Below are 113796 nucleotides of genomic sequence, written 5' to 3'. Positions count from 1 at the left end.
AGGGCCGGGTCGGCATGGCCACCGAGGAAGTCATCCGCTACTGCACTCCGGTGATGCACTTCCGTCGCACGGCCACCGAGGACGTGCGAATCCGTGACGCCGAAATCAAGGAAGGCGAGCACGTCGTGATGTGGTACTGCTCGGCCAACCGTGATCCTGACGCGTTCGACGCACCCGAGAAGTTCAACATCTTGCGCTCCCCGAATGACCACATGGGATTCGGTGCCGGCGGGCCGCACTTCTGCCTCGGCAACGCGCTCGGCCGACAGATGCTGCGGTCGGTACTCACCGAAATCTACACGCGCATACCGGATATCACGCTAACCGGTGAACCTGACTTCCAGATCAACAACTTCATCCATGGCGTGCACGCGCTGCCCGTGAAATGGACACCCCCTACGTCTCGTTGACCGGCGCCCGCCGATCGATACCACCACCCGCAGGAGAGGAATCATGGGCTACTACAGCAACGCCGAGGAAATCTACAAATACCTCGGAGGCGTTTTCCGAGCTGCCAACGACACCGAGGTCGGCGCCAAACTCAAGTCCGCCGACATCGACCTACAGATCTATTACACCGATCCAGACGCCGCGATGACCGTCCACCTGCGCGAACCGGCTATCGAAGTCGCCGAGGGCGCCGATGACGGCGAGGCAGACGTCAAGCTGTACATGCCGGCCGACATCGGCAACAAGTTCTGGCGCGGCGAGTACAACCTTGGTGTCGGCCTGGCCAAGGGACAGGTCAAGGCAAAAGGTCCAGTCAACAAAATCCTCAAGCTGGTGCCGCTGACCAAGCCGCTGTTCCCGGTCTACCGCGACCTGGTGGCCGAAAAAGACGCTGCCCTCTGACCCGCCCCCAAGCTTCAGGAGAATGCGTTGACAGATACCACCGCCGACATCTGTTCGGCCGCAGCCTATCCGGGCACCCGCACGGCACGTGCGGCGATCCTGCGCGCAGAAGGCCAACCGCTATCGGTTGAGGATGTGGAGCTTGCCGAGCTGGCAGACGACGAGGTGCTGGTGCGCATCGCCGGTGTCGGCATCTGCCACACTGACATCTCCGCCGCCAACGGCATGGTGCCGTTGCCGTTGCCCGCCGTCCTCGGCCACGAAGGCGCAGGGATAGTCGAATCGGTAGGAGCCGCAGTCACTGCCCTGGTCCCGGGTGACCACGTGGTGCTCAGCTTCGCCTACTGCAATGAGTGTGACACCTGCAAGAAGACGCCCGCGTACTGCGAACTGTTCGCCCCACTGAACTACTTCGGTGAACGACTCGACGGCACCGTCACCCTGCGCGCCGGTGCAGAAGAAGTGCACGGCAACTGGTTCGGCCAGTCCTCCTTCGCCAGCCTGGCAATCACCAGCGCTCACAACGCCGTCAAGGTGCCGGACGATCTCCCGCTGGAGCTGCTGGGTCCATTGGGGTGCGGCCTGCAGACCGGCGCAGGTGCGGTGATGAACGTGCTGCGACCCGAGCGCGGCCAGAGTCTGGCGGTATTCGGTCTCGGTGCGGTCGGTCTGGCCGCGGTGATGGCCGCCAAAGCGCTCGGCTGCGCACACATCATCGCCGTGGATCTCAACCCGTCCCGACTGGCGATGGCCGCGGCGTTGGGGGCCACGGCCGTCTTCAACCCATCCCACACCAAGGACCTGGTGTGGGATGTGATGAATTCGGTGCCGAATGGCGTTGATTGCTCGCTGGACGCGGTCGGCAACAACACCGTCATCCGTCAAGCGCTCGAGATCCTGCGCTCACCGGGGCACTGCGTCACCGTCGGATTCCAAGGACTGCAGCACGACATCACGATCGACCAAGGGCACTTGCTGCTGGGCCGGAGCCTGTCCGGCGTTATCGAGGGTGACGCGGACCCCCAAACCTTCGTGCCCGCCCTGATTCAGCTGTACCGCGACGGGAAGTTCCCGTTCGACCGGTTGATCGAGACATTCCCCTTCGACAAGATCAACGAGGCTATCGACGCCGCGGCCGGCGGCGGCGTCATCAAACCGGTCGTGGTGTTCGACTGAGAAAACATGCGATTGTCGGCGTGGACGAGTGCTCCGCGATGCTACGGTCTGCTCGTCGGAATACCCGACCGGGAGGCGTAGGTGGCCCAGGACTCGGTGCGTATTACACCTGAGTACGCCGCAGCGGTGGCGGCGAAGGTCGACGTCACTGATCTGGCCGAGCGCATCGGGTTGCGGGCGGTCCAGGTGATTGCAGAATTGCGCGCCACCGAAGACAGGGACCTGGAGCAACTCACTGTCGAAGCCGCCATGAGCAACGTGTACGCGGTCTTGCGCGGGTTTGCCGCCGCTGAATCGGCGGACTCAGCCCAGGCACCCGAACCAACCTTGAACTGGGTCTCGACCCTGGCGCAGCGGGGTATCGCGGTCGCGGCGATTCCGCGGTGCTACGTCATCGGCCTCGGGTTGTGTGATGCCGCGCTCAGGGAGGCCGTGTATCGCCTGGGCGTATCCGAAAAGGCGAAGTGGCAGTTGACAAGCGCGGCGTCGGAGTATCTGTTTCGGTACTGCGAGAAGGTGTCCGGCGATCTCGTGGACCACTACGCGCGGGAACGCGAACTATGGGTGCGCGGTGCGGATTCGTTGCGGGCGGAGTTGGTGACGGCGATCGTGGCGGGGCGGCCCGTCGACCCGCACGTGACCAGTGCCGCGCTGGAGTACAACCTCGACCGGCCCCACGTAGCGGTAGTGGTGTGGTCCGATCCGCACAGTCCGGACAAGCCGCCGCTGCAGGCGCTCAAACGGGCTGCGGCCGAGGTCGCGCGGCACCTCAAGGGCATTGAGTTGCTGGTCGTGCCTGGTGGCGCGTCGATGGTGTGGGCGTGGACCAGCGGCCCGGTGGTCACCGACTTACTGCCCGAGGGAATGCATGTCGACGTCCCGTTGATGGCGGCCGTCGGTGAGGTCGGGCAGGGGCTGGAAGGTTTTGTGCAGTCCCATCGGCAGGCTCGGGACGGGCGACGCATGAGCGGCGTGTTCTCCCGTCCGGCAGGCACGGTGACCCTGCACCGCGACGTGGCCTTGGACGCGCTGGTGACGCGGGACCTGTCGGCGGCAGGAGTGTTCGTCAGGGCCGAACTCGGCGAGTTGAGCTCTGACTCCGAGCGCAACCGGCGGTTGCGCACGACATTGACCGCGTATTTCGAAGAGGGCCAAAGTTGGGGTCGCACCGCCGAGCGGCTTGGTGTGCACCAGAACACCGTCATGTACCGCGTTCAACAGGCAAAGGAGTTGCTCGGCCGGCCGCTCAACGAGCGGCGATTGGAGCTGGAGGTCGCGTTGCGCCTGGCCGAGGCCAGTCGCAATTTGAGCCCCGGTGCGCTGGCCAGTGCCGGCCTGCCCGATCCTGTGCGACCGGCGTCGGCGCTGTAGTCCCGTTCCAGAGGCCGAACACGGATTTGGAAGCCGCTTACATGTTGCTCTGACCTGCGCCTCTTTAGCGTTGTAAACATGACTACCGCAACGATCGACTTGGCAGCAGCCGACGACTCGCCGCCCGTTCGCCCGATCCGTGTGCCCGACGGCGACGTGTGGACTCAGGTCGGCGAACCCCTGCGCGACTCGGCGCTTCGCGATCGGGTCGTCGCGGCGCTCCACCGCTTCGCCGATCTCGTTCCCGGCTCGGGGAGTGTGGACGCGGCTGCGGACATCGATCGCAACTTCGGCCGGATTGAAGCGGCTCTGACCAGCGCCTACGACCATCTGGCTAAGTTGGGCTGCGAACTCGCGTTGCCGGTGATCACGCCGGCGGCGGTGCGGCTGATCGAGCTGATGACCGAGATCGGTGCGCTGCAGGTGGAAGTTGCTCAGGCACAGGTCCAGCAGAAGAACGACCGCTACGCCGCCGTGCGCAACGCCTTGTCGCGGCTGCACGGCATTGATTCGATAGAGCAGATGCTCGAGCGCGCACCGACTGAGCTGTGTCGCTGCGGATTCGACCGGGCCATCATCTCCCGCGTCGAGGAGTCGACATGGTGGGTTGAAGGCGTGCACGTCAAGTCCGATCCTGAATGGGCCAGCGACATCGCACGTGTGGGCCGAGATCATCCCGTCCATATCGACCATCTGCTGATCGAGAGTGAAATCATGCGCCGCCGTGCCCCTGTCCTCGTCGGCGACGCGCAGCACGATCCGCGTACCAACGCGGCCATCGGTCAGGCGTCGTTGTCGCGGTCCTACGTGGCCGCGCCGATCATGCCGGACGGCCGCATCATCGGGTTGTTGCACGCCGACTGCTACAACAGCCGGCGACACGTCGACGAGGACGATCTGGCGGTGTTGTGGATGTTCGCCGTGGGATTCGGCTTCGCCTACCAGCGCACGATGCTCAGCGAACGACTTCGCATGGCGCGCAACGAAATTCAGCGCCTGGCCCGCGGGATAGCCTCGTCGGCCGACGATCTGTGCACCGTCGAGGCGGTGTTGGGTCGCCCGCAAGCTACGCCTGACGCTGCATGCCCGCCGGTGGCCGCGTCCTTGGCGGCCGACACCAGTATCGAGACGCTGCTGTCGCGCCGCGAGATCGAGGTGGTGTCGTTGATGGCCCAGGGCAAGAGCAACGGCGCGATCGCCACCCACCTGGTCATTTCCGAAGGAACCGTGAAGACCCACGTCAAGCACATCCTGCGAAAGTTGAAGGCCGGCAACCGTGCCGAAGCGGTATTTCGCTACATGCGGATGGCCGCCGTGCACGGCGCCCCGCCCACAGCCGGACGCCGAACGCCCGGGCGCGGGTACTGACGCCGTGTCGAGGTTGCCGGCGGATCAGCGCACCTCGACGACGGCATTGGACAACACCGCGGCATCGCGGTCTTTGCACACCGCATCGACGAGGACGGCACCGTCCACTTCCCACATTCGGGCAACGACCGTCTCGCCGGGATAGACCACCCCGGCGAAACGGGCACGATAGCTCAAGACCCGGCTGACGTCGCCGCCGAGCACTCCGTCGACAACGGCTTTGCACACGATGCCGTAGCTGCACAATCCGTGCAGGATGGGTTGATGAAAGCCACCGCGCCGGGCGAAGTCCGGGTCGGCGTGGATGGGGTTCATGTCCCCGGACAGCCGGTAGAGCAGCGCCTGCTGCGGCAAGGTTGTGCAGGTGATCTCGACATCGGCTGCCCGCGCGGGCTTTTCGGGCACTACAGGGGAGGGGCGCGAGGCGGGCCGGCCGAAGCCGCCCTCGCCGCGCACGAACGCGCTGAATCGGTTGGTGCACAACGGTTGCGCGCTATGTGCGTCACGGGTGACGGCTTCCAGCACCACCAAGGCGCCGCTGCCCTTGTCGGAGACGTCGCTGATGGTGGCCGAGGTGCACACCTCGGCGGCGACCGGAAGCACCCCATGAAGTTGGAGTTCCTGTTCGCCGTGCAGCAGGAGGGCCAGGTCGACGTCCATGCCCGGCAGGTTGAGCATGTCAGGCAGCATTGGAACCGCCGGGATGACGCCGTAGGAAGGCAGGACCTTCAGTGCGCCTTCGTAGGTGTAGGCGAGTTCGTCCGGATCTGTCGGCTTCCCGCCGGCGCCCAGACCCAAGTGGTAGAGGATTACGTCGGTCTCGCTCCACGTAGTGCGTCGCTCCGGAAGGTGGGCCCCAAGGACCTTGTCGACATCGATGGGCACCGGCCTCAACCTCGCGACTGTTTGAGGACGTAGGTGCCCGGCGCCGGTGTTAGCGGCGGGTAGTCGTCGCTACCGAGATAGGCTGGGGCAGAAACCCTTTCACCGCCCCGCTGCACCAGCCACGGTGCCCAGTCCTGCCACCACGTACCCTTGTGCATCTGCGCCGACTGTAGCCATTCCTCGGGTGTAGCGCACGATTCGTCGCCGAGGCGGTATGACGACTTCGGGTTTCCCGGCGGGTGGATGACCGCAGCGATGTGTCCGCTGGTCGACAGTGCGAAGCGGGTCTTGCCACCGAGCATGGCGACGCTGCGGTAGCAGCTCGGCCAGGGCGTGAGGTGGTCGGTCTCGCCGCCGGCGACGTAAGCGTCGCAGGTGATCTGGGTCAGGTCGATCGGCGTACCCAGCACGGTGAGCGCGCCGGGGGTAACGAGCGGATTGGACAGTCCGATGTCCATCAGATCGCCATGTAGCGCGGCCGGCATGTTCATCGAATCCTGGTTCCAATAGAGCAAATCAAATGCCGGTGGCTTGTTGCCCAGGTAGTAGTTGTTGACGAAGTTGTTCCAGATCATGTCGTTGGGCCGCAGCCACGCGAAAGTACGGGCCAACTCGGTGCCGGCGAGGTATCCCTTGCGTTTGACCTTGGCCTTGGCGGCGTTGGCCATGTCGGGGGAGGCGACCGACAACACGGGGCCGCCGCGGCGGACGTCGAGCACGGTGACCATCAGACTCAACGTTGCGACGTGTTCGATGTGGCCGAGGGCGGCCAGATGGGCTACGGCGGTAGTTGTGGCGATACCGCCCGCGCAGAACCCGACGACGTGCACCGAGTCGGCACCGGTGACTTTGCGGGTGGTCTCGATGGCCTCGACGATGGATCCGACGTAATCGTCCAAGCCCCACGCCGCGTCGCCTCGGCCGGGGTTGGCCCAAGACAGCGCGAAGGGTTGCAGCTCATGATCACCTAGGAACTCGACCATGCTCTTGCCCGGCGAGAGATCGACGACGTAGAACTTGCTGATCATCGGCGGAATCAGTAGTACCGGCGTCTTGACGACCTGCTCGGTGCGCGGTTGGTACTGGATGAGTTCGAACCGCTTCGCGCGGTGGACCACAGCACCGGGTGAAGCCGCGAGCGTTTCACCCACTCGGAAAGGGGTGGTGTCGACATTGGCAGGTAGCTTGACCGGCGACCGGGCATCCCGCACCGCGGCGCGGGCACCGGCGACGAAGTTCTCCCCGCCGCGCTCTATCGTGGCCTTCCACACCGTGGGATTGGTCAGCGGAAAGTTCGTCGGGGCCAGTGCGTCCAGGATGTTGTCGACCACGAGGGCAAGCCGTTCACGGTCGGCCCATTCCAAGTCTGGCTCATCGGCGAGCGCACGGACGAAGTCGCTGATACTCAAGTAACCCTGACAGATGCGCCGGAACAGCCAGCTCTGTCTCCAGGCGGGGTCGCGGAAGCGGGAGTCGCCTCTAGCCGGCACGCGGTCCGATTCGCCGGTGATGACCTTCGCCAAGTCGGCGGCCACCGCGGCGGTGTGCCCGGCGACGTGTCCCGGACGCTTAGCCAGCCCGCCCAACGCCTTGAGGAACTCCGACCCGGGAAGGAAGCGGTTCTGCTGATCGGCGGCCTCGGCCATCAACTGATCCAGCCCGACGTTTTGCACCTGTCCGGCGCCATCGGTGATCTCAGGGCGCTTTGTGCGTTCGTGCGCAGTCGCGTCCCCGGTTGTCACCGCCGCACTCGCTGGCACCGCCGAAGGCGACGGGTTGGCGACCTTGTTCCTCGAAGAGGTACGCGGTGTCTTTGGCGGGCTGGGTCGTACCGTCGGTGCACTCATGACCCCACGTTATGAAGACGCGGCCGTGCGCGGGACCTCCCATTCGCTGTAACTCACTCCCCCGAATGGGCTGTCGTTGTTCAAACAGCTAGGCACAAAGCAGGATTCGCAGGCACGCTGACCACCGTGTCTTCAGGAGTGCACTGTGTCAGTTGACCGGCTGCTGCCCACCGATGAGGCTTGCGAGCTCATCGACTTGACGCGCGCCATCGCCGACAAAGCACTCGACCCGATTGTCGATCAACACGAAGCTGCGGAAACTTACCCCGATGGGGTCTTTCCCGTCCTGGGTGCTGCGGGACTCCTGAGCCTGCCATTCCCGTCGAAGTGGGGTGGCGGCGAACAGCCTTACGAGGTTTACCTGCAAGCCCTGGAGGAGCTTGCGGCGCGCTGGGCGGCTGTTGCCGTCGCGGTCAGCGTGCACAGCCTGGCCTGCCATCCCATGGCGATGTACGGCACGGATGCCCAACGTCAGCGGTGGCTGCCCGACATGCTCGGTGGAGATACGGTAGGCGCCTACAGCCTGTCGGAAGCCCATGCCGGCTCCGATCCGGCCGCGTTGTCCTGCAAAGCCACCCGTGTCGAGGGTGGCTATCGAATCAACGGGTCCAAGGCTTGGATCACCCACGGCGGTGTCGCCGACTTCTACACCCTGTTCGCTCGCACCGGCGCAGGCACGCAGGGAATTTCGTGTTTTCACATCCCGGCCGGCACGGACGGGCTGAGCTTCGGCATACCCGAGAAGAAAATGGGCCTGCACGCGGTGCCGACGACCACCGCCCACTATGACGACGTCTTCGTTCCCGACGAATTGCGCATCGGCGACGAAGGCCAGGGCCTGGCCATCGCGTTCAGCGCCCTCGACGGTGGACGCCTCGGCATCGCCGCAGTCGCCACCGGGTTGGCGCAGGCTGCGCTCGACGAAGCCGTCCGATATGCCGGTGAGCGAAAGACGTTTGGCCGCCGAATAATCGAACACCAAGGTCTGGGATTCCTCCTCGCCGACATGGCGGCCGGCGTAATCAGCGCTCGCGCGACCTACCTTGACGCTGCCCGTAGACGCGATGCCGGCCGGTCGTATTCGGCGCAGGCCAGTGTTGCCAAGTTGGTCGCCACCGATGCCGCGATGAAGGTGAGCACCGACGCGGTGCAGGTGTTCGGCGGTGCCGGTTACACCCGTGATTACCGGGTCGAGCGCTATATGCGCGAAGCGAAGATTACCCAAATCTTCGAGGGCACCAACCAGATTCAAAGACTCGTCATTGCCCGCGCCCTCGAATCGACATGACACCGACCACTGCGCGGCCATGCGTTCACGCTCGAGACGAAGGGATGGCAGGTGGAAATCAAAGACCCAGTCGCGATCGTGGCCGGAGGATCACCGAGGCATCCGCGCGACGAAAGGCGAACGGAACGATGACGATCACGACGAAATTCACCCAGGCCTTCGGTGTCGAACACCCCATTGCACAAGGCGGCATGCAGTGGGTCGGCCGCGCCGAACTCGTTGCTGCCGTAGCCAACTCGGGCGCACTGGGCTTCATCACGGCGTTGACGCAGCCCACACCGGCCGATTTGGCCAACGAGATCGCCCGGTGCCGTGACCTGACGGCCAAACCGTTCGGGGTGAACCTGACCATCCTTCCCTCGATCAATCCGCCGCCCTATGAGGAGTATCGGAAGGTGATCATCGACTCGGGTGTCACGGTCGTCGAAACCGCCGGCGCCAACCCGGCACCGCATCTGCCCGTCCTGCACGACAACGGCGTCAAGGTCCTGCATAAGTGCACTTCGGTGCGCCACGCGGTCAAGGCGCAGGACCTAGGGGTCGACGGCATCAGCATCGACGGCTTCGAATGCGCCGGTCATCCTGGTGAGGACGACGTTCCCGGCCTCGTCCTGATCCCCGCCGCCGCCAGGCAGATCCAGATCCCCATGATCGCCTCCGGCGGATTCGCCGACGGACGGGGGCTGGTGGCGGCCCTGGCGCTCGGCGCCGACGGCATCAACATGGGATCTCGGTTCATGTGCACCGTCGAATCGGCGATCCACCCGAACGTAAAACAAGCCATCGTTGAAGGCACCGAACGAGGCACCGAGTTGATCTTCCGCACCCTCAACAACACCGGCCGCGTCGCCAGCAACACCGTCTCGCGGGAAGTCGTCGACATCCTGAAATGGGGAGGAACCTTCGAGGACGTCCGCCACCTCGTCTCCGGAGCCCGCGGCCGAACGGTCTACGAGACGGGTGATCTCGAAGCCGGCATCTGGTGGATCGGAACGTCGATGGGTCTCATCGACGACATCCCTCCTGTAGGAGAACTCGTGACGCGGATCGTCGATGAAGCGCAAAATCTGATCACCGGGCGACTGGCAGGCATGCTGGCCGGCGCGACCGCCGCGGTGGCGTCGTGACCGCGCCGGCCGTCGAACGCTGGTTCGAATTCATGAACAGCGGCGACGCCGAGGTTCTCAACGATCTGCTGGCCGAGGACGTGAGGTTCTACTCGCCAGCAGTGCACCGGCCCAAACAGGGGCGAGCCGTGGTGACCGGGTTTCTTATGGCAGCGGAACACCTCTTCATGGGTACCGATTTCCGCTATGTCGCGCAATGGGTCCAAAGCGATTCCGCCGTACTGGAATTCGCCGTCGAGCTCGATGGCATGCAAATCGAGGGCGTGGACATCGTGCATTGGAACGCCGATCACCGGATCACGTCGTTCAAAGTCATGGTGCGCCCTCTCAGGGGTCTGCAGACGGTCTCGACGCGCATGGCCGAAACCCTGGAGGATCTGGGTCCGACGGGACCGCCACCCGCGCACGATCAGTAGCTCCGCCAAGGCCACGCTTGCGGATCAATCTGGCTCAAGCTTCGCCACGACCGGACCGGAAGTTGCTACCGTCCACGCCATGACCGCCTCGATAGACCCGGCCGAGTTCTTCAGCGACGCGGCCATCCAGGATCCCTACCCCCTGTACGGCAGGCTGCGCACCGACGGCGGCGTGCACCGCGTCGGGGATTCGGATTTCTACCTCGCCAGCAGCTGGCCGGCGATCACCGGTGTGGTCAACCGGCCCGAGGTCTTCTCGTCGAATCTCACCGCGACGATGACGTTCAGCCCAGACAAAGGGGTGACGCCATTCCCGATGGACGGCGTGGGCGGCCGCACCCACATCCTGGTCACCGCCGACGACCCGGTACACGCCGCGCACCGCAAGTTGATGATCGGCCAGTTCACCGCCAAACGGGTGCAGGCCTTCCAGGACCTGATCGTCCGAACATTCGAAAGCCTATGGGCCACAGCGGTAGACGACGGCACCATCGAGTGGATGGACGGCGTCGCCAACCGGTTGCCGATGATGATCGTCGCCGAGCTGATCGGTGTCCCCGAAGCAGACGCCGACCAGCTGGCGCGATGGGGTTACGCAAGCACGCAACTGCTCGACGGACTGATGTCAGGCGACGAACTGGCCGCCTCGATGGCCGCGATCGGCGAGCTGAGCGCCTACATAACCACTCGTATGGAACAGGCCGCCGCCAATCCGGGTGACGACCTGATCGGCGCGCTGGCGAGAGCGCGTACGGCCGGTGACCTCGACGCCTTCACCGCGCAATTGATTCTGATCTCGCTGTTCAGCGCAGGCGGAGAGTCGACCGCATCGCTGCTGGGCACGGCGGTCAATATCCTGGCCACCGACGCACCGCTGCAGCGCAAACTGCGCGACCAGCCGGATCTGCTGGGGGCGTTCATCGAAGAGACGCTGCGGCTGGAGCCGCCGTTTCGGGCGCACTACCGTCACGTTCTGGAAGACACCGAGTTGGCGGGTACCGCGCTGCCGAAGGACTCGAAGGTCCTGTTGCTGTGGGGCGCGGTCAATCGCGACCCCGACCATTTCGAGGCGCCGGATGAGTTCCGGTTGGACCGCCCAAACAGCAAAGCGCACACGAGCTTCGGTAAGGGCATCCACTTCTGCCTGGGGGCACCGCTGGCACGGCTGGAGGCCTCGACGGTGTTGCGGATGCTGCTGGACCGCACTGAATGGTTCGACGCTGCCGAAGTCGGTCCGTGGCTACCCAGCGTGCTCGCGCGACGGCGGGAATTCTTGCGCCTGACCTTCAAGTGACGTCAGCCTGCGGCCACCTCGTCAGGAAACGGTGACCATGACTTTGCCGCACTCACGGCTTTCGCCGAGCAGTTCAAATGCCGCGTCGAACCGGTCAAGGGGGAACCGGTGAGTGATGAGCGCCGAAAGGTCCCGGCGGCTCAGTAGGTCGACGGCGTCTGCGAACCGGGCCGGGTACTCCATCGAGCCGCGGATGGTGAGCTCCTTCATCAGGACGTTGAGGAAGTTGACCGGGACCGCCTGGTAGTGCAACGCCACCACGCTGATCCGTGCCCGCGGTCCGGCCCGGTCGATGATGTCGGTGAGCACCGCGTCCGACCCGGACGCCTCGATGTATGCATTTGTGGCCGGTGCGTGCCCGTAGGCCAGCGCGCGGGTTCCGTGCAGACGTTCCAGTTCGCGCCACACCTTCGTCTGGGTCGGGTCGATCGACGCCGACGCACCCAACTCCTCGGCAAGCCGTCGTCGCTCCGCCGAGGGATCCACTCCGACGATTTCCGTGAATCCTCGATCGGCCAGCGCAGCAATTGCGGCCAAACCTATTGGACCACAACCGAAGACGGCGACCGTGTCGCCTGGACCGACATCCGCCTGCTCGGCGGCGTGCATCCCGACCGCGAGCGGTTCGGCGAGCGCGGCGACGTCCAGGGGCAAATCGTCGGGAATTGCGATGAGCCGGCCACCGGCGGCCGCATCCCTGACCAGGACCACGTCAGCGAGACCACCGGCGGCGCTGCCGCCGCCAATGCGGCCCGCAGCGTCGTTGCCGGGATGCACCACGACCCGCTGGCCCGGAGTCACTCCGGTGACCTCGGCTCCGACCTGCCGGACCACTCCGGCGAACTCGTGGCCGAGCGGCATCGGCTCCCCGCCCGGTCCGGCCAGGCCGCCGAGCCGGATGTAGGTGAGGTCGCTGCCGCAGATACCGCACGCGTGCACCTCGACTAGCGCGTCGCGCGGACCACAGGACGCCAGGTCCACCCGGTCGACCGCGACAGTCCCCGGCGAGTGGACGCGAACCTGCCGGGTAGTGGGAACTGAAGATTCGGATGTCATTAGCCCGCGACACTAAGCCCACGGCGTTCTTCGGACAAGGTTTGTGACGGCCCGGCAGGGACCGACGCCGCAACACGTAATGTTCTCCGCGTGGATATCAATGGAGCTAGCGCAATCGTCACCGGTGGTGCGTCGGGTATCGGAGCCGCTTCGGCCCGCCAACTCGCCGCCAAGGGCGCCCGGGTCGTCGTCGCCGACCTACAGGCAGAGCGTGGACAGGAACTGGCGCACGAGATCGGCGGCGTGTTCGTCAGCGTCGACGTGACGAACACCGAGCAGATCGAGGACGCGGTCAACACCGCGGTCGACCTCGGTCCGCTGCGGGCGCTGGTGAATTCGGCCGGTGTGGGGTGGGCGCAGCGCACCATCGGCAAGGACGGCGAATTCGCTTCTGCGCACAACCTGGACGCGTACAAGAAGGTGCTCGCGATCAACCTGGTCGGCACGTTCGACTGCATCCGGCTGGCCGCCACGGCGATGAGCCGCAACGAGCCGGCGGAGAGCGGCGAGCGCGGCGCCATCGTCAACATGACGAGTGTCGCTGCCTTCGACGGGCAGATCGGGCAGGCGGCCTACTCGTCCTCCAAGGGCGGAGTCGTCGGGCTGACCCTGCCGGTGGCGCGTGACCTGTCGGCGGTCGGCATCCGCGTCAATACTGTGGCGCCCGGCCTCATCGACACCCCGATCTACGGCGAAGGTGAAGCCTCCGAGGCCTTCAAGGCGAAACTGGGCGAGTCCGTGCTCTTTCCGCACCGTCTGGGCAAGCCCGACGAATTGGCTTCCATGGTCATCGAATTGATCACCAACTCGTACATGAACGCCGAGGTCGTCCGCGTCGACGGCGGCATCCGGATGCCACCGAAGTAGAACCGCCGCGCGCGTCGCGCGAGCGTACGCGTGTTGCCGGCGACACGCCGTTGCCGCCGGCATTTTGCGGTCGCTCGCTCCCGGTAGGGCCCCGTGCGCCTGGCGCGAGCGTGCGCGTGTTGCCGGCGACACGCCGTTGCCGCCGGCATTTTGTGGTCACTCGCGCCCGGTAGGTCTTAACGCTCAAACTCGACCAAGAGCCGCGTCGGACCTGATATTCCAACCATCGGCTTCCACGGCACTGCACCGACCCGGCGCGGTACCCGCATGCGGCTGGTGATCACCCGCAGCGCCTCGATGAGTTCGACTCGTGCCAGGTGCGCACCGAGACAGTAGTGGACGCCGCCGCCGAACGTCTGGATGGCGGGCGGTGCCGTCCGGGTAATGTCGAAGCGGTCCGGATCGTCGTAGACCGCCGGGTCCCGGTTGGCCGCGGCGGTGTTTGCCATGACGCACGTGCCCGCCGGAATGAGATAGCCGTCGAGGTTGACGTCTTCGGTCGCGACGCGCACGGTGGCGAAGGCGATCGGGGTGTGCCGGATGAGTTCCTCGACCGCTTGCGGCGCCAGGTCCGGGTGGTCGGCGAGCAGCGCCCACTGGTCCGGATGATCCGCCAATACCTGCACGGCCGCGCCCAACTGATTGCGGGTGGTGTCCGTTCCGGCGTTGAGCAGGATCACGGCGAGGTTGACCAGCTCCTCGTGCGACAGTCGGTCGCCGTCGTCTTCGACGCGGATCAGTTGCGAGATCAGGTCATCGGTCAGGCACTGTCGCCGTGCGGCGATCAAGCCCTCGACGTATGACTCGAGTTGTTCCCAGGAGCGCAGAATCGCCGGCGCGTCCTCAGCGACGTTGACCCCGAAGGCCTTGCTGACGTCGTCAGACCAGCGCGAGAACAGGTGCCAGTCGTCCGGGGGTGCACCAAGCAACGCGCAGATGATGGGCACCGGATAGGGCCGAGCGATGTCCGCGACGACATCGCAGCGGCCGGCCGAACAGGCATCGACCAGTTCGGTGATCACCTCGACGCATGCCCCGCGCATCCGTTCCGCGGCGCGCGGAGTGAACGCCCTCGACACCAGCCGGCGCAGCCGGTGGTGTGCGGGGCCGTCGAGGCTGATCAGAAGTTTCGTCACCCGGTCCCAGACCGGGCCTGACGTGATGCCCTGCACCACCAGGCCGGCGCCCTGCGGCATGGCGAAGCGGGAATCGCGCAGGATGGTCCGCACCAGGTCATAGCTGAGAACCTCGGGGCCGTAGGGGCTCATCGCGATCGGTGACCGCTGTCGCGCCTCCCGCAGGATGCGGTGAGCTGTCTCGGGATTGGGTGCGTCTTCATAGGAAATCGCCGGAATCTGCATGTCGATGGTCATGGCGTCGACTATCCGAGCGCGCCGGTCAGTCGACATCGGCCGAGATGCCGAAACCCATACCGCACGCGGACGCGTACAAGTCCACGCCGGGACGCCGACCGTATTAGCCAATTGGCTGATGTTTTGCGCCAACCATCGCAGCACCCTGGCTACCATGAGCGAAATCGACTGGAGCGACGTGGCCATGAGCGAGCTGCCAACCGGAACGGTGACGCTGCTGCTGGCCGATGTCGAGAGCTCGACGCAACTGTGGGAAAACCAGACCGACGCGATGGCAGCGGCCATCGCGCGTTTGGATCAGGCGCTGGCGGAGGCGGTCGCCGCGCACGACGGGGTCCGGCCGGTTGAGCAGGGCGAGGGCGACAGCTTCGTCATCGCTTTCGCCATGGCGTCGGATGCGGTGGCCTGTGCTCTCGACCTGCAGCGCGCGCCCTTGGCGCCGATCACGCTGCGGATCGGTGTGCATACGGGCGAGGTTCGACTACGCGATGAGAACAACTACGTCGGGCCGGCCATCAACCGCACGGCGAGGCTGCGCGACCTCGCCCACGGAGGACAGACCGTGTTGTCGGCCACGACAAGCGACTTGGTCGTCGACCAGCTGCCCCGGGACGCGTGGTTGACAGATCTCGGCAGCCATCCGTTGCGCGATCTGCCCCGACCCGAGCGCGTGGTGCAACTGTCGCATCCGGACCTGCGCAACGACTTCCCGCCGCTGCGCACACCGGCGGCCATCCGAACCTACAACCTACCGGCACAGCTCACGAACTTCGTTGGCCGCCAGACGGAAATCGCCGACCTGCGAGAAGCATTGACAGCCGACCGGCTGGTCACCTTGACGGGGGCGGGCGGAGTAGGCAAGACGCGGCTGGCCGTGCATGTCGCATCAGAGATGGCCAACGACTTTCGCGACGGCGTCTTCTACGTCGACCTCGCGCCGATCACCCATCCCGATGTGGTGACGGTGACGGCCGCACGCGCGCTTGGTCTACCGGACCAGCCTGGCCGTTCTGCAATGGACACGATGCTGCGGTTCATCCGCGACCGCCAGCTGCTGATGGTGCTCGACAACTGCGAGCACCTGCTCGACGCGAGCGCTCGCTTGGTCGTCGAATTGCTGTCATCTGCAACAGGATTGACGGTGCTGGCCACCAGTCGTGAAGCGCTCGGGGTGACCGGGGAAGCGACCTGGCAGGTGCCGTCCCTGGCCCTGGCCGACGACGCGATCGCATTGTTCGCCGACCGCGCGCGGTTAGCGCGCACCGGGTTCGCCATGACCGACGACCACGCCGTCGTGGTAGCCGAAATCTGTGCCCGCCTCGACGGCATGCCACTGGCGATCGAACTGGCGGCGGCACGGGTGCGGACGCTGTCGCTGACGGAGATCGTCGACGGGCTCCATGACCGTTTCCGATTGCTGACCGGTGGTTCGCGAATCGCTGTGCGCCGTCAACAGACGCTGCGCGCGTCGGTGGATTGGTCGCACGCGCTGCTGACCGAGACCGAACGCGTCCTATTCCGCCGGCTGGCAGTGTTTCTCGGGGGATTCGACCTCGATGCCGCTCAGGCGGTCGCCAGCGGTGAGGACATCGAGCGCCACCAGGTCATGGATCAGCTGACGCTGCTTGTCGAGAAGTCCCTCGTCGTCGCCGAGACCTTGGGAGGCCGGACCCGGTACCGGCTATTGGAAACGGTGCGCCAATACGCACTGGAAAAACTGAGCGACTCCGGCGAGGCCGACCACATCCGCGATCGTCACCGCGATCACTACACCACCATAGCTGGGTTACTCGACGCTCCGGGACGCACCGACTACGAGCGGCGAATGCAGCAGGCCGAGACCGAAATCGACAATCTGCGAAGCGCTTTCGGCTGGTGCCTGGAGAACTCGGACCACGGGCATGCGCTGAATCTCGCGTCGGCGCTGCAACCGCTGTGGCACAGCCGGGGACGCATATTGGAAGGGTGCGCCTGGTTCGATGCCGCGCTCGCCGACGATACTGATACCCCGGCGGTCGAGCCCGCGACCCTGGCCCGCGCCCTCGCCGACAAAGCCACGCTGATCACGTTCGTCGGCTACAGCGTGAGTCCGGCGCAGCGGGCGCTGGAGATCGCGCGCGAGCTCGACGATTCAGCCCTGCTGGCGCGGGTCCTGACCGCCTGCGGCATCGGCGCGGGCGGTGCCGATTTCGATGGTGAGGCAGCCCGGGCCTACTTCGAAGAGGCGACCGTCCTTGCCCGTGCCAGCGGTGACAACTGGAGGCTGAGTCATATCCTTGCTCGGCGATCGAATACCGCTGTCGTAGTTGGCGACCCAATCGAAGCCAGGGCCGCCGCCGAGGAGGGGCATCTTCTCGCTGAAGCGATGGGAAACCAGTTCGATGCACGTCAGTGCCGCCTGAGTCTCGCGATGGCACACCTGATGGAGGGCGATCTGCCAGCCGCCCTACCGCAACTGAGCGCCACGGTGGCGGACTGTGAAGCGGCGCACGACGAATTTCACAAGCCGCTGGCGCTCATGGGCCTGGGCGTCGCTCAGGCGTACGCCGGCGACGTGAGCGCGGCGCGTCGCACTGCCGAAGCGGCGCTTCAGGTCGCCCCGGATGTCGGCGAATACTTCCTGGGAATGGGCAGCGTGACTTTGGCCGCCGCAGCACTGGCCGGCGGCGATGTCGCAACGGCACACGCCGCCAGCGATGAGGCCTGGCGCTATCTCAACCTTGCTCAACCGGAGAATGCCGTGGCGCAACGTGCCTTCAACGCGGTCGAGGCAGCCAGACTGCGAGGCGAACTCGATCTGGCGCGCGCCTGGGCGGACGACGCGGTAGCCGTCGCAAAGGGCTGGTATTCCGTGATTGCATATCTGTCGCGGGCCAGAGTAGCCGCGGCACAGGGGTTTCCCGAACAGGCCGAGCGCGACGCTCATGAAGCTCTGCGCCGTTCAACGGAGAACGGGGTCTACCTACATCTGCCTGACATTCTCGAATTCTTCGCCCAGCTGAGCCAGGTGTCGGATAGTCCACGGGCCGCAAGGCTGTTGGGCGCGGCGCACGGCTGCCGCCAGCGTATGGCCCTGGTGCGATTCAAGATTCACCAGTCTGGTTACGAGTCCACGGCCGTTGAATTGCGAGATGCGCTGGGGGAAGCCGACTTCGACGCCGCATGGGCTCAAGGCGCGGCGCTCACCACCAAAGAGGCGATCGCCTACGCCCAGCGCGGCCGCGGCGAACGCAAACGCGCGTCGAGCGGCTGGGAGTCCCTGACCCCGGCCGAGCTGGACGTCGTCCGCCTGGTTACCGAGGGCCTGGGCAACAAAGACATCGCTGCCCGCCTCTTCGTGTCACCGCGTACGGTGCAGGCCCACCTCTCGCACGTCTACACCAAACTCGGTATCACCTCGCGCTTCCAACTCATCCAGGAAGCGGTAACGCAGGCCGACTAGAGCTTGGAGAGTCCGGGAATCCGCTGCACCAGGCCATCGTCGAGCATCTGCTGGAAGTGATCAGTGATGGTCTTTTCGACCGGCCGGTACGTCAGACCCAGTTCCTTTTTGCTGCGGGTGTTGTCGAAGGCCAGGGGGTAACCGACGTTGCGGTCGACGAATTTTCTGGTTAGTCCGACAACCGGAGCGATGACCTTGAAGACCACCTTGGGCGCCGTCGTCCTCGGGAACGCGTAGAACGGGCCGAACCGCCGGCGCAAGATCTTGCCGATCTCCAGAAAGGTCAGCGTGTCGGCGTTGGCGATGTAGCGTCCGTGCGCCTCGGGGGTGAAACCGGCGCGCAGGTGGGCATCCGCAACATCGCGGACGTCGACCACGCCGGTGGCCATGTCCGGCGCCCCGGCGAGCATGGTGCCGTCGAAGAACTGCTTCATCGTGCTCAAGCTGGCCGAGTCGCTGGCACTGGTCAACGCTGGACCCAGCACCAAACCGGGATGAATCGTCACCATGTCCCAGCGCTCCTGCTCCTGCTGGTAACGCCAGGCCTCCCGCTCTGCCACCGTCTTGGAATAGGGGTAGGGCTGATGGTCGGCGCTGCTGGTGGTGTTCCAGTGCTCTTCGGTGAAAACGCCGTGGGGGACATCCTGGGACTCTCGGGCGTCACCGTAGATCGCCACCACACTGCTGGTCAGCACCACTCGCTTGACGCTCTCGGTGCGGTTGACGGAGTCCAGCACGTTCCGCGTGCCCTCGAGTGCCGGGCGGACCAGCGCCTCTTCGGCATCCGTGAAACCGGAGATGAGGAACGGCGATGCGGTGTGCATGACGAGCTCGCACCCCTTCATCGCCTCGTCGAAGCTGCCTGTTTCGAGCAGGTCGGCTTTGAAGAGCTTCAACCGGCCGGGATGGTCGTCTGACAGCTTGTGCAGATGCTCGAGGCCGGATTTCTTGTCCGGGTTGCGCACCGTGCCGTGGACGGTGTGCCCGGCTTCGAGCACCGCACGCACGATCCAACTGCCGATGTAACCGCTGGCCCCCGTGACAAGCACCGGCGCGGCAGGGTCGATCGTGGTCGAGGATCGGCTCATGGACGGTTGTTCCTCTCTCGCGGGACGCAGTGAAGATGCTGCTGATCGGACCCTAGCGCGATGGGCGTCGAGGACCTAGCGGCCATCGCCGGGCGAGCGGTAGGCGGACCACCGAAATCATCGAGTTGCATTGGCCGCGAGAGGTTTCCGGACATGTCAGTGGGTGCGTGAATGCTGGTGGCAACTACCGGAGAAAGGTGCGGATATGTGCTGGCAGTGCGACAACCCCCACGCCACCATCGATGACTACCTGGACGTGCTACGCACGATCATCGCGGAACACGGATGGGCGGTGCAGTTCGTCGAAGACGAATCACGACCATTTGCCTACACGGTCGGCCTGTCCCTGCGCGGTCTGCCCGAACTGCTGATCACCGGTCTGCAGCCGCGCAAGTCGGCACACGTGCTGAACTCGGTCGCGCACTACATTGCCGACGACGGCATGGTGGTACAGCCGGCGGAGCACATCGACCTCCAGGGCGAGTTACTGCTCGAAGTCGTCGAGGTCGATCACCCGGACGTGCACCTGACATTCGCGGTTCGGTTACGCGATGCGCCTATTCGCGCGTTTCAACTGGTCTGGACCGACGACCGCCGCCATTGGCCATGGGACCGCGGGTGGAGCCACGGCAGACGCCGGCAACCGGTCCTGGGCGTCCGCACCCCGCTGAGGGGGTGAGGCCGCGCCCCTAGCTGAACCGCACGTTCAACGTCGCCAAGCCGAAGATCTTCCGGCCGGCGGATTTCGCGCCGACGATGATGACGCCGGTGCGGGTGTCTGGGTCCAAAGACTTTATCCGGCCGCTGAATTCGATGTCCGCTCCGTCGATGGCCGAGACGATGGCGGGCTGAGACAGGCGCACCGCGAAGCGGGTGACCGCACCGGGGTCGCCCGTCCATGCGGAGGCGAATCCGGCTCCCAGGCCCATGGTGAGCATGCCGTGCGCGATCACGTCGGGCAGCCCGGCCGCCTTGGCGAGCGTCTCGTCCCAGTGAATCGGGTTCGCGTCGCCGGCCACGCCGGCGTAGTTGACCAGGTCGCCGCGGGAAAGTCTGGTGTGGCGCACCGGTAGCTCGTCACCGACCTTGAGGTCGTCGAACGACGGGGTACCGGGCTTGCGTGCCAGGTCGTCGGCGATCCGGACGTCACCCTCGGGACGCACGGTCTTCACGTAGTCGGCGTCGGATTGATCGGTGTCGAGGATGTTGACGTCGTGCATCATCGCCTTCTGCACCGCGGCCTTGACCGCCGGATCGAAGTCCTCGGCGGTGATGCCGACGACCGTCGTGTGCAGGGTGTGCACCCGTTCGCCGGCCGTGTCGGTGTAGGTGTTGGTCACGGTGATCATGTCCCGTCCGGCGATCCTGCGCACCGCCGTCAGTTCGACGTCGATGCTCAGCTCGTCGCCGGCCACGATCGGGCGGTGCTGCTCGAAGACCTCTTCGGTCTGCAGGTAGGTGTCGTAGCCGACCACCACCGACTCGAACATGCGGCGATTGCACGTCATGCCCGGAACCGACGTGAACGTCAGCGGGGCCACCAGCCCCGAGTAACCCAGTTCCGCCGCCGCGTCGACGTCCCAGTGAGCGGGGTGATAGTCCTGCACCGCGCGGGCATACTCGCGCACCTTCTCGCGGCCCACCTCGTAGGTGTAATCCATCTGGTAGTAATGGCCGACCCGAGATTCGAGCGTCGATGCCTCTGCCGCTGCGGTCATGAATGTTCGCCCAACTGTTCTATCGGCTTGTTGGTCGAGGCCGACCCCAGCACACTATCGCGCCGGTTGTGAGCAAACGGCGCCGCTACGGGTGGCCGACGCTGCGGTACAGCTTGGCCGACACCGCCGACAACCAGGCCCAGGCCATGACGACCGCTGCGGTGAAGGCCAGAATCGCCGCGGTGCCGCCGGATCCGGAGGCCAGCGCGAGGAAGCTGCCCGCGAAGACGAGTCCGGTGATGCGCGAGAACCACGCCCACCCGGAGCCGTCAGGCACCCGGGCGAACCAACCGCCAAGCACGAAACACGCGGCGACCAGGCAGATGAAGCCGATGCCCGCGACGGCGAAGTGCGCCATCCCGTGCCAACTCGGCTGACCGACGCCGGGCGGCGTACCCGGCGGGAACCCGTCCGATGGGTCGGCGCGGAAGCAACCGGCGACCATCAACGCGAGCCCGTAACCGCCGAGCAGGCCGGCCGCCCACGCGCAGCGGCGGCCACGCCCGAGTGCCCGGCCGACTCCGACGGCAGCCGCAACCGTCATCGCACCCGTGACCAGAAACGTCGCGATCTGTATCCATCCGAGGTCGCCGTTGGCGAGCTGACTGGCGGCATGCCGGGTCGGGTCGAATCCCTCGCGGGCCGCCGCCTGAATCCCGACCGACAGCACGTAGACGGGACCCGCGATGACGCCGTATCCGAGCAGCGATTTGGTGATCCGTTCGGGAAGGGGCGGGCAATCGGTGGCGGTCATGGCGGGCCCTCCGTGAGATAGTAGAACTAGACCGTACAGTACCAAAGAACTAGACTGTCCAGTACCGGTAGAGAGGGAGGCGATGCCCGACCCAGTCGGCCGTTCGGCGCGAAAGCGCATGACCATCCTGTCCGCGGGCCGCGACCTCTTCCTGGGCAACGGCTATCAGGGAACGAGCGTCGACGCGATCGCCGCGTCCGCCGCCGTCTCCAAGCAGACGGTTTACAAGCATTTCGGTGACAAGCACGAGTTGCTGATGGCCATCGTGAACGACGCCCTGGACACGACGGTCGCAGCCTTCGTGGAGCGCGCGTCGATCCTCGCCGAAACCACCGACCTGGAAAGGGATCTGACCGCATTCGCCGCCGACTACCTACACGCCGTGCTGCAGGAACACGTGGTGCAGTTGCGCCGGTTGGTGGTCGGGGAGGCCAACCGACTACCCGAGCTTGCCGCGTTGTACTACGAGCGGGCTCCGGACAGGATGCTCTCGGCTTTCGCCGACTGCTTTGCCCGGCTGCATCAGCGCGGTCTGTTGGATGTTCCCGAAACAGCCACTGCCGCAGAGCATTTCGCGTTCCTCGTGGTCGGTCGATGCATCGACCGGGCGCTGTTCTGCGGCGGCCCGGCAGTGGAGTCCGCCATCGACGTCGACCACCACGTGCAGGCCGGCGTGCGAGTGTTCCTCGCGGGCTATCGGCCGGCCTGACGACCGGGGTCGGAAGCGCTCATGTCTCCCGTCGTGGGCGTGCCGGCTGCCAGCCCGTAACGCAGGTACACCGTGCCGGTGGGGCCGGCTGCCGGTGGTTCGAGCAGTGTCAGGTTGGTCGGGACCGTGCCGCCGTCGAACACCTTCTTCCCGACGCCGAGGGTGATGGGGTGTACCCAGAGGTCGAGGCGGTCGAAGAGCCTTTCGCGCAGCAGGGTCTGCACCAGGTTCAAGCTCCCCACCACTTTGACGCGCTCGTGTCGATCCCGGAGTTCGCGCACCGCCGTGGCCAGGTCCGGACCGAGGTGGGTGGATCCGTCCCACGACAGATCGGGCCGCCCGCGCGAGGCCACGTACTTCGGGACGCCGTTGAAGAGTGCCGCGATCGCTCCGTCGTGTTGGTGCGGCCAGTAGCCGGCGAAGATGTCGTACGTGCGCCGGCCGAGCAGCAGCGCGTCCGTGCCCTCGTACGCGGCGGCGACCTGCGCCCCGCTGACGTCATTCACCAGGGGCGCCTGCCACCCGCCGAAGGGGAACCCGACCGGGTCCTCGTCGGGTCCACCGGGTGCCTGGCCCACCAGGTCAAGGGTGGCGAACAACTCAATATCGATGTGGCCCATGACTTCTCCGTACTCGGCGCGGTTATTGCCCTCAGAACGTCAGACCGGTCGGCGGCGTCAAACTCATCGCTGCGGTGCAGCCCTCGCGGCCGATGAGATAGAACGGTAAGAGCTACCCGATCGCTTCACCGAAGATGCCCAGAGGAGCTCAGTCATGGAATCCGTCAAGGGGAAGAACGTTCTCGTCACCGGCGCCGCCATGGGCCTGGGCAAGCTGTTCGCCACGCGGGCAGTCAAGGAGGGCGCTGCTTCGGTGACCCTCTGGGACGCGAATGAGACCGTGTTGAAGGAGACCGCGACCGAGCTGGAGGCGGCCGGGGTCACCATTCACTACGACACCGTCGATGTCACGGCGCAGGAGCGGGTCGCCGAGGCCGCAGCGCAGGTCCGCAGGGCTGTAGGCACGATCCACGTGCTGTTCAACAACGCCGGCATCGTTCGCGGCAACGGTTACTTCTGGGAGAACGAACCGCGCGACTTCATGCTCACCGTGGAAGTCAATTCCATCGGCCCCATGCTGGTGGCCCGGGAGTTTCTGCCGGCGATGATCGAGGCCGGCACCGACTGCCGCCTGGTCAACATCGCATCGTCGGCCGGGCTGAATGCCATTCCCCGGATGGCCGCCTACGCCGCGTCCAAGTGGGCGGCGATCGGGTTCTCCGACTCCGTGCGACTCGAGCTCGAACAGGCCGGTCACGACCGGGTCAAGGTCACCACCGTGTGCCCTACCTACATCAACACCGGCATGTTCGACGGTGCCAAGGGCATCCTGTTCACCCCGATGCTCGAGCAGGAAGACGTCGTCGCCGAGACTTGGAAGGCGATGCTGCAGGGCAGCCCGTTCGTCGTCATACCGTGGACGTCGAAGATGAACAAGGTGCTCAGCGCGGTGTTGCCGATCCGGCTGCGCGACTTCTACCTCCGGCGCGTCGGCGTCTACAACTCGATGGATGAGTTCACTGGGCACTGAGTGACAGCTGTTGCCGACGATTGGCGATTATCACAATTCGGCATTATTTTACTGGCGTGACGTCAACAGCTGCAGGTGCAGTTTCCCGGTGGATCGCTCCTTTCCTGACGGTTGCGGCCGTCGCTGCGATGGGCCTGGCGGGCTCGACGCAGACCACGCCCGCCCCGGCGATGCGTCTGGTCGATTCGTCAAACCCGTTGGCCGGACAGTCTTTCTACGTCGACCCGGCGTCGGCGGCCATGGGGGCGCACAACGCCAATCCGGGCAGTGCGCAGCTGACGGCGATCGCCAACACACCGCAGGCCTACTGGCTCGATCAGGCGTTCCCGGCCGGTTCGGTCGGCGGGCGGGTCGCGTCTTACGCCGGCGCGGCGCAGGCCGCGGGCAGCATGCCGATCTTCGCGCTCTACGGAATCCCGCATCGCGACTGCGGTAGCTATGCATCCGGCGGGTTCGCGTCGGGCGCGGACTACCGCGCGTGGATCGACAGCATCTCGTCCGGTCTCGGCGGTTCGCCCGCGGCGATCATCGTCGAACCCGACGCCCTGGACATGGCCGACTGCCTGTCGGCTGACCAGCGCCAGGAGCGCTTCGACCTGATCCGCTACGCGGTGGACACGCTGACCCGCGACCCGGCGGCCGCGGTCTACGTCGACGGTGGACACTCGCGCTGGTTGAGCGCCGAGGAGATCGCCAACCGGCTCAACCAGGTCGGTGTCGGCCACGCCCGGGGGTTCAGCCTTAACGTCTCGAACTTCTTCAGCACTGACGAGGAGACCGGTTACGGCGAGGCGATCTCCGGGATGACAGGCGGCGCGCACTACGTGATCGACACGTCGCGCAACGGCGCCGGACCGGCACCGGACTCCGCGCTGAGTTGGTGCAATCCCTCCGGGCGCGCCCTGGGCACCCCGCCCACCACGGCGACCGCGGGCGGGCACGCCGACGCCTACCTGTGGATCAAGCGTCCCGGTGAGTCCGACGGGTCGTGCAACGGAGGCGCCTCGGCGGGACACTTCGTCAGCCAGTACGCCATCGATCTGGCGCAGAACGCCGGCCAGTAGGCGGGCTCGCGCTCAACATACTCACGCCGGCGTCACCCCCGGCGCCCCATTAGGCCCGACCAGGAAGTAAGCGCCAAAGCCCCCGGGCGCGCCGATCCCCGGGGTGGCGCCGATGCCGCCGTTGCCGCCGTGACCGCCGATGCCGAAGAGCAATCCGCCGTAACCGCCCTGGCCGCCGTTGCCGCCGACCGCCAGGTTGGCCGCACCAAAGCCGTTGCCGCCGGCACCGCCGAGTCCGAAGATGATGCCGCCCAGGCCACCCAGCCCCCCGACGCCACCAATGCCGCCGGCACCCGCAGCGCCGCCCCCGCCGCCGGCACCCCCAACGCCGAAGAACGCACCGCCGTCGCCTCCGTATCCGCCGGGCCCGCCCGTCCCGCTGCCCAGGGAAGCGCCGCCTACCCCGCCCGCGCCCCCGAAGCCGAGCCACTGCCCGGCTCCGCTACCGCCCTGACCGCCCTGCCCGCCGGTGGTGACGCCGGCAGCGTCCCCGCCGGCGCCGCCGGCCGCACCGGTGCTGATCACGTTGAACAGGACGTTGCCGCTGCCGCCGGTACCGCCGATGCCCGGGACGCCGCCGTTGAAGGGGGTGGCGCCACCGGCGCCGCCTGTTCCGCCCGCGCCGTAGAGCAGGCCGAGGCCGTCGCCGCCAAAGCCGCCCCAGCCGGCGACGAAGCCTCGTCCGCCAGCCCCGCCGACACCGCCGTTGCCGAACAGGAAACCGCCGCTACCGCCGTTTCCACCGTCACCGGCGACTCCGGTACCGCCGGCTCCGCCGACGCCGCCCGCACCGCCGGTGCCGAACAGGCCCACCGCGTTGCCGCCGTTACCGCCGAAACCCGCAAACCCGTTCGGGACGGCGCCCCCGGCTCCGCCCCGGCCACCGTTGCCGAACAAGAAGCCGCCGTCGCCGCCGCGGCCGCCGTTCTGGCCGGCCGCCCCCGACCCGCCGTCCCCGCCGTTGCCCCACAGCAATCCGCCGTTTTGGCCACGCGAACCGGTTCCGTCGACACCGTTGCGGCCGTCGCCGATCAGCGGGCGGCCCAGCAAAGTTTCCGTGACCCCATTCACCTGGTTGATCAGATTCTGCAGCGGGTTGGCGTTGGCCGCCTCGGCACTGGCGTAGGAGCCCGCACCCGCGGTGAGCAGCTGTACAAACTGCTGGTGGAATTCCGCGGCCCCGGCGCTGACCGCTTGGTAGGCCTGAGCATGTTCGTTGAACATCGCGGCGACAGCCGCCGAGATCTCGTCGCTGCCGGCGGCCAACAACGCGGAGGTCGGGCCGGCAGCCGCCCCGTTGGCGGCGCCGATCGAGGAGGCGATGTCGCCCAGGTTGGCGGCCGCCGCCGTCAGGAACTCCGGAACCGCAGTGACAAAGGACATTTCGACCTCCGAACCGGAGCGGTCACCGCCCGAGGGTCACCGCATGTCAGAAAATCGTATGGCCGCGCAACCGCTAAATTCCGCGCAAATTCTTCACCGGGGGCGCATCGATGCCATCACCCGGCCCAAAATGACAGACCGGACCCGGCGGGGGAGCATCGTCAGAGACGCCGTCAGGAACTTTGCCTGCCCTCCGGGCACCACTGTCACCCGGCGCCCGAGCGCCGACCACATCGCCTCGGCCACCGTTTCGGGTGCGGCAGCCGACTTCATCGTCAGGCCAGCCCGCGCTGCGAAGCCGGTGTGCACCGGTCCGGGGGCAACCGACAGCACGTCGACGCCGCGCGGTCCGAGTTCGCGGTGCAGGCCCTCGGCAAGGCTCTGAACATACGCTTTGGTCGCGGCGTAGTTCGCGTGGCCGGGCACTCCCTGCCAGCCTAGGATGGAGCCGAATAATACGATTCCGCCGCGCCGCCGCGCGGTCATCCGGGCGGCGAAGGCCTGGGCCAGCTGTGCGACGGCGCTGACGTTGAGCGCGATCATCTCCAGCTCGTCGGCGGGGGCGGTATCGGTGAACGGCCCGGTGGTCCCGAACCCTGCCGCCAAGACCGCCAGACCCACCTCCAGGCCGTCGGTCGCGCTCAGCAGCGTTGCCACGCCTGAGGTTCGACTGAGGTCCGCCACGACCACGTGGGCCTTCACCCCATGCGACTGCTCCAGTTCCAGGGCGAGTTCCTGCAGCCTGGTCTCGCCACGTGCTGCGAGCACCACGTCAAGGCCTTGTGCTGCAACATATTTGGCGGCGGCGCGGCCTATCCCGTCGCTGGCGCCGGTGACCACCGCCCACGGTCCGTACTGCTCGCGCTTGTTCATGCCCGGGTTCCGACCGGGTGTGCCGGCAGTACGGCGAGCACGAAGAACGCTCCGGCCAGGCAGACCGCCGCGGCGGTCAGGCAGCCCGCGCTCATACCGGACAGGAATGCGTCGCTGACGGTGGACCGCACGGTGTCCGCAAAGGAGGGGGAGACTGTCCGGCCACGGCCAGCCCCTGGGCGAGGCCTTCCTGGGCGACCGATCGAGCTGACTGCGGAAGAGCCTGCAGCGCCTGGCTTTCGGTGAGGTGGCGGATGTAGAGCGTGGAGAAGACGCTGCCGATGACCGCTACTCCGAGGGTGCCGCCCACCTGGCGGGTGGCATCGTTGACGGCCGATCCGGCACCGGCCTGTTCCGGCCGAACCACGCCCATGATGGAGTCGGTGGCGGGCGCGGTGGTCAGTCCCAGGCCGCCGCCCAACAGCACCATCTGCCCGGCCATCTCCAGGTAGGTGACACTCAGATCGCAGGTGCTGATCCAGGCGAAGGACGCCGCCATCATCAACAGCCCAACGAAGACAACAGCTTTGGTGCCCACCCTGCTGACGGCCAGCCTGGTGCCCAGTACCGATCCCACTGCGATCGACAATGCCACCGGCAAGATCCGCACGCCGGTGCCCAGCGGCCCGAATCCCTGTAGCTGCTGCATGAACTGGGTGATCAGGAAGATGAATCCGAACAATGCGAAGAACGCCACCGTCACGGCGCCACTTGCCGCGCTGAACCGTAGGTTGGCGAACAACGTGACGTCGATGAGTGGGTCGCTTTGCCGCCGTTCCCACAGCGCGAAGCCAACGCCGGCCGCCAAGGCCAGGGCGAAGCCGCCCAGCGTACGCGCAGAGCTCCAACCCTGTTCTGGCGCTTCGATAATCGTGTATACCAGGGCGCCGAGCATGACGGCGGAGAGCACCAGCCCGCCCCGGTCGAGGCGTGACCCCGGGTCCGGCGTCGAGGCCGGGATGACGACCGGCGCCGCAAGTGCCGCCGCGAGGGCGATGGGCGCCAACGCCAGAAAAAGGCTGCCCCACCAGAACACTTCGAGCAGCGCGCCGCCGAGTATCGGGCCGATCGCGACGCCCAGTCCGGTGACCGCGCCCCACAGGCCGATCGCGATTGCCCGCTGCCGAGCCTCCCGGAACGTGTCGGTGATGATGGCCAGCGTGGTCGGATAGATCAGCGCCGCGGCGACGCCCATCACCACCCGCAGCGCGATCAGGGAGCCGGTCGTGGTGCACAGTGCCGCGCCGGCGCTACCGAGCGCGAAGAGGATGAGGCCGGCGATCAATGTCCCGCGCCGACCGAACTTGTCCCCGATGGTGCCACCGGCCAGCACCAAGGCGGCGAAGGCGAGGTTGTAAGCGTCAACAATCCACTGCAGGCCGCGCGTCGAGGCGCCGAGCGCCGAATTCAGGGTTGGCAGCGCCACATTGACGATAGTGGTCTCCACGTTGATCGCCAGTGAGGCGATCAGGACGACAGCCAGGACCGCAGCGGGACGGACCCGGGCCGGTGGCGACTCGAGACGGGAACGGTCAGGGGCATCGATGGTCATCGGGGTCCGCCTTATGTTGACAGCAGTAACATCGAAGAGGATGCCAGCGGAAGTTATCGCTGTCAACATCGACGGCTAGCGGATACCTTCCTCGACGACGTCGAGGAGGCGGTCGGTGATCAACTGCTTACGGTCGGCGTCCGCCGCGGCCAGCGGCCCGTCGAGAAACAGCGACGACAGGCCATGCACGGCGGCCCACGCCGCCTCGTCGAGGCCGTCGCGCCGACTCGCGGTGAGCACTTCGGTGGCGACGAGGTCATCGATACAGCGGCTGAGAATCTGGAACGGATGACGGTCCAGCGCCACAACCGGATCGGTCTGCTGCGGCCCGCCGGGTGCGAAAGCTGTTCGAAATAACCCAGGTTCAGTGAGGGCGAAGTCGACGTAAGCCTGACCGGTGGCCCGTAACCGAGCCAGGGCACGATGCTTGCGCGGGCCGCGGTTGGGAACCGCGGCGATCGACTCCACCATCGACTCGCCAAGCAGTGTCATCGCGTACACCTGAACAGCACCCAGGAGCGCGTGCCGGTCGGCGTAGTGGCGGTAGGCCGCGGCGTTGCTCACCCCCGCGGCGCGCTGCACGTCGCGCAATACCACCGCGTCCGGCCCGCCGGCGCGGGCCAGCGTCACAGCGTGATCGAGCAGCGCCTGTCGCAGGTTGCCGTGGTGGTAGGAGCCGGACGCCATGTTGACAAGTTTTACATCGGGGCGGCCCGTGGGCGGTGACCATTTGAGGCGGCGCGCCGGTTCTGCACAAGGCTCAGATTCGTCGGCGGCTGTCGCGGTTGCCAGCGGATGATGCCGGTGCGCTGGGCACAAATTAGGTAGACCACCCGGCCAGCACGGTGTGCGGCGTCGTAACGAGACCGAGGGCAATGAGCCGCAGGCTGCCGTGGTTGTGTTTGAAGGGCCTGACGTTTAACCCGGACGCGCGAGTATGCAACCATCGACGACGTGACTGACCCCATCGTCGAGATGATGAATTCCGCTCTGTCGTCGACCATCCCGATCGCTGAACACATGGGCGTGCGCGTGGTCGAGGCGCGACGCGGCTTTGCCGCCGCCAGTGTTCCGGTCGAGGGCAATGGCAACCACTTCGGTGTCATCTACGCCGGCGTGCAGTTCACCGTCGCAGAAGTTCTGGGCGGCATCATCGCTCTGTCCACCTTCGACGCGAGTAAGTACTTCCCGCTGGTGAAGAACGTCGACATCTCGTTCCTGGCGATGGCCACCACACCGCTGCGTGCCGAGGCGGAGATGGACGACGAGACCATCGCTCGCGTCGAAACCGAGGCCGCCGCTCAGGGCAAATCGGACTACACGTTGGACGCGGTCGTGACCGACGAGAACGGCACCGTGGTCGCCAGAACCCACGGGCTGTATCAACTGCGCGCACACCGCAGCTGACGCGATTACGTGTCGACCTGGAAAAGGTGAGCGGCGTTGTCGTGCAGTACTTTCCGCAGCCACGCTTCGTCGACGCCGGGTAGCCCGGTCAGGACGCGCAGGGCGTCGCGGAAGCCGTAGGGGATGTTGGGAAAGTCGCTGCCGAACAGGATGCGGTCGGCGTAAGCGCGGGGCCGCCCATATTCGGACGCCGGAAACGGCATGGTCTCCTCTACGAACGGAGTGAAGGCCATCGTGGTGTCGAGGCGCACGTCCGGGTACCGGTCGGCCAGGTCGAGGAACTCGGTGTACTCGGGCATGCCCATGTGGGCCACGATCAAACGCAGTCGGGGATGGCGTCTGAGCAGCGCCGTGACCGGGCCGGGGCCGGTGTATTCGCCAGGGGCGGGACCGGATCCGCAGTGGATGACCACCGGGATGGCGGCGTCTTCGAGCACACCCCACGAGGTGTCGAGGAGCGGGTCAGTGGGGTCGTAGCGGCCCACCTGGATATGCACTTTGAACACCCGGGCACCCTCGTCGACCGCTCGCCGGACATAGGTCTCGACGCCGGGCTCCGGGTAGAGGGTGGCTGTGCGCAGGCAGTCCGGGGTCTCGTCGGCGAACGTCGCGGCCCACTCATTGAGCCAGGCCGCCATCTGGGGCTTGTGGGCGTAAATCAGGGACGGGAAGGCGCGCACCCCGAAGCCGCGCAACTTCTCCAATCGATCTTGCTCATCGGTGCGGTAGGCGATCGGCCACGTGCGTCCCACCAGCGGCCCGGCTTCGTCAAAGTATCGCCAGACCTTGTCCATCACGGGCTTCGGCATGAAGTGGGTGTGCACATCGACGAGGCCGGGCAGGCCGAGCGCCTGCCACACCTGGCGTACTTCCTGAGTCTCATCCATCGACCGTCAGGATGACAGGCACGCGCCTGACCCCGGACGGGAGGGGTTAAGCGGCTGGTCGCAACTCTCTCACCCGAGGGGTGTGTGCATGCGCCGCATGCCAATCGCGTTCGATGCGCATGACCCGACGGTGCTCCACCACGAGCCAGGCCAGCCCTCCGGCGATCGCCAGCACAGCGACCAGGCCGCACGCCAGCAGCCATTCGTAGTGCTTGTAGGCTGCGGCCGCCGTACCGGCGGACAGTGACATGACGCCGAGTGCAATCGACGAGACGCCCGGCCAGCAATACCGGTCGATGAAGTACTCGCCGGTGTGCGGGCAGGTGGTGCGGAAATGGTCGGTGGGATCTTTGGTGCTGCACATGATGACCTCCTCGGTTGAGCTACTTCGAAGAGGTACTCAGCGCGCGGCGGGCCACCAACCCCCGCACGAGTGATCTGCCGGGTGACCGCAGACCGGGTGCCTCGTCAGACCGTGAAACCGCCGTCGACGTTGAGGTTGGCACCGGTGATGTACCCGGCCTCGGGACCCGCCAGGAAACTCACCATGGCGGCGACGTCGCTGGTGTGACCGTAGCGCCCCAGCGCGGACACCACTTTGAGGCTTTCGGCGAAGTCGCCTTCGGCGGGGTTCATGTCGGTGTCGATCGGGCCGGGCTGCACGTTGTTGACGGTGATCCCGCGGGGTCCGAGTTCACGAGCCAGTCCACGAGTGAAAGACGACACTGCGCCCTTGGTCAGTGCGTACACGGACAGACCTGGCCCCGGCACCCGGTCGGCGTTGATGCTGCCGATATTGATGATCCGCGCACCCGTTCCGAGGTGGGCGAGAGCGCTCCGAACGGCCCAGTAGACGCCTCCGATGTTGACGCCGATTACGCGGTCGAACTCCTCCGCAGGGAACTCGTCGATCGGTGCCATATACGCGGTGCCGGCGTTGTTGACGAGCACATCCAGGCCGCCCAGTTCGGCCACGGCCTGCTCAACGGCGGCCGCGATCTGGCCCCGGTCGGCGGCGTCGGCCTGTATCGCAACCGCTTTGCCGCCTTTCCCCGCCACTTCGGCGACGAGCTGCTCAGCATCGCTCGCCGACGACGCGTAGGTGAACGCCACCGCGGCACCGTCCGCGGTCAGTCGCCGCACGATCTCGGCGCCGATGCCGCGCGAACCTCCGGTGACAATTGCCCGCTTCCCAGCCAGCGTCGCCGCGCTCATGTCGATGGACCTCCCTGCTCGTTACCAATCGCCTCGCTATCTGGTAGGCAAGTCCGCCGCCGGCGAATTCATTCCCGCCGGATGGCAGAGGCCGTCACCGCGCGCCGGACTGGTGGGGGGCCGCATCCAGCAGGATGCCGGCCAGTCGTGCTGCGGCGGGTGTCAGCTGATCGGCGGGTGGCGAGGCGAGAAAGACCTGCCAGATCACCGCGTCGGTCAGCTTGATCGATCGCAACGCGGGAAAGCGCCGGGCCTCCGACTCGGGCATGAAGGTGGTGCCCAGGCCGTTGACGACCAGGTCCGCGATATCGGCGAAACCGGCCGGCACCTCGTAGAACGTCTGCGGCGATACACCGGCGGCGTGGAACGCGTCATCGATCAATCGCCGCAACCCGAACTCGGGTGGGTAACTGACCAGCTCTTCACTCGCGAGGTCGCCCAGCTGCAACCGTCTGCGCCCGGCCATCGCATGGTCGTCCCGGCAGACGAAAACCATTGGCTCCTCGAACAGCAAGCGCATCTCGAGTTGAGGCGGAAATCGGTTGGGTACCGATACCAGCGCCAAGTCGAGGGAGCCGTCCAGCAACGCCGACAGATAGGCCGAGGCGCCAGACTGGCTGAGCCGCAGTCGAAGTCGTACGAACGGGTTGGCGCTGTGGAAGTCGCCCAGCGCGCGAGCCACGTCCATCGGACCGAAGGAGATCAGGGAGCCGAACTCGACTGTGCCGGAGAGCGACCCGCGGAACTCGCTGACGGAGTCGGCCGCCGTGCGCGCGACGCGCAGCACGTCGTTGGCATATACGCGGAAACGTTCCCCGGCGGCGGTGAGCTGGATCTGCTGACGGGTACGGTCGAAAAGCTGGACCTGCAATTCGCGCTCCAGCTTGGCGATCGACGTCGACAGGGCCGACTGCACGACGTGGACGCGCTCCGCGGCGCGGGTGAAGCTCATCTCGCCGGCCACCGCGACGAAGTACTCGATCTGACGCAACTCCATGCCATCAATCCTATCTAGGATTCAGATGAAGAAATTCATATCGCATCTGTCCAGACGATGATCATTGGTGCGGTTTATTGGGGTGAATGGTTCATAGACTCGTACCTGAATCGATTGTGGGCCAACGCAGCAGAGCGGGGAGACACCATGAAGTTGGCGGAAGCACTCTCGCTGCGCGCAGACTCGGCGCGCCGCGTCGAGCAGTTGCGCGCCCGAATCGTGGGCAGCGCCCGCTTCCAGGAGGGTGAGGAGCCGGCCGAGGATGCCGCTGCACTGCTCGCTGAAGCGGGACAGGTGCTCGATGAGTTCGAGGCGTTGGTGCGGCGGATAAACCACACCAATGCCGCCACCACGATCGGTTCCGGCGGCACACTGACTGACGCGCTGGCTCGCAGAGACACACTGCGACTGCGCCACTCCGTGGTGACCGCAGCAGCGGATGCGGCAGCGGGCAAGAATCAACCCGGTTACGCCCGCCAGCTGCGCTCAGAGCTGAAGATGTTGTCCGCCTTGCCCGTTGCACAGTTGCGCACGGAAGCCGACGGACTTGCCCGAGAGTTGCGCGAACTGGACGTTCGCATTCAACAGGCCAACTGGGAGGCGGACCTACTGGACTGACGGATCGAGGTGGCGTAGGTAGTCGACGCGGAAGCGTGCACAACACTCACCGGCAATAGCCGGTCTTGGCGCACGATGGGCAGTGCTGAGGGTTCAACCCCCTCCTCACAACGCAGCCCAGCACTGCGCACAGGTGACGGAGCACAGTACACAGCACACCACCACGTGCAGGTTCGCGGCGATGAGGGCGGGCACGGGGCACCACCTCGCAGCACTACGGCAGAATGCATGGTGACCGTCAGTCGAAAGGTATTCGATGACAACGTTTGAGGGCAAAGTCGCCTTCGTGACAGGCGCTTCGTCGGGCCTGGGCGCGGAGACCGCCCGTCTTCTTTCCCGCAGGGGTGCAACGGTTTTCGGTATCGCCAGGGACCCCGAAAAGCTCGCCGGCGTGTTCGACGACATCGCCGTGGGGAGCGGGGTCCCCGTGGACGTGACCGACCCGGCAGCCTGCCGCAGTGCCGTAGCACAGTGCGTCGCACTATTCGGCGGCATCGACGTGTTGATCAATATCGCTGGGCGACATCAGATGCGCCGAACGGAGGCGGTGACCGACGACGAGTGGGCGCAGGACCTGGCGGTCAATCTCAACGGCCCCTTCTACCTGTGCCGGGCCGCGATACCGCACCTGCTGGACCGTGGCGGCAACATCGTCAACGTCGCCTCCATCGCCGGCGTCGAAGGCCAGGCTTACTCGGCCGGTTACTGCTCGGCCAAACACGGACTGATCGGACTGACGCGCGCGCTCGCGGTCGAATACACCGCAGATCGGTTGCGTGTCAACGCGGTTTGCCCGGGCGGCATGTTGACCCCGCAGATCGAGCAATTCACCGCCCCGGACAACCCGAATTACGACTTGATCCTGCGTTCGGCCGCACCGCGCGGCATGATGCGGCCACTCGACGTCGCGAACGTCATCGCGTTCCTCGCCAGCGAGGATGCCGCGGCCGTCCATGGTGCGGTGTACCGGGTCGACAACGGCAAGGGCGCCGGCTGATTCGCTATCCGCTGCGCTCGAGAACGTCCATGCAGTAGGTCAGGGGCGGCTCCGGGAAGTTGACCGCCTGCTGATCGCTCTCGCAGGAGCCGGGATCATCGACCCCGTCGTGCCGAGCAGCGACCCGGAAGGTCGGGTCGCTGGACAACGCACCGGGCTTGCAGGCAGTGGAGGCGAACATGTGCGAAATCAGGGCCTGGTGATAGCAGCTGCCGACAGTCAGATTGTCTTCGAGACACAAGCCGCTGCCGCCACCTTCCAGAGTCCCGTAATTGTCGTTGGGGCAGTTCTTGGCGCCCTTGTACTTCTTGGCGACTTTCGACAGTGCTGTCGGCGACGAGCAGGGTTCCACCTGAACATCGCTCGGCTTGACCATGATTCCGGCTTTGGCCAGGTTCAGGCAGGTGCCGACCGCATAGTCGAACCCACTGCTGCTCGGCGTCCGCTCGGAATGATGGTGCATCACCGCATGCAGCCCGACCTTGGCGGCGATCACGAGTACCACCGCGCCCAGCGCCGCGCCGATTCGCTTGCCGAGCGGGCTCTTCCTGGGTGGTGCGGGAGGTGGGGGCGGCGGCGCGTACTGAGGACCCGGCGGTAGGTACCCACCGGGTGGCATCGCCCGATTGTTCTCCGGTGAAAAGTTGTCGTCGCCAGTCATCTGCACCCCTTTGCCCGAGTTGACGGGCGCAAGAAGGCCGTGCGCAGGCGCCCACCGGATGCAGCCTAAGCGGAAGACAGGGCGAAATTCCGCACGAAAGTTGTGTTGCGCCTAATGCCGATAGAACACATCGCCTTCGACGGTGATCGTCGATTGGTTCACCCAGATGACATTGAAGTAGACCGGAGCCGGTCGACGGGTCTGGCTACTCATGATGGTGAGGATCCCGCCCCGAGAGGTGGGGTTCCAGGAGCAGGGGCCGGACGTGGTCGGTACTCCTGCCGCGTTGGCCAGTGAGCACCCGCTCTGGCTCACCAGCAGTTGCTCGGAACCGGTGCCCGTAGTCCAAAAACCCACCGGCGCGGCGGCTTCCGCGTGGGCAACGCCGTTAGTCGCGGCGAGCAGCGCAGTGACGGTGCCGGCCACCGCGGCGGCTTTCGTGATCTGTACCTTCCATCGACGCGACACTGTGCCTCCTTGACCGAATTGACACGATCAGGGTCGCGTGGCCTCCTTGACTGATTCTTGGCCTTTCCTTGGTGCGGGTTCGAGTCGCGTTTTCAGTTGCGGTAGAAGGTATTCCAGCTGCCCGACCTCTTCGATGTTGTGCCTGATCCAGGCCCGCACCATGTCGTCGGGAAAGCGTCTGCACAGAACACGGTTGATCGGTGCGAACAGCGGGCTTCGGGCCCCGAGGTCGAGCACCGTGACGTAGTGCGTGCCGTCGGAACCCGCCGACCAGGTGTGTTCCAATTGGATGGTCATCACGCCGGCCACCCGCGTCACCAGGCGGATACCCGTCTCGTCCAGCTTTTCGACGCGGTCGATGACGTCGACCCTGAACTCGGGCCTGGCGCCGAAGGCCTCCACGATGCGGAACCGCGCACCCTCGGCCGCACCCCCGCCCGCCGCCGGACGGGCCAGTTCCCAGCGAATGTGATCGATCGGGTGCCACGCGAGGTAGCGATCGACGATCTCGCCCCCGTACAACATCGTTCCGTCCAGGTGGGTGAACCAGTCGAGCACCATGGTCGGCGTGACGCCGGCCAAGGGCCGGTGGTCGATGGTGACGCGACGGCGGTGGTGGGGGCCGGTCGTGACTCGCACGGTGGCGGTACCCACCGGGCGCAGCGGATACAAAACTGGTCGAGCCTGCATAACGACCTCCAAGATACGGTACCGTTTCTTGCAGCCAAGATATGACATCGAGCTAAGAAACGCAATCGTTTCTTGGAAGGAATGTGGATGCGCCGACGCCACGGAGCGGAACTGGACGCGGCGATCAGGGAGGCCGTGCTGGGGCTCGTCTGCGAGCACGGCCCCGCCGGGGTATCCATGGAAGCCGTCGCCACCGCCGCCGGCACCAGCAAAGCGGTGCTCTACCGGCGCTGGCCAGACGGCCGGGCCCTGCTGCGGGACACCCTGCTACGCACCGCGGTCGCCGCGATACCGCACCGCGACACGGGTAGCTACCGCCAGGACATGCTGGCCATCCTTCGTGGCTGGGCCGAGCTGTTCACCGGTCCCCGGGCCGCCGTCATTCAGGCCGCAATCGCAGCGGCCGCGAGCGATCCCGAATTCGCCGAGATGTTCCGAGCCGACGTGATCGGCTGGCGCAAGAAGGAGATGGCCGACCTGCTGGCCAGGGGAATCGCCCGCGGCGACGTGCGCGCTGACGTGCCCGTAGAGATCGCCCGGGAGTTGGGGCAGAGCGTTTTGTGGCACCGCCTGCTGGTCACTGGCGATCCGATCGACGACAAGCTGATCGTCCAGCTCGTCGACGAGGTGCTGGTGCCATTCGTCGCACCCCGGAAACCGTGATGGCGACCCCGCCCGGGCGTCACGGTTAGGGCACAGTTCAGCCGCCATCTGCCGGGGCAACCCGGTTCCCTCAATCCCGTGCGCAACCATGCCCGATATGACGCAGCGCCGGGCACAGATCTCGCGGCAGACGTTTCTGCGAGGTGCCGCCGGTGCCCTGGCCGCCGGCGTGGTGTTCGGCACGGGCAGAGCCGGCGCCGATCCGGTCGCGTCCGGCTGGGACGGTCTGTCGACCGCCCTCGGCGGCCAGGTCATGCAACCCGGCAGCGCCCAGTTCGGGGCGGCCAAGCAGGTGTTCAACACCAACTACGCCGACTCGACGCCGGCGGCGGTCGTCGTCCCGAAATCGGCCGCGGACGTGCAGAAGGCGATGGCGTTCGCTGCTGCCAACAAACTCAAGGTCGCCCCCCGCAGTGGCGGGCACTCGTACACCGGCGCCTCGACAGCCAACGGGACCATGGTGCTCGACCTGCGCCAGCTCCCGGGCGACGTCAACTTCGACGCTGCCAGCGGGCTGGTGACCGTGACACCGGCCACCGGTTTGTACGAGGTGCACCAGGCCTTGGCGGCCGTCGGCCGGGGCATCCCGACCGGCACGTGCCCGACGGTCGGTGCCGCGGGCCATGCACTGGGCGGCGGACTGGGCGCCCAGTCCCGCCATGCGGGTTTGCTGTCCGACCAGTTGACCTCGGCGTCGGTGGTGTTGCCCGGTGGGCAGAGCGTCACGGCGTCTGCCTCGAGCAACCCCGACCTGTTCTGGGCACTGCGCGGCGGGGGCGGGGGGAACTTCGGCGTGGCGACCTCCCTGACCTTCGCCACCTTCCCCACCCAAGACGTCGATGCGGTGAACCTGAATTTCGCGCCCCAATCTTTCCCGCAGGTGCTTGTCGGCTGGCAGAACTGGCTGCGTAGCGCAGACCGAAACAGTTGGGCGCTGGCCGACAGCACCACCGACGCGACCGGCACACACTGCCGGATCCTCGCCACCTGCCCGGCCGGTTCGGGAAACAGCGTTGCGGCGGCGATCATCTCGGCGGTCGGCGTACAACCGACCGGCACGGAGAACCACACCTTCAATTACCTTGACCTGGTGCGATACCTGGCCGTCAACAATCTCAACCCGGCGCCGCTCGGATATGTCGGTGGCTCAGACGTTTTCGCGACGATCACACCGGCGGTCGCCCAGGGGATCGCCGCCGCGGTCGACGCCTTCCCCCGCAATGCCGGCCGTATGTTGGCGATCATGCACGCTCTAGACGGCGCGATGGCGACGGTGGCTCCGAACGCCACCGCCTTTCCGTGGCGCCGGCAGTCCGCGCTGGTGCAGTGGTACGTCGAAACCGCCGGGTCCCCGTCGGCCGCGACCAGCTGGCTGAGCACCGCACACCAAGCGGTGCAACAGTATTCCGTCGGCGGTTATGTGAACTACTTGGAGGCCGGCCAGCCGGCGGGACGGTATTTCGGGCAGAATCTGGCCCGGCTGAGCTCCGTGCGTCAGAAGTACGACCCGGGCCGGGTCATGTTCTCCGGCTTGAACTTGTAGCCACCGTCCGTAGTTCAAAATCGATAGAGGAGAAGCGTTGTCGGATAGACATTTTGATACATGTGGTGGCAGTGTCTCGGAGGCCGCAGCATGATCGGCCTCTCGCGTGACGCAGATGTGCTGACGATTCGGATACAGCGCCCGGAACGGCGCAACGCCCTCAACGCCGCGGTGATCGACGAACTCCGGACGACATTCGAAGGTGCCGCCGCCGACGGGGTCAAGGCCATCGTCCTGACCGGCGAGGGCAGCGTCTTCTGCTCCGGCATGGACCTGTCGGGGGCGGAGGCCGCCTCGGCGGAGAACCTCATCGATGAAATGCTGGACAAGGCCATCGCGCTCAACGCGGCAATCGACCACACGCCAGTGCCGGTTGTTGCCGCCATCAACGGACCCGTTATCGGGGCCGGCGTCCAACTCGCCATCATCTGCGACCTCCGCGTGGTGGACCCCAACGCGTATTTCCAACTGCCAGTAGCCAAGTACGGGCTGGCCGCCGACACCTGGACGGTCCGCCGACTCACCTCGCTGGTGGGTTACGGACGGGCCCGCGCCATGCTGATGGCGGCTCAGAAACTCCCAGCCGACGAGGCGTTGCTGTGCGGCATGGCGAACCGGATAGGCACCCTCGAGGACGCTCAGCAGTGGGCGCGCGAAATCGCGGGTCTGGCTCCGCTGTCGCTGCGACACGCCAAGAGGGTGCTCAACGACGACGGCGCCTGGGAGACTGAGAGACCCGTCCACCAAGACATGTTCGAGGCGGCGTGGAAAAGTCAGGACGCCGTGGAAGCGCAGGTTGCCCGCTTCCAGAAGCGGCCGCCCTCGTTCCAGGGCAGGTGATGGCCGGACGTCAGTCCGCCACCTCGCCGTCCAGATACAGCCAGCGGCCCTTCTCGCGAGTAAATCGGCTGCGCTCGTGCAAGATATGGCGCTTGCCCTCACGCACATACTGGGCGCGGAACTCGACCACCCCGGTGGGGTCGTCGTGCCCACCGCCTTCGGTGTCGACGATCTGCAGCCGACGCCACTCGACGTCGTCGTCCACCCGCACTCGCTTGGGCCGCGTCCGGGGATGCCAGCTAGCCCGGAGGTACTCGGCGTCGCCCACGGCAAAGGCGCTGAAGCGGGACCGCATCAGCGCCAGAGCGGTGTCGGCGATTCGGTCACCGGCGTGCAACGGGTGGCAGCAGTCGGCGTAGCTGCCGCCCGAACCGCAGGGGCACCGCTCCTCGCCGTTTTCCTTGACGTCCACAAGGAGATTGTTTCAGGCTGAGAATCGGAGACACCTCGAAGGAGAATCGCGATGACCGACACCGGCATAGCCGAAGCCGCCCGCGCGGCGGGGGACCCGATCCAGCAGGCTGTGGCAGTTTTCATGCTGCACCCCGAGACATTCGCCGAGAGCATCGCGGCCGGCTACCGGAACCCGCTGGCCGGCTACGTCGCCGGCCGCGGCGGGGTGCTGGGCGACGTCAGCGGCGAGACGGTCAGTGCCGCGTTCGTCGTGTTCGAGCCGAAATCACTGGGCGCCCTGTGGGAGGAAGGTGTGGCGGTGCGCGGCGCGGCCGGCGCGGCCGAGTTGTACTGGCAACAGACCGCTGACTTCGGCCGCAAGTATCTGGGCGGGTCCCCGGAGCTGCAGCGCCTGGCCGAACTGGGAGAAAAGATCATCACCGCGACGCCGGGTACGGGACTGCCACTGTATGCGGGATGGCGCGTGATGCCACTGGCCGATGACGCCCCGGCGCGGGCGCTGCAGGTGATGTTCGTCCTGCGTGAATTGCGGGCGGCGGTTCATTTCGACGTCCTCACCGAATCAGGTATCACCCCCGTGCAAGCGCACATGCTCAACAAGGGCCCGGAGTACACGAAGATGTTCGCCTGGCCGGAGCCGTACGACGACGGCTCCGAGAAGAAAGACCGCTACGCCGAGGTCGAGGACACGACCAACCGCCGCATGGCGGACATCTTCGCGGCCGCCCTCGACCACGGAGAGGCTGACGAACTGGCGCGGTTGAGCACCGACGCCCTGGCGACCATGAAGGCGAGTCTTGCGGGCTGACAAACCTGCCGCGGAGGTGGACGGGCAAGCAATCGCCCGCTGGCCTGGGGCGCGATCGGGGCGATTATGGTCGTTTTGATAGTGGTCCTTCCGCAACGCCCGGGCCGTCACCCAGGCCAGACGGAAGATCACCAGGAGGGAGCGCTGTGAATCAAGAGCAACGCAACGCGATGGCGTCGCGGCCCGGCTTTATCGCCGCGCTGGATCAAAGTGGCGGAAGCAGCCCGAAAGCGCTGAAGCTGTATGGGATTTCGGAAGACGCGTACGACAGCGACGAGAAGATGTTCGACCTGATCCACCAGATGCGGGAACGCATCATGTCGAGTCCGAGCTTTACCGGCGAGCGGGTCCTGGCCACCATCCTCTTCGAACAGACCATGGACCGGACCATCGAGGGTCAGGACACGGCGGCGTTTCTGTGGGAGCAGAAGCGCGTCGTGCCATTCGTGAAGGTCGACCAGGGTCTCGCCGACGCCGACAACGGCGTCCAGCTGATGAAGCCCATGACGAAGCTCGATTCCCTGCTGGACCGCGCCGTCGAGCACAGGATCTTCGGCACCAAGATGCGTTCGTTCATCCAGGAGCCGAACGACCAGGGAATCAAGGCGATCGTCGACCAACAGTTCGACTACGCGTACCGCATCCTCGAACGTGGACTGATGCCGATCATCGAGCCCGAGGTGAGCATCAAAAGCCCCGACAAGCCCAAGGCCGACAGCCTGCTGCTGGCCGCGCTGAGCGCGAAACTCGATGAGGTGCCCGGGGATTCGCAGGTGATGCTCAAGCTGACATTGCCCACCGAAGACAACCTCTACACGCCGCTGATCGAGCATCCACGGGTGTTGCGGGTGGTGGCCCTGTCCGGCGGCTACAGCCTGGCGGAGAGTTGCGAGATCCTGGCGCGCAATCACGGCCTCATCGCAAGCTTCTCGCGCGCCCTGACCGAGGGCTTGATGGTCGACCAGACCGAAGCCGAGTTCGACGCCAAGCTCGGTTCGAACATCGAGCAGATCTACGCGGCGTCCGTCACCTAGGCCCGTCCGGAGTTCTCCCACGCGAGAGGGTGCCGTCCCACTACAGTCGAATTGCCTGGACGGCAGTCGGTGGGGGTGGTGATTATGTCGTTCGTCGTGGCGGCGCCGCAGCAGGTAGCGGCGGCAGCTCTGGATCTGGCGGGAATCCGTTCGGTGCTGGCCGAGGCGACGTCCGCGGTCGCGGCGCCGACAAGTGCGGTGGTGCCCGCAGCCGCGGATGAGGTATCGGCCGCGATCGCAACGGTATTCGCCGATTTCGGTGCGGAATTCCAAGCCGTCAACGTTCGAGTGCACGCGTTCCACGCGGAGTTCGTCAGTATGTTGAACGCAGCCGCGGAAGCTTATCTCAGCACCGAGATCGCCAACGCCGAGAGCGCTTCCCCGTTGCTTTACGGCCCGACCGGGACCGGTCTGACCGGAATTGCCGGCGGCCTCGGCAATGTCGGTGGCGCGTATCAGAGGCTCTATGCGAACACCGCCGCAAACTTGCAGACTCTCAACGCGGTGTGGTCCGCCAACCCCGCGCCGCTCCTGCGACAGTTCATCACCAACCAGATGGCCTACGCGCACACGATCGCCGCGGACATCCGATATGTGTTCCAGAACCTGCCGGCCGTGCTGGCCGATCTGCCGGCGAATATCCGGGCGGCCATCCAGGCGTTTGTGACCTTCAATCCGGCACCCTACCTACAGCAGTTCGTCGCCAACCAGATCGCTTACGCCCAGATCATCGGCACGTCTCTGCAACACGCAGCCACCGACTTCGTCGCCGGCCTGCAGGGGCTACCGGCAGCCTTCCAGTCGGCGGGCCAGGCACTCATGGCGGGCGACATCGGTGGTGCCGTCAGCGATATCGCGACGGGCTTCGGAAACCTGTTCATCACCGGCGTCGACGTCACCAGCACCGGCGATCCCCTGAGTCCGCCCGGTCTCACCGCCACCGTCACCCCGGCGGGTTCGGTAGGGGCCCTGTTACCTATCCTCGCCATTCCGGGAATGATGGCTCAGAACTTCACCAACCTGCTGCCGGCCGGCTCCATCCCGGCGCAGATCTCCCAGAACTTCACCAACGTCGTCAACACGGTGACGGACACGTCGATCACCGCGGACGCACTGATCTCGATCCGGCTCCTTCCTCCGTCTGTGAACGTCTCTCTCGCAGCGACGTTCGGGCTTCCGGTGACGCTTCTTGTCGACGCGTTGGGCGCGCCGATCAATACGTTGATCGCGATCGACTCCAGCTTCACGACGTTCGGTGACGCGGTGCGCACCGGCGACTGGGCCGGGGCGGCCGCCGCGGTGATCGACGCGCCCGCCGTCATCGCCGACGGCTTCCTCAACGGGCAGACCGCGCTCCCAATCGGTTTCGACATCAGCGGTTACCCCACCGTCATCAACCTGCCGCTGAACGGAATTCTCGTGCCCAACACCGGGTACACCGCGTCGTTGAGCGGGCTGCCGATTGTCGGATCACTCACCGTTCCCGTGGCGGGGACGCCGCTCAGCGGCCTGGTCACCGGCTTGTACAACGCGTCCCAACTGCTGGCGTCGCAGATCGCCTAGCGCGCCGTAAGGTGGCCTAGACCGCGGCCTTCTCCAGCACATGAACGCCGCACGCCGAGCCCAGGCCGATCACATGAGCCAGGCCGACCTTGGCGCCGTCGATCTGACGGTCACCGGCCTCGCCGCGCAGGTGGTGGCAGATTTCCCAGATGTTGGCGATGCCGGTGGCCGCGATGGGGTGGCCCTTGGACTGCAGCCCGCCGGACACATTGACCGGCGTCGCGCCGTCGCGCCAGGTGGCGCCCGAGTTGAAAAAGTCTGCGGCGCCGCCCTCTTCACACAACATCAAGTTGTCGTAGTGCACCAGCTCCGCGGTGGCGAAACAGTCGTGCAGCTCGACCAGGTCGAGATCGCGGGGGCCGATGCCGGCCTGCTCATAGGCGGTCGCGGCGGCGTTGCGGGTCAGCGTGTTGACGTTCGGCAAGACCTGGCAGCCCTCTTCGTAGGGGTCGGTGGTCAGCACTGACGCCGACACCTTCACCGCCCGCCGGCGTTGTTCCAGTGAAAGCGATTTCAACGTCTCACCGTTGCACACAACCGCAGCCGCGGCACCGTCGCAGTTGGCCGAGCACATCGGGCGGGTGTTCGGGTAAGCGATCATCACGTCTTTCATGATCTGCTCGAGAGTGAACCTCTTCTGGTATGCCGCAAGCGGATTGAGCGTCGAATGTGCATGGTTCTTCTCGCTGATACGGGCGAACAACTCAAAGCTCGTGCCACCGTACTTGTGCCCGTATTCGGTACCGATCTGAGCGAACACCCCCGGCATGGCCTCGGTGCCGATCCGCCCGTCGACCGGTGCGACCGCGCCGTAGCGCCCCTTCGGCTCCCACACGTCGGCGTCGGATTTCTTTCTGCCACCCCCTCCGAGTAGCCCTGCGCCCGATAACTTTTCGACGCCGACAGCCATCCCGTACGCGACCTCGCCGGCTTTGACGGCCATGATCGCGGTGCGCAGCGCGGTGGCACCGGTGGCGCAGGCGTTCGCCACGTTGTACACCGGGATGCCGGTCTGGCCGATCTGCTTTTGCAGCTGTTGTCCGATACCGGCATTGGCGGCCATCAGGTTCCCGGCCGCGATGACGCCGATGTCAGCCATCGTCACTCCGGCATCGGACAGCGCCCCCATCGCGGCCTCGGCGGCCAGGTCGACGGTGTCGAGGTCGGAGTGCTTGCCGAACTTGGTCATTCGGATGCCGAGGATCCAGATGTCGTCGCTGGCGCTCATCGCTGCTGCTCCTCTTCGAATCGGTCGATCACTCGGCGGGCTCGAAGCCGAAGCCGATCGCCTCGGTACCTTCGGAGTCGGTACCGATCGGGAAGGTGGCCAGTCGGACTTTCATCCCGTCCCGCACGTGTTCGGGGTCGGGCTCGACATTGACGAGGTTGGCCCGGACCTGGGTGCCGTCGCAGTCAACGACCGACGCGACGAACGGGGTCGGGATTCCCGGCGCGGCGAAGGTGACGATGGTGAATGTCCGCACGGTGCCTTCGGTCGAGACGGGAACGCTGGTGAAGTCGGTCGCGAAGCAGCCGGCGCAGGCGTTGCGGCGATCGAAGAATCGGGCGCCACAATGGGTGCACTCCCGGGCTACGAGGTGCGGGTCTCCGTCGTCGAGCACCAGATAGTCGACTAAGGGGATCTGCCCGGGCATCCGAACCTCCGTCGCGTCGTCGGCCACCTTGAATCCTCGCACGGCCGGTGCGGAAAAGCAGTTGACCCCTGCTGCGCCGGGTGCGATGGTGGACCGCTGCTCACCAACCGACAACCACCACAAGGCGATGACTCTCACCAATGACCAACTGACCGACCTGACCGCCGGGATGACCGGCGGCGTTGCCGCGCACCGTCGAACGATCGATGACGTCGGTGTCTGGCTGGACGGCCTGGACTACGGGGTGCGCCCCGCCCTGCGTGCGCTCGGTGAGTTGCTCGTCGGCGTCGCCGAACGCGAAAGTGCGGAGAACGCCGAACGATTCACCGCGCGCTGCCTGTGCGTGCCGGATTGTGGTTACCTCCTCGATGAGGAACGCGGGCTCAATCCGGTGTCCCGGCTGACCACCGCTCTGGCATTGGCTGAGTGGATCGAGGAGCACTCGGCCGTGTGCGAGGTCGGTCCGGGTGAGTGCGCCTACCCGCCGAAGTGGACGCAGACCGAGATCGGCGACCAGCGCTACCGGCACCCGCTGTGTCTGCGTGTGCACTTCCCGGCCGGCTCCCTGTTGAAGGGCGCCGGATGCGTACTGCACATCGAGGCACGCGACGGCATCATGCATTCGCCCGAAGTGAGCGCCTTCGTCACGCCGGACAACCAGGCCCACGCCCGCGCGGTCCTGGATCGTCTGGCTCAGCGCGCCAACGAGTTGAACCCGTACCGTGGCCGCGCGGTGCGCGCCACCAACAACCACGGACTCAGCTTCGCGGTCATCGATCTGCCTTCGACGGTCACCCGCGAAACCGTCATCGTCCCCGACCAGGTGTGGACCGAGGTCGACCTCGGAGTCACCGCCGTGCGCGACCGGCACGAAGCGCTCCGTGCACACGGCTTGGGAGCACGGCGCGGAGTGCTCCTGTGCGGACCACCTGGCACGGGTAAATCGGCTGTGAGCGCGGTGGTGGCTCGTGAAGTCGTCGGCGAATTCACGGTGATTTACGTCGAGGCCAAAGCGGGTGAGGACTTGCTGACCGCGGTGGTGGAGGAAGCCCAGCGGCTGGGCGGTCCGGTGCTGATCGTCCTCGAGGACGTCGACCTATGGTGCCGCAGCCGTGGGTCCGGTGACGCTGGACTGTCGGAATTGTTGCAGGCCATGGACATCGAGGCCGATGCCCGCATCCTGACGCTGGCCTCCACCAACGATGCGGCGACGTTGGACAAGGCCGCCATCCGCACCGGGCGCTTCGATTCTGTCGTCGAGGTCGGCTATCCCAGTCGCACCGACGCGGCGAGGATTCTGGTGGCGCTGATCCGCGGCATCCCCGGCGGCCGCGACGTCGACACGTCCGCGGTCGTCGCCGCGTTGCCCGAGCGGACCAGCGGTAGCGACATCCGCGAAGTCGTTCGCCGGGCAGTGCTGGCCGGTGACGGCGAAACCATCGATACCGCAACATTGTTGGCGGAAATCGGCAACGGCCGCTACCGGGCCGTCGTGCCGGCCGGACTTTACCTGTAGCGGCTAACGCGTGGTCTCGTCGGCGACGTCGTCGCCCGATTGCTGAGCAGCAGGCGCGTCGGGATCACCGTCCTGGTGTTCCAGTCGGTCTTCCTCCACGCGCTGCGCGGGCGTCGTCTCGCGCGCGTCCTCCGGCACCGGCGCGGCAGAGCTGTCGTCTTGCTGGTCGGGATTCATCCAGTCAGGATCGCCGCATTGACGGGTTCCGAAACCCGCGCGGCTTACCCAAAGGCGGCTCCGGCGCATACGGTCGAGCCATGAACTTTGAGGAGTACCGGACCTATGACGCCACCGGGCTGGCGAAACTGGTCGCCGACAAGGAGGTGTCCCCGGCCGAGCTGCTCACGCTCGCCCGGGAGCAGGCCGCGGCCGTCAACCCGCGGATCAACGCAATCGTGCACGATGTTCCGGCCGCGCCTGGTGACCAGCTGCAAGGCCCGTTCGCCGGTGTCCCCTTCCTGATCAAGGACCTCGCCCAGGACTACGCGGGCCTACCGAGTTCGCAGGGATCCCGCGCCCTGATGAACACGCCCGTCGCCGAACACTCGACCATCGTGCAGCGCTGGATCGACGCCGGTCTGGTCATCTTCGGCAAGACCAACCTCCCGGAGTTCGGGGCGAAGGGGATCACCGAATCGGAGGCGTGGGGTCCGGCGCGCAATCCGTGGGACCTGCAGCGAACACCCGGCGGATCCTCGGGAGGGTCGGCCGCGGCCGTCGCCGCCGGCATCGTGCCGTGTGCGGGCGCCAACGACGGTGGTGGGTCGATTCGTATCCCGGCGGCCTGCTGCGGCCTGGTCGGTCTCAAACCAGGTCGTGGGCTCACCCCGATGGGACCGACCACCAGCGAGTCCATGCACGGCGCGGCAGTGCAGGGTGTCGTGTCACGGACCGTGCGGGACACCGCGGCAATGCTGGACGTCATCTGCGGCGGCGAGCCGTCCGGGCCCTACGTGCCCGCGCTGCCCGCCGCCCCATTCGCGGCCGCGGTGGGCCAGGACCCTGGAAAACTCCGGATCGGGGTGCGGGTGCCGTCGGCGATCACTCCGGAGCCCCACCCGGAAGCATTTGCCGCCGTCGAGGCGACGGTGCGTGCCCTGACCGAGCTCGGACACCACGTCGAGGAACTGCCGCAGGCACCGTACGACGACGCCGCCCTGGCCCGCGACTTCCTACTCACCTGGTTCGTCCATCTCGCCTGGGACGTCGACGCGGCCAAACGTCTGACCGGTGCGGGCAACGACGCGTTCGAGCGCGACACGCTGATCATGGCGGCCGTGGGTCGCGCAACGAGCAGCATCTCCTACGTGGACGCCGTGTAAAGGCGTCACGAGCACACCCTCCGGTTGACCCGATTCTTCGAGTCGTACGACCTGCTGCTGACCCCAACCCTGGCCACGCCACCGCCGAAGATCGGCGAATTCGATCTACCGGCCGTATTGCAACGGGCATCTGACGCGCTGATCAAGACGCGCACCGCCGGTCTGCTGCGTCATACCAAAATCGTCGACGACCTGGTCGAGAAGAACCTGGGCTGGGTGCCGTACACCCAACTGGCCAACCTGACCGGCCGCCCCGCGATCTCACTGCCGCTGCACTGGACCGCCGACGGTCTGCCGCTGGGCGTCCAATTCGTGGCACCGCTGGGTGGTGAGTCCCTGTTGATCAGCCTGGCGGCGCAACTCGAACAGGCTGTGCCGTGGTCCGAACGGGTGGCTCCCGGATTGGGGTAGTCGCCAACGCGACCGCTATCAGCAATAATCTGCGGGTCGGCCTCGGGGCAGGGGATGTGGCGGGCCGGCACCTTGACTCTGATATCGGTGGTGGCAATTAAGCGTCGACTCGGGATCTTCAGCCGGTGGCAGCGGGCGGACCAGTTCGACTGGCTCTCTGGCTACCTGGCTGCGCGCGGCATCAGTGGCGCCACCCGGGCCCTGATGGCCTTCATCTCGACGTCGCTGGTGTTGTGTCTGCTGGTCCTGTTGTTCGGCTCGGACGGCCCGCGGGGTGCGGTGCCGGTCGCCATGACCTGGGCTGCCGTCGCCGGTGGGACCGCAGGGGCGTTGCTTTGGGTCTGGCGGTGGCCGACCCGGGCACAGTCGGTGGCCTACGGCCTGACGTGCAACATCGCCGTCGCGCTGGCGTGTCTTGCGCACCCGAAGCCGCTGCCGGCGTTGATCGGATGCATCGCCTTCGCCACCTTCGGCGCGTACATGGCCTTCTTCCACACGACCGGATTCGTGCTGTACAACTTCGCGGTGGCCGCCGCTGTCGGCCTCTTCGAGGCCGGCCGGTTGGCCAAGGCGGGACACCCATCCCTCGCCGTGGTCGATTTGTGGCTGGTGGTCGAGGTCAACATCGCGTTGCCGTTGGCCATCGGGGTCCTGGTCCGCGCCCTGGCCGGAGACCTCCTTCGCGCCGACCGCGACCCGCTGACCGGCCTGCTGAACCGGCGTGCGTTCGCACACAACGCATTGGGGATGATGCTGGCGCGCCGGGGTATCGATGCCCACCTGGTGGTGTTGGTGGTCGATCTGGACAACTTCAAAGGTCTCAATGACAACCGCGGTCATGCCGCCGGCGACTATGCGCTCGTTCAGGTCGGACAGGCGCTGCTGGCCGCCGCTGAGGAACAGGCGGTGGTGGCCCGCAGCGGCGGCGAGGAATTTCTGCTCGCCGGCACGGCCACTGATTGCAACGCCGAGCAGCTGGCCAAACAGATATGCAATGCCATCGCAGGCTCGACAGTGGGAGTCACGGCCAGCGTCGGCACCGCCTGCGCCCGCCTCGACGAGACGACAGCCGGTGAACATCAGGCACTGCTGATCGACCTCATCACCGCTTCCGATGCCGCGATGTATCAAGCAAAGAGGCTGGGCGGCAATGGCTTTCACCACCACGCGCTGTGCGGTGAACAGCGCTGACCTACAGCCGTTCGGGTACCTGTATCCGGGCCAGATCCTCGGCGATGACGAGGTCGCCGTCGAACACCTCCGCTGCCTCGTCATGGTGTTCCCGGGTGCTGGTGTAGCGCTGAGAGAAATGGGTGAGCACCAGCCGTCGCACGCCACATTCAGCCGCGACCCGCGCGGCCTGCCGCGCCGTGAGGTGCCCGTAGCGCGCGGCCAGGTCCGAGTCCCGACTCAGAAACGTCGCCTCGATCACCAGTAGGTCAACGCCGTCGGCCAGGGCATAGACCGCGTCGCACAACCGGGTGTCCATCACGAAGGCGAATCGTTGGCCCGGGCGTGCCTCGCTGACTTCCGACAGGTCGACCGTCCGCCCGCCCCAGTCGATGGAACCGGCCGCATGCAGTTGGCCGACCGCCGGACCGTCGAGCCTGAAGCGCTCCAAGAGCTCGGGCACGAATCTACGACCGTCGGGCTCGATGAGCCGATAGCCGATCGCATCGGTGGAATGCTCGAGCCGCCGCGCTTCCAGCACCCCGAAATCCCCCGCCGCCACCGGACCGTCGACGGCGACGGGCTGTGCGTAGATGTCGGCACGGTCATGAAAGACGCAGGCGTGATGCAGGCGGGCGAAGTACTGCTGGCCCGATGCGGGGAAATAGGCGTGCACCCGGTGCTGGGCCTCGTCCAGGGACAGGCGCTGGATGATCCCCGGGACGCCGAGGCAATGATCACCGTGAAAATGGGTGACGCACAACCGCGTCACGCTGCTCATCGCAACGCCGGCCAGCAGCATCTGGCGTTGAGTGCCCTCCCCGGGGTCGAACATCAGTCCTTCGCCGTCCCAGCGCAACAGGTATCCGTTCTGGTTGCGGTACCGGGTGGGCGCTTGGCTGGCGGTGCCCAGCACGATCAGTTCGCGGGCGGACATGACGCTAAACCGGGTTATTCACAGCGTCGCCGCCGCTCCGAGTGAGGTGGCGGTCAGCGTCGCGACGATGCTGTCCTCGTCGGTGTCGATGTCCCCGTGCAGCCAGCCGATGATGAGCTCGGTCGTCCCGGCGACCAGCGCCCGGGTGGCCAGCACCCGGTCGACCCCGGGTCTGGGGTCCCCGCTGAAGGCGATCGCATGAACGGCCATGTACTCACTGAAGTCACGCACCGCGCGCTGCTGGCGTTCGCGAAGCCGCGGATACGCCGGGCATTCCATGTACAACCGTGCGTCGGCGGGATCGGAGGCCAGGGTGTGCACGACAACCCGCACCGTGCGCGCGACGCGCTCGGCGAGCGGGGCAGTGGCCAGCACGTCCTCCATCTGCGCGTACAACCGCCCGAACAGTTCTTCGGCGCATGCGTCGAGCAGGTCGTCTTTGGTGGTGAACTCGGTATAGAAGTACCGCTTGCTGAGATTCGCCCGCTGGGCGACAAGATCGACGGTCAGGGGCGCCACGCCGGACTCGGCGATCAGCGCACGGGCCGCCTCCACCAGGCGTGCGCGGCGGCCCTGGGAGCGCTGCTCAGGGCTCAGTCCGCCATAGGTACGGCCGGTCATAACGACATCTTGACCCATTCGCGGGCGCAGGCATAATCTAGAACGATAGCGTTCCACATAGTACGAGGTGCTGCCGTGGCTGTTGACCCGCCCCGATCGTCGTCCACCTGCAGACGCTGACATCCCCTGTTACCTGCACCCTGAGGAGACACAATGAGCACCCCGATCATGGACAAGGCCGCACGGGTTCTGGCCGACCCATCGGCCTACAGCGACGAGAAGCGATTGCACGAGGCGCTGACTCACCTGCGGGCACACGCTCCGGTGTCCTGGGTCGACGTGGCGGGGTACCGGCCGTTCTGGGCGATCACCAAGCACGCCGACGTGATGGCGATCGAGCGCCAGAACGACCTGTTCACCAACCATCCCCGCCCGCTGCTGATGGTCACCGAGTTGGAAGAGAAGCTGCTCGCGGACCAGGAAGCGGGAATCGGCCTGCGCACCCTGATCCACATGGACGACCCTCATCACCGCGACATGCGCAAGATCGGGGTCGACTGGTTTCGCCCAAAGGCCATGCGGGCCCTGAAAACCCGCTGCGACGAACTGGCCAGGATCTACGTCGACAAGATGCTCGAGCGCGGACCGGAGCTGGATTTCGTGCAAGAGATCGCGGTGAATTACCCGCTGTACGTGATCCTTTCGCTGCTCGGCCTGCCGGAGTCGGACTTCCCTCGAATGCTCAAGCTGACTCAGGAGATGTTCGGCGGTGATGACACCGAACTGCGCCGCGGCGAGGTCAACACCGACGTCCTTGCGACACTGCTGGACTTCTTCAACTACTTCTCCGCGTTGACCGCATCACGCCGGGAGCATCCGACCGAGGACCTGGCATCAGCGATCGCCAACGCCACCATCAACGGCGAGCCGCTGTCCGACATGGACACCATCTCCTACTACGTGATCGTGGCCAGCGCCGGCCACGACACCACCAGCGCCGCAATTTCCGGCGGACTGCTGGCCCTGCTGGAGAACCCCGGCGAGCTCCGGCGACTACAGCAGGACAATGGCCTGATGGGTACCGCGGTCGAGGAGATGATCCGCTGGGTGGTGCCGGTCAAGGAGTTCATGCGCACCGCGCAGGCCGACACCGAAGTGCGCGGTGTGCCGATCGAAAAGGGCGAATCCGTGCTGCTGTCTTACGTTTCGGCCAACCGGGACGAAGAGGTGTTCACCGACCCGTTCCGGTTTGATGTCGGACGCGACCCCAATAAGCATCTGTCGTTCGGACACGGTGTGCATTTCTGCCTGGGAGCCGCGCTGGCTCGCCTGGAGATGAACAGCTTCTTCTCCGAACTCATACCGCGCATCAAATCCATTGAGATGGCCGATGATCCGCAATTGATAGCCACGACCTTCGTCGGCGGTCCCAAGCACCTGCCGATTCGGTACACGCTGAGCTGAATCAGCGGGCGCCCAGCACTTTGGCGGCGCGGTCAGCTGCGGCCGGCCCGGCGAGTTGCCGCAGAAGCAGCATCCCGTCGATGAGTGCGAGGCTCGCCTCGGCTTCGGCACGCCGCCGCTTCGTGGTACCGGTGAAGAACTCGGCCAGCCAGGTGATCCAGCCTTCGGTCAGCGGAGCGGCGAGATCGTGGTACGGCGCCACGCCAGCGGCGGCCAGACCGCAAACTTCGAAGTAGACCGCGAAGAGCGGATCGAACTCGTCTTGGGCCAATACCCGGAAGGCGGTTCGGGCCAGCTGGCGGTGGCCGTCGGCGGGCTCGACGAGTGCCTGAGCCAGGGTCTGCTGAAGCCTGTTGCCGATATCCAAGAGGACGTCGGTGACCAGGGTGGCCTTGCTGGGAAAGTAGTAGACGATCATGCGGTCACTGGTACCAAGGTGTTTGGCCAAGCCGCCGAAGGTCAGCGAGCTGAGCCCCTGTCTCATTGCCATGGCGACGGCGCCGTCGAGGATCTGTTCGCGCGTGTATTTGTGCCCCATTTGGCCTTGATTGTAGTCGCAACTACAGGTTAGATCTGTTTGTAGTAACCACTACAAACGAAAGGTCGGGTCACCGATGACCGCAATCATGACAAGCAATCAACACCCCGCCGCCGCCGCGATGTCCGTCATACGGATGTTCGCCGGTGGAATCTCCTGGGCTTCACCAGCACTGAGCTCGCGGGTGTTTGGACTCGGCAAATTGCCCGAGGGCGCCAGCGTCGGACTTGTCACGCGGCTCTTCGGTGTGCGGGACCTGGTCTTGGGTGCTGCCCTGCATTACCCGGAACCAGCCGTACACAAGGCGGCGCTGCAGGCCGGGCTTGTCTGTGACGCGGCCGACGTCGCCGCATCGCTGATCGCCCTGCGAGCCGGAGCGCCGAAGACAACGCTGCTCGGCGCGTCCGCCGGTGCCGGGCTATTTGTGGCGCTGGGCGCTATCGCGCTGCGAGCCGCGCCGCCGAGTGCGAATTAGGCGACGGTGAATCGGCGTGTCGCGTCGTGAGATTCACACTCGGCCGCCGTAGACCGCCGTGAGGTATCCCGATGCGTCCCCGAAGGCCGCCAGCTCGTCGTCGGGCACGTTGAATCCGTGTGCGGCATAGGACTGTTCGGTATTGCGGACGTCGACTTGCCAGCCATGTCCGGCCAGGTAGGCCGCGGCGGTGTTGCGTTCACCGGTGTAGAACAACTGCGCGAGATCGATATTGGAGCCGATTCGGCGCGACCGTTCCGTCAGCTTCTGCGCCCAATCCGGCGGGATGCTGCCGAAGTCCATGTGTTCGGTCGCGATCCGGCTTCCGGCTGCCGACAGAGCGGAGATGTTGTCGAACAGGCGGTCCTGCGCCTCCGGCGGCAGGTAGACCAGCAGCCCCTCGGCGATCCATGCCGTCGGTTCGCCGGCGTCGAATCCCTTGTCGCGCAGAGCGGACGGCCAGTCCCCACGCAGGTCGGTCGACACCGTGCGACGCTCCGCGGTGGGCTCGGCTCCGAGGTCTGCCAGCGTGCGTGTCTTGAATTCGATGACCTCCGGCTGGTCGATTTCGTAGACCGCGGTGCCGGACGGCCAGGGCAGCCGGTAGGCCCGGGTGTCCAGTCCGGAGGCCAGAATCACGACTTGCCGGATCCCGGAGCCGGTGGCCTCGATGAAGAAGTCGTCGAAGAAGCGGGTGCGCACGGTGATCTGCTCGTTCATGGCCTGTCTGTTCAACAGTGGATCGTCGGTGCCGTCGATCTCGCCGTCGATGAGCTTGACGAAGGTGTCGACGCCAACCGCACGGACCAGCGGATCGGCCCATGGGTCGTTGAGCAGTGCGTCCGGGCCGACGGAGGCGACGGCCCGCGACGCGGCGACCGCCGTGGCGGTCGCGCCCACACTCGAAGCCAGGTTCCACGTGTCATTGTCGGTTCGGGCCACAGCCCCGCTCCTCCCCGCGGACAGCGCCGCTTAGTTAGCTTATATAAGTTCTTCGTTCCACCGTACGCTCACAGGTGAAGCAACACGGAAGGGCAAACGACCATGGCGTCCAATCTGCTATCCCGGCGCGATCTCGATTTCCTGCTTTTCGAGTGGCTGGGGGTGGAAGACCTGCCGAAGCGGGATCGCTTCGCCGAGCATTCCCGGGAGACGTTCTCAGCGCTGCTGGATCTGTGCGAAGACCTCGCTACCCGCTACTTCGCGCCGCACAACAAGAAGAACGACGCCCAGGAGCCGACGTTCGACGGCGAGAAGGTCACCGTGATCCCCGAAGTGAAGGAGGCGTTGGACGCGTTCGCCAAGGCCGACCTGCTGGCGATGAGCATGGACGACACGCTGGGCGGATGGCAGTTGCCCACCGTCGTGGCCGGCGCCGGACTCGTGTGGTTCCACGCCGCCAATGTGGCCACGGCCGGCTACGTCCTGCTGAGTCTGGCGAATGCCAACCTGCTGGCGCACTACGGCACGCCCGAGCAGATCGAGCGATTCGTCAAGCCGACCCTGGCCGGCCGCTTCACCGGCACCATGTGTCTGTCTGAGCCGCAAGCGGGTTCGTCGCTGGCCGACATCACCACCCGGGCCGAACCACAGGACGACGGCAGCTATCGCCTGTTCGGTTCCAAGATGTGGATTTCCGGCGGCGATCACGAATTGTCGGAGAACATCGTGCATCTGGTGCTGGCCAAGATCGCCGGCGCGCCAGCGGGTACCCGCGGGATCTCGTTGTTCATCGTCCCGAAGTTCCTGGTGGAGGACGACGGAGTGGTCGGCGAACGCAACGATGTCGTGCTGGCGGGCCTCAACCACAAGATGGGATACCGCGGAATAACCAATACCGCGCTGAATTTCGGTGAAGGCAGACATCAGCCCGGCGGCCGGCCGGGCGCGGTCGGTTACCTGGTCGGCGAACCGCACCGCGGCCTCTCCTACATGTTCCACATGATGAATGAGGCGCGGCTCGGTGTCGGGCTGGGCGCGATCGCGCTGGGCTACACCGGCTATCTGAAGGCCCTGCAATATGCGCGGGAGCGCCCGCAGGGGCGGCCGGTGACCGGCAAGGACCCTGCCACGCCTCAGGTGCCGATCATCGAGCATCCCGACGTCAAGCGAATGCTGTTGGCGCAGAAGTCGTACGTCGAGGGCGCGCTGGCGCTGGCCCTCTACTGCGCTCGTCTCGTCGATATCCAGAGCAGCCCGGAGTCGGCCGCCGAAGCGGAGTCCGCTGGGCTGCTGCTGGACATCCTGACGCCGGTCGCGAAGAGCTGGCCGTCGCAGTGGTGTCTGGAAGCCAACAGCCTCGCGATCCAGGTGCACGGCGGCTACGGGTACACGCGCGAATACGATGTGGAGCAACACTACCGCGACAATCGGCTCAACCCGATCCATGAAGGAACGCATGGTATTCAGAGCCTGGACCTGTTGGGCCGCAAGGTAACTCAACGCGGCGGCGCCAGCCTGGTGGAGTTGACCAAAACCGTTGCCGCGACCGTGTCACGCGCCGGCGCGATTTCCGGCGAGGTCGCTGCGATGGCGAAACAACTCGACGAGGCGTGGCAGCGTCTGGTCAGTGTCACGGCCTCGATGTTCGCGGCGGGCGACGTCGATGCCGCGCTGGCAAACAGCGCGGTGTATCTAGAGGCCTTCGGCCACCTGGTCATCGCGTGGGCCTGGCTGGAGCAGGCCGTCGCCGCGCACGGCCGTTCCGGCGACTTCTATGACGGCAAGCGATCCGCGGCCCGCTACTTCTTCAACTACGAATTACCCCGGACCGGAACGCAACTGGATCTTCTCCAGAGACTGGACCGCACCACGCTGGAGATGCGGGACAGCTGGTTCTGACACTAGGCGGCCGCGCGACGGTGCACGATGACACGCCCTCCGCCGCTCGGCAGAAATCCCAGGCCACCGGTCCGCATCGTCTCTTCGGCCGTGGCGGCAGGATGGATCTCCATGTGGCGCAGCACCGTTCGCAACACGACGTCCATCTCCATCTTGGCGAATGCCGCCCCCGCGCAGCGCCGCGTTCCGCCGCCGAATGGAATCCAGGCGAAAGGCGACGGTTTGCCCTGGATGTAGCGCTGCGGATCAAACCGCTCGGGCTCCGGAAACGCCTCGGAGTCGTTGTGGCATGCGGAGATGCTGACGACGACGGAGTACCCGGGCGGGACGGTGTTCGGTCCCAGTTCGAACGCAGAGCCACGGACCCGGCGGCCGGAGAAATCGATGACCGAGCGGGTGCGCTGCACTTCGTATATCGTCGCGTGACGCAGGGTGCTGTCAGCCGTTTCGGCCTCGGCGACCAGCGCCGAAAGGACCTCAGGCTGGCGACTGAGCCGCTCGAACGCCCAAGCCAGGGTGGTGGCGGTGGTCTCGTGTCCGGCGACGAGCAGAGTGAGTAGGTCATCACGGATGTCCTTGCGGGACATGACCGAACCGTCTTCGTATGAGCTGGCGAGCATCATCGAGAGGATGTCGGTGTGTTCCGCCGATTCCGGCCGCTGCCGCGCCTTGTCGATCAGGCGATCGATGACAGTGTCGTACCTGCGTCGCCACGTCGCCAAACGGCCCCACGGCGTGAAACGGCCGTAGGTCCGCCGCGGCATCGGCAGTGTCGAAAGGCGCGATCCGAGTTTCGCCCACGGCACGATCACCCGCCGCAGTTCCTCGAAGTCGTCGCCTTCGGCCCCGAACACCGCTCGCAGGATGACGTTGAGCGTGATCCCCTTCATCGCCGGCAGGGTGGCGAATTCCGTTCCCTGTGGCCAGTTCTGAATCTCGCGCAGCGTCTCCTGCTCGACGATCCGCTCAAAGTTCTTCATGTTGGCGGCATGGAAGGGTTGCGCCAGCAGCTTACGACGGCGCCGGTGCTCGGTGCCCTCCAGGCCGAAGACGGAACCCGAACCCAGCAGGCGGCTCAGGTTGGGCTCGATAGCGCCGAGGTTGTCGCCCCGGCTCATGAAAACCTGCTTTGCCAAGCTCGGCTCGGCCACCACCACCAAACGTCCGAACACCGGCAGGTGCAGCGTGAATGCGCCACCGTAGCGGCGAGTGAGCCACTGCGTGGTCTGCCGCCGGGCGGTGAAGAATGCGAGGCCCTGTAGCGCCCTGGGAACGATCCGGGGTGGACCCGGCGGCAGTCCGGCCGCCGGAACGGCGTTGACAACGTTCGTCATTCGACCACCCCTTCGAGGCCGAACTCACCGAGGGTGCGAGACACCAGGTCGCGCAACATCGGCTTCGAATTGCTGACCCCGGCCTGGTACGCGCCGACGGTGATGCACATCTTGCCGCCCAGTCGCAGGAACCACAGCGACAGTTCGCCGTGGGCGCGCTCGAGGTCTCCCCGCAGCACCCGCTGGATCACGCCGCGCCCGAAGGCGAATTCGGCCGGTGTGCCGTCGGGGCAGCCGGCCATGGCGGCCAGCTCACCGAGACTCGAGGAAGCCACGGGCAGATCACCGAAGGCGAACTCGGCCTCGGCCGCCTGCTTGAGCACCCGCCTGGGAATAAACGGCACCAGCGGCGCGAGCGGGAGGGTGGGCGAGGCCTGTTCGGGACTCTCCCGAAGTGTCTCGAATGTCTTCCTGATGGCCGCGCGGGTTTGCGTCAGGTCAACCGTCACCAGGGACGGGTCGATACCGACGCTGACGAACGACAGAGTATTGGCCCGGGTGTCCTGTTCGGTGCGGTCGCTGAGCGGCACCTGCAGGGCGACGGCCCCGTCACCGCTCCGTCGGCGCCCCAGTCGCTCCCCGAGTTTCGCCGCCAGCCCGGCAGCCAGATGGTGACTGGTGCCGCCGAGCGCCTCCGCGCGAGCATCCCAATCCTCGACATCGATATGGATGACGACCGCGGGCACCGCTACGTGCTCGTCGGGTTCAAGGCCGCCAGCGTTGTGCCGCTGGGCGATTGGATCTGGTGCGGCGCCGTGTCTCCGTTGACGTGACAATCGGACGGCGGCACGGAGGGCACGTGCGGCTCCCGGGACGTCCTGGATCGTCTGGCGGGCGTCGTGCCTGAGTGCTCGGAGCCGGGGCCGCGAGCACGGGGGCGGATAACCGAGCTCGCGCCGGTTGCCTGCGGCCGCGTCCGCGATCGCGCGAACCACTCCGAGACCGTCGATCAGGCAGTGTGAGGCGACCAAACTCACCACCGTCGTCCCGTCCGTCAGTTGGACGATGCCGAGATGCCAACCCGGGCCACGCTCCGGGTCAACTCGCAGCCGGGCGCGATTGTCGATCCAGTCCCCGAGTTCCGCTCGCGGGCGGGCGCATTCGTCGATATCGAGGGCGGCCGGCCATCTGTCCCGCACCCATCGGTCGCGTGCGAAGGGTATCGGCGACCGCTCGATGCGGCGGCCCAGTAGCCCATAGCCGAGGTTGTGGTGGAAGCGCCGCAGACCCTCCAGGTTGATGGGGTGTTCGTACAGCCACACGCATTGGACGACGGCATCGCGGTCCATCGCGCGCAGGGTGCAGAACATGGCCTGGTCCGCCGGTGAGAGCTGATTGTCCTGTGCCACTGCGGTGGTCGGTGAGCTGCCGGCTCGGTCTGGAGCTGTCTGAACTCGCACTGGTGAAGTCTCCGATCGGTCTCTGTGCTCACACGTCGGTGATGACGCGGTTAGCGGCGGTATTGGTGTGTTCGTTGATGAAGAAGTGGCCACCGTCGAAGAGGGACATCCCGAAGGAACCGTTGGTGTGGTGCGCCCAGCGCCGCAACGACCCGGCGTCGACGCGATTGTCACTGCGGCCGCCGAAGGCGTGGATGTCCGCACGGATACGCACCCGGTCGCTGCACTCGTAGCGGTTGAGCGCCTGGTAGTCGCAACGAGCGGCTTCGGCCATCAACTGCGCGAACTCCTCGTCAGCCAACAGGCGCGGGTCGGTACCGCCCAAGCGGGCCAGGTCGGCGAGGAGTTCGCTTGTGCTGGTCGGCAGTTCGGGCAGCGCTGCCACCGACGAGGGCACCGGACCGGCAGACACCCAGAGCTTGTGCACGGCGATTCGATGCTTCTCGGCGATCCGGGCGAACTCGAAGGCGACGACTGCGCCCATGCTGTGCCCGAACAACCGCAGCGGCGCCGCACGGTGCCATGGCCCGGCCTGGAACAGTTCACTCGCCAGGTCGTGAATTGTCTCGGGCGCAGGATGATTGAGCCGCTCCGCCCGTCGTGGGTACTGCACGACGAAGGTGTCGCCACCAGCTGCGAGGGCCTTCGCCAAGGTCCGGTAACTGGAAGCGGCCGCCCCGGCGTGTGGGAAGACCACGATGGCGCCGTGTTGGCTCCGCCCGGCCGGACCGGACTGGCGTTTGATCCAGGGGGCGAAATCACCTGCGGGACGCGGACGTTGAATGAAGCTCCCGCTGCTGCGCGGCGTCGGATCGGCCGCCCGGCCGAATCGGTTGTGGTTGACCATTCGTATCCTCCTACGTGCGTTGCGTTTCTGCTCGAAGTGCGTTGGCCGTCGAAACTGACTTCTCCTGCGGCGGCGGCCTGGAGGGCCACCAATTGCCGCTATCCATCAGCACCGCCAGGGCCGGCACGGTGACGGTGCGAACCAGGAAGGTGTCGAGCAGGAGGCCGGCCCCGATGACGAAGCCCGCTTGGACCATGGTGCTGATGCTGCCGAACAGCATGCCGAACATCGACGCGGCGAATATCAGTCCCGCCGAGGTGATCACGCCACCTGTGGTACCAACGGTGCGTATCACGCCGGATCGCAGTCCCCGCGGCGACTCGTCGCGAATCCGGGAGATCAACAGCAGGTTGTAGTCCGCGCCGACGGCGACGAGCACGATGAACGCCATGCCGGGGACGCTCCAGGCCAGGTCCTGACCGCCGATCAACTGGAAGGCGATGACGCCGATACCCAGCGCGGACAGATACGAAATCACCACGGTGGCAATTAGATACAGCGGCGCGACGATCGCTCGCAGCAGCACTGCCAGGATGAGGAAGACGATCGCGATAGTCATGACGACGATGAACCGCAGGTCGTGGTTGTAGTAGTCGCGCATTTCGGTGTAGATCGGCGTCATGCCCGTCATGGCGATCGATGCGTCTGAGAGCGAGGTATTGGACTGCGCGCTTCGCGCCGTATCGGCGATCGCTGTGGTCTGATCCATCGCCTTGCTGTCGAACGGCTCCAGCTTCGACTGCACCAAGTAGCGCACGGAATGACCGTCGGGGGAGACGAACGCCGATGCCATTGCCTGGAAATCGGCGCTGTTCATCGCCTGCTGCGGAACATAGAAACCGGACATGCCGGGTTGTGAAGCATTGTTTTTCATGGAAAGTAACAGCTCGGATGCCTCGGCCAGACTGCCGCCGAGTTGCTTGGTCTGGTCGGTCAGGGCGCGCACACCGGCGGCGATTCGCTGGCTGCCGTTCGCCAGGGCGTTGGCGCCCTGCTCGAGGCCGCCGAGCTGCTGCTGCAGTTGAGTCGGGTTGAGAGCCCGCAGGGTCTGCACGGCACTGCCTAGCAGGGTCCGTAGTTGCTGTGTCGGCACCCCTCGACCAAAATTGTTGTCGCGGCTGGCAACCAGCCGCTGCAGCTGCGCGCGCGCATTGCTGCAGAGCTGGTCGGTGCCACCTGCGGGGCTCGCCTCGAGACCGTTGAGGACTGAGTCGGCGCGCGCCAGAACGGCGTTGACATCGCTGGGCGGCCGCGAACCGCTGAGCTGCTCCTGCATCCGGGTGAGTTCACCGAGCAGGCCGGAGATGCGACCGATCGCCTGACTCACCTGGTTGTGCACGGCGGTGAGCTGGTCGGCCAGCTGACGCGCGCCCGAGGTCAGTGCGTCGAGGTCGCCGCCGGCGCCGGCGATGCGGCTGGATGCGTCCGACAGCCGCCGGCCGATCTCTCCGGCCTGCCAACTCAATTTGGCCTGTTCGAGCGGTTCACCGGTCGGGCGGGTGACGCCGCGGACCATCTCGATGTCTGACAGCTGACTGACCCGCTGAGCCATCTGCTCCAGGTCAGCCAGAGCCTTCGTGTCGCGCAGATCGTGCGGGGACCGGACGAAGATGTACTGCGGTGTGATGGAACTCGGCGGAAAGTGCCGGTCCATGGCGGCGTAGCCGATGTTGCTCTGCGCTGACGGCGGCAGGGTGGTGCGCGCGTCATAATTCGAACGCAGCAGGGGTACGCAGGCCGCCAAAGCGGCCAGGACAAGCAGGCTGCCGACCAGATGGGCCACCGGCCGCCGAACGATGTGAATGCCGGAGCGCCGCCACAAACGGCTGGTGTGGTCGCGCCTCGGGGCCGCCCAGCCGCGGCGCCCGGCAAGCACCAGTAGTGCCGGCAGGAGCGTCATCGCAGCCAGAAACGCAATGGAGATCGAAATCGCCAGCGCGGGACCCACCGTCGAAAAAACCTGCAGCCGGGTGAAAGTCATGGCGAGGAAGGTGACCGCGACCGTGGCCGCCGACGCCGCGACCACCTTTCCGATGCTGGTGATCGCCGCTGTCACGGCGGCATCCGAGGCCATACCGCGCCGTACATTCTCGTGATAGCGACTGATGAGAAAGACCGCGTAATCCACGCCGGCACCGACCATCATCGCCGTCATGAAGACGACGGTCTGTTGGGAGATACCCAGGCCGACGCCGGCTAATCCCGACACCACCTGCTGAGCCGACACCAGCGACACCCCGATGGTCAGCAATGGCAGCAGCATCGTGACGACGTTGCGGTACACCACGAACAGGATCAACAACACCATGGCGATGGTGGTGATCTCGATCACCCGCATGTCGCGCTCCCCGATATCGGCGAGCTCGGACACAGTGGCCGCGATTCCGGTCATGTTCGCGGTAAGCGTCGACCCGCCGACCGTTTCCCGGGCGGTCTCGGCGATCCGCGAATACGCCTCATTCGATCGCGGCGATCCCAACTGTCCCGCCACACCTACCGGAATGAACCAGGCTTTGCGGTCTTTGCTGGTCATCACGTCGCGCAGGGCCGGCGTCGCGATGAAATCGTGCACGCTCGCCACGTCGCGCGCGTCGTTTCGCAGCCTGTCCACCAAACTGCGGTAGACGCCCTCGTCGGCCGGCTTGAGGCCCTGCTCATCAGTGAGAACCACCAAAGCCATGTTCTGCGAATCCGGTTCGCGGAACGCGGCCGTCATCTGCCTGCTCGCGACCATCACGGGGGCATCGCGCGGCAGGATCTCTTCAGTGCGCTCCCGGATCACCTGTGTCAGCGGCGACAGCGTGACCGACAGGACAGCCGCCAGCGCCACCCAGAAGACCACGCATGCCCACGGCCAACGCACCACCAGGCGCGCAAGTCGGGGGAATATGCCTGTGGTCTGGAAACGACCACCGAATGAGCACACCCATTCCAGACTACGCGGTCGCGCGAAGTGCACCGGTTCGGCAATTGCGCACGTGCCGAACTGAAATCGAAACACATTGTGCCGCAGTATTAATGAAGATGCGACGCGCACCGAAGCTGCACCGGGACCGCATGGCGACAAGTACGCACAGCGCCCAACTCGATACGAATCCTATGAATTCGGCCGTAGGCGTTTACGGCGGGTAGGTTGGGGAATCAGTGACGGGACCGTTCACTAAGCGCAGATCGCGCCATGGTCCTGCCGGGCCGGACGGCGGCCACTGGGGTCCGCCGTCGTGACTTGCTGGCCTGGCCGGTGAGGGCACCGGCCAAACCTGAATAGCCGCAGCTGATCGCCGGAAAGATGTTCGTTCAGCTGATCTTTGGAGGGAGAATCCTTTGGCGACGCAGTATGTCGACATCGGCGATCGCGCCGGGCACGGGTCCCTTGCCGATGTCTGAAGACCCGACCGACGGCTACACAGCCGACCCGGTCGTCATCATCGGGATGGCGCTCGAAGCGCCAGGCGGGGTGGACACCACCGAGGGATACTGGGCGTTGTTGTCGCAACAGCGTGAAGGCCTGTCTCAACTCCCGGTTGATCGGGGCTGGCCGGTCAGCGACTTGCTCAGTGGCCGTGAGGGTTTCAAGAAGATTCAGAACGCCGGCGGATTCCTCGCGGGCGCCGGCTCTTTCGACCCCGGATTCTTCGGTATCACGGTGCGTGAGGCAACGACCATGGACCCGCAGCAACGGGTCGCACTGAGAGTCTCGTGGCGTGCCCTGGAGAACAGCGGCATCAACCCCGACGATCTGGCCGGTCACGATGTGGGTTGTTACGTCGGCGCTTACACCACCGGATATGGCCCGGACATGGCGAAGTACTCTCGCCACAGCGGTCACCTGATCACCGGGTCGGCATGCGGTGTGATCTCCGGGCGGATCGCCTACCTGATGGGATTGGCAGGACCGGCCATCACCGTCGACACCTCGTGTTCTTCGGCGCTGACAGCGATGCACGTCGCGGTGCAGGCATTGCGCGCCGGTGACTGCGACATGGCGCTCGCCGGGGGAGTCTGCGTCATGGGTTCGCCCGGATTCTTCGTCGAGTTCTCAAAGCAGCACGCGCTTTCCGACGACGGCCGCTGCCGGCCGTACAGCGCGAAGGCCAGCGGCACGGTGTGGGCTGAGGGCGCGGCAATGTATGTGCTGCAACATAAGTCGGCCGCGCTGCGGGCCGGAAATCGAATCCTCGCTGAAATTCGGGCCAGTGCGCTCAATCAGGACGGCCGGAGTGCCGGCCTGTCGGCGCCGTCGGCGCCGGCGCAGAGTCGGCTGTTCAGGCGCGCCCTGGGCCAGGCCGGGCTGCGGCCCGAGCAAGTGGGCATGGTTGAAGGACATGGCACTGGCACAAGGCTGGGCGATCAGACCGAATTATGCTCGCTAGCCCACGTTTACGGCGATTCGCCGCCCGGTCGCGGCCCGATGCTGGGATCGGTGAAGTCCAATTTCGGCCATGCCCAGGCGGCGGCCGGCGCGCTGGGACTCGCCAAGATCCTGGTCTCGGCAGAGCACCGGGCAATTCCACCTACGTTGCACGTCGAGGAAGCCAATCCCGAAGTCGACTGGGAAAATCAAGGTTTGCGTCTGGCGCGAGAGATGACTCCGTGGCCGGCCGCATCCGGATGCCGCACCGGCGCCGTCTCGGCCTTCGGAATAAGCGGTACCAACGCTCACCTGATCGTCTCCGTGCCGGAGGCGGCCTGATGGTGTCCGCCCGGCTTCCAGATGGCCGTGTCCCTGTGCTGCTCAGCGCCCACGAGGACGAGCTGATCTCTGACGATGCCGTCGCCATCCTGCGGTTTCTGAAGCAACTCAGCGAGAGTGACGATGTCCCGACGACAGTGTCCACCACGCTGCTCCGCACCCGGCGGGTGCGACGGCACCGCGCGCTCATCCGCGCCGCCGATCGCACCGAACTGGAAGACGGGCTGCGCGCCCTGGCCGAAGGCGACGACCACCCCTTGGTGACGCGGTCATCGCAACACGACGCGTCCGGAGTCGCGTTCGTCTTCCCGGGTCAGGGTAGGGAATGGCCTGGCATGGGAACCGAAGCCCTCCAACGCATTCCGTCCTACCAGGATGAAGCACAGCGCTGCGAGCACGCATTCGCCGCGGCGGGACTGTCCTCGCCGATGCGCTACCTGCAGGGCGGTGAAGGCCGTCGCTATACCCAAACCGAAATCCAGGCCGCACATTTCACCCATGCCGCCAGCCTGGCCCGGGTGTGGCGGGCGAGCGGAGCGGTGCCCGACGTCACGGTGGGCCACAGCCTGGGCGAGGTCGCCGCCGCCTACGTGGCAGGCGCCATCTCGTTACCGGCAGCGGTGGGCGTGGTCGCCGCCCGTGCCGCCGTCGTAGACCGGCTACCGGGCCGCTACGGTATGGCCGCTCTGGGGGTCGGTGCTGGCGAAGCCGGCGAACTCATCGCCGAAACACCGGGCTGGCTGGAGATCTCGGTGTTGAACTCCGCGTCGTCGAGCGTCGTATCCGGGGAACGAGCCGCCGTCGCCGCGTGCGTTCGGCGGGCAGAGCAACGGGGTATCTTCGCGCGCGAGTTGACGGTCGATTTTCCGGCGCACACCAGCCGCCTGGAGTCACTGCGCTCGATGTTCTGCGACCTCCTGCCCGAGGCGGAATTCCTCGATGCAGGTATAGATTTCATCAGTTCGGCCCGGGGGGACCTGGTCGCCGGCGAGACCGACTTCACCGGTTACTGGTTTGAAAACCTGCGCAACACGGTCCGTTTCGACGCGGCCGTCACGTGCGCGGCGCGACGTGGCACCGGAACCTACATCGAGATGTCGGCACATCCCTCGCTGCTGTACGCACTCGGCGAACTCGCCGAGGAGGCGCTCATCGTCGGCTCGGGGCTGCGCGACGAGTCGCTGGTGGAGCGCCTTTCCGCCAACATCGCCTCCGTCGCTGTGCACAATCCGAAGTTCGAGTGGTCGACTGACTCGCCGCTCCTCTGGGGCTTCCCCGCCGCACCGATGCGGGCGATTCACCTGTGGGCCGCGCCGGAGCCGCTGACACCGCCACCGGCCCCCGGCCCGAAGGTGTTCTACGAGGAGTGGCAGGCACGTCCGCTTGTCTCCGATGCGGCAGACCGGGCTTCCCGCACCGTCGCGATAGTGGGGCCCGGAGATGCCAATGAATCTGTGGCACAGATGTTCTCAGAGAACGCCGCGTCGCGGTACGGATATGAGCTGACGGGACCCGACGACGCCGAGGTCACCGTCATTGTGGCACCGTCGATCGTCGAGCCGGAGATGCTTGCGGCAGCGGACCGCCCGAACCGCATCGACTACAACGGTCTGATCGGGCCGAAGTGCCGGCGCGTCTGGTTGATCACCACGGGCGGTGAACAAGTGCACCCAGACGCCCCGCCGGGGCTGCCGGGGCAGACGGCGCTGGCGGCGATGCACCGCAGCGTCGGGTTCGAATATCCCGATGTTACGTTCGCTCACCTGGACCTACCCGGCGCCGGTGCGGACTTGGCGGCCGCCGGCTGCGCCCTCGATCAGTTGCTCGGCCGGGATACTGAGATTGCGCTGCGGCGCAACGGCTCTGACCAGACTGGGATGCAGCTGTTCGTCCGGACGCTTCGGGAGGACGTGACACCGATCGGGACCGCAGCGGCGACGTCGCTGGACAACGTGGTGATCACGGGCGGCAACGGCACCATCGGCATGCGCTACGCGCGGCACTGCATCAGGGCCGGCGCCGGCCGAGTCATTCTGTTGAGCCGCAGCGGTGTTGACACCTCAGAGCTGGCGAAGTTGACCGAGGGCTCGGCGGCCGAGGTTCATGCGCCTGCATGCGATATCACCGACCCCGAGGCCGTGGCGGCAGTGGCGAACGAGTACGCCGGCGGCGGCCCCTCCCTGCTGATCCATGCGGCCGGCGCCGCAACCTTCGCCCGGCACGACCAACTAGCCGCCGACGACATCGCCGGAGTGTTGTCCGCCAAGGTTGCCGGGCTGAAGCGGATGGTCACCAGCTGGCCGCTTCGCGCGGACACCCGAATTCTGTTGTGCTCCTCGGTGTCCGGAGTCTGGGGCGGCTACGGCCACGCCGCCTATGCGGCCTCCAACAGAATGCTGGACAGCATGGCCGCCGCCCTGCGGGCGGATGGCCTGGACTGCAGCGCGGTGCGATGGGGGTTATGGCAGGACACCAAGATCGCCGACGCGCAGGAGATCACCCGCATCGAGCGATCGGGCCTGATTGCGATGGATCCCGACGCGGCGATCTCGGCCAGCCTCGACCGGCGGCGCAACGACCCGCTGATCGCAGCCGCCGACTTCGGTCGGCTCCGGGTCTTCTTTGAAAGCCAAGGCCTGGCGATGCCGTTCACCGGCCATCGCAGCAGCCCCGCCGAAGACGCCGGGGCCGAACCGGACGCTCCCGTCGCCGACATCGTCCGGGCCGAGATCGCGGCCGTGCTGAGCATCGACGATCCGGCGTCGGTGGATCTGAAAGCGGCGCTCGTCGACCTCGGCGCCGACTCGATGCTGGCGCTTGACCTGCGCGATCGGCTACGGCGCTCGACCGGCAAATCAATAGCTGCGGCAAAACTGTTGGGCGGCATGACCGGCAGCGACCTGATCGATGCCCTGACCCCGAAAAACTAGAGAGGGTGGATTCCCGCATGACCGAGACCACCGAACGAGAAGCTGTGCTGAACATCTGTGCGTCCTATCATCTCAGGGGCTTCGTTGACACCGAGCGGTTGCACCAGGCCTTGGATGTCGTGGCGTCGCGCCACCCGGTGCTGCACGAGGAGCTACGGCCCGGCTGGGCCGAGCACGATCTGTCGGGCCTCGCCGGCCAGGCCCAGCGGCTGAGGCTGGAAGTGCTGGCGCAACGCGACTTTCGCCGCCCATTCGAGCTGGAATCCGAGTCGCCACTACGAATGACCGCTGTGCGTCTGGGCCCGGACGAGATGGCGCTGCTGATCGCCGCGCACCAACGGGCCTGGGATGACGGCTCCTGGTCACCGTTCTTCGCGGACCTGACGCGGGCCTACACCCGGCCCGAGGGCGACGGCCGCGCCGCGGCGCCGGCGGCGGAACGGCCCTGTGATCAATCCGAGGACGACCTGAACTACTGGCGCCCGCTCCTGAGGGAACTGCCTGAACCGCTGGAACTCCCGGGACCCAACGGCACCTCGATGCCGGGTCACCGGCGCGCACAGCGGGTGACGCGGCTGCTCTGCACCGACACCATCGGACGGGTGAGGTCGCTGGCCCGGGAGACCGGCACCACCCCGTACGCCGTGATGCTCGCGGCATACGCGGCGCTGCTGCACCGCTACACCCACACCACCGATCTGGTGATCGCGGCACCGGTGAGCAGTAGCGACACCGTCAGCTCGATCGGAAGCTTCGCCGGCACGGTGCCGATCCGGGTCAATCCGAAGCCGCGGCAGACCTTTCGCGAGCTGGTGACCCAGACGGCCGACACGGCGACCGGTGCGCTCGCCCATCGGAATGTCGACCTGACCCAGTTGCTCGATGAGTTGGGCTCGTCCCAGGAAGCGCTGACAAGGGTTGGTTTCGGAATCCTCGAATCCGACGGAGGCGGGTTCTGCCCACCCGGTGTTCAATGCAGTCCCGGGGAGTTGCACGGGCAGTCCAGCCGACTGCCGTTGAACGTCAAGGTGGAGCCGACCGATGGCCGGGTCGAGGCCGAGTATCTGCCCGAAATCCTGGACCCGTCGTTGGCCGCCCAGCTGCTCGAGCACTATGCCGTGCTGTTGGACAGCGCCCTGCGGGACCCCGGCCGCGAACTGCGTCGGCTGACCCTGTTCAGTGACGCCGAGGCCGAGTGGATGCGCGAAGTCGCCACCGGCGAGCAGGTCTCGATTCCGGCCACGACGATCGCGGCGCTGGTCGCCGAGCGGGCCGCGGCCTCGCCCGACAACGTCGCCGTCGTGTACGAGGGCCGCCAGTACAGCTACCGCGAGATCAATGCGGAGGCGAACCGGCTGGCGCACTGGCTGATTGAGCAGGGCATCGGGGCCGAAGACCGCGTCGCCGTGCTGTTGGACAAGTCCCCCGAGCTCGTCGTCACCGCCCTCGCCGTCCTCAAATGCGGTGCGGTCTATCTCCCGGTCGACCCGACCTACCCGCCCGAGCGCCTCTCGTACATCCTCGACGACGCCCAAGCCAAACTTGCCCTGCGCGAACCGGTTACCGGTCTGTCGCGGTACCCGTCGGAAGACCCTCGGCCCGATCAGCTGGTTCGCCCGCTGCGGCCGGAGAACACCGCCTACCTCATCTACACGTCGGGATCGACCGGGCTGCCCAAGGGAGTCCCGGTGCCGCACCGGCCGATCGCCGAGTACTTCGTCTGGTTCGGCGACAAATACCAGGTCGACGAAACGGATCGGCTGTTGCAGGTGGCCTCGCCAGGATTCGACGTGTCCATCGCCGAGATCTTCTGCCCCCTGGTCTGCGGAGCGCGACTGGTGATTCCACGCCCGGATGGGCTGCGCGACATCAACTATCTGACCGAACTGCTGTACCGCGAGGGCATCACGTCGATGCATTTCGTGCCTTCGCTGCTTGGCCTGTTCCTGTCGCTGCCAGGAGTCAACCAATGGCGCACGCTGCGCCGGGTGCCGATCGGCGGCGAGCCGTTGCCCGGAGAGATCGCCGACAAGTTCCATGCCACCTTCGACGCGTTGCTCTACAACTTCTACGGACCGACCGAAACGGTCGTCAACACCACCAGTTACCAGGTGGAGGGCAACCAGGGCACCCGGATCGTGCCGATCGGGCGACCCAAACTCAACACGCAGGTGTATCTGCTCGATGACGCACTGCAGCCGGTGCCCGTCGGCGTCATCGGTGAAATCTACATCGGCGGAACACATATCGCGCACGGTTACCACCGCCGGTCGGCGCTGACCGCGGAACGCTTCGTCGCGGACCCGTTCACCGCCGGTGCCCGGATGTACCGCTCCGGCGACCTCGCCCGCCGCAACGCTGACGGCGCAGTCGAATTCGTCGGTCGCGCCGACGAGCAGGTTAAGATCCGCGGGTTCCGGATCGAGCTCGGCGAGATCGCCGCGGCGATCTCAGTTGACCCGAGTGTGGGCCAGACGGTCGTCATCGCCGCGGATCTGCCGCACCTGGGCAAGAGCCTGGTCAGTTATCTGACGCCGGCGGACGGCGACCCGGGATCGGTCGACGTGGAACGCATCCGGACCCGGGTGGCGGCCGCCCTACCGGACTATATGAATCCGGCCGCGTATGTCGTCATCGACGAGATCCCGATCACCGCGCACGGCAAGATCGACCGGAATGCGCTGCCGCAACCGGAGATCACGTCCGAAGCCGAATTCCGGGAACCCACCACGGACACCGAGCGAACGGTTGCGGCTCTGTTCACTGAGTTGCTGGGTGCCGCCCAGGCAGGCCTCGACGACTCGTTCTTCGACCTGGGCGGACATTCGCTGGCCGCCACCAAACTGGTCGCGGCGATCCGCGCCCGATGCGGAGTCGACATCGGTATCCGGGACGTTTTCGAGTCGGAAACCGTGGGCCGACTGGCGCAACTGATCGATCGGTCGGAACCGGCTACTGCCACCGGAGTGCGTCCGGCGTTGGTGAGGACGTCACACAAAGGCCGGCTGCCACTGTCGGCCGCGCAGCTGCGAAGCTGGTTTGCCTACCAGATCGAGGGTCCCAGCGCGGTCAACAACATCCCGTTCGTCGCGCGACTAACGGGGCCGTGCGATCTCGACGCCCTCGCGACCGCCTTCAGCGACCTGGTCGGGCGCCACGAAATCCTGCGCACCACCTATGGCGAAGTCGCGGGCGTGCCGCATCAGGTGATCAACGCCCCGGCCGAGGTGCCGGTCCGCCAGGCCAGTGGTGACGGTGCGGCCTGGCTGCAGGAGCAACTCGACTCTGAGCGTCGCTATCGCTTTGAGCTGGAACACGACTGGCCGATCCGCGCCGCGGTGCTACACACCGGCCCCGGCCATCGGGAGCACGTGGTGTCGCTGGTCGTGCACCATATCGCGATCGACCACTGGTCCGGCGGTGTCCTGTTCGCCGACCTGCTCACCGCGTACCGCGCCCGAAAGGCCGGCCAGGAACCGGCATGGGCGCCATTACCGGTCCAGTATGCCGACTTCGCCGCCTGGCAGGCCGAACTGCTCACCGAGCCGGAGGACGGATCCGGAATTGCCTGCGCGCAAAGGCAATACTGGGAGCGGCAGCTGGAAGGTATACCCGAGGACACCGGACTGCGGCCGGACCTGCCGCGGCCGCCGGTGCCCAGCGGTGCCGGCGACTCCGTGGAGTTCAGCATCGATTCGCACACCAGGGCAAAGCTCGCCGGGCTCTGCCGGGAGGTGGGCGTCACCGAATTCATGGTGTTGCAGGCCGCGGTCGCGGTGGTGCTGCACAAGGCCGGAGGCGGGACGGACATTCCGCTGGGAACTCCGATCGCATCCCGCACCGAACCCGAACTCGACCAATTGGTGGGCTTTTTCATCAACATCCTGGTTCTGCGCAACGACCTGGGCGGCGACCCGTCGCTGCGGGAGGTGCTCAGCCGGGTTCGCGACACCGCGCTGGGCGCCTACGCTCACCAGGATCTCCCGTTCGAGCGGGTGGTCGACGCGGTCAGCCCGATCAGGTCGCTATCGCGGAACCCGCTCTTTCAGGTCGTCGTCCATGTGCGCGACCACCTGCCCGCGCAACAGGTCATCGAGACCGGTGCGGGCGGCGACACGGTATTCACCGCGATGGAACCGCCGTTCGATATCGCCCCGGCGGACCTGAGCGTCAACTTCTTCGCCGCCGACGCGGGTTATCAGGGCAACATCGTCTACCGCAGCGAGCTATATCACCGCAGCACCATCGAGCGCCTGGTCGGTTGGCTGTTGCAAGTCGTCAACACCTTCGCCGACGACGTCGATCGGCGGTTGCGCGATGTCCCGCTGCTCGACGACCGTGAGCGCCGCCGCATCCTCACCGATTGGAGCCGTGGCCCCGAGCCGAGGGTCGACCGCCCGCTCACCATCGCCGCGCTGCTCGAACCGAGCCGACGGTGGGACAGCGACCGCATCGCGCTCCGGTGCGGCGACGACCAGCTGGATTACCCTGCGCTGCACCGCCGCTCAGACAACTTCGCCTGCCTGCTCGGCGATCTCGGCGTGGGGCCAGGATCACTTGTGGGACTGTCAACGCGGCGCGGCATCGACATGGTCGTTGCACTGGTCGGCATCATGAAGGCCGGTGCCGGCTTCTTCCCACTGGATCCCGGCTACCCGGCGGCACGCAAGCAATTGATGCTCGACGACGTCTCGCCGCGCGTCGTGGTAGCCACCGCCGCGGCTGCGCAGTCGATGCCGGAATGCCCCGGGGCAACGCTGCTGGTACTCGATGATCCCGGACTGCAACGGGCACTCGATCTGCCCGCGCAACCGGACAGCGGTCTGCCCGCGGCGCATCCCGACGACCCGATGTACCTGGTGTTCACATCCGGATCAACGGGCAAACCGAAGGGCGTGCTGGGCACCCATCGCGCGATGACCAGCCGCCTGAACTGGCAGCTGTGGAATTATCCGGTGCTAGGCAACGACATTCGGTTGGCGCAGGCCTCCTGGACGTTCCTGGAGGGCTGCATGGAGACGCTGGGCGGCCTGGCCGCCGGCGCGACCACCATCCAGGCCGACGACGCCGAGCATCGTGACCCCGAGGCGCTGGCTGCGCTGGTACGCAGGCACTCCGTGGCACAGGTGACCGCCGTGCCGAGCCTGGTGTCGACCATCGTGGATGCCTGGCCGGAATCCCTGAGCTCACTGCATCGTCTGGTGTGCGGCGCCGAACCGATGACCGCCGCGCTGCACCAGCGATTGCTGGCCAACTACGGCGGCGGCGACGGTCCGGAGTTGCTGAACAACTTCGGCGCCACCGAAACGTCCGGCGCCCTGGTCCGCGGGCCGCTCGCGACGCCGGTGCCGCTGCTGGGCGTCCCGATGCCCGGCTCGCAGGTGTATCTGCTCGATGATGCGCTGAAGCCGGTACCTGTCGGAGTCGTCGGCGAATTGTATTACGCCGGTGCGCAATTGGTGCGTGGCTACTGGAAGCGGCCCGGTCTCACGGCGTCACGGTTCGTGCCCAACCCCTACTCCAACGAGCCGGGGGCACGCTTCTACCGCAGCGGTGACCGGGCGCGGTGGACCGAAGACGGTTGCCTGGAGTTCGTCGGCCGCGCCGACCATCAGGTGAAAGTCCGCGGCTTCCGTGTCGAGTTGGGAGAGGTGGAGGCCGCACTGAAGGGCGTGGACGGGGTTGCCGTTGCCGCCGTGCGCACCTGGGACGTCGACGGCAGTACGACCCTGGCCGGCTACGTCGCGCCACGCGAGCTGGTCACCGGGGAGGCCGAGAAGGCCGAGTTCGCCACCCTGGTGCGGGACCAGGCCGCGTCGGTGCTGCCGGGATACATGATGCCGTCGTCGATCACCGTGCTGGATGTGATGCCCAAGACGGAGTCGGGCAAGCTGAACCGACCCGGGCTGCCGAAACCGGCGGTAAGCACCCGGGGACGCAGCGAGCCGCCCCGCACCGACACCGAGCGCGCCCTTGCCGAAGTCTTCGTCGGATTGTTGCCGATCGACGAGATCGGCGTCCGCGATGACTTTTTCGTCCTGGGCGGGGACAGCATCCTGTCGGTGCAGCTGGCCGCTCGCGCCCGCGACGCCGGTCTTGCGGTGAGCCCGCGAATGGTCTTCGAGCACCCGACCGTCCAACAGCTGGCGGCGGCGCTGGATTCGGGTGCGGACGGGACTCGTGCCGACGATGATGTCCGCCACGAGCCGATGAGCACGTCGGGCCTGTCGGAACAGGATCTCGCCGCGGTGACGGCGGCCTGGGCCACGGGGGGTGGCAACCCGTGACCGCTACCCGGACCGGCATGCCACCGGGCATCGAGGATGTGATGGCGCTCAGCCCCCTGCAGGAAGGGCTGTACTCGCTGACAACGCTGGCGGAGTTTTCCTCGGAGGACCCGTATCTGATCGGGATGACGGCGGACATCTCCGGTGCGCTGGACGTGGACCTGCTCAAGCAATGTGCGGCAGAGATGTTGGTGCGCCATCCGAATCTGCGGGCCAGCTTCGTGAGTCGGAACATCCCGCGTCCGGTGCAGATCGTGCCGACAGGTGTCGAGCTGCCCTGGCGTCAGGTCCGTGCGACCCGAGCGGAGATCGAGGGCCTGGGAGCGGCAGAACGCTCGCGGCCGTTCGACTTCGAACGGACCCCGGCGATCCGCTTCCTGCTCGTCGAACTGCCCGGCGACCAATGGCACCTGATCATCACCGCGCACCATATCGTCATCGACGGGTGGTCGCTGCCGGTTTTCGCGGCGGAGCTGATCGCGCTGTACGGAGCGGGCGGTGACGCCGCTGCGCTGCCGGACAAGCCGCGGCCCTACCGGGACTACATCGGCTGGCTGTCCGGTCATGACCGCGCGGCCAGCGAACAGGCATGGCGGAACTACCTGGCCGGATTGAGCGCACCGACAATGCTTTCGGCCGCCATGGCCGGCGAAGCGCCACGCGCCGGTCTACCCCGGCGCACCGAACTGCGCGCGGGCCGCGATGTGACGGCTGAGTTGGCCGACGGTGCCCGCTCCCGGGGCATCACGGTCAACACCCTGATGCAGATGGCTTGGGCGTTGGTGCTGTCGCGGTCGACGGATCGCGACGACGTCGTGTTCGGTGTCACGGTTTCGGGTCGACCGGCTGAGTTGTCAGGCGTCGAAAGCATGATCGGGCTGTTCATCAATACCGTGCCGCTGCGGGTCCGGCTGGATCCGGATACCAGCGCCGGCGCGCAATGCCTTGCCGTGCAGCGGGATGCGGCGATGTTGCGCGATCACGGGTATCTCAGCCACGCCACGCTGCGGGCGCTGGGCGGTGTCGGCGAGATGTTCGACACGTTACTGGTCTACGAGAACTTTCCCACCGCGGGGCTCGGCGGGGATCGCCAATTATGCTCAGGCGGAGTGACATTCAGGCCGAGTGGGCTGGAGAGTGTGACACACTTCCCGGTAACGCTGGCCGCCCACCTGGCCGGTGACGAATTGGTGCTGCTGATCGAGGTGCTCGACGGCGCGCTCGGGGAGACAACCGGCGAATCACTCGGGCGCAGAGTGCTGCTGACCGCTGAGCGGCTGCTGTCAGGGTGGCAGCGGCCACTGCGCGAGCTCAGCGTGCTGCATGACGACGAGGCCACGCCGCTGCGCGCCCGCGAGGCGCCGCAAGTACCGCCCACCGAGGGGTTTCACACCCGGTTCGCCGCCACCGCCGAAGCGAGTCCCCAGACCACGGCGCTGAGCTGGGACGGCGGTGCCATGACCTACGCCGAGCTGGACGCCGCAGCCAACCGAATGGCCGCACTGCTGACACAGCGCGGCGTCGCAGCCGAAACACCGGTGGCGATCCGCCTGGCCCGCGGTCACACCTATGTCGTTGCGTTGCTCGGAGTTCTCAAAGCCGGCGGCGTGAGCGTTCCGGTGGAACGCGCCACCCCGCCGGACCGGATGGCGTCGATCATGCGCCAGACGGGCGCGGCCATCGTCATCGATGATGACCTGGTGTCGGCTGCCCAAGCGCGATGCGGGGAATACCGTCCGGCCGCGGTACATCCACAGCAGGCCGCCTACCTGGTATTCACCTCGGGCACGACCGGAGAACCCAAGGGCGTCATCGGAACTCACGCGGCCTTGGCCGCCTACGCCGACGATCACATCGAACGGGTGCTGGAACCCGCGGCCGCCCGGTTGGGGCGTCCGTTGCGCATAGCGCACTCGTGGTCGTTCGCCTTCGACGCGGCGTGGCAGCCGCTGGTCGCGTTGCTCGACGGTCACACCGTGCACGTTGTCGCCGATCGGACCCAGCGCGACGCGGAGGCACTGGTCGAGGCCATCGTCGAGCACCGGATCGACATGATCGACACGACTCCGTCGATGTTCACGCAGCTGCGGGCCTTCGGGTTGCTCACCGACGCACCCTTGTCTGTGCTGGCCCTGGGCGGCGAAGCCATCGGCCCGGCGATGTGGCAGGCGATCCGCGATGAGTGCGCCCGGACTGCGACGTCTGCGTACAACTGCTACGGCCCCACCGAAACCACGGTGGAGGCGCTGGTCGCCGACATCACCGAGCACCGCGCCCCGACGATCGGTCGGCCCACCCAGTACACCCACGGGTACGTGCTGGATGCCGCGCTACGTCCGGTGGCCTACGGGGTGCCGGGCGAATTGTATTTGGCGGGCGGCCAACTCGCCCGCGGGTATGTGGGCCGCGCAGCCGAGACGGCCGGCCGTTTCGTCGCAGACCCGTTCGTCCGCGGCGGGCGGATGTACCGCACCGGCGACGTGGTTAGACGCCGGTCCGACGACTCGCTGCAATACCTCGGGCGCGCCGATGCGCAAGTGAAGATCCGCGGCTACCGCGTCGAACCCGGCGAAATCGCCGCGGCGCTGGAGACACATCCCGCAGTGCGGCACGCGCACGTGGCGGTGCGCGAACGACAGCGCAGGCCCGTCCTGACGGCATACGCCGCCGGCGTCAACGGAACCCGACCCACGTCGGCCGAGTTGCGCGCCGCAATCGCCGAGCGGTTGCCCCGTTACATGGTGCCGCAGCACATCATTGTCGTCGACCAGATCCCGTTGACCGCCAACGGCAAACTGGACGAAGCGGCGCTGGACGACCTCGGTGTCACCACAACCACGGCGCCGGCCCCAACCACGGCCACCGAAACCCAACTGGCCGAAATCATTTCGGAACTGCTGGGTCAACCCGAAGTGGATGTGACCGCAGACTTCCTGCAACTCGGACTGGACAGCATCCTTGCCTTGTCTGTGGTGCAGGCAGCGCGGCGACGCGGGATTCCGCTGCGCGCACGACTGATCCTCGAGTGCGCCGACGTTCGTGAGCTCGCCGCCGCAATCGACGCCCAGGAAGCTGTGCCGGATCGTCGCGACGAACAGCGTGGACAACCGATTCCCTTGCTGCCCAACGCGTACTGGCTCTATGAGTATGGCGAGCCGCGGCGGCTGGTGCAGGTCGAGGCCCTCAGGTTGCCCGACGGCATCGACGGCGACCGACTCAGAACGGCGCTCATCAGTGTCGTGGACGGTCACGAGGTGCTACGTACCCGCCTGGACCGCGCCAGCATGACATTGGTACCCGCGCCGGCCCACGATCTCCTCGATGAGGTCGCGGTAACGGGTGACCTTTCGGCGGCAGTTCGGGAACACGCCGAGAGTGCCGTGGCCGGTCTCGATCCGGAAGCGGGCGCGCTGCTTTCGGTCGCCTGGCTGCGCCCGCCGACCGGGCAGAGCGTACTGCTGATCGCCGCGCACGTCCTGGCCATGGATGCGGCGTCGTGGCGGGTGGTCCTGGGTGAACTCGACGCCGCCCTGCATGCGCCGGCAGCGGGTCGTTCACCCGCACCTGTCGCCGAGCACACCACCTACCGGCAGTGGGCGGCAGCCCTCACGCGGCGCGCGGAAACGCTTGACAACGCACCGTTTTGGCTGAACCAGCTGGACGGCGAGGATCCGAACCTCGGGTCCCGTCGGGTCGATCCCGAGCGGGACCGCGCCCGCGACCTGATGATAAGCGCGTCGGTGACCGACGCCGAGACCACCGGGCGGCTCTCGGATGTGGGCGTTCCGATGTTCGAGGTATTGGTCGCCGCGGCGACCCGGACGGTCAACCGGTGGCGGCGGAGCCGTGGCCAGTCGACGCCGCCGCCGCTGTTGGCGCTCGAAACTCACGGCCGGGCCGACGCTTTGGCCGGCGACACGGTCGATACGTCCGACACCGTGGGCCTGCTGAGCACCATTTACCCGTTGCGGCTGCACACCACCGACCCGCATCGGGTGGCCGAGCAGCTGGCCTCGGTCCCCGGCGGCGACATCGACTACGGGCTGCTGCGCTATCTGCGCAGCGACACCGCGGACCAGCTCAAGAAAAGTCCCGGGCCGCAACTTCTGCTCAACTACCTGGGTCACGCCGACCTGGGCGGCGCCGGTACCGACCTACGGCTCGACCGTGAGCTGCTTGGCGGGCTGCCGCAGTTGCCGGAGCCGGACATCGCGGTACGTCACGAGGTAGTCATCCTGGCCACCCTGCTCGGCTCCGGTGACGAACACGTGCTGCTCACCCAGTGGCGGGTGTTGCCGGACATTCTTTGCGAGGCCGATGTGGCCGCGCTGCAGACGATCTGGAATCAGGAACTCAAGGAGCTGGTGTCATGACCACACTCGGAGTGATCGGAGCCGGCGCCAAGGCGGTCGCCGTGGCGGCCAAGGCTTCGGTGTTGCGTGCCATGGGTGTCGACACACCCGAGGTGGTGGCCGTCGAGCGAACCGGAGTGGCCGCCAATTGGCAGGCCAGCGGCGGCTGGACCGACGGTGCCCAACACCTGGGTACCAGCCCGGAAAAGGATGTCGGTTTCCCCTACCACTCGTCGCTGGTGCCGCGTCGCAACGCCGAACTCGACGAGCGGATGACCTGCCACAGCTGGCAGTCGTACCTCATCGCCACCGGGCAGTTCGCACAATGGATCGACCGGGGCCGGCCCGCCCCAACCCACCGCCGGTGGGGCCAGTATCTGCGCTGGGTCGCCCAACGCGTCGACATGACCGTCATCTACGGCGAGGTCGACCGCATCGCCGTCGACGGAAAGCAGTGGGCGCTGCACACCCCAGAAGGCACCGTGCGCGTTGACGCGCTGATGATCACCGGGCCGGGTCAGCCCGAACGCACCTTGTTGCCGGGCAATCCGCGGGTGCTGTCGATTGCGCAGTTCTGGCACCGGGCCGCCGCGCACGAGCGGATCAGCGCCGAACGGGTCGCGATGATCGGCGGCGGCGAGACCGCGGCTGCGATGCTCAATGAGTTGTTCCGGCACTCGATTTCGACGATCACCGTGATCTCCCCGCAGGTGACGCTGTTCACCCGCGGCGAAGGCTACTTCGAGAACTCGCTGTTCTCCGACCCGTCCGACTGGACGGCGCTGACCCTGGCCGAGCGCCGTGACGCGATTGCCCGCACCGACCGCGGAGTCTTCTCTTCCAACGTGCAGGACGCGCTGATGGCCGACGACCGGATCCGGCACCTGCGGGGGCGCGTCGCGCATGCCGTCGGTCGCGATGACCAGATCCGGCTCACGCTCAACACCAATCGTGGCAGCGAAAACTTCGAGACCGTGCACGGTTTCGATCTCGTCATCGACGGCTCCGGCCTGGACGCGTTGTGGTTCACCTCGCTGTTCGGTCAGGACGCGCTCGATCTGCTCGAACTCGGGCTGGGCGGGCCGATGACCGGCGAGCTGCTGCGTGAATCGATCGGGCATGACCTCGCCGTCACCGACGTCGCACCGAAGTTGTTCTTGCCCAATCTCGCCGGACTGAACCAGGGGCCGGGGTTTCCGAACCTCAGCTGCCTGGGGATGCTTTCCGACCGGGTGCTGGGAGCAGACCTGACCGGCAGCACCGACCCCGCAATGAGGAGGAACTATGAGCACCAATCCCTTCGATGACGAGACCGCGACGTTCGTCGTGGTCGTCAACGACGAAGAGCAGCACAGTTTGTGGCCCACCTTCGCCGACATCCCGGCGGGCTGGCGACGGGTCTTCGGTGCGGCGAGCCGGGCGGAGTGCCTGCAATTCGTCGACGAACACTGGACCGACATGCGTCCGAAGAGCCTTCGCGCGGCCATGAACTCACAGGCAACGCCGTGACCGACACGGACGTCATGCTGCCGCGGGAACGGACCGAGCTACCCGACGAGGTCAGGCGGATCCCACCTCCGCCGTCGCGGCCGGAAGTGCCAGCTCCCTACGCATTTCGGCTCGCTGACCCATACGCCGATGCCGAGATGATCTCCGAGTGGATGCGCCGGCCGCATCTGGCCGCCGCCTGGGAGTACGTCTGGCCGGTGTCACGATGGCGCCGCTATCTGCTGGCGCAACTGGACGGCAGCTACTCCCGCCCGTTCGTCGCCAGCATCGATGGCCGCGACCATGCCTACGTCGAACTGTACTGGGCCGCAAAGGATTCGATCGCCACCCGGTATCAGTACGATCCGCACGATCTGGGCATACACGCCGCCATCGCCGATCCGGCAGTCACCAACAAGGGCATTGCGCAATTTGTGTTGCCACACCTGGTGGCCAGCGTGCTCACGGACGAGCCGGAATGTCGTCGGGTGATGTTCGATCCCGACCACCGGAACACGACCGCGCGCCGGTTCTGTGAGAGCGCGGGCTGCGTGTTCCTCGGCGAGCACGACATGACGAACCGCCGGATGGCGCTGTACGCACTACCCCGCACGCCTGCGGATGTTCCCCGGCGGAGGGCTTCGTAGGCCACCGAACGAACGGTACGAACTCGACGGCAACGGTACGCATAGACAACAGTCCGATTGGGTACGCGGCCAGGTGGACAGAAGAAGGGACCGCCGCTTGATGCGGTCGGTCGGCGGGAGGAGCTTCTGATGCCGGAGGTCGCACTACATCACGAAGGGCACCCGAAGTATCGCCGGATGGTCCGCTTCGACTGGTCGGACACACCGCTGCACTGGGTACCTGACGACCCATTCTCGACGCACATGATCAACGTCCTGCACCTGCTGCTGCCCGAGGGTGAACGGCACTTCATCAAAGCCGTGTTGGAGGCGTCGTCGCTGGTCGATGACCCTGAATTGGAAGCCGCGATAAAGCCTTTCATCCAGCAGGAGTCCTGGCATGCCTGGGCGCACCAGGTGGTGCTCGACCATCTGGCCGAGCAGGGCATCGACACCAAGCCGTACACCGACCGGCTGGGCAAGACGCTGTCGATCTCGCTGGGCGATCCGCCGAAGTTCTTCCCGCCGGCGCTGCGGCGCTGGTGGCTCTACCGGCGCCTGGCCGATGTCGCCGCGCTGGAGCACTTCACCGCGAATATGGGCCAGTGGGTCTTGAGCAACCGCGGGCTGGACTACGCGAAAGCCGACCCGATGATGCTGGACCTGCTGCGCTGGCACGGCGCCGAGGAGGTCGAACACCGCTCCCTCGTGTACGACGTCTATCAGCATGTCTGCGGCAGCTACGCCATCCGGGCGTTCTCCATGTTGATGACGGCTCCGCTGTTCATCGGCTGGTGGATCGCCGGTGCCCGCTACCTGATGGCCCACGACCCGACGGTCGAGACCAAATGGCGCTTGCGGGACTGGTTGCGGGCGGCGCGGGAATACCGGCTGCCGGGTCCGTGGCAGCTGTTCGTGACGGCGCCTGCCAGGTACCTGCGGCCCAGCCACCACCCGAACGACGAGGCGTCCACCGAGATGGCGATCGAGTATCTGGAGTACTCGCCGGTGGCCAGGGCCGCCCGCGAGCGGGCCCGAGCCCAATCGGAAAGGGTCGAGGTTCGATGAAGGTTCAGGTCGATCTGGACACCTGCGACGGAAACGGCGTGTGCATGAGCATCTGCCATGAGGTGTTCGACGTGCGGGAAGACGGACTGCACGTGCTGCAGGATGAGCCGCCCGCGCAGTTGCGTCAGCAGTTGAAGGGGGCCGAGGTCTCGTGCCCCACCCAGGCGATCCTCGTGAAGGACTGAGTTGATGCTCGAGCAGGTGGTCGTGGTCGGCGCGGGCATAGCCGGGACGCGGGCAGCGGAAACGCTGCGACGAGACGGCTACAAGGGTGAGCTCACCATCGTGGGCGGCGAACGCCACGCTCCCTACCATCGGCCGCCCCTGTCGAAGAAGTTCCTCACCGGCAAGGTGCATCGGGCGGGTATTGACATCGCTCCGCAGTTCGAGGTGGACGCCCGCGTGCTGCGCGGCGCGTCGGCCGTGGGGCTCGACCTCTCGACTAGGACCGTTCGGCTGCGCGACGACGGCCGAGACCGTTCGCTGCGGTTCGACGGACTCGTCATCGCCAGCGGAGCGGTCCCGCGTCAATGGCCGGGCGGTCCCGTCCCTGACGGGGTGATGCTGCTCCGCACGGTCGAGGATTGTCTGGCGATCCGGGAACGGCTCGGCGCAAACCCCCGGGTCGTGGTGGTCGGGGGCGGCTTTATCGGTGCCGAGGTCGCGGCGACCTGCCGGTCGCTGGGCCTGGAGGTGGCGCTGATCGAGAAGTCCGTCAACCCGCTGGTGGCGGCCCTGGGGCCGGAGTTGGCACCGTGCTGGGCCGCCCTGCACCGCGAGCACGGCGTCGACCTGCGGGTGGGCGTTGGCGTCGAGGAGATCGTGGGCAACGGACACGTGGAGGCGGTTCAGCTCACCGACGGTTCGCAAGTGTCGGCCGACCTCGTCATCGTCGGACTGGGCGTGACTCCGGCGACCGACTGGCTGCGGGGTTCGGGATTGCGCGTGGATGACGGGGTGGTCTGCGACGCCACCGGCCGCGCCGAAGGCGGTACCGATGTGGTGGCTGCCGGAGATGTCGCGCGCTGGTGGCATCCGCTCTACGAGCGGCATCTGCGCACGGAGCACTGGGAGGACGCCGGACAGCAGGGCGCCGCCGCCGCTCGCACGCTGCTCGCCGGCCCCGAGGCCGCCCGGCCGCACGACGAGGTGCCCTACTTCTGGTCGGATCAGTACCACGTCAAGGTTCAAATGCTGGGTGTGCCAACGGATTACGACGCAGTCCAGCTGGTCGAAGGCGACCCGAACCGCTGGGAGTTCGTCACGGCCTACGGACGCGACGGCCACACCATCGCGGTGCTGGGGACCATACCGAATCGGGTGTACGCCTACCGCGACGCCATCACCAACCGCGCTGAGTTCCCCCCGCGGCCGCCGTCCTGACGCCCGTGCGGCTCAGAGCCGGTTGAGCAGTTCGGCCTTCTTCGTGGCGAACTCCTCGTCGGAGAGGATGCCGCGCTGGTGCAGCCCGGCCAGCGACTCGATGGCTGCGACGACGGACCCCGGGTCGCCGGCCTGGTGCTGCGGCGCCGGCGCGGATGTCGGCGTCTCAGCCACCTGCTGGGCGCCGAGCTCGGTCAGGCCGGACACGTCGAAGGTGCCCAGCTGGCTGGTGAAGCTCACCGATCCGTATCCGCCGCCGCCCTGCTGCTGTTGCACGCCGGTGATCTGGTGCTCGTCGGTATCGAACACCCTCGTGACACCGTTGACCTGGATCGCCAGTCGCCGGGTGGCCGGGAAGATGGCGTAGCGCACATCGTTCTGACCACCGGACGAGGTGGGCACGCCGAGGTCGGCCGGCCACCAGTTGGCTGAGGTAAAGCCCCCCTGGGACTGCGTGGCAGCCGACGGTGTGGCTGCGGCGCGAAACACCGTGGTCGAGGCGAGCAGCTGTGCCAACTCGCCGCACAGCGCGTCGACGCGGGCCTTCAGTGCGTTGTCGAACATGTTGCCGACCATCGTCATGCCGCCGCGCATCCACTGCCCGGCGCCACCGAGCTCGGGAATCGTGAACTGCGCCATCGTGCCGCCACCGGCGTGGATGGCGAACAGCATGGCCAGGACAGCATCCCGGGAAAGCCCGTGGCGCTGCGCGATGTCGGTGATGGCGTTCTCGGCCTCGGGGGTGACCGTTGCCTGCATAGTCATGATTCTTTCGTTGTCGGTGCAGTGGCGAGATTACCTACTGGTACCCCGCGATGCCGGTCGGCGAATCATGGCCAAAGATGAATGGCGTGAGCTTCGACGTGCGCGGACGCATGCCGCGGGACGGTGAGCTCGCGCCCTGGCTGGCGGAGAACAGCCTGGGTAACCGGTTCGGGCTGGCGGTCGCCGCCGGCAACGAGGGCCGGCGGTCCAGGGCGGTCGCGGTCGCAATCGTCGCCGCCGACGGGGATGGCCGCTATCTGGACGTCGCCGCGTTGACCGCCGACGACGAGGCTGCGCTGTCATCGTGGCTCGCCGACCCGGGCCCGCCCAAGGCGGTACACCGGGGCAAATGGACGATGCACGCGCTGCGGAACCGCGGCTGGACCCTGCGTGGGGTCACCTCCGATACCGCACTTGCGGCGCACCTGCTGCGACCCGGACGGCGAAACACCGAGCTCAATGATCTGTTGGTTCACCACATGCGTTGCGCATTGCCCGAGGAACCGCTTGAGCTGGAACGGTTTTCGGCGCGCCCGGACGAGCGTGCCGTGCGCGCGCTGATCCTGCGGGCCTGCGCGGTGCTCGATCTCGCAGACGTACTCGACGAGGAGTTGGCCCGCATCGATTCCTCGTCCCTGATGGGGCGGATGGAGCTGCCGGTGCAGCGGGTGCTGGCTGACCTGGAGACCGTGGGCGTCGCCGTGGACCCCGCGCATCCGCTGTCCGACGCTCCGGACGGACGGGTCCATGCCACGTATCACCAGACCACGTCAGCCACCGGCGCTCTGTCGTCGTCGCAACCGAACCTGCGCGGCGTCCACGCACGCTTCGTGGCCGGTGCCGGCTACGCGGGACTGCTGACCGCGCGCTACCACGCGCTGGAGTTGCGGTTAGTGGACCACCTGTCGGGCGGCACCGCGCCCATCGTCGGCGACCGGGAGCGGACGCTGTCTCGCGCGCTGGCTTACGGATGGAGCGCCGGCGAGGTGGCGGCCGCGCTGAAGGTCTCCCTCCGTGACGCGAAAGACGCTGTTGCGCAGTATCTTTCCCATCCTCTTCGCGACTTGCTGGCCGACGCAGTGGACGACGCCCGCAACCTGGGGTACGCGGCCACGCTCTCGGGCCGCCGCCGCTACCTGGCCGGCTTGGGCAGTCCCGACCCGGTGCTGCGCGACGACGCCGAACGGGCGGTGTGTGCCACGGTTCTGCAGGGTGGGGTGGCCGACGTCGTCAAAACCGCGATGATCACGGTCGACGAGGCCGTCACGGCCGCCGGGCTGTCCTCGCGGATGGTGGCCCAGATCGATGACCGGCTCGTGTTCGAGGTGGCGCCCGATGAGCGCGACACGCTGGAGACAATCGTCCGCGAGCAGATGGCGTGCGCCTACCAATTTGATGCACCGCTGGCTGTTTCAGTCGCGGACCAACTCCCCTCACCTTCAACCTATACCTGACCGGGGGGCTTGCGGCAAGACCCGGGGCATGCCGCAAAATCGCTGAGCTAAGCCAAAACTCAGCGAAACGGGGGAAGTGTGAGAAGCGAGCATGCGGTCGTCGTCGTGGGCGCCGGACCGACCGGCCTGATGCTGGCAGCCGAATTGGCGCTGGCCGGAATCGATGTCGCCATCGTCGAACGACGCACGGATCAGGCCCTGGTCGGCGCCCGCGCGGGCGGTCTGCACTCACGCACCATCGAGATCCTCGACCAGCGCGGCGTGGCCGACCGGTTCATCGAGCAGGGCGAAGTGGCCCAGTTGGCCGGGTTCTCGCAGATCCGCCTGGACATCAGCGACTTTCCCACTCGGCACCCCTACGGACTTGCGTTGTGGCAGAGCCATATCGAGCGGCTCTTGGCTGAGTGGGTGGACGAGCTCGCGGTCCGCGTCTATCGCGGTCACGAGGTCGGGAGCATCTCCCAAGGCGAGGCCGGTGTCCAGGTGCGGCTTACCGACGGGGGAGTGCTACGGGCCGAGTTCCTGGTGGGGTGCGACGGCGGACGCAGTGCGGTGCGCAAGGCGGCCGGCATCCCCTTCGAGGGCTGGGAGCCGACCGCGAGCTACTTACTCGCCGAAGCCGAAATCGGCTCTGAAGCAACGCAGGAACCGGAATGGGGCATTCGGCACGACGAGGTCGGTGTCCATGCGATCAGCAGGACCGGCGAGGGTGGGCCGGTCAGGGTCATGGTGACCGAGCGCCGCCTCGGGGCAACGGGCGAACCCACGTTGGGCGACCTGAGCCGGGCAATGATCGACGTTTACCGAACGGACTACGGAATCCACAGTCCCGCTTGGATTTCCCGATTCACCGACGCGGCCCGCCAGGCGTCGGTGTACCGGAGGGGGAGGGTGCTGCTGGCCGGCGACGCGGCCCACGTGCATCACCCTATCGGCGGGCAGGGGCTCAACACGGGGATGCAGGACGCGGTGAACCTGGGGTGGAAACTCGCGGCGGTGGTCGACGGGACGTCGGCCGACAATCTGCTGGACAGCTACCACGACGAACGGCACCCGGTCGCCGCGCGTGTGCTTCGCAACGCGATGGCCCAGATGGCGCTGCTGCGCACGGATGACCGCACCACGGCACTGCGCGAGACTACCGCCGAACTCCTCGGCATGGAGGAGCCCCGGAAACGATTCGCCGCCATGATGTCTGGTCTGGACATCCGCTACGAGCTCGGTGACGGACATCCGTTGCTGGGTCGGCGGATGCCCGACCTCGACCTGGTCGGTACCGGCCGGCGGGTCTTCGAACTGCTGCACCAGGCCAAGCCGGTGCTGCTGAACCTCGGCGAACCCGGCCGCATCGACATCGGCGGCTGGGCCGACCGGGTCCTGCTGGTGGATGCGAAACACGGTGGCAAGTGCGAGCTTCCGGCGCTCGGTGCCGTCGCGGTTCCCGGCGCCGTACTGATTCGGCCGGACGGACACGTCGCGTGGGCCGCGGACGCGCCGTACGACGGCCTGGCGACCGCCCTCACCACCTGGTTCGGCGCGCCCAATGCCGAGCCGGGAATGGATGGGCTGAGCGGACGTGTTCAACTTGGTTATGGCTGAAAACGTTGAGCTGAGCCCCACGGATTGGGTACGCGAGCAGACCGAGCGGATTCTGCGGCAGGGCACCACCGACGGGGTCGAAATCTTCGACAAACCCGTCGTCCTGCTGACCATGACCGGGGCCAAGTCTGGCAAGAAGCGGTACGTGCCCCTGATGCGCGTCGAACACGACGGCCGCTACGCGATCGTCGCATCCAAGGGCGGTGCACCCGAACACCCGGCCTGGTACCACAACGTCAAAGCCAATCCCGCGCTGACCGTGCAGGACGGGGAGAACGTGCACAACCTCACCGCTCGCGAACTCGACGGCTCCGAGCGCGAGGAGTGGTGGCGGCGCGCGGTCGAGGCCTACCCGCCGTACGCGGAATATCAGACGAAGACGACCAGGCAGATCCCGGTCTTCGTGCTGGAGTGATCGGCGTACGACCGGTGCGCCGTTTGCGTGACACTGACATCAGGCACACAACACGCCGTGGGGGCTGTGCGCAGTTTCAATCTCGACGGTGTCGTGCTGGAGTGACGGTGCCGGTTTCGCGCCTCTCGGCAAGTGGTCGCTCGAAGCGACGATTCTGGTGTGGTACCCGGGGGAAGTATCCGGCACCGTCGAGATCAGTAACAACGCGAACCAGCCCGGATATTCCGGTTGGCTGGGACGGCGGCACCTGTTCTAATAACCCCCATCGTTAGCGTCCGTCCACGAGGGATCCCACTGCCGCGGCTGCCGAAGGTGCCCGCGCTGGCACCCGTTGCGCAGCTGCCGGAAGGGTTCGTCGTCGACCTGCCCGGTCGGGGCAGCACCTACGTTCTCGACTCGGGTCCCAGCGACGGACCGACCTACGTCCTGCTGCACTCCCTGGCCTGCACCGGCCTGATGACCTGGTATCCCGCGCTGGACGTGGTGCGCGAATTCGGCCGGGTGGTGATCTTCGACCAGCGATGCCATGGCCAGGGCATCTCGCCGCCCCGGATGCTGTTCGAAGACTGCGCTGACGACGTGGCGGCACTGGCCGACGTACTCGACATCCCCAGCTTTGTGCCGGTCGGCTACTCGATGGGGTCACTGATCGCTCAGCTGGTGTGGCGGCGCCACCGCGAGAGGGTCGACGGGTTGGTGCTGTGCGCCGCGACCGCGGCAGTGAGCCGCGCCCGCTATGAGCGCGTGGCCACCGGGCTGTTCGCGGCCCTGATCGAGACTCTCACCCCCGCACCCCGCCGCGGCGGACCGGCGGCCGCCGTGCCCACCGGGCTGTTCGCCGACTATCAGTGGGTGCTGGGCCAGGCTCGTGCCACGTCACCGGGTGGCATCACCCGCGCGATCGCAGAGGTCGTGCGCTTCGACTCGACCTCCTGGGTCGGCGACATCGACGTTCCGACGGCGGTCGTGGTGACGATGAAAGACCGTGCCTTCGGCGTGCAGCGGCAGAAGTGGTTGGCTCAGCGCATTCCGGACGCTGAGATGGTCCCGGTGGACGCCGGCCACGCCGGGTGCACACTGCAGCCGGCCGCGTTCGTCCCGGGGCTCGCGAAGGCGATCGAATCGGTCCATCACCGGCTCCCCGCAGCCGAGTGCGCCACGCGGGCGGCCAGATAGGGAAGGCGGGCCGGTGAAGCGACTCAGCGGTTGGGATGTGCTGATGCTGGCCAGCGAGACGCCCAACGTGCATCAGCACACCCTGAAGGTGGCGGTGGTCGACACCAGCGGCTTCGAGGGCGTGCCGACCTTTGACGCGTTCCGCGAGGTGTTCCGGGCCCGGCTGCCGGTGCTGGAGCCGATGCACTACCAGCTGGTGACGACGCCCTTCCATCTGCACCGCCCGGTCTGGCATGAGGACGCCGACCTCGACCTCGACTACCACCTGCAGCGGGTAGAGGTGCCCGCACCCGGCGGGCGACGCGAACTAGACGCCGTCATCGGCCGCGTGGCCAGCACGCCGCTGGACCGCAGCCGCCCGCTGTGGCAGTTCTATTTCGCCGAGGGGCTCTCCGATCAGCGCATCGCGGTGATCGGCAAGATCCATCACGTGCTGGCCGACGGCGTCGCCTCGGCGAACCTGATGGCGCGCACCTTGCAGTGGTCCGATGCCATGCAGGATCAGCCCGGAGCGGCTTTCGCCCCGCCGCGGACGCGGGACGTGGTGCGATTCGCGGCCCACGACCATCTCGCCCGTGTCCGGACCCTGCCGTCGGCGGTGCGCGACGGAGTCGTCGGCGCCTACCGGCTGCAGCGCCGCGCACGGCAGCGGTTGACGCACCCTGATCTGGCGGCCCGGTTCGATCCACCACCGACGTTCCTCAACCACAAGCTCTCGCCGGGACGGACCTTCGCCAGCGGTGTGCTGCCGCTCGCGGAGGTCAAAGCGGTCAGCAAGCAGCTGGGAGTGACCATCAACGATCTGGTGCTCACCGTCACGGCGGGAGCGCTGCGCCGTCTGTTGCTGAACTACGGCGAACCGACCGACCGGCCGCTGATCGCTTCGATACCCACCGCCACCGACACCTCGCCGGACCGGATCGCGGGTAATGCCCTGGCCACGATGCTGGTCTCGCTGCCCGTGCACGTCAGCGACCCGAAGGTGCGCCTGGACCTGATCCGCACCTCCACGCGCATCGCCAAGGAGGATCATCAACTGCTCGGACCCACCCTGGTTGGCCGTTGGCTGGAGTTCATCCCGCCCACCCTCACCCGCGCCACATTCGGGTGGATGTCACGACGCGAGGCACCCAATCAGTTGTTCAACCTGATCGTCTCCAACGTGCCCGGCCCGCGTGAACGCGGCCACATCGCCGGGGCCGTGGTGACCGACTTCTATTCCGTCGGACCGCTTGCCGCCGGCTCGGCCCTGAACATCACTGTCTGGAGTTACGTCGACCAGTTGAGTGTCTCGGTACTGGCCGACGACGCGACCCTGAAGGACACCCACGAGGTGACCGACGCGTTCGTCGCCGCGTTCGCCGAGTTGAGTCAGCGACAGGAAGGCACCGGCGGCATTTCCGCGGCGTCGGCGGGCTAGCGGTTTACCGCGGCAAAGCATCGGGTAATTCCGAGGGCAACGTTCTGAAACGATGTGCGTCAGTGCGCGGTGGTCTGAAACCGCCGCAAGAGGGACCAATGATGAATGCCAAGCACCGCCTGAGCGAGCCGCGACCGCCGCGGCCGTCGCTGCCTGGCAAATATGCGCGACCAGAAAGAGACAGGATTTCCGGTGCCCTGTTGCGGGCATGCGGTATCGCTTTCGGTGCGCTGATTGTGGCGGCGGCGCTGGCGGCGTTCGTGGTAAACGCGGTCGGATCCGGGCACATACCGCCGGATGCTGCGGACCAGCACGTCAGCCAGGAAGGCACGTTGATCGCGGTGTCGGCGGGCTCGGTCACCGCGCGCAGCCGTGACGGGATCACCCGAACCTATCTGGTCACTCCTCAGACCGCGGTCATCACCAGGGCCGGGAGCCAGTTCGCGGTGAACGACGAAGTGGACATCATCGGAACCATCCAGAACGGAACCGCACTGGCCACCGCGGTGGCCCACCGCGACCTCGGGTACGGGGGCGGTCCGCCGATGGATTACGTTGCAGGCCAACCTGTTAGCGGCGCGCTGGACAGCAACTGAGTACCGCGGTGAGCGGAACTGCGGAGGCGACCGAGCCGGGTTGCCCGAAACGGATGGAATTCGGGCCTTGCGGTGGTGTGCGTCCGGACGGTCAATGTGAGATGCGTTCGGGGGACTGTGTGTTCACTGACATCGTGAGGTGGTCAGGCCCGGCGCCGGTGGCCGGCCGGGAGACCGGGCCGGCGCCCTTGGTGCTGACCGATTTCAGCTGCGCGCCCTTCGATCGCGACGATGTCGCGGCGACCGCGGCGGTGCTGGCGCCCTCGTGCGACGCGGTACTGGTGGGCGAACATCAGAACAAGCCGGATTTTCCGCCCACGCTGATGGGATCGTTGCTGCTGGACGCCGGTGTGACCCCGTGGATCACGTTGTCGTGCCGAGATCGCAACCGGATCGTCCTGGAACAGGAACTGCGGGGCCTGCGCACCATCGGGGTGGACACCGTGCTCTGTGTGACCGGTGACGGGCGCGGCTATGACGTTCGGCCGGACGTCACTCAGACGTTCGATCTCGACGGGCTGCGGTTGGTGTCGCTGGCCGCATCGCTCGGAGTGCTCCCGGCGGTACCGGAGACGCCCACGGCGCCGCCCGTCGACGCCAGGCCCGCCCGGCTGGTCGAGAAGCAGCGGGCGGGCGCGGGCCTCGCGGTGCTCAACCACGTGCCGTTCCCGGACATGATCGCCGAGTTCATGAAAACGGCTCGGGCACAGGGATTGTCGATCCCGGTGATCGCCGCGGTCGCGGTGTTCACCGACAGCGTGTCGGCCGCCGTTTTGCAGGGTCTGCCCGGTCTCGAACTCGACCCCACCGTGACGGAAAGCGTCCTCGGCTCAGCGGATCCGATCGCCGCCGGTATTTCGGCCGCGGTCAGTGAGGCGCGGTCACTGCTGTCGATCGACGGCGTCGACGGGGTGAACGTCTCCGGGCTGGCATCGGCGTCGGGCGCCCGCGTCGGCGCCGAGATCAAAGCGGAGGTAGGCCGGCTCATCCGGGAGGGGGGTTCGTGACCGAAGCGATGCAGGCGGAGTTCGACACGGTCGCGGAGTGGACGGCACAGGTCGCCGCCGACTTGGGACCGGAGTATCACGTGCCGGCAGGCTGCCGCGGCAGCGGCAGCCCGGCCGCCCTGGACTGGCTTGCCGAGCGTATGGAACTTGCTCCCGGCGCAACGTTTTTGGACTGCGGCGCGGGCGTCGGCGGGCCGGCCGCGTATGCCGCGCAACAGCGAGAGTTGCGGCCCGTGCTCGTCGAGCCGGAGGCCGGCGCGTGTCGCGCTGCCCGGCGATTGTTCGGCTATCCGGTGGTGCAAGCGGTGGGATCGAAACTGCCGCTGGCGGAGGCGAGTTGCGATGCCGCGTGGTCGCTCGGAGTGCTGTGCACCACCCCGGATCAGCTGGCAATGCTCACAGAGCTGCACCGTACCGTGCGGCGCGGCGGGCGAATCGGGTTGCTGGCGTTCGTGGCTCGGGGCGAACTGCCGAGCCACGAACTGGAAGGCAACCACTTCCCGGCCCCGGAGCGGTTACGGCAACTGGTGGAGGAGTCGGCGCTGCATGTCGAGCACTGGCTGAGAACCGCTGAGCTGCCGGCGATTCCGGAGGAATGGAACGAGCGGATGGACGCCGTTACGGACGAGCTGACCCGGCGGCACGGGCATACCGACGCCTGGCAGCTGGCCGAGCGGCAGAGCTCACGGATCGGACGACTGCTGGAAGTCGGGACGCTGACGGGCGAGCTGTTGGTGCTGCGTCACGCGTGAGCCTGGCTGCCGTGCGCAACGTGAACCGCGTCGTCAGTGGGCATCCGCCGCCACTTTTGGCGTTGGTGCAGGCGTCTGACCGCACGGTGATGAAAGCCGGATCCGCCGTGCCGATGCCTTAACGGAACAACGCGGTGATCTTCGCGACCCGCGGATCCGCCTGCAGCTCTTCGAATGTCTCCGGCAGCGGCAACCGCCAGTTCGGGTATTCGTCGATGGTTCCAGGCAGATTCGGCTGCCGCGTTTCGCCCAGCACGTCGTAGGGCGAGATCAACTTCAGCCGGCTGGGCGTCGCCGCCAGCAGGCGGTGCATCGCGGTGATGATCGCCGCTTCATCGGGGTCAGCCTCCCCGGAAGGCAGCAGCCGTTCGGACCGCAGCAGGGCCAGCCACTCGGCGCGTTCCTTTGCGGCCGAAGCTTGTTCGGCCGGCACATCGTTGAGCAGACCGAGGTCAGCACGCGCCCGCACGTGTTCGGCGCGCAGGAACCCCGCGGCCGTCGGCAGGTCGTGTGTCGACAAACTGGCAGCGGCGCGGGCGGGCCATTTCGCCGGGGCCAGCAGCGGCTCCTCGGCCACCGACTGATCCCGGGTGAACCACGACACCGCGCAACCCAGCATTCCGTTGTCGGCCAGCGCCTCGGTGACCTCCGGCTCGACGGTGCCCAGGTCCTCACCGACGACGGTGGCCTTCGCCCGGTGCGCTTCCAGGGCGAGCACCGCCAGCATCACCTCGGCGTCGTAGTGCACGTAGGTGCCACGGTCAGGCCCGTCGCCCGGCGGGATCCACCACAACCGCCACAGCCCGGCGACGTGGTCGATCCGCAATCCGTCGGCGTGAACGAGCACCGCGCGCAACATGTCTCGTAGCGCGGCGTACCCGGTCGTGGCCAAGCGGTCTGGTCGCCAGGGTGGTAATCCCCAGTCCTGGCCGCGCGGGGTGAAGTTGTCCGGGGGTGCGCCGATGCTGACTCCGGTGGCCAGCACGTCGGCCAGCGCCCAGGCGTCGGCGCCGTCCGCATCGACACCCACCGCCAGGTCGTGCAGCACCCCGAGCGCCATGCCGGCCTCCCGGGCGCTGGTCCGCACCGCGATCAGCTGCTCGGCGCAACGCTGCTGCACCCAGGCGTGGAACGCCAACCGTGAGGGCAGCTCCCGGCGGGCCTCGACGACGGCCGGGCCGTTGACATCTCGCAAAGGTGCGGGCCATCTGCTCCAGCGGCCACCGTGCCGTTCGGCCAGCGCGCAGTAGGTGGCCCAGTCACGCAGCCCGGTCGATCCAGGCGATTCGTCCAGCGGCGATGGCCGGCCCTCCGCCCGCCACAGCAGTTCGAGCGCCGACCGCTTGGCCGCCCACACCAGATCGTGGTCGATTCGCCCGGTGGTCGGCGAGACGCGCAGCGCGTCCACCTCACCGCGGGTGTCCGGGTCGGCGCGATGATAGGCGTCGAGGTCCTCGATGCGCAGCGCAAGCGGGTTCGCGAACCGGCGGCTCGACGGCGTGTAGGGCGAGGGCTGCACCGGGTGGGTGGGTCCCGGCGCGTGCAACGGGTTCAGCAGCACGGCACCGGCGTTGTGCTGGGAGGCTGTCCAGTCGATGAACTCGCGCATGTCGCCGAGGTCGCCGATGCCCCAGGACCGTGCCGAGCGCAACGCGTAAAGCTGCAGCATCCAGCCCCAGGTCTCGGGTGTCGGGGGCACCTGTGGGGGCGCAGCCACCAGAGTCACCCGCTGGCCATTACGGGTTTCCACCTGGTACCACCCGGGCGGCAGGTCGCCCGGCAGCAGCTCATCGCGCACGTCGATGCGCGCACCGTCCTCAGCTTCCAACGCGACGGCACCGGGCAGCGGCCGGGGACGCCCGTCGACACGCACGGCGACGGTAGGTGGCAGGACGCCGGCGCGGCCGGCCTCGGTGAGCTTCGCCAACTCGCGGCGGCGGTCGGCTTCGGTACCGGCCGCGACATCGAGCAGGCCGAGGACGCGGATCACCACGTCGGCGTCGACGTCGACCGGCTCCCGGCGTTCGTTGCGGTAGGAGGTCGCCACGCCGTGTGCCGCGGCCAACTGGCGCAAGCTGTCGGAGGCTGGTGAGGGATTGGGCACAGCGCGGGGTATACCCGGGTCAGTGTTTCTCACACCCGCGAAAGGCAGTGTGCTGCCTCGATTTTTATGGCTGGACGTCGAGCGCGCCGGCCGCTACGGCGGCGGCATTGATCTTGGTCAGCACCTCACGCAGATGCTCCAGTTCGGCGAGATCGACGCCCAGTCGCTCGACCACCGCCGGGGGGACTTTGAGCGCTTGGCGGCGGAGATTGCGGCCCTGCTGGGTCAGCGCGATGTGGGTGGTCCGCTCGTCGGCGGTGCTGCGGGTTCGGGTGATCAGCCCTTGTGACTCCAGGCGCTTGAGCATCGGCGACAAGGTGGCCGAATCGATCTGCAATAGCGTGGCGATCTCTTTGACCGACAGCGGATTACCGCCCGGTTTGCCTTTCGCGTTGTCCCACAGCGCCAGCATCACCAAGTACTGGGGATGAGTCAGGCCCAGCGGCTCCAGCAGCGGCCGGTACACAGCGAGCACCGCCCGGTTGGTGACGGCGAGCGCGAAGCAGACCTGGCGCTCCAGCGACAGCGGGTCCAGTTCCGCGCCGGCTTCAGTGCGCATGACGTTGCCGCTCCTTCGGGGCCAGGGTCAGAACGGGCTGCTGTTGTCCTGCCACTTCGCTTCTTCGGGTCGCGGGCCGTAGCGGCGGGCGTAATCGTCGTGGATGTGGGCCTGCTTCTGGCGCTTGATGACGTCGACCAGGCCTGGGTCCAACCCGTGCTGAGCCAGTCGGTGACGACGCCACACCTTGTTCAGCGCCAGGGCCATCAGCAGGACCCAGATGAAGATCGGCGCCGTCATCTCCGAGTGCACGTACAGCGATGCCGGCAGCAACCAGAGCGGGGCCAGCACGAGTGCCCCGGGAATCGCCATCCGAATCAGGTGCCGGCGGATGGCTCCGGGACCGGCGAGGTCACGAGACACCCAGTCGCGCATCGAGTCAGGCAATCGTCGTCCGTAGGAATAGCCGATGTATTGCCAGAGGTTCGGGCGAGCGCTAGACATGGTCGCTCCTACAGCATGTACGCGAAGCCGTCATTGGCTCCGTCCATATCGATTGTACCCTATTAGTTAGGGGGCTAACTATGTGGGGATCGTCACCGCCTGGGTCGGCCCGTCTCACGCGCGAGCGGGAATCCTGCGACGCTCAACCGGCGTGTTCCGTCGTGAGATTCACGCTCGGCGCGAGCCCTCGCCGAGCCGTCCAAATCAGGCCGCCACGAGCTTGATCGGCAGGTGATGGTGCCGGTGGATGATGTTGTTCACCGCCCAGACCGGTTGCCCGGTCACCTCGATCCGTTCGACGCGTCCCAGCAGGGCCCGCAATATGGCGGCGGTCTCCATCCGGGCGAGACCCTGGCCGGCGCACGCGTGGGTGCCGTTGCCGAAACCGATCTGGCGCCCGGCGTCCCTGCGGATGTCGAAGGTGTCCGGGCTGTCCCACTCGTCCTCGTCTCGGTTGGCCGACGCGTACAGGACCAGTAGCCGTGCACCCCGGCGAATCGGCTTGCCGTCGATTTCGGTGTCGACACGGACCTGCCGGGCGAAGGCCCGCAGCGGTGATTCATAGCGGATGACCTCGTTGATCGCGTTGGGGATCAACTCGGGGTCGTCCTTGAGCAGACGCCACTGGTCGGGGTGCGTTGCGAGCAGGTAGACGGCGTTGGAGATGGCGCTGATCGTGGTGTCCAGCGAGGGGGCGATGTAGTCGACCATGAGCTTCGGGCATTCCGCGTGGGTGAGCTTGCCCTCGTCGGCGGCGCAGAGCAGTTCGTGCGCCATGCTTCCCTCGAGTACCGAGCGGTTTCGCACTACCCGGCGCGCGAACATCAGCATCTGCAGGCTGCGTGGAATCGCTTTGACGGCTTGCCAGTTGAGCGGACCCAGGATGTCGAAGGTGGCCCCGCCCCAGGTGATCAGGTGCTCGCGCTCGTCGCGTGGCCAGCCGACCAGATCGGGAACGATTGCCAGCGGTAGTGCGGTTGCGAGATCGGCGACCGCATCGACGCTGCCCCGGTGCACCGCGGCCTCGACGACGGCATCGGCCTGTTCGTCTATCGCTTCCCCGACCGAGCGCAGCGCCCTGGGGAGCAGGCGGTGCGCGAGCAACTTGCGACGTTGATCGTGTTCGGTGCCGTCGCTGTTGAGGGTGGTGCCACGGGACAGTCGATTGCTGAGCGGGTTGAGCGCGACACCGTTGCCGGAGATGAACAACTCGTCGTTGCGCAGCGTGGCCTTGCACTCCGCGTAACGCGGCAGTGCGTACACCCGGTGCCGTCGCAGCCACACCACGGATCCCGCCCGGCGCAGTCGCCGGTAGTGCGGATAGGGGTTGAGCAGGGCTTCGGTGCTGTAGATATTCCCGCCGTCGACAGCCACGCCGTCCGGAGCTCGACCCATGAGCAGGCCTCCTCGGGAAATCAGACGGGCGGATTCTGACGAAATCGTCACATACTTCGACCAGCCCCGTCAACATATTTCTGACGAAACCGTCACCCACGCGCCGTCCCGCCGGGCATATGGTCGAACGGTGACCATCGCCTACGACGAAGCCTTGCGGGAGCAGATCCGTGCTCGTTTGGCGGTTCACGAACGCCGCGCCGTCACCGACCCGACGAAGCGGCACGCCGCCGTGGCTGTGGTGCTGGTCGATTCCGAGCTCGGTGAAGACCGGGTGGACCCTGCCCCGCTGGACGAATGGCTGGACGGCCGTCCGCTGCCGGACGAACTGCTCGATGGTCACATGATCGACGTCGCCGGTGGGGCCGCATTTCTATTGTGTCGCAGGGCTTCTCGGTTGCGGACTCATGCCGCCCAATGGGCGCTGCCGGGGGGCCGCCTGGATCCGGGTGAAACGGTGATCGAGGCCGCGCTGCGGGAATTGGACGAAGAGGTCGGTGTGCGGCTGCCGGACTCGGCGGTGCTGGGTCTGCTCGACGACTACCCGACCAGGTCGGGATACGTCATCACGCCGGTCGTCATCTGGGGCGGTGGCCGGCTGGAGCTACGGCCGGCTCCCGACGAAGTGCTGGCTGTCTACCGGGTGGGGCTGCATCAGCTGCAGCGCGCCGATTCGCCGCGCTACATCAGCATCGAGGAAAGCCCGCGTCCGGTCGTGCAGATCCCGTTGGGCAACGACCTGATTCATGCGCCGACGGGCGCGGTGCTGTTGCAGTTGCGGTGGCTGGGATTAGAAGGCCGCCACGACCGGGTCGACGAACTCGAGCAACCGACATTTGCTTGGAGCTAGCGTCAGTTGCTGCCGCCGCAGCCTCCGCCGCCACAACCGCTGCCGCCGCCGCAGCCGCTGGACCCGCCCCCGCAGCCGCTGGACCCACCACTGCAGCTACTGGAACTGCAGCCGCTCGAGCTGCAGCTGCTGCCACCGCCGCAGCCGCTCGAGCCGCCACCGGATCCGGCGCCGGATCCCCAGATGGCGCTGTTCGAGCCTCCTCCCCGCCCCGAACGCGAGAAGCGGATGAGCGAGACGACAAGACACACCGCGCCGAAACCCAACGCGATCAGCAACATGACTCCGCCGCTCATGCGGAAAGGCTACGCGAGGATTCCGCGGGTAATCCGCGGCAATTCACAGCGCCATTTACAGTGAGGGCGTGTGGGGCCGACGACCGAATCGCTATGGTCGGGCGCGCGTCGCGGTGACCGGGCTCGAACTGCCCCCGGCCGTGTTCAAGACCTGCCCGTGGCAGCCGCGGACACTGGTGGAGACCGGGTTGCGGCAGTGGCTGCGCTGCTGCGCGGCCGCGCTTCCGGACGACCAGGTGATTGGCATGCCGTCGCGCGCTGTCGATGAGGCCTGGCATGGGCTGATCCTGTGCACCGCGCGGTATGCGGCGTTCTGCGACCGGGCCTACGGGACGTTTCTGCACCACCACCCCGAAGGCGGCGCGCCGGCTGACGCCTGTGGCGACTCGGCGGCCGAACAGCTCCGCAGGACGATCATCGCCTGGGAGCTGGTTGCCGAGCCTGGTGAGCACTGCGTGTTGTGGGATCTCGACGAGCGGGTGGGTGTCGATCGGCCCTGGGGTGTGAGCGCCGATCGCGTCGCCGAGATCCGATCCGCGGTGGCCCGCACCCGGGCCGGCGCCCGCGTGCTGTAGAAACACGGTGTGCAAGGCAATTCCGGCGACGCTGCCTCCGAATCGCAGCGACCGTACTTTGTCCGCGACGAGAAGCGTTATATACCAAATGAATTCGCGCGGGGAGGCTGGGGGCCGTCGCTGAGCGGACACGTCGTCGGTGGCCTGCTCGGTTGGGCGGCCGAACAGCTCGTGGACGATCCGCAATTTCAACCGGCGCGTCTGACCGTCGATCTCCCGCGTCCGGCCGCGCTGGAACCGGTCGAGGTGCGCACCCGGGTGCGGCAGGACCGTCGGCGCCTGCGGCTGGTGGAAATGGTCCTGGTGCAGGACCACAATCCGGTTGCGCAGGCCAGCGCGCTCTTTCTGCGACGCGGGGCGCAGCCCGACGGGCAGGTGTGGTCACAACCCGTACAGATGCCGCCGCTTCCGGCTGAACAGGGCAACGTCGAGTCGCTCTTCGTCCGGACCTACGGCTGGGGTGCGGACATCCAGAACCCCGAGCCCGATTGGGCGGCGCAGGCACCCGGGCAGAAGTACACCTGGCTGCGGGAAACTCGCCCGCTGGTCGATGCCGAACCGATGACCGCCTTCACCCGCGCGGCCATGGCCGGCGACATCACGGCCTCCATCGCCAATTGGGGCGATCGGGGACCGCAATTCATCAACGTCGATTACACCCTCACGCTCAGCAGGCTGCCCGAAGGTCCGTACCTCGGCCTGGCGTCGCTGACCCACTACAGCGACGGCGGAGTGGCGACGGGTTCTGCTGTGCTGCTCGACGCCAGCGGACCGATCGGCAACTGCGTATCGGTCGCCATCGCCCAGACCGGGTTCCTGGCTCCGCCGAAAACCGTTGCGGCCGAGTGACGCCTGATCACCCTTTCTGGCGGTGCGCATCCCGGCGCAGCCGCACTGCCCGGCTGATCGCCACGGCGGAAGCTAAACCCGCCAGTGCCACGAAAATAGTCGTCGATTCCCGGCCCGGCCCGAGCATCGTCAGCAGCAGTGGCAGGGCGAAGCCCAGGTAGGTGACCGAGTAGAACACCCCGGTAAGCGTTCCCCGGATACGTTGCGGCGCAGCGGCTTCCAAATCGATAAGACCCTCGCGCAGGCACAGGCCCGAAGCGCAGCCGAGCAGCACCACGACCGCCAACGCGACACCGAGCGGAATGTCGGTGGGAGCGGCCGCGATCACGACATAGCCGAGCGCGGCCAACAACGCGCCTACCGTGCCGGTCTGCGGGCCCCAGTGACGCACGCGGGCGACGACCTGGCTGATCCCGCTGGCCCCGTTGGTGATCAGAGCCGCGGTCCCGGCGGCCAACGGGGCGGCCAGCCCGGTGTGAACCCGGGTGGGAATCGTGACGAAAGCCAGTGTGGCCGAGATGAATACCCAGGGCGCCAACGGCATCGCCCAGCTCAACGCCCGCCGCGTGCTATGGCCCCCGCCAGCTGCCGTCGGCACCGCCGCCGGCGCCGTGGAGGTATCCCCACGCAGGCCGATGCCTGCAGTGATCATCGCCACTGCGATGAGCACGGCGGCTATGCCGAATGACGCCGGGATGCCGGAATGTGCGCGTGCCGAGATCAATCCCGAAGCGAACGGCCCCACCGCGAAGCCGGCGATTAGCACCGTGCCGGCCAGGGCCGCACCCGCGGGTCCCCGGAGGTCGGATGCCCATGCCGTACCCGAGCTGACGGCCAGGCCTACCCCGAAACCGACGATCAGACGGCCCGCCAGCAAGGCCTCTGGCTGCTGCGACAGAAACATGGTGACCGTTCCGGCCAGCGCCGCTCCCGCGCCCGCCAACGCCACCGACGGACGGCCGAACGCGTCCGACGCGCGCCCGCCCAGCAGCAGGCCCGGCAGCAGTCCCAGCGCGTAGATTCCGAACATGGTGTCGAGGGTGGCCACCGTCAGGTGCTGGTGGTCGCTGATGGCCGGTATGAGCGCGGCAAAGTGATTGGCCGCCCACCCCATAGCCAGCAGGACGGCCAGTACGCCGGCGAACAGGCCATTCGACCGATCCGCTTGACGATATGTCGGTTCCCCGGCTGGTTGCGGGCCTGCCAGGGTGGTCGCCCCGCTAGGCCTCATCACGGACATCCCCTCCTCAACTGGCCACCGGTGCAACGACGATGGCTCCCTCCGCGATATTCCTGATCGAGACCCATGTCACTTCTCGCCGCGGCGGTTTCGTGCTAGACACCAGTACGTGGCAGAACCGGCAGTGCTCCTCGAGCGGGACCAGCACATACTCACCATCACCCTCAACCGCCCCGAGAAACGCAACGCCTTCAATCCGGAAGTGCTGTGCCGGCTCGCCGATGCCTGGGATCTTCTGGACGATGACCCGGACCTGCGGGTCGCGATCCTGACGGGGGCGGCGGGCAACTTCTCCGCCGGTGCGGATCTGGACCGGTTGGTCGGCGCCCTGATCGCCGGGGAACCACCGCAGAACGAGTACGAGGAGCGGGTCCGGTCCGATTTCTCGTTGATTTACAAGGGTTTTCTGAAAGACCACTACGTCAAGAAGCCGATCATCGCGGCGGTCGAGGGCTACTGCTACGCGGGCGGGATGGAGATCCTGCAGGCCTTCGATATCCGGGTGGCCGCCGAGAACGCACAGTTGGCGATCAGTGAAGTGCAGCGCGGGCTGTTCCCGATGAGCGCGTCGACGATCCGGTTGCCGCGCCAGATCCCCTACACCGTCGCCATGGAGATGCTGCTCGCCGGTACTCCGATCTCCGGGCGACGCGCCTACGAGGTGGGCCTGGTCGGAAACGTCACCCCCGCAGGAGGTGCGCTGGGCCGGGCTCGTGAGATAGCGCAGCAGGTGGCGGCGAACGGTCCGCTGGCCGTCCGAAACATCAAGGCATCCGTCGTCGAGAATCTGGAAAAGACTGAGGCCGAGGCTTTTCCGCGGGAACTAGAACTCGGGATGGCCGTGATGGGGTCGGCTGACGCGAAGGAGGGGCCGCGTGCGTTCCTGGAAAAGCGGCCGCCGAACTTCACCGGCACCTGAGGGTGGCGTCGTCTCGACGCCTCAGCAGCATGGCCGCAGTGAGTAACTGCCACAAGAAGATCGAATAGGCGCTGCCACGTTCCCAAACACCGACGGGCAGTGCTGGAGAACCGGCTACCAGCAGCACCAGGCACAGAAAACCCAGTGCCGCAATCACTGTCGACACCGTGCGATACCAGCGCGGCGGCGCCGCTAAAAGTGCCGATCCGGCCAGAACCGCGGCGTTGCCGCCGACAAGTGCCAGCGCCGCGCCGGTGAGGTGTATCGGTCCATTGGGCACCGTGCCGACCAGAATGTTGCCGGCGGCATTCGCGGAGACCAGTGCCACGAACAGTCGGCACCGCCGCCCGACGGGCACACCGACGATCAACAGCGCTCCGAGCAGGAACATAGCGCCCTGTAGGCAGAATGCCGTATGCATCAACGACACGCGGGGACCCGACCGCCCGAGATCACTGATGTAGTTGCGCGCATAGCTGTAGGCCGGCAGATAGGCGGCGGCCGCGAGGGCTTCCAGGGTCAGATAACCGGCGACACCCAGTGTCCAGAGGATGGATCCCGCGGTGCGCCGGGTCACTCGCTGGGCTGCACATGAATGTTTCTGGCGCCTACGACATTTCGTAGACCCGAACAATTCACGCAACCGATGCACCCGACGCAGTCGGTACAGCGCACGCACGCGATGCATGCGACACACCGGGTGCAGGCGACGCATCCCAGACATGCCACGCATTCGCGGACGGCCACGCAGATCACCGTGAGCAGGCTGGCGATCACGCCGACGCTTCCGGCTGTGCCCGCTGACCCCGCGACCGCGACGCTGCCGGCGGTACCGACCGATCCTGCCACCGCGACGCTGCCCGCGGTCGTCACGGATCCGGCCACCGCCACGCTGCCGGCGACTGCCGCCGATCCGGCGACCGCGACGCTGTCGAGGACGGCGACCGAGCCCACGACGGACTCGTTGTCAGGCTCGATGGTTACCGGCGAAGTCAAGGCAAGCATGCGCCTCATCATGTCAGGCGTGCGGTCGAAGCTGAAGGCCTCGGTCGGGTGGCGACCGGCCGTCGTGTCGCCCGGCGGGGTCTGGAAGCCGGTCATAGAATTCGCTTGACCCGGCAATTCAGGAGGAGCCACATGGACCTCGAGCGCATCACCCACCCGTTGCGGCTGGCGCGCGGATCCCACCAGCCGGGTTCCGCCAAAGGCTGTGCAATGAACGTCATTTCGTACATCAACGGCGACGAAAGGATCACCGACTTTCCGGCCACCTCGGCGCGGCCACTGGCCGCGTTCGTCCAGCTGTGCAACGACCACCTGGCAGGGGCCGACGGGTATCTGTCTCCGGAGGACGCCCTGGTTGCGCTCGATCTCGGCTGGCTGACAGTCGGTACCGCGGAGGTCGACGAGACGGTCATCCGGCCGTGGGTGTCCAAGTTGTTGATCAGTCCGCCCTGGGGTGTGGTGCGGTACGCCGATGGCGCTGCGGCCGAGGCGATCTCGGTGATCGCCGAGCTGCACCGCACGCTTGCTCCCGGTGCGATGCCTGACATCGCAAGCTGGGACACGGCTGCCCGGGCTGCCCGGGAGATCAGCGCCACGATGGCTCCGGGTGCCGAGAGGTACGCCGTCCGGGCCGCGTATCAGTCGACCGCTCTCTCCGACGCCGAGGCTTGGGACACATTAGATGCCGTGACCGGCAACGCCCTGCGTGCCCACCGACTGGCGAACTTGGATCACGGCCCGGCGCGGATCGTGGAGACGACGCGTCACGCGATCCGGTCCTGGCGGCGGCTGGCCGGCCTCTCGGTAGTCGGCAACGTCCCCGCATCGGTGGCGAAGGCCCTGCAGCGGAACGGAGCGGCGGCCTAGCAGGCCTGACCTTATACCGTAGGGGGTATGGTATACAGGAAGGGCGAAAGGAGCTGACCGAAATGCCTGAGAACCCCTCCAGTCCGGCTGTGACGATCTGGTTCGACCCGGTGTGCCCGTTCTCGTGGAACACCGCCCGCTGGCTGAAGGCCGTTGCCGACAAGACCGGCATGAGCGTTGAGTGGCGGCTGATGAGCCTGGCAGTGCTGAATGAGGGCCGGGAAATGCCGCCCAAACAGCAGTCCCGGATGCATGACTCCCAGCGAGTCGCCCGGCTGATGACCGCCATCCGTGATCAATACGGCAATGCGGGCTTGGCGGCAGCGTATTTCGCGTTTGCCGAGCGTTACTTTGATCGGTCCGAACCGGTTGACGACGGACTCATCCAGCAGGTGCTGGATACCGTCAAATCCTTGGACGTCACCGTGGATGTCCTGTCGGACTCGTCGTGGGACGAACTCGTCCGGCGCAGCCATCAGGCTGGGCAGGACGCTCTGGGCGAAACCGGCGGCAGCCCGATCCTGCGTATCGACGGCCACGCGTTCTTCGGTCCGGTGCTGACCGCTATGCCTGATCCGGAGGTTGTTGAGACAATGTTTGAAGCGGTGGCTGCGCTGGCCGCCATCCCGCAGTTCGCCCAACTGCAACGACCACGCGGCGGTTAAGTCTCAGGGGGTTTCGGATGTGTCATGCGGTGCGGTGCCGAGTCTGCGGAAAAATCACGTGGGCGGGATGCGGCGCGCACGTGAAAGCCGTCCAACGAACCGTGCCCCCCGAGCAATGGTGCGGGGGGCACGAGCCCAGCGAACCCGCCCGCCCGCGCCCAGGCTTATTCGGAAAGAGATGGTGATTGCGCCGGAATCGGGTCAGTATTGCTGAGCGCCCCCGGCGTTGTGCTGACCAAATTGGGCGCGACGGCATCGGTGATTGCCCTGTCACCGATGCCGGTGGCTCTAGTGTCGGTATTGCTTGTCCATAGTGAACGACCCCGCTCGGCCAGCATCGCGTATTTGTCCGGCCGAATGCTCGCGCTGACAGCGGTGACCGTCGCGTTCCTGCAAGCGCCGGAATTATTCGACGCCCTCGTCGGCCCCTCGCCACCATGGACCGACTGGCCGATGCTCGCACTCGGCGTTGTGTTGATCGGCCTCGGGTGGTGGATCTGGTCGCGCCGCCACCACGTCGGCGGCGCGACGTGGTGGCAGAGCCGGGTCGGTCGCCTCACCCCGTCTGTATCGGCCGCGATAGGCATATTGCCTACCCTCGCCAACCCGAAAGTGCTCGCGGCCAGTGCGGCGGCCGGGGTGCAGATCGGCGCTCTGGACCTGAGTATCCTCGGAACCGCCGGTGCGGTCGGTTGTTACGCCGCCGTGGCCAGCTCCACCGTCGCGGCGCCCATCGCGGCGTACCTCGTCCTCGGACCACGAATCGACCCACAGCTCGACCGGATCAGAAGCTGGGTGCACCGCCGCCAACGCACGGTAACGGCGCTGGCGCTGATCTCCTTCGGAGTCGCGGCGCTGGTGTACGGGTTCGCCTGAGGTGCTTACCGGATCGCCAGCCCGGTCAGCGCCCGCGAAATCACCAGGCGCTGAATCTCACTCGTTCCCTCGAAGATAGTGAAGATCTTGGCGTCGCGGTGCATGCGCTCGACGGGGTAGTCGCGGGTGTAGCCGTTGCCGCCGAGGATCTGGATCGCCTCGTCGGTGACGTAGACCGCGGTCTCACTCGCCACCAGCTTGGCCATCGAGCCTTCCGCCGCCTCGAAGTTCTGGTTGTTGCGGGCCATCCACCCGGCCCGCCACACCAGCAGACGCGCCGCGTCGATGCGGCTCTTCATGTCGGCCAGTTTGAACGCGACTGCCTGAAACTCTCCGATCTTGCGGCCGAATTGCTCACGCTGGCTGGCGTATTCGAGTGCGTACTCATAGGCCGCGCGGGCTACCCCGACCGCCATCGCGCCGACGGTGGGCCGGGTGCGCTCGAACGTCTTCATGGCGGCCTGGCCGCCGGCCGACGCACCCGACTTCACCCGGGCGATCCGCGCTTCGAATTTCTCCCGCCCACCGAGAATCGCGTCCTCGGGTAACCGGACGTTGTCGAGCACCACCTCGGCGGTGTGCGAGGCGCGGATCCCGTGCTTCTTGAACTTCTGTCCCTGCGCCAGGCCTTTGGTGTCAGGGCCGATGACGAAGCTGGCCTGACCGCGGGTTCCGAGTTCTGGGTAGACCGACGCGACAACGATGTGCACGTTGGCGATTCCGCCGTTGGTGGCCCACGTCTTGGTGCCGTTGAGCACCCACTCGCCGGCCGCCTCGTCGTAGCGGGCCCGGGTGCGGATGCCCCCGACATCGGATCCCGCGTCGGGCTCAGACGAGCAGAACGCGGCCAATTTGGGCTCGTCGGCCGTGCCGAACATCTCCGGCAACCATTGACCCAGCTGTTCCGGAGTTCCGTTGCCCGCCAGCGCCGCTGCCGCCAAGCCGGTGCCCATGATGGACAGCGCGATGCCCGCGTCGCCCCAGAACATCTCCTCGAAAGTGGTGAGCATGCCCAGGCCGGTTTCCTCCGCGGCCTGTTGCGCCATGAAGTCAGGGGAGTAGAGGCCGACCTTGGCGGCCTCCTGGATCACCGGCCAGGGCGTCTCCTCGCGCTCGTCCCATTCGGCCGCGGCCGGGCGAATCACATCGGCGGCGAACTTGTGCACCCAATCGCGCACCTCGATCACGTCGTCGCTCAGTTGCATGGAAAAGGTCATGGCTTGACTCCTGGGTTTCGGGGTGTGCGGTAATGCGTGAGGACGCTGACGGTCTGGTTGACCCAGGCCTCGAAATAACGTTCTTCGTCGATGTTTCCGGGCAGGCGCCCGGTGAGTGCCTGCAGTGTCGCGGCGTAGGACAACGAGCCGATGGCCGTGGCCGCCATCGCATCCGGATCGGGAATCTGGGTGCGTCCGGACCGATTCGACGCGGTCAGTTCGTCGGCGAACCGCTGGTAGGCGTTGTCGGTGATGACCTGCCAGGTTTTCTCGTCGAGATCGCCGAGCTCGTCGGGCTCGCGCAGCATCACCTTGAGCAGGTCCTCGCTCTGCTTGAAGTTGCCCCAGATGAGCTGGCCGGCCGTGCGCACCGCGTCCTCGACGCTGGTCGGCTCTTCTGCGTCGTACTGCTCGCGCGCGGCGACGATGCGGTCGATCCGGTGCGTCACCGCCGCTTCGAGGAGTTCACGCTTGGAGCCGAAGTGTTTGTACAGCGCGCCCGACCCGGGGGCCAGGCCGGCGGCGCGCTGGATGTCGGCCACCGATGTCGCCGCGTAGCCCTTGGCGGCGAACAGCTTCAGCGCCTCGGCCAGCAGCCGGTCACGTCCGCGACTGGGTTCGGTGGCCATGGTGAGAGAGTACTCACTCACCAGTTGAGGCGACAAATCTGCAGGTGACGTCAGACGGCGAGTTCGGCCGGCACTTCCTCGTCGAGGACGGCCTGCGCCAGCAGTTCGCCGAGCATCGGCCCGAACTTCATCAGGTTGGCGCCCACGAAGGCCAGGACGCGGCCGCGTCGTGCCACGGTCCAGCCGTCGCCGCCGTCGTCGAGCCACGCCGCACGGGCCGTCGCGCAATCCACCCGGCCTACCGGGTTCAACGACGGGAACAGTTTCTGCACGACGGCGGGATCGGGGTCGTGCTGGCCGAAGGCCCAGCGGCCGGTGCTGCCGATCGGCAGCCCATAGCCTTCGGGTGCCGAAAGGCACGCCGCACCCGAAGCGGATCCACCCTCGTAGGTGAAACGGGTGTGGGGGGAGAACTCGATGCCGAGCGGACCGAACAGGTCCTGGGTGTGTGTTCCCGCGCAGATGAGCACGCGGTCGGCGCGCAGCACGGTCCCGTCCGCCAGCGTGGTAGACCAGTCGTCGGCAACGGCCAGGACCTCATCGCTCCGGAGTTCCACGCGGGCAGACAGGGCACGCAGCGCCCGGCGGATGCGCAGGCTGCCGCCCTCGGGATCGAAAAGCCCGGTTTCCCAGGGAGTTTGCAGGAAGGGGATACGCGCCGTGATCTGACCTCGGTCGAGCCGGGAGAAAGCGGCATCGGCTTCGGCCATGGCCGATGTGACCGCGTCGACGGCGCCGGCGGCGATGAATCCCTCCGAACCCAGCAAGGTAAGTCCGAACTCGGATTCCCAACGCTGCCAACCGGATCGGGCGCGCTGAGCCAGCCGGCACAGCTGTGGTCGCCGGTGCGCGATGCGGAAGATCCGTGCCAGTCCCGCGGACTGTTCGGCAAACGGTTCGCCGCGCTCGATGACGACGGAAGGCACACCGCGCCGGGCCAGTTCGTAGGCTGTTGCGAGTCCGGAGATGCCGGCGCCGACGATCAGGATCATGGTCAGAAGTAGAAGCCGGCGTACGGCGCTTGAGGCACCGCGAACAGCCGGTCGGCGGCGGCGAGCACGGCAGGATCCTCAGCCCGGGCCAGGCCCGCGACGGCGAGGCCTTGCCAGGTCGCGCCGCCGAGCAGCACGGTGCCGAGCGCTTCGATGCCGACGAGTAGTTGGGGACGCCGGTCGGTCGGCGCTGCGCCGGTGCCGGTGATGGCAAACGTTGCCGAATTATCCTGCAGCAGCGGGTCGTTGACCGAAACGATGATGGTCTCGTCGGCGGCGTAGGTGCGTGCCGCGAGCGCACGATGCACGTCGATGACGCGCAGCCAGGTTTCGTCGTGTACGGCGGTGACTTTCGCCGCGCGCGGATCCATAAGGATCAGAGGCAGCGGATCGTCAACCGGGAGCATCCAGAAGATCACCCGGTCAATGAGATCGAGCCCGAACAGGAAACGGAGCAAGCCGAGATAGGCATCGACGGTGGGTGCGAAGAAGTCTTCGACCACGATGGTGCGCTGGTCGCTGACGAACCACTTGTCGATGTCCATGGGACGGTATCGGGCGAACCCGGATTCTGAACCGGGCATCCCGTGTACGGCCACATACTCGGGGCCGGGCGACGATTCGCTGCGCAGTCGGCGTGCGTGCCACCACACCGGGGGCCGGTCGATGGTGCCCGGACGTGCCGGTCGATGTTCGGAGTAGATGCGGGACAGAGTTTCCCAGGCTTCGTCGAGCAGTCGCACCGGGCCGCCGGTCGCGACGTCCGGCCGCAACGCCGCACGCGCGGTCTGGACTTCCACTCTCTGGGTCGAACTCGCCACGCCGTAGCCGTAGCGACCGTAGATCGTCGCTTCTGAAGCACGCAGTGTGGCGACCACCTCACCGCGCGCGGCGAAGTCGCGCAGCTGATGGCGGACCAGGTCGGTGGCCAGGCCGCGGCGGGTGAAGGACGGCAGTACTCCAATGTGGGTCACCGCGGCGTGGCTGACGATGACCCCGCCCGGCAGGGTCAGCCGACTGGTGACCGCGTCCGCGGTGCCGACGAGTTGATCCTCGACGAATGCGCCGATAGTCCGGCCGGGTTCGACCAGTGTGGTGATCTGCTCGGGTGTCAGGTCCAGCCGGGGGAATCCGACCATCGCGGTGCGAAACACATTAAGCGCGGCAAGAAGATCCTCGTCGCGCTCGAGCACGCGGATGTCAGAGCCCATTAAGCCATCATGCCGCCTCGGTGGTTCGAGTCTGCGGCTGTGGCGGTGCCCACTCGAACTTCTCCGCCCGCAGCGCAGAGTGAACCGGTCCACTCAGTCAGCACAGCGGACCAACCCGTCCGGTCGGACGAAGCGCCGGCCCAGCCGATGTAGCCGTCGGGCCGCACCAGCACCGCGGGCCCATGATCGCACCGCTGTGCCTGAGCCAGCTCGGTGTCCAGCAGCGCAGCTCCGCGCTCGCGAACCAGCAGAAAGCCCGGGGAACGCTGCAACTCGGTGACGCGGCCCTTCGTGAGCGGGATCTGCGTGGCGCGCGTGCCCACGAGCGGGCTTTCCCCACGGCGGTGCCCATACCGCAACGTCGTTCCCGCGAAGCTCCCGGCCACCGCATCGCGAACCAGCGGGACGCGAAGCAGTCTGGGCGCCAGAAAGTTTCGCAGCACGCGCGCCGGGCGGGGATGCAGCGTCACGCCCCGTGCCAGCAGACCGGACTGGAACAGCACGCGTTTGGCGATCGGATGGCGCTCGTCGTGGTAGGTGTCCAGGACGGCGTCGTCGGCACCATCCAGCACGGCGTCGATCTTCCAGGCCAGGTTCACCGCGTCCTGAATGCCGGTGTTCATCCCTTGCCCACCCATCGGGGAGTGTACGTGCGCGGCGTCACCGGCGAGGAAGACCCGGCCGTGCCGGTAGCGGCTGACTTGCCTTTCGTCGCAATGGAACCGCGATTTCCAGGTCACCTCGAGCACGCCGAGATCGACTCCCATCGCGTGAGCAAGAATGCTGACGATCTCGTCGTCGGTCACGGACTCGGTGTCGGGCACCTGATGGTTGCGGTCCCACACCATTGCGCGGTACCACGTGCCGTCGGCGTCGCGGCGACCGTATGGAGCCAGGAACGCGAACGTGTTTCGCGTGCTGCCCACCTTCAACCCCTCGCCGGCCGGCGCATGCGCGAGCTTGACATCGGCCAGCACGATCGACGACAGGATCGTCCTGCCCGGGAAGTCGACACCGATCAGCCTGCGGACGGTGCTGTGCGCGCCGTCCGCGCCGATGACATACCGGGCCCGCCAACGGTCATCATCGCCAGTCATCACGGTCACCCCGTAGTCATCCTGGGAGAGTCCGGTGACCTCGACACCGCGCCGGATGTCGGCGCCCTGCGCAGCGGCGTAACTACGAAGCGCCGCATCGACTTTGGTCTGCGGTGTGACCATCACGAACGGGTACGGCGAAGCAAGGTGGGTGAGGTCGATCCGCGCGCCGCCGAAGATGGTGACGCCCGGCGCCCGGTAGGCATCGGCGAGCAGCCCTTCGGCCAGTCCACGAGCGTCCAGCACCTCGAGGGTGCGCGCCATGGTGGCGAACGCCCGGCTGGCCTGGCTCACCGACGGGCGGCGTTCCAGCACCGTCACCGAACGTCCGGCCCGGGCCAGGTCGCCCGCGGCCGTCAGCCCCGTCGGGCCGGCCCCGACAACGACGACATCAACGTCGTGAACGGTCATCGCGCCACCGCCTCCGGGTACCAGCGACGGATGTCGTCGGGGGTGGACTGAGCGCCGCGGTTGAAGACGAACCGGCAGCCGGGTTGGGTGACGTGGGCCGCGTTGACGATCGACTCGAACAGCAACGTGTTGGCCGCGACCAGGCGGACGCCGGCGCCGATGAGCACGGCGTCGTAGTGGTTGGCTTCCAGCCAGCGGCGGGCCTTGTCGGCTCCCGCGTCACCGAAGTCGATCAGGCAATTGTCGACCTGGTAACCGGCCGCCCGGAGCGCGGCGACGTTGTCGTCGTTGGCGGTCCGCAGCGTCTCTTTGGTCAGTCCGGGGAACTGCGCGAAATCCGGTGAGGAGTAGTCGATCACCTCGGGGTCGAGTCCGATCTGGATGGCTGTGACGGCCATGTCTGTGACCTCCCGTCGTGGGTTCAACAAGTGTTGAAATCAACGCTAGACCCGTGCCGTAGTGATGTCAACAGTCGTTGAATACAATGCTCGGATGCCCCCTAAAGTGCGTGACGGCGAGACCACCCGAGCCGCGATCCTGGCGATCGCGCGTGCGCAGTTCGGCGACCATGGCTTTGAGCGCACCACCATTCGTTCGGTCGCCGCAGCGGCCGGTGTGGACCCGGCGCTGGTGATGCACTACTTCGGCAGCAAGGCCGAATTGTTCGCGGCCGCTTCACGATTCGACGTGACGTTCCCGGACCTCGCCGATGTGGCGCCGGACCGGATCGCAGAGATCCTGCTGCCGCTGTTCGTCTCGGTCTGGGGTCCGCAGGGTCCCTTCCTGCCGCTGCTGCGCGCCGCCGCCACCAACAAGGCCGCCGCGGCGGCACTGCTGGAGGTGTTCGTCGACCGGGTCGCCCCGGCCCTGGCCACCGCCGTCCCGGACCGCCCCGCCGAGCGGGCCGCGCTGGTGGGCGCGCAGGTGTTGGGGCTGGCGACGGCGCGCTACATCCTGTGCATACCGGCGCTGGCCGAGATGGACGACGCGCAGCTCATCGAATGGCTGCGACCCGTGCTCGCGCACTACCTCACCGGGTCTGCGCCGGCCTGATATCGAAGTGCGCCGGTTCCGGCGCGGCCAGCATCGACGTCAGGGTCGCGCGGTCCCACGGCCACAGGTCGATCGCGTTGCCGTCGGTGAGGTACCAGGAGTTACAGCCGGTGTTCCAGACGGTCGGCGTCATGGCCTCTGCCACAGCGGCATTGAACTCGTCGGTGGCGTCTTCGGTCACCTCGACCGATGACGCGGCGCCGTCACGCAGCATCTCCAGGAACCGTGCGATGTAGTGAGCTGTCCGTTCGGCCGAGTACTGCAGCGAGATGGATCCGGTCGGAGAGTTGGGACCGAGCACGGTGAACAGGTTGGGAAAACCCGGAATTGCGGTCATTCGATAGGCGCGGGGGCCGCCGGCCCAGGCCTTATCGATGGTGAGGCCGTCGCGTCCGGTGACCTCCATGGGCCGCATGTAGTTGTGCGCCTGGAATCCGGTGGCCAGCACGATGACATCGGCGTGGCGGTACCGGCCGTCCGCGGTGCGGATTCCGGTCGGGGTCACTTCGGCGATCCGGTCGGTCACCAGCTCCGCATTGCCGGATTGGATTGCGCGGTAGTAGCTTCCGGAGACCACCTGCCGCTTGCACAGCGGCTGGTAGTCCGGGGTCAGCTTCTCCCGCAACGCCTCGTCGCGCACCTGCAGTCGCAGGCACAGCCGGGCATAGCCCTGCACCATGCGGCGCCGCCACGATGGACGAGTGGTGACGTCGGCGAGAATCCCCGACGCCCACAACAGCGTTCGATACATTCGATCGTGCCCGCCCGGAAATCGTTTCAGTGCCGCGCCGAGAAACGCGCTCTGCCGCAGCGACATCGGTGCCCACAGCACCCACTGCGGCGATCGGACGTAGTGAGCGATCGAGGCGGCACCCGGTTGCAGGGCGGAGATGACCTGCACGCCGGTCGAACCCGTCCCGATCACCGCGATGTGCTTGGCGCGGGTGTCAACGGAGTCGTCCCAGCGCGCGGTGTGCACCACCGGGCCGGGAAATTCGTCGAGACCTGGGATGTCGGGTACCGCGGGATGATGCAGGACTCCGGTGGCGCACACCAGCACGTCCGAGACGATCTCCTGACCGTCGGCGGTGGCCAGCGTCCAATCGCAGCTACTCTCATTCCATTGTGCGGCAACGACTTCGGTGTTCAGACGAATCTGGTCGCCGAGCCCGAGTGAGTCCACAACGCCGCGGTGATAGCGCTGGATGTCGCTTCCCTCGGCCCAGATGTGGGACCAGTCGGGTTTCGGTGCCCAGCCGAACTGGTAGAGCTGCGAAGGGACGTCGCAGCGAAGACCGGGATAGCGGTTCCAGTGCCACACCCCGCCGACGTCGGATGCTTTTTCCAGCACGGTGACATCCGTGAAACCGCGCTGGGTGAAGACGTGCAGTGCGGTGATACCGGCAAGTCCCGCGCCGATGATCACGACGCGCGGTTGCCGGCTCATACGTCGATCTCGCTGTGTGCCAACGCTTGACGCACCGTGCCGGGTGCGGTAGTCATCGCCGCCTCGAACGCCGCCCGGCGATGGGCGCGGTTCATGAAGTTGGCGCCGAGGCCGGCGAGGTCCGCGACCGTCGGCACGATCGGGACCACACGCTGTCCCCGTGCCCGCGCGGTGGCGATTTCGGACCACAACCCCGACGACATCGGGCGCCGCAACAGCCGGTCCTCGAGCACGCCGCCGAATCCCGGGACGCGCACGCCGGGTGCCGAGGCCATCGGCGCGATCACGTAGATGACGTCGCCGTCCTCGGGGCTGACGAGATCCACGGACGCCGTCGAGGCCGCCCCGCCGTCAACGTAGGTGCGGCCGCCGATCGGCACCGGCGGCATCCAGCCCGGAATCGCCCAGGACGCTCGAAGTGCTTCTCCGACGGTAGCTTTCGGAGACCCGTGCGCGCCGAAGGCCACCCGCCGGCCGGCCTGGACGTCGTAGGCCACCAACCGGGTGCCGGGGTGGGCCAGCCAGCCGTCGGGCGAGGCGAATGCGTCGGCCAACCGCTGCAGCCAGCCGGCGTCACCGCGGCCGGTCGGCGCGATCCCGGTCAGTGCGGCCAGGCCGGACTGCGACCGCAGTAGCGCCGGGTTGAGCAGCCGTGGGCGCGGAAGCGGCGGTAGGCCCGGCGGCGTGTCGTGAAGGTGGCGGCGCAGCCTTTCGT

Annotated in this window: 104 protein-coding genes and 1 pseudogene (2 of these 105 only partly in view); 58 read left to right on the top strand and 47 right to left on the bottom strand. The window is 66.8% G+C overall.

Features of this window, described 5'->3' with window-relative positions:
• The 5 genes from ACNQS7_RS19925 to ACNQS7_RS19905 all read left to right on the top strand — a co-directional run.
• Positions 1-410 carry the 3' portion of a cytochrome P450 gene (locus tag ACNQS7_RS19925; RefSeq protein WP_418013913.1) on the top strand. It extends 904 nt beyond the left edge of the window, so only the last 410 of its 1314 coding nucleotides appear in the window; the start codon falls outside the window, past its left edge; its stop codon occupies positions 408-410.
• A 43-nt stretch (positions 411-453) separates the two neighbouring features.
• A complete protein-coding gene (locus ACNQS7_RS19920) occupies positions 454-852 on the top strand; it encodes an SCP2 sterol-binding domain-containing protein (RefSeq protein WP_418013912.1) in 399 nt (132 codons plus the stop codon).
• Positions 853-879: 27 nt separating this feature from the next.
• Positions 880-2028: an NAD(P)-dependent alcohol dehydrogenase gene (locus tag ACNQS7_RS19915; protein ID WP_418013911.1), complete on the top strand. Its 1149-nt coding sequence runs from the start codon at positions 880-882 to the stop codon at positions 2026-2028.
• Positions 2029-2109: 81 nt separating this feature from the next.
• The gene (locus tag ACNQS7_RS19910) at positions 2110-3399 is read left to right on the top strand and encodes a PucR family transcriptional regulator (protein WP_418013910.1); all 1290 of its coding nucleotides are present in this window, start codon (positions 2110-2112) and stop codon (positions 3397-3399) included.
• Between the two features lie 78 nt (positions 3400-3477).
• Positions 3478-4767: a LuxR C-terminal-related transcriptional regulator gene (locus ACNQS7_RS19905; protein WP_418013909.1), complete on the top strand. Its 1290-nt coding sequence runs from the start codon at positions 3478-3480 to the stop codon at positions 4765-4767.
• Between the two features lie 24 nt (positions 4768-4791).
• Here the strand turns inward: ACNQS7_RS19905 and ACNQS7_RS19900 are convergent, their stop codons facing one another.
• Positions 4792-5652, bottom strand: coding sequence for a MaoC/PaaZ C-terminal domain-containing protein (locus tag ACNQS7_RS19900; RefSeq protein WP_418013908.1), 861 nt, complete (start codon positions 5650-5652; stop codon positions 4792-4794).
• A gap of 5 nt (positions 5653-5657) precedes the next feature.
• Entirely contained in the window at positions 5658-7394 is a 1737-nt protein-coding gene (locus ACNQS7_RS19895; RefSeq protein WP_418013907.1) for a PHA/PHB synthase family protein, read from the bottom strand.
• Positions 7395-7644: 250 nt separating this feature from the next.
• On the opposite strand from ACNQS7_RS19895, the gene ACNQS7_RS19890 reads away from it, so the two are divergent.
• From ACNQS7_RS19890 to ACNQS7_RS19875, 4 genes are all read left to right on the top strand, one after another.
• Positions 7645-8787: an acyl-CoA dehydrogenase family protein gene (locus ACNQS7_RS19890; protein WP_418013906.1), complete on the top strand. Its 1143-nt coding sequence runs from the start codon at positions 7645-7647 to the stop codon at positions 8785-8787.
• 128 nt (positions 8788-8915) lie between these two features.
• Entirely contained in the window at positions 8916-9914 is a 999-nt protein-coding gene (locus ACNQS7_RS19885) for an NAD(P)H-dependent flavin oxidoreductase (protein ID WP_418013905.1), read from the top strand.
• On the top strand, positions 9911-10330 hold the full coding sequence (locus ACNQS7_RS19880; RefSeq protein WP_418013904.1) for a nuclear transport factor 2 family protein: 420 nt from the start codon (positions 9911-9913) through the stop codon (positions 10328-10330). Before ACNQS7_RS19885 ends, ACNQS7_RS19880 begins: the two co-directional genes overlap by 4 nt.
• Before the next feature lie 79 nt (positions 10331-10409).
• On the top strand, positions 10410-11624 hold the full coding sequence (locus ACNQS7_RS19875; protein ID WP_418013903.1) for a cytochrome P450: 1215 nt from the start codon (positions 10410-10412) through the stop codon (positions 11622-11624).
• A gap of 21 nt (positions 11625-11645) precedes the next feature.
• On the opposite strand, the gene ACNQS7_RS19870 is transcribed toward ACNQS7_RS19875, so the two are convergent.
• Positions 11646-12680 carry a zinc-dependent alcohol dehydrogenase gene (locus ACNQS7_RS19870; protein WP_418013902.1) on the bottom strand — a complete coding sequence of 345 codons (1035 nt, stop codon included), beginning with the start codon at positions 12678-12680 and terminating at the stop codon, positions 11646-11648.
• 90 nt (positions 12681-12770) lie between these two features.
• Between ACNQS7_RS19870 and ACNQS7_RS19865 the strand changes: the two genes are divergently transcribed.
• Positions 12771-13547 (top strand): SDR family NAD(P)-dependent oxidoreductase, encoded by a 777-nt coding sequence (locus ACNQS7_RS19865; RefSeq protein ID WP_418013901.1) that lies wholly within the window; start codon positions 12771-12773, stop codon positions 13545-13547.
• 176 nt (positions 13548-13723) lie between these two features.
• Here ACNQS7_RS19865 and ACNQS7_RS19860 read toward each other — a convergent pair whose 3' ends face one another.
• Positions 13724-14920: a cytochrome P450 gene (locus ACNQS7_RS19860; protein ID WP_418013900.1), complete on the bottom strand. Its 1197-nt coding sequence runs from the start codon at positions 14918-14920 to the stop codon at positions 13724-13726.
• A 184-nt stretch (positions 14921-15104) separates the two neighbouring features.
• Between ACNQS7_RS19860 and ACNQS7_RS19855 the strand changes: the two genes are divergently transcribed.
• Positions 15105-18362: a helix-turn-helix transcriptional regulator gene (locus ACNQS7_RS19855; protein ID WP_418016069.1), complete on the top strand. Its 3258-nt coding sequence runs from the start codon at positions 15105-15107 to the stop codon at positions 18360-18362.
• Here ACNQS7_RS19855 and ACNQS7_RS19850 read toward each other — a convergent pair.
• Entirely contained in the window at positions 18359-19450 is a 1092-nt protein-coding gene (locus ACNQS7_RS19850) for an SDR family oxidoreductase (RefSeq protein ID WP_418013899.1), read from the bottom strand. The genes ACNQS7_RS19855 and ACNQS7_RS19850 overlap by 4 nt on opposite strands.
• A gap of 205 nt (positions 19451-19655) precedes the next feature.
• Here ACNQS7_RS19850 and ACNQS7_RS19845 point away from each other — a divergent pair, with 205 nt between their 5' ends.
• Positions 19656-20129, top strand: a complete 474-nt coding sequence (locus ACNQS7_RS19845) for a DUF4262 domain-containing protein (RefSeq protein ID WP_418013898.1) — start codon at positions 19656-19658, stop codon at positions 20127-20129.
• A gap of 10 nt (positions 20130-20139) precedes the next feature.
• Here the strand turns inward: ACNQS7_RS19845 and ACNQS7_RS19840 are convergent, their stop codons facing one another.
• The gene (locus tag ACNQS7_RS19840) at positions 20140-21168 is read right to left on the bottom strand and encodes a fused (3R)-hydroxyacyl-ACP dehydratase subunits HadA/HadB (RefSeq protein ID WP_055578168.1); all 1029 of its coding nucleotides are present in this window, start codon (positions 21166-21168) and stop codon (positions 20140-20142) included.
• A gap of 85 nt (positions 21169-21253) precedes the next feature.
• Positions 21254-21922 (bottom strand): DUF998 domain-containing protein, encoded by a 669-nt coding sequence (locus ACNQS7_RS19835; protein ID WP_418013897.1) that lies wholly within the window; start codon positions 21920-21922, stop codon positions 21254-21256.
• 82 nt (positions 21923-22004) lie between these two features.
• Between ACNQS7_RS19835 and ACNQS7_RS19830 the strand changes: the two genes are divergently transcribed.
• On the top strand, positions 22005-22631 hold the full coding sequence (locus ACNQS7_RS19830) for a TetR/AcrR family transcriptional regulator (protein ID WP_418013896.1): 627 nt from the start codon (positions 22005-22007) through the stop codon (positions 22629-22631).
• On the opposite strand, the gene ACNQS7_RS19825 is transcribed toward ACNQS7_RS19830, so the two are convergent.
• Entirely contained in the window at positions 22616-23251 is a 636-nt protein-coding gene (locus tag ACNQS7_RS19825) for a dihydrofolate reductase family protein (protein WP_418013895.1), read from the bottom strand. The genes ACNQS7_RS19830 and ACNQS7_RS19825 overlap by 16 nt on opposite strands.
• A gap of 154 nt (positions 23252-23405) precedes the next feature.
• On the opposite strand from ACNQS7_RS19825, the gene ACNQS7_RS19820 reads away from it, so the two are divergent.
• Positions 23406-24221, top strand: a complete 816-nt coding sequence (locus ACNQS7_RS19820; RefSeq protein ID WP_055578172.1) for an SDR family NAD(P)-dependent oxidoreductase — start codon at positions 23406-23408, stop codon at positions 24219-24221.
• Entirely contained in the window at positions 24218-25285 is a 1068-nt protein-coding gene (locus ACNQS7_RS19815; RefSeq protein WP_231752475.1) for a glycoside hydrolase family 6 protein, read from the top strand. Before ACNQS7_RS19820 ends, ACNQS7_RS19815 begins: the two co-directional genes overlap by 4 nt.
• Positions 25286-25306: 21 nt before the next feature.
• Here ACNQS7_RS19815 and ACNQS7_RS19810 read toward each other — a convergent pair whose 3' ends face one another.
• The 4 genes from ACNQS7_RS19810 to ACNQS7_RS19795 all read right to left on the bottom strand — a co-directional run bounded on the left by ACNQS7_RS19810 (position 25307) and on the right by ACNQS7_RS19795 (position 29780).
• Positions 25307-26668: a PE family protein gene (locus tag ACNQS7_RS19810; RefSeq protein ID WP_418013894.1), complete on the bottom strand. Its 1362-nt coding sequence runs from the start codon at positions 26666-26668 to the stop codon at positions 25307-25309.
• A gap of 93 nt (positions 26669-26761) precedes the next feature.
• A complete protein-coding gene (locus ACNQS7_RS19805; protein ID WP_418013893.1) occupies positions 26762-27541 on the bottom strand; it encodes an SDR family NAD(P)-dependent oxidoreductase in 780 nt (259 codons plus the stop codon).
• A 91-nt stretch (positions 27542-27632) separates the two neighbouring features.
• Complete coding sequence (locus ACNQS7_RS19800; RefSeq protein WP_418013892.1) at positions 27633-29093, bottom strand: MFS transporter; 1461 nt, start codon at positions 29091-29093, stop codon at positions 27633-27635.
• 75 nt (positions 29094-29168) lie between these two features.
• Complete coding sequence (locus tag ACNQS7_RS19795) at positions 29169-29780, bottom strand: TetR/AcrR family transcriptional regulator (protein ID WP_418013891.1); 612 nt, start codon at positions 29778-29780, stop codon at positions 29169-29171.
• A gap of 267 nt (positions 29781-30047) precedes the next feature.
• Between ACNQS7_RS19795 and ACNQS7_RS19790 the strand changes: the two genes are divergently transcribed.
• A complete protein-coding gene (locus ACNQS7_RS19790) occupies positions 30048-30500 on the top strand; it encodes a PaaI family thioesterase (protein WP_418013890.1) in 453 nt (150 codons plus the stop codon).
• 5 nt (positions 30501-30505) lie between these two features.
• On the opposite strand, the gene ACNQS7_RS19785 is transcribed toward ACNQS7_RS19790, so the two are convergent.
• From ACNQS7_RS19785 to ACNQS7_RS19770, 4 genes are all read right to left on the bottom strand, one after another.
• Positions 30506-31387 (bottom strand): amidohydrolase family protein, encoded by an 882-nt coding sequence (locus ACNQS7_RS19785; protein WP_418013889.1) that lies wholly within the window; start codon positions 31385-31387, stop codon positions 30506-30508.
• Positions 31388-31433: 46 nt separating this feature from the next.
• Entirely contained in the window at positions 31434-31751 is a 318-nt protein-coding gene (gene usfY / locus ACNQS7_RS19780) for a protein UsfY (RefSeq protein ID WP_310777780.1), read from the bottom strand.
• A 104-nt stretch (positions 31752-31855) separates the two neighbouring features.
• Positions 31856-32602 carry a 3-oxoacyl-ACP reductase family protein gene (locus ACNQS7_RS19775; protein ID WP_418013888.1) on the bottom strand — a complete coding sequence of 249 codons (747 nt, stop codon included), beginning with the start codon at positions 32600-32602 and terminating at the stop codon, positions 31856-31858.
• 94 nt (positions 32603-32696) lie between these two features.
• On the bottom strand, positions 32697-33599 hold the full coding sequence (locus ACNQS7_RS19770) for a LysR family transcriptional regulator (RefSeq protein ID WP_418013887.1): 903 nt from the start codon (positions 33597-33599) through the stop codon (positions 32697-32699).
• A gap of 147 nt (positions 33600-33746) precedes the next feature.
• Here ACNQS7_RS19770 and ACNQS7_RS19765 point away from each other — a divergent pair, with 147 nt between their 5' ends.
• Positions 33747-34217 carry a DIP1984 family protein gene (locus tag ACNQS7_RS19765; protein WP_418013886.1) on the top strand — a complete coding sequence of 157 codons (471 nt, stop codon included), beginning with the start codon at positions 33747-33749 and terminating at the stop codon, positions 34215-34217.
• A 256-nt stretch (positions 34218-34473) separates the two neighbouring features.
• On the top strand, positions 34474-35214 hold the full coding sequence (locus ACNQS7_RS19760; protein WP_418013885.1) for an SDR family NAD(P)-dependent oxidoreductase: 741 nt from the start codon (positions 34474-34476) through the stop codon (positions 35212-35214).
• A 4-nt stretch (positions 35215-35218) separates the two neighbouring features.
• Here ACNQS7_RS19760 and ACNQS7_RS19755 read toward each other — a convergent pair whose 3' ends face one another.
• From ACNQS7_RS19755 to ACNQS7_RS19745, 3 genes are all read right to left on the bottom strand, one after another.
• Positions 35219-35875: an LppU/SCO3897 family protein gene (locus ACNQS7_RS19755; RefSeq protein WP_418013884.1), complete on the bottom strand. Its 657-nt coding sequence runs from the start codon at positions 35873-35875 to the stop codon at positions 35219-35221.
• A gap of 111 nt (positions 35876-35986) precedes the next feature.
• Positions 35987-36343, bottom strand: coding sequence for a hypothetical protein (locus ACNQS7_RS19750; protein WP_418013883.1), 357 nt, complete (start codon positions 36341-36343; stop codon positions 35987-35989).
• Positions 36344-36370: 27 nt separating this feature from the next.
• Positions 36371-37033, bottom strand: coding sequence for a hypothetical protein (locus tag ACNQS7_RS19745; protein ID WP_418013882.1), 663 nt, complete (start codon positions 37031-37033; stop codon positions 36371-36373).
• Positions 37034-37120: 87 nt separating this feature from the next.
• On the opposite strand from ACNQS7_RS19745, the gene ACNQS7_RS19740 reads away from it, so the two are divergent.
• The 3 genes from ACNQS7_RS19740 (at position 37121) to ACNQS7_RS19730 (ending at position 40079) form a co-directional block, all read left to right on the top strand.
• Complete coding sequence (locus ACNQS7_RS19740; RefSeq protein ID WP_418013881.1) at positions 37121-37696, top strand: TetR/AcrR family transcriptional regulator; 576 nt, start codon at positions 37121-37123, stop codon at positions 37694-37696.
• 97 nt (positions 37697-37793) lie between these two features.
• On the top strand, positions 37794-39239 hold the full coding sequence (locus ACNQS7_RS19735; RefSeq protein ID WP_418013880.1) for an FAD-binding protein: 1446 nt from the start codon (positions 37794-37796) through the stop codon (positions 39237-39239).
• A 90-nt stretch (positions 39240-39329) separates the two neighbouring features.
• Positions 39330-40079, top strand: coding sequence for an enoyl-CoA hydratase (locus ACNQS7_RS19730; protein WP_418013879.1), 750 nt, complete (start codon positions 39330-39332; stop codon positions 40077-40079).
• Positions 40080-40089: 10 nt separating this feature from the next.
• Here ACNQS7_RS19730 and ACNQS7_RS19725 read toward each other — a convergent pair whose 3' ends face one another.
• Positions 40090-40491, bottom strand: a complete 402-nt coding sequence (locus ACNQS7_RS19725; protein ID WP_418013877.1) for a YchJ family protein — start codon at positions 40489-40491, stop codon at positions 40090-40092.
• Between the two features lie 51 nt (positions 40492-40542).
• Between ACNQS7_RS19725 and ACNQS7_RS19720 the strand changes: the two genes are divergently transcribed.
• From ACNQS7_RS19720 to ACNQS7_RS19710, 3 genes are all read left to right on the top strand, one after another.
• Complete coding sequence (locus tag ACNQS7_RS19720; protein ID WP_418013876.1) at positions 40543-41301, top strand: SCO6745 family protein; 759 nt, start codon at positions 40543-40545, stop codon at positions 41299-41301.
• Positions 41302-41447: 146 nt separating this feature from the next.
• Positions 41448-42335: a fructose bisphosphate aldolase gene (locus ACNQS7_RS19715; protein WP_418013875.1), complete on the top strand. Its 888-nt coding sequence runs from the start codon at positions 41448-41450 to the stop codon at positions 42333-42335.
• 84 nt (positions 42336-42419) lie between these two features.
• Positions 42420-43898 carry a PE domain-containing protein gene (locus tag ACNQS7_RS19710; RefSeq protein WP_418013874.1) on the top strand — a complete coding sequence of 493 codons (1479 nt, stop codon included), beginning with the start codon at positions 42420-42422 and terminating at the stop codon, positions 43896-43898.
• Between the two features lie 16 nt (positions 43899-43914).
• Here the strand turns inward: ACNQS7_RS19710 and ACNQS7_RS19705 are convergent, their stop codons facing one another.
• Together ACNQS7_RS19705 and ACNQS7_RS19700 are read right to left on the bottom strand one after the other, a co-directional pair.
• Positions 43915-45126, bottom strand: coding sequence for a thiolase family protein (locus ACNQS7_RS19705; RefSeq protein WP_418013873.1), 1212 nt, complete (start codon positions 45124-45126; stop codon positions 43915-43917).
• A 28-nt stretch (positions 45127-45154) separates the two neighbouring features.
• A complete protein-coding gene (locus tag ACNQS7_RS19700; protein WP_418016068.1) occupies positions 45155-45553 on the bottom strand; it encodes a Zn-ribbon domain-containing OB-fold protein in 399 nt (132 codons plus the stop codon).
• A gap of 127 nt (positions 45554-45680) precedes the next feature.
• Here ACNQS7_RS19700 and ACNQS7_RS19695 point away from each other — a divergent pair, with 127 nt between their 5' ends.
• Positions 45681-47069 (top strand): AAA family ATPase, encoded by a 1389-nt coding sequence (locus tag ACNQS7_RS19695; RefSeq protein ID WP_418013872.1) that lies wholly within the window; start codon positions 45681-45683, stop codon positions 47067-47069.
• Between the two features lie 3 nt (positions 47070-47072).
• On the opposite strand, the gene ACNQS7_RS19690 is transcribed toward ACNQS7_RS19695, so the two are convergent.
• On the bottom strand, positions 47073-47246 hold the full coding sequence (locus ACNQS7_RS19690) for a hypothetical protein (RefSeq protein WP_197419724.1): 174 nt from the start codon (positions 47244-47246) through the stop codon (positions 47073-47075).
• Positions 47247-47326: 80 nt separating this feature from the next.
• Here ACNQS7_RS19690 and ACNQS7_RS19685 point away from each other — a divergent pair.
• Positions 47327-48802 (top strand): annotated as a pseudogene (locus tag ACNQS7_RS19685) (amidase).
• A gap of 87 nt (positions 48803-48889) precedes the next feature.
• Entirely contained in the window at positions 48890-49993 is a 1104-nt protein-coding gene (locus tag ACNQS7_RS19680; protein WP_418013870.1) for a diguanylate cyclase domain-containing protein, read from the top strand.
• A 1-nt stretch (position 49994) separates the two neighbouring features.
• On the opposite strand, the gene ACNQS7_RS19675 is transcribed toward ACNQS7_RS19680, so the two are convergent.
• Positions 49995-50909: a ribonuclease Z gene (locus ACNQS7_RS19675; RefSeq protein ID WP_418013869.1), complete on the bottom strand. Its 915-nt coding sequence runs from the start codon at positions 50907-50909 to the stop codon at positions 49995-49997.
• A gap of 18 nt (positions 50910-50927) precedes the next feature.
• The gene (locus ACNQS7_RS19670; RefSeq protein ID WP_418013868.1) at positions 50928-51530 is read right to left on the bottom strand and encodes a TetR/AcrR family transcriptional regulator; all 603 of its coding nucleotides are present in this window, start codon (positions 51528-51530) and stop codon (positions 50928-50930) included.
• A 153-nt stretch (positions 51531-51683) separates the two neighbouring features.
• Here ACNQS7_RS19670 and ACNQS7_RS19665 point away from each other — a divergent pair, with 153 nt between their 5' ends.
• Positions 51684-52934, top strand: a complete 1251-nt coding sequence (locus ACNQS7_RS19665) for a cytochrome P450 (protein ID WP_418013867.1) — start codon at positions 51684-51686, stop codon at positions 52932-52934.
• A gap of 1 nt (position 52935) precedes the next feature.
• On the opposite strand, the gene ACNQS7_RS19660 is transcribed toward ACNQS7_RS19665, so the two are convergent.
• The gene (locus tag ACNQS7_RS19660) at positions 52936-53472 is read right to left on the bottom strand and encodes a TetR/AcrR family transcriptional regulator (protein ID WP_418013866.1); all 537 of its coding nucleotides are present in this window, start codon (positions 53470-53472) and stop codon (positions 52936-52938) included.
• Positions 53473-53560: 88 nt separating this feature from the next.
• Here ACNQS7_RS19660 and ACNQS7_RS19655 point away from each other — a divergent pair, with 88 nt between their 5' ends.
• Positions 53561-53947 carry a hypothetical protein gene (locus ACNQS7_RS19655; protein ID WP_418013865.1) on the top strand — a complete coding sequence of 129 codons (387 nt, stop codon included), beginning with the start codon at positions 53561-53563 and terminating at the stop codon, positions 53945-53947.
• A 33-nt stretch (positions 53948-53980) separates the two neighbouring features.
• Here ACNQS7_RS19655 and ACNQS7_RS19650 read toward each other — a convergent pair whose 3' ends face one another.
• Positions 53981-54889 carry a class I SAM-dependent methyltransferase gene (locus ACNQS7_RS19650; RefSeq protein ID WP_418013864.1) on the bottom strand — a complete coding sequence of 303 codons (909 nt, stop codon included), beginning with the start codon at positions 54887-54889 and terminating at the stop codon, positions 53981-53983.
• A 102-nt stretch (positions 54890-54991) separates the two neighbouring features.
• Between ACNQS7_RS19650 and ACNQS7_RS19645 the strand changes: the two genes are divergently transcribed.
• Complete coding sequence (locus tag ACNQS7_RS19645; RefSeq protein ID WP_418013863.1) at positions 54992-56788, top strand: acyl-CoA dehydrogenase; 1797 nt, start codon at positions 54992-54994, stop codon at positions 56786-56788.
• A 2-nt stretch (positions 56789-56790) separates the two neighbouring features.
• Here the strand turns inward: ACNQS7_RS19645 and ACNQS7_RS19640 are convergent, their stop codons facing one another.
• From ACNQS7_RS19640 to ACNQS7_RS19625, 4 genes are all read right to left on the bottom strand, one after another.
• The gene (locus ACNQS7_RS19640; RefSeq protein WP_418013862.1) at positions 56791-58122 is read right to left on the bottom strand and encodes a cytochrome P450; all 1332 of its coding nucleotides are present in this window, start codon (positions 58120-58122) and stop codon (positions 56791-56793) included.
• On the bottom strand, positions 58119-59471 hold the full coding sequence (locus ACNQS7_RS19635; RefSeq protein WP_418013861.1) for a hypothetical protein: 1353 nt from the start codon (positions 59469-59471) through the stop codon (positions 58119-58121). Before ACNQS7_RS19635 ends, ACNQS7_RS19640 begins: the two co-directional genes overlap by 4 nt.
• 79 nt (positions 59472-59550) lie before the next feature.
• Positions 59551-60369, bottom strand: a complete 819-nt coding sequence (locus ACNQS7_RS19630; RefSeq protein ID WP_418013860.1) for a thioesterase II family protein — start codon at positions 60367-60369, stop codon at positions 59551-59553.
• Positions 60370-60379: 10 nt separating this feature from the next.
• Positions 60380-63295, bottom strand: a complete 2916-nt coding sequence (locus tag ACNQS7_RS19625) for an RND family transporter (RefSeq protein ID WP_418013859.1) — start codon at positions 63293-63295, stop codon at positions 60380-60382.
• 453 nt (positions 63296-63748) lie between these two features.
• Between ACNQS7_RS19625 and ACNQS7_RS19620 the strand changes: the two genes are divergently transcribed.
• The 10 genes from ACNQS7_RS19620 to ACNQS7_RS19575 all read left to right on the top strand — a co-directional run bounded on the left by ACNQS7_RS19620 (position 63749) and on the right by ACNQS7_RS19575 (position 83196).
• Entirely contained in the window at positions 63749-65062 is a 1314-nt protein-coding gene (locus ACNQS7_RS19620) for a polyketide synthase (protein WP_418013858.1), read from the top strand.
• Positions 65062-67992, top strand: coding sequence for a mycobactin polyketide synthase MbtD (gene mbtD / locus ACNQS7_RS19615; RefSeq protein ID WP_418013857.1), 2931 nt, complete (start codon positions 65062-65064; stop codon positions 67990-67992). The genes ACNQS7_RS19620 and mbtD overlap by 1 nt, the downstream gene beginning before the upstream one ends.
• 17 nt (positions 67993-68009) lie before the next feature.
• Positions 68010-74279, top strand: a complete 6270-nt coding sequence (locus tag ACNQS7_RS19610; RefSeq protein WP_418013856.1) for an amino acid adenylation domain-containing protein — start codon at positions 68010-68012, stop codon at positions 74277-74279.
• On the top strand, positions 74276-78652 hold the full coding sequence (locus ACNQS7_RS19605) for an amino acid adenylation domain-containing protein (RefSeq protein ID WP_418013855.1): 4377 nt from the start codon (positions 74276-74278) through the stop codon (positions 78650-78652). The genes ACNQS7_RS19610 and ACNQS7_RS19605 overlap by 4 nt, the downstream gene beginning before the upstream one ends.
• Positions 78649-79938, top strand: coding sequence for an NADPH-dependent L-lysine N(6)-monooxygenase MbtG (mbtG, locus tag ACNQS7_RS19600; RefSeq protein ID WP_055575833.1), 1290 nt, complete (start codon positions 78649-78651; stop codon positions 79936-79938). Before ACNQS7_RS19605 ends, mbtG begins: the two co-directional genes overlap by 4 nt.
• On the top strand, positions 79916-80140 hold the full coding sequence (locus tag ACNQS7_RS19595; protein ID WP_055575834.1) for an MbtH family protein: 225 nt from the start codon (positions 79916-79918) through the stop codon (positions 80138-80140). The genes mbtG and ACNQS7_RS19595 overlap by 23 nt, the downstream gene beginning before the upstream one ends.
• Positions 80141-80154: 14 nt before the next feature.
• Entirely contained in the window at positions 80155-80766 is a 612-nt protein-coding gene (locus ACNQS7_RS19590) for a GNAT family N-acetyltransferase (RefSeq protein ID WP_197419737.1), read from the top strand.
• Positions 80767-80895: 129 nt separating this feature from the next.
• Positions 80896-81813 (top strand): metal-dependent hydrolase, encoded by a 918-nt coding sequence (locus ACNQS7_RS19585; protein ID WP_418013854.1) that lies wholly within the window; start codon positions 80896-80898, stop codon positions 81811-81813.
• The gene (locus tag ACNQS7_RS19580; protein ID WP_310777873.1) at positions 81810-81998 is read left to right on the top strand and encodes a ferredoxin; all 189 of its coding nucleotides are present in this window, start codon (positions 81810-81812) and stop codon (positions 81996-81998) included. Before ACNQS7_RS19585 ends, ACNQS7_RS19580 begins: the two co-directional genes overlap by 4 nt.
• Positions 81999-82002: 4 nt before the next feature.
• Positions 82003-83196 (top strand): NAD(P)/FAD-dependent oxidoreductase, encoded by a 1194-nt coding sequence (locus ACNQS7_RS19575; RefSeq protein ID WP_418013853.1) that lies wholly within the window; start codon positions 82003-82005, stop codon positions 83194-83196.
• Positions 83197-83208: 12 nt separating this feature from the next.
• On the opposite strand, the gene ACNQS7_RS19570 is transcribed toward ACNQS7_RS19575, so the two are convergent.
• The gene (locus tag ACNQS7_RS19570) at positions 83209-83955 is read right to left on the bottom strand and encodes an SHOCT domain-containing protein (RefSeq protein ID WP_418016066.1); all 747 of its coding nucleotides are present in this window, start codon (positions 83953-83955) and stop codon (positions 83209-83211) included.
• A gap of 92 nt (positions 83956-84047) precedes the next feature.
• Between ACNQS7_RS19570 and ACNQS7_RS19565 the strand changes: the two genes are divergently transcribed.
• The 9 genes from ACNQS7_RS19565 (at position 84048) to ACNQS7_RS19525 (ending at position 92380) form a co-directional block, all read left to right on the top strand.
• Positions 84048-85415 (top strand): DNA polymerase, encoded by a 1368-nt coding sequence (locus ACNQS7_RS19565; protein WP_418013852.1) that lies wholly within the window; start codon positions 84048-84050, stop codon positions 85413-85415.
• A gap of 78 nt (positions 85416-85493) precedes the next feature.
• On the top strand, positions 85494-87014 hold the full coding sequence (locus tag ACNQS7_RS19560; protein ID WP_418013851.1) for an FAD-dependent monooxygenase: 1521 nt from the start codon (positions 85494-85496) through the stop codon (positions 87012-87014).
• Positions 87007-87429, top strand: coding sequence for a nitroreductase family deazaflavin-dependent oxidoreductase (locus ACNQS7_RS19555; protein ID WP_055575841.1), 423 nt, complete (start codon positions 87007-87009; stop codon positions 87427-87429). The genes ACNQS7_RS19560 and ACNQS7_RS19555 overlap by 8 nt, the downstream gene beginning before the upstream one ends.
• Positions 87430-87517: 88 nt before the next feature.
• Positions 87518-87685: a hypothetical protein gene (locus tag ACNQS7_RS19550; RefSeq protein ID WP_418013850.1), complete on the top strand. Its 168-nt coding sequence runs from the start codon at positions 87518-87520 to the stop codon at positions 87683-87685.
• A gap of 56 nt (positions 87686-87741) precedes the next feature.
• Positions 87742-88605 (top strand): alpha/beta fold hydrolase, encoded by an 864-nt coding sequence (locus ACNQS7_RS19545; protein WP_418013849.1) that lies wholly within the window; start codon positions 87742-87744, stop codon positions 88603-88605.
• Between the two features lie 13 nt (positions 88606-88618).
• Positions 88619-90025, top strand: a complete 1407-nt coding sequence (locus ACNQS7_RS19540; RefSeq protein ID WP_418013848.1) for a WS/DGAT/MGAT family O-acyltransferase — start codon at positions 88619-88621, stop codon at positions 90023-90025.
• A 101-nt stretch (positions 90026-90126) separates the two neighbouring features.
• Positions 90127-90621, top strand: coding sequence for a hypothetical protein (locus ACNQS7_RS19535; RefSeq protein ID WP_418013847.1), 495 nt, complete (start codon positions 90127-90129; stop codon positions 90619-90621).
• 8 nt (positions 90622-90629) lie between these two features.
• A complete protein-coding gene (locus tag ACNQS7_RS19530) occupies positions 90630-91628 on the top strand; it encodes a methylenetetrahydrofolate reductase C-terminal domain-containing protein (RefSeq protein WP_418013846.1) in 999 nt (332 codons plus the stop codon).
• The gene (locus ACNQS7_RS19525) at positions 91625-92380 is read left to right on the top strand and encodes a class I SAM-dependent methyltransferase (RefSeq protein WP_418013845.1); all 756 of its coding nucleotides are present in this window, start codon (positions 91625-91627) and stop codon (positions 92378-92380) included. Before ACNQS7_RS19530 ends, ACNQS7_RS19525 begins: the two co-directional genes overlap by 4 nt.
• A 118-nt stretch (positions 92381-92498) precedes the next feature.
• On the opposite strand, the gene ACNQS7_RS19520 is transcribed toward ACNQS7_RS19525, so the two are convergent.
• The 4 genes from ACNQS7_RS19520 to ACNQS7_RS19505 form a co-directional block, all read right to left on the bottom strand.
• Positions 92499-94484 carry a 4-alpha-glucanotransferase gene (locus tag ACNQS7_RS19520; protein ID WP_418013844.1) on the bottom strand — a complete coding sequence of 662 codons (1986 nt, stop codon included), beginning with the start codon at positions 94482-94484 and terminating at the stop codon, positions 92499-92501.
• 64 nt (positions 94485-94548) lie between these two features.
• A complete protein-coding gene (locus ACNQS7_RS19515; RefSeq protein ID WP_418013843.1) occupies positions 94549-95043 on the bottom strand; it encodes a MarR family winged helix-turn-helix transcriptional regulator in 495 nt (164 codons plus the stop codon).
• 27 nt (positions 95044-95070) lie between these two features.
• Complete coding sequence (locus ACNQS7_RS19510; RefSeq protein WP_418013842.1) at positions 95071-95487, bottom strand: DUF5313 domain-containing protein; 417 nt, start codon at positions 95485-95487, stop codon at positions 95071-95073.
• Positions 95488-95691: 204 nt separating this feature from the next.
• On the bottom strand, positions 95692-96882 hold the full coding sequence (locus tag ACNQS7_RS19505; RefSeq protein ID WP_418013841.1) for a cytochrome P450: 1191 nt from the start codon (positions 96880-96882) through the stop codon (positions 95692-95694).
• 130 nt (positions 96883-97012) lie between these two features.
• On the opposite strand from ACNQS7_RS19505, the gene ACNQS7_RS19500 reads away from it, so the two are divergent.
• The 4 genes from ACNQS7_RS19500 to ACNQS7_RS19485 all read left to right on the top strand — a co-directional run bounded on the left by ACNQS7_RS19500 (position 97013) and on the right by ACNQS7_RS19485 (position 99452).
• On the top strand, positions 97013-97732 hold the full coding sequence (locus tag ACNQS7_RS19500; protein WP_418013840.1) for an NUDIX hydrolase: 720 nt from the start codon (positions 97013-97015) through the stop codon (positions 97730-97732).
• Between the two features lie 6 nt (positions 97733-97738).
• On the top strand, positions 97739-98092 hold the full coding sequence (locus ACNQS7_RS19495) for a hypothetical protein (RefSeq protein WP_418013839.1): 354 nt from the start codon (positions 97739-97741) through the stop codon (positions 98090-98092).
• Between the two features lie 4 nt (positions 98093-98096).
• Positions 98097-98603 carry a hypothetical protein gene (locus tag ACNQS7_RS19490; RefSeq protein ID WP_418013838.1) on the top strand — a complete coding sequence of 169 codons (507 nt, stop codon included), beginning with the start codon at positions 98097-98099 and terminating at the stop codon, positions 98601-98603.
• An 81-nt stretch (positions 98604-98684) separates the two neighbouring features.
• Positions 98685-99452 carry an acyl-CoA thioesterase domain-containing protein gene (locus ACNQS7_RS19485; protein WP_418016065.1) on the top strand — a complete coding sequence of 256 codons (768 nt, stop codon included), beginning with the start codon at positions 98685-98687 and terminating at the stop codon, positions 99450-99452.
• A 7-nt stretch (positions 99453-99459) separates the two neighbouring features.
• Here ACNQS7_RS19485 and ACNQS7_RS19480 read toward each other — a convergent pair whose 3' ends face one another.
• A complete protein-coding gene (locus tag ACNQS7_RS19480) occupies positions 99460-100683 on the bottom strand; it encodes an MFS transporter (protein ID WP_418013837.1) in 1224 nt (407 codons plus the stop codon).
• 118 nt (positions 100684-100801) lie between these two features.
• On the opposite strand from ACNQS7_RS19480, the gene ACNQS7_RS19475 reads away from it, so the two are divergent.
• Positions 100802-101611 carry an enoyl-CoA hydratase-related protein gene (locus ACNQS7_RS19475; RefSeq protein WP_418013836.1) on the top strand — a complete coding sequence of 270 codons (810 nt, stop codon included), beginning with the start codon at positions 100802-100804 and terminating at the stop codon, positions 101609-101611.
• On the opposite strand, the gene ACNQS7_RS19470 is transcribed toward ACNQS7_RS19475, so the two are convergent.
• Both ACNQS7_RS19470 and ACNQS7_RS19465 read right to left on the bottom strand, forming a co-directional pair.
• Positions 101598-102188, bottom strand: coding sequence for a DUF998 domain-containing protein (locus ACNQS7_RS19470; RefSeq protein WP_418013835.1), 591 nt, complete (start codon positions 102186-102188; stop codon positions 101598-101600). The genes ACNQS7_RS19475 and ACNQS7_RS19470 overlap by 14 nt on opposite strands.
• The gene (locus tag ACNQS7_RS19465) at positions 102185-102616 is read right to left on the bottom strand and encodes a hypothetical protein (RefSeq protein ID WP_418016064.1); all 432 of its coding nucleotides are present in this window, start codon (positions 102614-102616) and stop codon (positions 102185-102187) included. Before ACNQS7_RS19465 ends, ACNQS7_RS19470 begins: the two co-directional genes overlap by 4 nt.
• Before the next feature lie 132 nt (positions 102617-102748).
• Here ACNQS7_RS19465 and ACNQS7_RS19460 point away from each other — a divergent pair, with 132 nt between their 5' ends.
• The 3 genes from ACNQS7_RS19460 to ACNQS7_RS19450 all read left to right on the top strand — a co-directional run bounded on the left by ACNQS7_RS19460 (position 102749) and on the right by ACNQS7_RS19450 (position 105024).
• Positions 102749-103483: a hypothetical protein gene (locus tag ACNQS7_RS19460; protein WP_418013834.1), complete on the top strand. Its 735-nt coding sequence runs from the start codon at positions 102749-102751 to the stop codon at positions 103481-103483.
• Positions 103484-103545: 62 nt separating this feature from the next.
• Positions 103546-104148 (top strand): DsbA family protein, encoded by a 603-nt coding sequence (locus ACNQS7_RS19455; protein WP_418013833.1) that lies wholly within the window; start codon positions 103546-103548, stop codon positions 104146-104148.
• A gap of 228 nt (positions 104149-104376) precedes the next feature.
• A complete protein-coding gene (locus ACNQS7_RS19450; protein ID WP_418016062.1) occupies positions 104377-105024 on the top strand; it encodes a GAP family protein in 648 nt (215 codons plus the stop codon).
• 5 nt (positions 105025-105029) lie between these two features.
• Here ACNQS7_RS19450 and ACNQS7_RS19445 read toward each other — a convergent pair whose 3' ends face one another.
• The 6 genes from ACNQS7_RS19445 to ACNQS7_RS19420 are packed head-to-tail and all read right to left on the bottom strand — an operon-like array spanning position 105030 to position 110979.
• Positions 105030-106241, bottom strand: a complete 1212-nt coding sequence (locus ACNQS7_RS19445; RefSeq protein WP_055575854.1) for an acyl-CoA dehydrogenase family protein — start codon at positions 106239-106241, stop codon at positions 105030-105032.
• A complete protein-coding gene (locus ACNQS7_RS19440; RefSeq protein WP_055575855.1) occupies positions 106238-106870 on the bottom strand; it encodes a TetR/AcrR family transcriptional regulator in 633 nt (210 codons plus the stop codon). The genes ACNQS7_RS19445 and ACNQS7_RS19440 overlap by 4 nt, the downstream gene beginning before the upstream one ends.
• A 50-nt stretch (positions 106871-106920) precedes the next feature.
• Positions 106921-107862, bottom strand: a complete 942-nt coding sequence (locus ACNQS7_RS19435; protein ID WP_418013832.1) for an NAD(P)/FAD-dependent oxidoreductase — start codon at positions 107860-107862, stop codon at positions 106921-106923.
• A gap of 2 nt (positions 107863-107864) precedes the next feature.
• On the bottom strand, positions 107865-109073 hold the full coding sequence (locus ACNQS7_RS19430; protein ID WP_418013831.1) for a GNAT family N-acetyltransferase: 1209 nt from the start codon (positions 109071-109073) through the stop codon (positions 107865-107867).
• On the bottom strand, positions 109073-110581 hold the full coding sequence (locus ACNQS7_RS19425) for an FAD-dependent oxidoreductase (RefSeq protein WP_418013830.1): 1509 nt from the start codon (positions 110579-110581) through the stop codon (positions 109073-109075). The genes ACNQS7_RS19430 and ACNQS7_RS19425 overlap by 1 nt, the downstream gene beginning before the upstream one ends.
• On the bottom strand, positions 110578-110979 hold the full coding sequence (locus ACNQS7_RS19420) for a hypothetical protein (protein WP_418013829.1): 402 nt from the start codon (positions 110977-110979) through the stop codon (positions 110578-110580). The genes ACNQS7_RS19425 and ACNQS7_RS19420 overlap by 4 nt, the downstream gene beginning before the upstream one ends.
• Positions 110980-111073: 94 nt before the next feature.
• Here ACNQS7_RS19420 and ACNQS7_RS19415 point away from each other — a divergent pair, with 94 nt between their 5' ends.
• Positions 111074-111634, top strand: coding sequence for a TetR family transcriptional regulator (locus tag ACNQS7_RS19415; protein ID WP_418013828.1), 561 nt, complete (start codon positions 111074-111076; stop codon positions 111632-111634).
• On the opposite strand, the gene ACNQS7_RS19410 is transcribed toward ACNQS7_RS19415, so the two are convergent.
• Both ACNQS7_RS19410 and ACNQS7_RS19405 read right to left on the bottom strand, forming a co-directional pair.
• Positions 111612-113081 (bottom strand): flavin-containing monooxygenase, encoded by a 1470-nt coding sequence (locus ACNQS7_RS19410; RefSeq protein ID WP_418013827.1) that lies wholly within the window; start codon positions 113079-113081, stop codon positions 111612-111614. The two genes, ACNQS7_RS19415 and ACNQS7_RS19410, sit on opposite strands and share 23 nt — an antisense overlap.
• Positions 113078-113796, bottom strand: partial view of a patatin-like phospholipase family protein gene (locus ACNQS7_RS19405; protein ID WP_418013826.1) — the 3' portion only. Its footprint extends 226 nt past the window's final position; 719 of the gene's 945 nt are visible here — the last part of the coding sequence; its start codon lies off the right edge, out of view; it ends in the stop codon at positions 113078-113080. Before ACNQS7_RS19405 ends, ACNQS7_RS19410 begins: the two co-directional genes overlap by 4 nt.

The sequence above is a fragment of the Mycobacterium sp. 23 genome, from assembly GCF_048287075.1.
GTDB classification, from domain to species: Bacteria; Actinomycetota; Actinomycetes; order Mycobacteriales; family Mycobacteriaceae; genus Mycobacterium; species Mycobacterium gordonae_B.
Note: the sequence above shows the minus strand (reverse complement) of the source record. Positions and strands in the feature narration are given on the sequence as shown.

Bases quoted from the DNA above. Each gene is read 5' to 3' on its own strand.
- ACNQS7_RS19920 (WP_418013912.1), top strand. From the start codon at position 454: ATGGGCTACTACAGCAACGCCGAGGAAATCTACAAATACCTCGGAGGC.
- ACNQS7_RS19905 (WP_418013909.1), top strand. From the start codon at position 3,478: ATGACTACCGCAACGATCGACTTGGCAGCAGCCGACGACTCGCCGCCC.
- ACNQS7_RS19885 (WP_418013905.1), top strand. From the start codon at position 8,916: ATGACGATCACGACGAAATTCACCCAGGCCTTCGGTGTCGAACACCCC.
- ACNQS7_RS19875 (WP_418013903.1), top strand. From the start codon at position 10,410: ATGACCGCCTCGATAGACCCGGCCGAGTTCTTCAGCGACGCGGCCATC.
- ACNQS7_RS19870 (WP_418013902.1), bottom strand. From the start codon at position 12,680: ATGACATCCGAATCTTCAGTTCCCACTACCCGGCAGGTTCGCGTCCAC.
- ACNQS7_RS19860 (WP_418013900.1), bottom strand. From the start codon at position 14,920: ATGACCATCGACATGCAGATTCCGGCGATTTCCTATGAAGACGCACCC.
- ACNQS7_RS19855 (WP_418016069.1), top strand. From the start codon at position 15,105: ATGAGCGAGCTGCCAACCGGAACGGTGACGCTGCTGCTGGCCGATGTC.
- ACNQS7_RS19850 (WP_418013899.1), bottom strand. From the start codon at position 19,450: ATGAGCCGATCCTCGACCACGATCGACCCTGCCGCGCCGGTGCTTGTC.
- ACNQS7_RS19845 (WP_418013898.1), top strand. From the start codon at position 19,656: ATGTGCTGGCAGTGCGACAACCCCCACGCCACCATCGATGACTACCTG.
- ACNQS7_RS19840 (WP_055578168.1), bottom strand. From the start codon at position 21,168: ATGACCGCAGCGGCAGAGGCATCGACGCTCGAATCTCGGGTCGGCCAT.
- ACNQS7_RS19835 (WP_418013897.1), bottom strand. From the start codon at position 21,922: ATGACCGCCACCGATTGCCCGCCCCTTCCCGAACGGATCACCAAATCG.
- ACNQS7_RS19830 (WP_418013896.1), top strand. From the start codon at position 22,005: ATGCCCGACCCAGTCGGCCGTTCGGCGCGAAAGCGCATGACCATCCTG.
- ACNQS7_RS19825 (WP_418013895.1), bottom strand. From the start codon at position 23,251: ATGGGCCACATCGATATTGAGTTGTTCGCCACCCTTGACCTGGTGGGC.
- ACNQS7_RS19820 (WP_055578172.1), top strand. From the start codon at position 23,406: ATGGAATCCGTCAAGGGGAAGAACGTTCTCGTCACCGGCGCCGCCATG.
- ACNQS7_RS19810 (WP_418013894.1), bottom strand. From the start codon at position 26,668: ATGTCCTTTGTCACTGCGGTTCCGGAGTTCCTGACGGCGGCGGCCGCC.
- ACNQS7_RS19805 (WP_418013893.1), bottom strand. From the start codon at position 27,541: ATGAACAAGCGCGAGCAGTACGGACCGTGGGCGGTGGTCACCGGCGCC.
- ACNQS7_RS19800 (WP_418013892.1), bottom strand. From the start codon at position 29,093: ATGACCATCGATGCCCCTGACCGTTCCCGTCTCGAGTCGCCACCGGCC.
- ACNQS7_RS19795 (WP_418013891.1), bottom strand. From the start codon at position 29,780: ATGGCGTCCGGCTCCTACCACCACGGCAACCTGCGACAGGCGCTGCTC.
- ACNQS7_RS19785 (WP_418013889.1), bottom strand. From the start codon at position 31,387: ATGGATGAGACTCAGGAAGTACGCCAGGTGTGGCAGGCGCTCGGCCTG.
- usfY (WP_310777780.1), bottom strand. From the start codon at position 31,751: ATGTGCAGCACCAAAGATCCCACCGACCATTTCCGCACCACCTGCCCG.
- ACNQS7_RS19775 (WP_418013888.1), bottom strand. From the start codon at position 32,602: ATGAGCGCGGCGACGCTGGCTGGGAAGCGGGCAATTGTCACCGGAGGT.
- ACNQS7_RS19770 (WP_418013887.1), bottom strand. From the start codon at position 33,599: ATGGAGTTGCGTCAGATCGAGTACTTCGTCGCGGTGGCCGGCGAGATG.
- ACNQS7_RS19765 (WP_418013886.1), top strand. From the start codon at position 33,747: ATGAAGTTGGCGGAAGCACTCTCGCTGCGCGCAGACTCGGCGCGCCGC.
- ACNQS7_RS19760 (WP_418013885.1), top strand. From the start codon at position 34,474: ATGACAACGTTTGAGGGCAAAGTCGCCTTCGTGACAGGCGCTTCGTCG.
- ACNQS7_RS19755 (WP_418013884.1), bottom strand. From the start codon at position 35,875: ATGACTGGCGACGACAACTTTTCACCGGAGAACAATCGGGCGATGCCA.
- ACNQS7_RS19745 (WP_418013882.1), bottom strand. From the start codon at position 37,033: ATGCAGGCTCGACCAGTTTTGTATCCGCTGCGCCCGGTGGGTACCGCC.
- ACNQS7_RS19740 (WP_418013881.1), top strand. From the start codon at position 37,121: ATGCGCCGACGCCACGGAGCGGAACTGGACGCGGCGATCAGGGAGGCC.
- ACNQS7_RS19735 (WP_418013880.1), top strand. From the start codon at position 37,794: ATGACGCAGCGCCGGGCACAGATCTCGCGGCAGACGTTTCTGCGAGGT.
- ACNQS7_RS19730 (WP_418013879.1), top strand. From the start codon at position 39,330: ATGATCGGCCTCTCGCGTGACGCAGATGTGCTGACGATTCGGATACAG.
- ACNQS7_RS19720 (WP_418013876.1), top strand. From the start codon at position 40,543: ATGACCGACACCGGCATAGCCGAAGCCGCCCGCGCGGCGGGGGACCCG.
- ACNQS7_RS19710 (WP_418013874.1), top strand. From the start codon at position 42,420: ATGTCGTTCGTCGTGGCGGCGCCGCAGCAGGTAGCGGCGGCAGCTCTG.
- ACNQS7_RS19705 (WP_418013873.1), bottom strand. From the start codon at position 45,126: ATGAGCGCCAGCGACGACATCTGGATCCTCGGCATCCGAATGACCAAG.
- ACNQS7_RS19700 (WP_418016068.1), bottom strand. From the start codon at position 45,553: ATGCCCGGGCAGATCCCCTTAGTCGACTATCTGGTGCTCGACGACGGA.
- ACNQS7_RS19695 (WP_418013872.1), top strand. From the start codon at position 45,681: ATGACTCTCACCAATGACCAACTGACCGACCTGACCGCCGGGATGACC.
- ACNQS7_RS19690 (WP_197419724.1), bottom strand. From the start codon at position 47,246: ATGAATCCCGACCAGCAAGACGACAGCTCTGCCGCGCCGGTGCCGGAG.
- ACNQS7_RS19675 (WP_418013869.1), bottom strand. From the start codon at position 50,909: ATGTCCGCCCGCGAACTGATCGTGCTGGGCACCGCCAGCCAAGCGCCC.
- ACNQS7_RS19670 (WP_418013868.1), bottom strand. From the start codon at position 51,530: ATGACCGGCCGTACCTATGGCGGACTGAGCCCTGAGCAGCGCTCCCAG.
- ACNQS7_RS19665 (WP_418013867.1), top strand. From the start codon at position 51,684: ATGAGCACCCCGATCATGGACAAGGCCGCACGGGTTCTGGCCGACCCA.
- ACNQS7_RS19660 (WP_418013866.1), bottom strand. From the start codon at position 53,472: ATGGGGCACAAATACACGCGCGAACAGATCCTCGACGGCGCCGTCGCC.
- ACNQS7_RS19655 (WP_418013865.1), top strand. From the start codon at position 53,561: ATGACAAGCAATCAACACCCCGCCGCCGCCGCGATGTCCGTCATACGG.
- ACNQS7_RS19645 (WP_418013863.1), top strand. From the start codon at position 54,992: ATGGCGTCCAATCTGCTATCCCGGCGCGATCTCGATTTCCTGCTTTTC.
- ACNQS7_RS19640 (WP_418013862.1), bottom strand. From the start codon at position 58,122: ATGACGAACGTTGTCAACGCCGTTCCGGCGGCCGGACTGCCGCCGGGT.
- ACNQS7_RS19630 (WP_418013860.1), bottom strand. From the start codon at position 60,369: ATGGTCAACCACAACCGATTCGGCCGGGCGGCCGATCCGACGCCGCGC.
- ACNQS7_RS19620 (WP_418013858.1), top strand. From the start codon at position 63,749: ATGTCTGAAGACCCGACCGACGGCTACACAGCCGACCCGGTCGTCATC.
- mbtD (WP_418013857.1), top strand. From the start codon at position 65,062: ATGGTGTCCGCCCGGCTTCCAGATGGCCGTGTCCCTGTGCTGCTCAGC.
- ACNQS7_RS19610 (WP_418013856.1), top strand. From the start codon at position 68,010: ATGACCGAGACCACCGAACGAGAAGCTGTGCTGAACATCTGTGCGTCC.
- mbtG (WP_055575833.1), top strand. From the start codon at position 78,649: ATGACCACACTCGGAGTGATCGGAGCCGGCGCCAAGGCGGTCGCCGTG.
- ACNQS7_RS19595 (WP_055575834.1), top strand. From the start codon at position 79,916: ATGAGCACCAATCCCTTCGATGACGAGACCGCGACGTTCGTCGTGGTC.
- ACNQS7_RS19590 (WP_197419737.1), top strand. From the start codon at position 80,155: ATGCTGCCGCGGGAACGGACCGAGCTACCCGACGAGGTCAGGCGGATC.
- ACNQS7_RS19585 (WP_418013854.1), top strand. From the start codon at position 80,896: ATGCCGGAGGTCGCACTACATCACGAAGGGCACCCGAAGTATCGCCGG.
- ACNQS7_RS19580 (WP_310777873.1), top strand. From the start codon at position 81,810: ATGAAGGTTCAGGTCGATCTGGACACCTGCGACGGAAACGGCGTGTGC.
- ACNQS7_RS19575 (WP_418013853.1), top strand. From the start codon at position 82,003: ATGCTCGAGCAGGTGGTCGTGGTCGGCGCGGGCATAGCCGGGACGCGG.
- ACNQS7_RS19570 (WP_418016066.1), bottom strand. From the start codon at position 83,955: ATGCAGGCAACGGTCACCCCCGAGGCCGAGAACGCCATCACCGACATC.
- ACNQS7_RS19555 (WP_055575841.1), top strand. From the start codon at position 87,007: ATGGCTGAAAACGTTGAGCTGAGCCCCACGGATTGGGTACGCGAGCAG.
- ACNQS7_RS19535 (WP_418013847.1), top strand. From the start codon at position 90,127: ATGAATGCCAAGCACCGCCTGAGCGAGCCGCGACCGCCGCGGCCGTCG.
- ACNQS7_RS19515 (WP_418013843.1), bottom strand. From the start codon at position 95,043: ATGCGCACTGAAGCCGGCGCGGAACTGGACCCGCTGTCGCTGGAGCGC.
- ACNQS7_RS19510 (WP_418013842.1), bottom strand. From the start codon at position 95,487: ATGTCTAGCGCTCGCCCGAACCTCTGGCAATACATCGGCTATTCCTAC.
- ACNQS7_RS19505 (WP_418013841.1), bottom strand. From the start codon at position 96,882: ATGGGTCGAGCTCCGGACGGCGTGGCTGTCGACGGCGGGAATATCTAC.
- ACNQS7_RS19480 (WP_418013837.1), bottom strand. From the start codon at position 100,683: ATGAGGCCTAGCGGGGCGACCACCCTGGCAGGCCCGCAACCAGCCGGG.
- ACNQS7_RS19465 (WP_418016064.1), bottom strand. From the start codon at position 102,616: ATGCTTGCCTTGACTTCGCCGGTAACCATCGAGCCTGACAACGAGTCC.
- ACNQS7_RS19460 (WP_418013834.1), top strand. From the start codon at position 102,749: ATGGACCTCGAGCGCATCACCCACCCGTTGCGGCTGGCGCGCGGATCC.
- ACNQS7_RS19455 (WP_418013833.1), top strand. From the start codon at position 103,546: ATGCCTGAGAACCCCTCCAGTCCGGCTGTGACGATCTGGTTCGACCCG.
- ACNQS7_RS19445 (WP_055575854.1), bottom strand. From the start codon at position 106,241: ATGACCTTTTCCATGCAACTGAGCGACGACGTGATCGAGGTGCGCGAT.
- ACNQS7_RS19440 (WP_055575855.1), bottom strand. From the start codon at position 106,870: ATGGCCACCGAACCCAGTCGCGGACGTGACCGGCTGCTGGCCGAGGCG.
- ACNQS7_RS19435 (WP_418013832.1), bottom strand. From the start codon at position 107,862: ATGATCCTGATCGTCGGCGCCGGCATCTCCGGACTCGCAACAGCCTAC.
- ACNQS7_RS19430 (WP_418013831.1), bottom strand. From the start codon at position 109,073: ATGGGCTCTGACATCCGCGTGCTCGAGCGCGACGAGGATCTTCTTGCC.
- ACNQS7_RS19425 (WP_418013830.1), bottom strand. From the start codon at position 110,581: ATGACCGTTCACGACGTTGATGTCGTCGTTGTCGGGGCCGGCCCGACG.
- ACNQS7_RS19420 (WP_418013829.1), bottom strand. From the start codon at position 110,979: ATGGCCGTCACAGCCATCCAGATCGGACTCGACCCCGAGGTGATCGAC.
- ACNQS7_RS19415 (WP_418013828.1), top strand. From the start codon at position 111,074: ATGCCCCCTAAAGTGCGTGACGGCGAGACCACCCGAGCCGCGATCCTG.
- ACNQS7_RS19410 (WP_418013827.1), bottom strand. From the start codon at position 113,081: ATGAGCCGGCAACCGCGCGTCGTGATCATCGGCGCGGGACTTGCCGGT.